The 109,017-nt window shown below is 69.4% G+C and carries 97 protein-coding genes and 1 pseudogene; 61 read left to right on the forward strand and 37 right to left on the reverse strand.

The window, feature by feature from the left end; all coding sequences use genetic code 11:
• Positions 1 to 149: 149 nt before the first annotated feature.
• Complete coding sequence (locus CQ045_RS16105) at positions 150 to 923, reverse strand: IclR family transcriptional regulator (RefSeq protein WP_374955031.1); 774 nt, start codon at positions 921 to 923, stop codon at positions 150 to 152.
• A 52-nt stretch (positions 924 to 975) separates the two neighbouring features.
• Here CQ045_RS16105 and hutH point away from each other — a divergent pair, with 52 nt between their 5' ends.
• The 3 genes from hutH (at position 976) to hutI (ending at position 5,429) form a co-directional block, all read left to right on the forward strand.
• Entirely contained in the window at positions 976 to 2,517 is a 1,542-nt protein-coding gene (hutH, locus tag CQ045_RS16110; protein ID WP_105725551.1) for a histidine ammonia-lyase, read from the forward strand.
• Complete coding sequence (gene hutU, locus CQ045_RS16115) at positions 2,510 to 4,204, forward strand: urocanate hydratase (protein WP_181156610.1); 1,695 nt, start codon at positions 2,510 to 2,512, stop codon at positions 4,202 to 4,204. The genes hutH and hutU overlap by 8 nt, the downstream gene beginning before the upstream one ends.
• A gap of 64 nt (positions 4,205 to 4,268) precedes the next feature.
• Positions 4,269 to 5,429, forward strand: coding sequence for an imidazolonepropionase (hutI, locus tag CQ045_RS16120; protein ID WP_105725553.1), 1,161 nt, complete (start codon positions 4,269 to 4,271; stop codon positions 5,427 to 5,429).
• 16 nt (positions 5,430 to 5,445) lie between these two features.
• Here hutI and CQ045_RS16125 read toward each other — a convergent pair whose 3' ends face one another.
• Together CQ045_RS16125 and CQ045_RS16130 are read right to left on the reverse strand one after the other, a co-directional pair.
• Complete coding sequence (locus CQ045_RS16125) at positions 5,446 to 6,363, reverse strand: arginase family protein (protein WP_105725555.1); 918 nt, start codon at positions 6,361 to 6,363, stop codon at positions 5,446 to 5,448.
• A gap of 1 nt (position 6,364) precedes the next feature.
• A complete protein-coding gene (locus CQ045_RS16130; RefSeq protein ID WP_105725557.1) occupies positions 6,365 to 7,642 on the reverse strand; it encodes a DUF445 domain-containing protein in 1,278 nt (425 codons plus the stop codon).
• Positions 7,643 to 7,747: 105 nt separating this feature from the next.
• On the opposite strand from CQ045_RS16130, the gene CQ045_RS16135 reads away from it, so the two are divergent.
• The 6 genes from CQ045_RS16135 to CQ045_RS16160 all read left to right on the forward strand — a co-directional run bounded on the left by CQ045_RS16135 (position 7,748) and on the right by CQ045_RS16160 (position 13,928).
• A complete protein-coding gene (locus CQ045_RS16135) occupies positions 7,748 to 8,020 on the forward strand; it encodes a metal-sensitive transcriptional regulator (RefSeq protein WP_105725559.1) in 273 nt (90 codons plus the stop codon).
• Between the two features lie 159 nt (positions 8,021 to 8,179).
• Entirely contained in the window at positions 8,180 to 9,340 is a 1,161-nt protein-coding gene (locus tag CQ045_RS16140; protein WP_105725561.1) for an ABC transporter ATP-binding protein, read from the forward strand.
• Positions 9,337 to 10,515 carry a spermidine/putrescine ABC transporter substrate-binding protein gene (locus CQ045_RS16145; protein WP_105725563.1) on the forward strand — a complete coding sequence of 393 codons (1,179 nt, stop codon included), beginning with the start codon at positions 9,337 to 9,339 and terminating at the stop codon, positions 10,513 to 10,515. The genes CQ045_RS16140 and CQ045_RS16145 overlap by 4 nt, the downstream gene beginning before the upstream one ends.
• On the forward strand, positions 10,508 to 11,392 hold the full coding sequence (locus tag CQ045_RS16150) for an ABC transporter permease (protein WP_105725565.1): 885 nt from the start codon (positions 10,508 to 10,510) through the stop codon (positions 11,390 to 11,392). The genes CQ045_RS16145 and CQ045_RS16150 overlap by 8 nt, the downstream gene beginning before the upstream one ends.
• Positions 11,389 to 12,264 (forward strand): ABC transporter permease, encoded by an 876-nt coding sequence (locus CQ045_RS16155; protein WP_219844442.1) that lies wholly within the window; start codon positions 11,389 to 11,391, stop codon positions 12,262 to 12,264. Before CQ045_RS16150 ends, CQ045_RS16155 begins: the two co-directional genes overlap by 4 nt.
• Positions 12,265 to 12,266: 2 nt before the next feature.
• On the forward strand, positions 12,267 to 13,928 hold the full coding sequence (locus CQ045_RS16160) for an amidohydrolase (RefSeq protein ID WP_374955032.1): 1,662 nt from the start codon (positions 12,267 to 12,269) through the stop codon (positions 13,926 to 13,928).
• A 72-nt stretch (positions 13,929 to 14,000) separates the two neighbouring features.
• On the opposite strand, the gene CQ045_RS16165 is transcribed toward CQ045_RS16160, so the two are convergent.
• Together CQ045_RS16165 and CQ045_RS16170 are read right to left on the reverse strand one after the other, a co-directional pair.
• Positions 14,001 to 15,389, reverse strand: coding sequence for an aspartate aminotransferase family protein (locus tag CQ045_RS16165; RefSeq protein WP_105725568.1), 1,389 nt, complete (start codon positions 15,387 to 15,389; stop codon positions 14,001 to 14,003).
• 14 nt (positions 15,390 to 15,403) lie between these two features.
• The gene (locus tag CQ045_RS16170) at positions 15,404 to 16,888 is read right to left on the reverse strand and encodes a CoA-acylating methylmalonate-semialdehyde dehydrogenase (RefSeq protein WP_105725717.1); all 1,485 of its coding nucleotides are present in this window, start codon (positions 16,886 to 16,888) and stop codon (positions 15,404 to 15,406) included.
• Between the two features lie 102 nt (positions 16,889 to 16,990).
• Between CQ045_RS16170 and CQ045_RS16175 the strand changes: the two genes are divergently transcribed.
• Positions 16,991 to 18,541 (forward strand): PucR family transcriptional regulator ligand-binding domain-containing protein, encoded by a 1,551-nt coding sequence (locus CQ045_RS16175; RefSeq protein ID WP_105725570.1) that lies wholly within the window; start codon positions 16,991 to 16,993, stop codon positions 18,539 to 18,541.
• A 9-nt stretch (positions 18,542 to 18,550) separates the two neighbouring features.
• On the opposite strand, the gene CQ045_RS16180 is transcribed toward CQ045_RS16175, so the two are convergent.
• The 6 genes from CQ045_RS16180 to CQ045_RS16205 form a co-directional block, all read right to left on the reverse strand.
• On the reverse strand, positions 18,551 to 19,945 hold the full coding sequence (locus tag CQ045_RS16180; protein WP_105725571.1) for an aspartate aminotransferase family protein: 1,395 nt from the start codon (positions 19,943 to 19,945) through the stop codon (positions 18,551 to 18,553).
• On the reverse strand, positions 19,942 to 20,409 hold the full coding sequence (locus CQ045_RS16185) for an Lrp/AsnC family transcriptional regulator (RefSeq protein WP_105725573.1): 468 nt from the start codon (positions 20,407 to 20,409) through the stop codon (positions 19,942 to 19,944). Before CQ045_RS16185 ends, CQ045_RS16180 begins: the two co-directional genes overlap by 4 nt.
• A 75-nt stretch (positions 20,410 to 20,484) precedes the next feature.
• Positions 20,485 to 21,645 (reverse strand): acyl-CoA dehydrogenase family protein, encoded by a 1,161-nt coding sequence (locus CQ045_RS16190; RefSeq protein ID WP_105725575.1) that lies wholly within the window; start codon positions 21,643 to 21,645, stop codon positions 20,485 to 20,487.
• Positions 21,642 to 22,400 carry an alpha/beta fold hydrolase gene (locus tag CQ045_RS16195; protein WP_105725577.1) on the reverse strand — a complete coding sequence of 253 codons (759 nt, stop codon included), beginning with the start codon at positions 22,398 to 22,400 and terminating at the stop codon, positions 21,642 to 21,644. The genes CQ045_RS16190 and CQ045_RS16195 overlap by 4 nt, the downstream gene beginning before the upstream one ends.
• A gap of 82 nt (positions 22,401 to 22,482) precedes the next feature.
• Positions 22,483 to 23,403 (reverse strand): sugar kinase, encoded by a 921-nt coding sequence (locus CQ045_RS16200; protein ID WP_105725579.1) that lies wholly within the window; start codon positions 23,401 to 23,403, stop codon positions 22,483 to 22,485.
• A complete protein-coding gene (locus CQ045_RS16205; protein ID WP_181156611.1) occupies positions 23,400 to 24,608 on the reverse strand; it encodes an MFS transporter in 1,209 nt (402 codons plus the stop codon). The genes CQ045_RS16200 and CQ045_RS16205 overlap by 4 nt, the downstream gene beginning before the upstream one ends.
• 390 nt (positions 24,609 to 24,998) lie before the next feature.
• On the opposite strand from CQ045_RS16205, the gene nrdH reads away from it, so the two are divergent.
• Genes nrdH through nrdF form a run of 4 tightly spaced genes read left to right on the forward strand, consistent with a single transcriptional unit; the run spans position 24,999 to position 28,839 of the window.
• The gene (gene nrdH, locus CQ045_RS16210; protein ID WP_105725583.1) at positions 24,999 to 25,232 is read left to right on the forward strand and encodes a glutaredoxin-like protein NrdH; all 234 of its coding nucleotides are present in this window, start codon (positions 24,999 to 25,001) and stop codon (positions 25,230 to 25,232) included.
• A 6-nt stretch (positions 25,233 to 25,238) separates the two neighbouring features.
• On the forward strand, positions 25,239 to 25,673 hold the full coding sequence (gene nrdI / locus CQ045_RS16215) for a class Ib ribonucleoside-diphosphate reductase assembly flavoprotein NrdI (RefSeq protein WP_029262703.1): 435 nt from the start codon (positions 25,239 to 25,241) through the stop codon (positions 25,671 to 25,673).
• On the forward strand, positions 25,670 to 27,814 hold the full coding sequence (nrdE, locus tag CQ045_RS16220) for a class 1b ribonucleoside-diphosphate reductase subunit alpha (RefSeq protein WP_105725585.1): 2,145 nt from the start codon (positions 25,670 to 25,672) through the stop codon (positions 27,812 to 27,814). Before nrdI ends, nrdE begins: the two co-directional genes overlap by 4 nt.
• A gap of 47 nt (positions 27,815 to 27,861) precedes the next feature.
• Positions 27,862 to 28,839, forward strand: coding sequence for a class 1b ribonucleoside-diphosphate reductase subunit beta (gene nrdF / locus CQ045_RS16225; RefSeq protein WP_017828866.1), 978 nt, complete (start codon positions 27,862 to 27,864; stop codon positions 28,837 to 28,839).
• Between the two features lie 16 nt (positions 28,840 to 28,855).
• On the opposite strand, the gene CQ045_RS16230 is transcribed toward nrdF, so the two are convergent.
• A complete protein-coding gene (locus CQ045_RS16230) occupies positions 28,856 to 29,854 on the reverse strand; it encodes a hypothetical protein (RefSeq protein ID WP_181156612.1) in 999 nt (332 codons plus the stop codon).
• A 216-nt stretch (positions 29,855 to 30,070) separates the two neighbouring features.
• Entirely contained in the window at positions 30,071 to 31,528 is a 1,458-nt protein-coding gene (locus tag CQ045_RS16235) for an amidase (protein WP_258131107.1), read from the reverse strand.
• 119 nt (positions 31,529 to 31,647) lie between these two features.
• On the opposite strand from CQ045_RS16235, the gene CQ045_RS16240 reads away from it, so the two are divergent.
• From CQ045_RS16240 to CQ045_RS16285, 10 genes are all read left to right on the forward strand, one after another.
• Positions 31,648 to 33,243: an ABC transporter substrate-binding protein gene (locus CQ045_RS16240; RefSeq protein ID WP_105725589.1), complete on the forward strand. Its 1,596-nt coding sequence runs from the start codon at positions 31,648 to 31,650 to the stop codon at positions 33,241 to 33,243.
• Between the two features lie 17 nt (positions 33,244 to 33,260).
• Complete coding sequence (locus tag CQ045_RS16245) at positions 33,261 to 34,187, forward strand: ABC transporter permease (protein ID WP_105725721.1); 927 nt, start codon at positions 33,261 to 33,263, stop codon at positions 34,185 to 34,187.
• Complete coding sequence (locus tag CQ045_RS16250) at positions 34,180 to 35,076, forward strand: ABC transporter permease (RefSeq protein ID WP_181156613.1); 897 nt, start codon at positions 34,180 to 34,182, stop codon at positions 35,074 to 35,076. The genes CQ045_RS16245 and CQ045_RS16250 overlap by 8 nt, the downstream gene beginning before the upstream one ends.
• 112 nt (positions 35,077 to 35,188) lie before the next feature.
• Positions 35,189 to 35,746, forward strand: a complete 558-nt coding sequence (locus CQ045_RS16255) for a GbsR/MarR family transcriptional regulator (RefSeq protein ID WP_146115263.1) — start codon at positions 35,189 to 35,191, stop codon at positions 35,744 to 35,746.
• Entirely contained in the window at positions 35,739 to 37,367 is a 1,629-nt protein-coding gene (locus CQ045_RS16260) for an ABC transporter ATP-binding protein (protein WP_105725595.1), read from the forward strand. The genes CQ045_RS16255 and CQ045_RS16260 overlap by 8 nt, the downstream gene beginning before the upstream one ends.
• Complete coding sequence (locus tag CQ045_RS16265) at positions 37,364 to 38,785, forward strand: M14 family zinc carboxypeptidase (RefSeq protein ID WP_105725597.1); 1,422 nt, start codon at positions 37,364 to 37,366, stop codon at positions 38,783 to 38,785. The genes CQ045_RS16260 and CQ045_RS16265 overlap by 4 nt, the downstream gene beginning before the upstream one ends.
• A complete protein-coding gene (locus tag CQ045_RS16270; protein WP_258131109.1) occupies positions 38,782 to 40,347 on the forward strand; it encodes a leucyl aminopeptidase in 1,566 nt (521 codons plus the stop codon). The genes CQ045_RS16265 and CQ045_RS16270 overlap by 4 nt, the downstream gene beginning before the upstream one ends.
• Positions 40,344 to 40,982 carry an FMN-binding negative transcriptional regulator gene (locus tag CQ045_RS16275; RefSeq protein ID WP_105725599.1) on the forward strand — a complete coding sequence of 213 codons (639 nt, stop codon included), beginning with the start codon at positions 40,344 to 40,346 and terminating at the stop codon, positions 40,980 to 40,982. Before CQ045_RS16270 ends, CQ045_RS16275 begins: the two co-directional genes overlap by 4 nt.
• Positions 40,979 to 42,007 carry an ornithine cyclodeaminase gene (locus CQ045_RS16280; protein WP_105725601.1) on the forward strand — a complete coding sequence of 343 codons (1,029 nt, stop codon included), beginning with the start codon at positions 40,979 to 40,981 and terminating at the stop codon, positions 42,005 to 42,007. The genes CQ045_RS16275 and CQ045_RS16280 overlap by 4 nt, the downstream gene beginning before the upstream one ends.
• An 18-nt stretch (positions 42,008 to 42,025) precedes the next feature.
• Positions 42,026 to 42,844 carry a sulfite exporter TauE/SafE family protein gene (locus tag CQ045_RS16285; protein ID WP_105725603.1) on the forward strand — a complete coding sequence of 273 codons (819 nt, stop codon included), beginning with the start codon at positions 42,026 to 42,028 and terminating at the stop codon, positions 42,842 to 42,844.
• A gap of 76 nt (positions 42,845 to 42,920) precedes the next feature.
• Here CQ045_RS16285 and CQ045_RS16290 read toward each other — a convergent pair whose 3' ends face one another.
• Entirely contained in the window at positions 42,921 to 43,415 is a 495-nt protein-coding gene (locus CQ045_RS16290) for a hypothetical protein (RefSeq protein ID WP_105725605.1), read from the reverse strand.
• Between the two features lie 93 nt (positions 43,416 to 43,508).
• Here CQ045_RS16290 and CQ045_RS16295 point away from each other — a divergent pair, with 93 nt between their 5' ends.
• Genes CQ045_RS16295 through CQ045_RS16305 form a run of 3 tightly spaced genes read left to right on the forward strand, consistent with a single transcriptional unit; the run spans position 43,509 to position 46,850 of the window.
• Positions 43,509 to 45,251, forward strand: a complete 1,743-nt coding sequence (locus CQ045_RS16295; protein ID WP_105725607.1) for a DUF4304 domain-containing protein — start codon at positions 43,509 to 43,511, stop codon at positions 45,249 to 45,251.
• Positions 45,252 to 45,261: 10 nt separating this feature from the next.
• On the forward strand, positions 45,262 to 46,269 hold the full coding sequence (locus CQ045_RS16300) for a hypothetical protein (protein ID WP_105725609.1): 1,008 nt from the start codon (positions 45,262 to 45,264) through the stop codon (positions 46,267 to 46,269).
• 44 nt (positions 46,270 to 46,313) lie between these two features.
• On the forward strand, positions 46,314 to 46,850 hold the full coding sequence (locus CQ045_RS16305; protein WP_219844443.1) for a GNAT family N-acetyltransferase: 537 nt from the start codon (positions 46,314 to 46,316) through the stop codon (positions 46,848 to 46,850).
• Here CQ045_RS16305 and CQ045_RS16310 read toward each other — a convergent pair.
• Positions 46,822 to 47,433: a flavodoxin family protein gene (locus CQ045_RS16310; RefSeq protein WP_105725613.1), complete on the reverse strand. Its 612-nt coding sequence runs from the start codon at positions 47,431 to 47,433 to the stop codon at positions 46,822 to 46,824. The genes CQ045_RS16305 and CQ045_RS16310 overlap by 29 nt on opposite strands.
• A gap of 90 nt (positions 47,434 to 47,523) precedes the next feature.
• Here CQ045_RS16310 and CQ045_RS16315 point away from each other — a divergent pair, with 90 nt between their 5' ends.
• Positions 47,524 to 47,727: a hypothetical protein gene (locus CQ045_RS16315; protein WP_105725615.1), complete on the forward strand. Its 204-nt coding sequence runs from the start codon at positions 47,524 to 47,526 to the stop codon at positions 47,725 to 47,727.
• Positions 47,728 to 47,766: 39 nt separating this feature from the next.
• On the opposite strand, the gene CQ045_RS16320 is transcribed toward CQ045_RS16315, so the two are convergent.
• The 3 genes from CQ045_RS16320 to CQ045_RS16330 are packed head-to-tail and all read right to left on the reverse strand — an operon-like array spanning position 47,767 to position 49,232.
• A complete protein-coding gene (locus CQ045_RS16320; protein ID WP_105725617.1) occupies positions 47,767 to 48,369 on the reverse strand; it encodes a GNAT family N-acetyltransferase in 603 nt (200 codons plus the stop codon).
• Positions 48,370 to 48,413: 44 nt separating this feature from the next.
• On the reverse strand, positions 48,414 to 48,809 hold the full coding sequence (locus tag CQ045_RS16325) for an ImmA/IrrE family metallo-endopeptidase (protein ID WP_105725619.1): 396 nt from the start codon (positions 48,807 to 48,809) through the stop codon (positions 48,414 to 48,416).
• A 48-nt stretch (positions 48,810 to 48,857) separates the two neighbouring features.
• Positions 48,858 to 49,232 carry a helix-turn-helix domain-containing protein gene (locus tag CQ045_RS16330; RefSeq protein ID WP_258131110.1) on the reverse strand — a complete coding sequence of 125 codons (375 nt, stop codon included), beginning with the start codon at positions 49,230 to 49,232 and terminating at the stop codon, positions 48,858 to 48,860.
• 94 nt (positions 49,233 to 49,326) lie between these two features.
• Between CQ045_RS16330 and CQ045_RS16335 the strand changes: the two genes are divergently transcribed.
• The 3 genes from CQ045_RS16335 to CQ045_RS16345 are packed head-to-tail and all read left to right on the forward strand — an operon-like array spanning position 49,327 to position 50,950.
• Positions 49,327 to 49,557 carry a helix-turn-helix domain-containing protein gene (locus CQ045_RS16335; RefSeq protein ID WP_258131112.1) on the forward strand — a complete coding sequence of 77 codons (231 nt, stop codon included), beginning with the start codon at positions 49,327 to 49,329 and terminating at the stop codon, positions 49,555 to 49,557.
• A 32-nt stretch (positions 49,558 to 49,589) separates the two neighbouring features.
• On the forward strand, positions 49,590 to 50,519 hold the full coding sequence (locus CQ045_RS16340; RefSeq protein WP_105725623.1) for an aldo/keto reductase family oxidoreductase: 930 nt from the start codon (positions 49,590 to 49,592) through the stop codon (positions 50,517 to 50,519).
• A 38-nt stretch (positions 50,520 to 50,557) separates the two neighbouring features.
• Positions 50,558 to 50,950: a PLD nuclease N-terminal domain-containing protein gene (locus CQ045_RS16345; RefSeq protein ID WP_105725626.1), complete on the forward strand. Its 393-nt coding sequence runs from the start codon at positions 50,558 to 50,560 to the stop codon at positions 50,948 to 50,950.
• On the opposite strand, the gene CQ045_RS16350 is transcribed toward CQ045_RS16345, so the two are convergent.
• The 3 genes from CQ045_RS16350 to CQ045_RS16360 form a co-directional block, all read right to left on the reverse strand.
• Positions 50,947 to 51,915: an epimerase gene (locus CQ045_RS16350; protein WP_105725628.1), complete on the reverse strand. Its 969-nt coding sequence runs from the start codon at positions 51,913 to 51,915 to the stop codon at positions 50,947 to 50,949. The two genes, CQ045_RS16345 and CQ045_RS16350, sit on opposite strands and share 4 nt — an antisense overlap.
• Complete coding sequence (locus tag CQ045_RS16355; RefSeq protein ID WP_105725630.1) at positions 51,912 to 52,559, reverse strand: DUF4166 domain-containing protein; 648 nt, start codon at positions 52,557 to 52,559, stop codon at positions 51,912 to 51,914. Before CQ045_RS16355 ends, CQ045_RS16350 begins: the two co-directional genes overlap by 4 nt.
• A 65-nt stretch (positions 52,560 to 52,624) precedes the next feature.
• Positions 52,625 to 53,242 carry a TetR/AcrR family transcriptional regulator gene (locus tag CQ045_RS16360; RefSeq protein ID WP_105725632.1) on the reverse strand — a complete coding sequence of 206 codons (618 nt, stop codon included), beginning with the start codon at positions 53,240 to 53,242 and terminating at the stop codon, positions 52,625 to 52,627.
• A gap of 108 nt (positions 53,243 to 53,350) precedes the next feature.
• Here CQ045_RS16360 and CQ045_RS16365 point away from each other — a divergent pair, with 108 nt between their 5' ends.
• Both CQ045_RS16365 and CQ045_RS16370 read left to right on the forward strand, forming a co-directional pair.
• Positions 53,351 to 54,157: a sugar phosphate isomerase/epimerase gene (locus CQ045_RS16365; protein WP_105725634.1), complete on the forward strand. Its 807-nt coding sequence runs from the start codon at positions 53,351 to 53,353 to the stop codon at positions 54,155 to 54,157.
• Positions 54,157 to 55,311 carry a Gfo/Idh/MocA family protein gene (locus CQ045_RS16370; RefSeq protein WP_105725636.1) on the forward strand — a complete coding sequence of 385 codons (1,155 nt, stop codon included), beginning with the start codon at positions 54,157 to 54,159 and terminating at the stop codon, positions 55,309 to 55,311. The genes CQ045_RS16365 and CQ045_RS16370 overlap by 1 nt, the downstream gene beginning before the upstream one ends.
• A gap of 30 nt (positions 55,312 to 55,341) precedes the next feature.
• Here the strand turns inward: CQ045_RS16370 and CQ045_RS16375 are convergent, their stop codons facing one another.
• A complete protein-coding gene (locus tag CQ045_RS16375; RefSeq protein WP_105725638.1) occupies positions 55,342 to 56,535 on the reverse strand; it encodes an ROK family protein in 1,194 nt (397 codons plus the stop codon).
• A 114-nt stretch (positions 56,536 to 56,649) separates the two neighbouring features.
• On the opposite strand from CQ045_RS16375, the gene CQ045_RS16380 reads away from it, so the two are divergent.
• The 8 genes from CQ045_RS16380 (at position 56,650) to CQ045_RS16415 (ending at position 64,952) form a co-directional block, all read left to right on the forward strand.
• A complete protein-coding gene (locus CQ045_RS16380) occupies positions 56,650 to 57,759 on the forward strand; it encodes a Gfo/Idh/MocA family protein (RefSeq protein ID WP_105725727.1) in 1,110 nt (369 codons plus the stop codon).
• On the forward strand, positions 57,756 to 59,279 hold the full coding sequence (locus tag CQ045_RS16385) for a sugar ABC transporter ATP-binding protein (protein ID WP_105725640.1): 1,524 nt from the start codon (positions 57,756 to 57,758) through the stop codon (positions 59,277 to 59,279). The genes CQ045_RS16380 and CQ045_RS16385 overlap by 4 nt, the downstream gene beginning before the upstream one ends.
• Positions 59,276 to 60,370: an ABC transporter permease gene (locus tag CQ045_RS16390; protein ID WP_105725642.1), complete on the forward strand. Its 1,095-nt coding sequence runs from the start codon at positions 59,276 to 59,278 to the stop codon at positions 60,368 to 60,370. The genes CQ045_RS16385 and CQ045_RS16390 overlap by 4 nt, the downstream gene beginning before the upstream one ends.
• Positions 60,367 to 61,446: an ABC transporter permease gene (locus CQ045_RS16395; RefSeq protein WP_258131113.1), complete on the forward strand. Its 1,080-nt coding sequence runs from the start codon at positions 60,367 to 60,369 to the stop codon at positions 61,444 to 61,446. The genes CQ045_RS16390 and CQ045_RS16395 overlap by 4 nt, the downstream gene beginning before the upstream one ends.
• Positions 61,447 to 61,448: 2 nt before the next feature.
• Positions 61,449 to 62,657: a substrate-binding domain-containing protein gene (locus tag CQ045_RS16400; RefSeq protein ID WP_105725644.1), complete on the forward strand. Its 1,209-nt coding sequence runs from the start codon at positions 61,449 to 61,451 to the stop codon at positions 62,655 to 62,657.
• Between the two features lie 78 nt (positions 62,658 to 62,735).
• Positions 62,736 to 63,635 carry a sugar phosphate isomerase/epimerase gene (locus tag CQ045_RS16405; RefSeq protein ID WP_105725646.1) on the forward strand — a complete coding sequence of 300 codons (900 nt, stop codon included), beginning with the start codon at positions 62,736 to 62,738 and terminating at the stop codon, positions 63,633 to 63,635.
• Positions 63,632 to 64,639 carry a sugar phosphate isomerase/epimerase gene (locus tag CQ045_RS16410; protein WP_105725648.1) on the forward strand — a complete coding sequence of 336 codons (1,008 nt, stop codon included), beginning with the start codon at positions 63,632 to 63,634 and terminating at the stop codon, positions 64,637 to 64,639. Before CQ045_RS16405 ends, CQ045_RS16410 begins: the two co-directional genes overlap by 4 nt.
• A 19-nt stretch (positions 64,640 to 64,658) precedes the next feature.
• Positions 64,659 to 64,952 carry a Dabb family protein gene (locus CQ045_RS16415; protein ID WP_105725650.1) on the forward strand — a complete coding sequence of 98 codons (294 nt, stop codon included), beginning with the start codon at positions 64,659 to 64,661 and terminating at the stop codon, positions 64,950 to 64,952.
• Between the two features lie 14 nt (positions 64,953 to 64,966).
• Here CQ045_RS16415 and CQ045_RS16420 read toward each other — a convergent pair whose 3' ends face one another.
• From CQ045_RS16420 to hrpA, 4 genes are all read right to left on the reverse strand, one after another.
• Complete coding sequence (locus tag CQ045_RS16420; RefSeq protein WP_105725652.1) at positions 64,967 to 65,935, reverse strand: NYN domain-containing protein; 969 nt, start codon at positions 65,933 to 65,935, stop codon at positions 64,967 to 64,969.
• A 2-nt stretch (positions 65,936 to 65,937) separates the two neighbouring features.
• Complete coding sequence (locus CQ045_RS16425) at positions 65,938 to 66,924, reverse strand: Gfo/Idh/MocA family protein (RefSeq protein ID WP_105725654.1); 987 nt, start codon at positions 66,922 to 66,924, stop codon at positions 65,938 to 65,940.
• Between the two features lie 74 nt (positions 66,925 to 66,998).
• Complete coding sequence (locus CQ045_RS16430) at positions 66,999 to 67,943, reverse strand: NADP-dependent oxidoreductase (protein WP_105725656.1); 945 nt, start codon at positions 67,941 to 67,943, stop codon at positions 66,999 to 67,001.
• A 27-nt stretch (positions 67,944 to 67,970) separates the two neighbouring features.
• On the reverse strand, positions 67,971 to 71,921 hold the full coding sequence (hrpA, locus tag CQ045_RS16435) for an ATP-dependent RNA helicase HrpA (protein ID WP_105725659.1): 3,951 nt from the start codon (positions 71,919 to 71,921) through the stop codon (positions 67,971 to 67,973).
• 43 nt (positions 71,922 to 71,964) lie between these two features.
• Here hrpA and CQ045_RS16440 point away from each other — a divergent pair, with 43 nt between their 5' ends.
• The 3 genes from CQ045_RS16440 to msuE all read left to right on the forward strand — a co-directional run bounded on the left by CQ045_RS16440 (position 71,965) and on the right by msuE (position 74,719).
• Positions 71,965 to 73,170 carry a DUF1624 domain-containing protein gene (locus CQ045_RS16440; RefSeq protein ID WP_258131114.1) on the forward strand — a complete coding sequence of 402 codons (1,206 nt, stop codon included), beginning with the start codon at positions 71,965 to 71,967 and terminating at the stop codon, positions 73,168 to 73,170.
• A gap of 65 nt (positions 73,171 to 73,235) precedes the next feature.
• Positions 73,236 to 74,072 (forward strand): aldo/keto reductase, encoded by an 837-nt coding sequence (locus CQ045_RS16445; RefSeq protein WP_105725663.1) that lies wholly within the window; start codon positions 73,236 to 73,238, stop codon positions 74,070 to 74,072.
• Between the two features lie 77 nt (positions 74,073 to 74,149).
• Positions 74,150 to 74,719, forward strand: coding sequence for an FMN reductase (msuE, locus tag CQ045_RS16450; RefSeq protein WP_105725665.1), 570 nt, complete (start codon positions 74,150 to 74,152; stop codon positions 74,717 to 74,719).
• Positions 74,720 to 74,746: 27 nt separating this feature from the next.
• Here msuE and CQ045_RS16455 read toward each other — a convergent pair whose 3' ends face one another.
• Entirely contained in the window at positions 74,747 to 75,727 is a 981-nt protein-coding gene (locus tag CQ045_RS16455; RefSeq protein ID WP_105725667.1) for an aldo/keto reductase, read from the reverse strand.
• A gap of 123 nt (positions 75,728 to 75,850) precedes the next feature.
• Between CQ045_RS16455 and CQ045_RS16460 the strand changes: the two genes are divergently transcribed.
• The 5 genes from CQ045_RS16460 (at position 75,851) to CQ045_RS16480 (ending at position 81,733) form a co-directional block, all read left to right on the forward strand.
• Positions 75,851 to 76,720 (forward strand): helix-turn-helix transcriptional regulator, encoded by an 870-nt coding sequence (locus CQ045_RS16460; RefSeq protein ID WP_105725669.1) that lies wholly within the window; start codon positions 75,851 to 75,853, stop codon positions 76,718 to 76,720.
• Positions 76,721 to 76,724: 4 nt separating this feature from the next.
• Positions 76,725 to 78,527, forward strand: coding sequence for a thioredoxin domain-containing protein (locus CQ045_RS16465; protein ID WP_105725671.1), 1,803 nt, complete (start codon positions 76,725 to 76,727; stop codon positions 78,525 to 78,527).
• A 228-nt stretch (positions 78,528 to 78,755) separates the two neighbouring features.
• Entirely contained in the window at positions 78,756 to 79,847 is a 1,092-nt protein-coding gene (gene hisC / locus CQ045_RS16470) for a histidinol-phosphate transaminase (protein ID WP_105725673.1), read from the forward strand.
• Positions 79,844 to 81,247, forward strand: coding sequence for an amino acid permease (locus tag CQ045_RS16475; RefSeq protein ID WP_105725675.1), 1,404 nt, complete (start codon positions 79,844 to 79,846; stop codon positions 81,245 to 81,247). Before hisC ends, CQ045_RS16475 begins: the two co-directional genes overlap by 4 nt.
• A gap of 3 nt (positions 81,248 to 81,250) precedes the next feature.
• On the forward strand, positions 81,251 to 81,733 hold the full coding sequence (locus CQ045_RS16480) for an Lrp/AsnC family transcriptional regulator (RefSeq protein ID WP_105725677.1): 483 nt from the start codon (positions 81,251 to 81,253) through the stop codon (positions 81,731 to 81,733).
• A 31-nt stretch (positions 81,734 to 81,764) separates the two neighbouring features.
• Here the strand turns inward: CQ045_RS16480 and CQ045_RS16485 are convergent, their stop codons facing one another.
• Positions 81,765 to 83,318 carry a dolichyl-phosphate-mannose--protein mannosyltransferase gene (locus tag CQ045_RS16485; protein WP_105725679.1) on the reverse strand — a complete coding sequence of 518 codons (1,554 nt, stop codon included), beginning with the start codon at positions 83,316 to 83,318 and terminating at the stop codon, positions 81,765 to 81,767.
• A gap of 62 nt (positions 83,319 to 83,380) precedes the next feature.
• On the opposite strand from CQ045_RS16485, the gene rsmI reads away from it, so the two are divergent.
• From rsmI to CQ045_RS16530, 9 genes are all read left to right on the forward strand, one after another.
• Positions 83,381 to 84,208: a 16S rRNA (cytidine(1402)-2'-O)-methyltransferase gene (rsmI, locus tag CQ045_RS16490; protein ID WP_105725681.1), complete on the forward strand. Its 828-nt coding sequence runs from the start codon at positions 83,381 to 83,383 to the stop codon at positions 84,206 to 84,208.
• Positions 84,205 to 85,317 (forward strand): LacI family DNA-binding transcriptional regulator, encoded by a 1,113-nt coding sequence (locus CQ045_RS16495; protein WP_258131116.1) that lies wholly within the window; start codon positions 84,205 to 84,207, stop codon positions 85,315 to 85,317. Before rsmI ends, CQ045_RS16495 begins: the two co-directional genes overlap by 4 nt.
• A gap of 187 nt (positions 85,318 to 85,504) precedes the next feature.
• Positions 85,505 to 87,154 carry an ABC transporter substrate-binding protein gene (locus CQ045_RS16500; protein WP_105725683.1) on the forward strand — a complete coding sequence of 550 codons (1,650 nt, stop codon included), beginning with the start codon at positions 85,505 to 85,507 and terminating at the stop codon, positions 87,152 to 87,154.
• A complete protein-coding gene (locus tag CQ045_RS16505; protein ID WP_105725685.1) occupies positions 87,151 to 88,131 on the forward strand; it encodes an ABC transporter permease in 981 nt (326 codons plus the stop codon). The genes CQ045_RS16500 and CQ045_RS16505 overlap by 4 nt, the downstream gene beginning before the upstream one ends.
• Entirely contained in the window at positions 88,128 to 89,042 is a 915-nt protein-coding gene (locus CQ045_RS16510; RefSeq protein ID WP_105725688.1) for an ABC transporter permease, read from the forward strand. The genes CQ045_RS16505 and CQ045_RS16510 overlap by 4 nt, the downstream gene beginning before the upstream one ends.
• Positions 89,039 to 90,766: an ABC transporter ATP-binding protein gene (locus CQ045_RS16515; protein ID WP_258131117.1), complete on the forward strand. Its 1,728-nt coding sequence runs from the start codon at positions 89,039 to 89,041 to the stop codon at positions 90,764 to 90,766. Before CQ045_RS16510 ends, CQ045_RS16515 begins: the two co-directional genes overlap by 4 nt.
• A gap of 34 nt (positions 90,767 to 90,800) precedes the next feature.
• On the forward strand, positions 90,801 to 91,970 hold the full coding sequence (locus tag CQ045_RS16520) for a glycoside hydrolase family 1 protein (RefSeq protein WP_105725734.1): 1,170 nt from the start codon (positions 90,801 to 90,803) through the stop codon (positions 91,968 to 91,970).
• 151 nt (positions 91,971 to 92,121) lie between these two features.
• Entirely contained in the window at positions 92,122 to 93,699 is a 1,578-nt protein-coding gene (gene metG, locus CQ045_RS16525; protein WP_105725690.1) for a methionine--tRNA ligase, read from the forward strand.
• A 42-nt stretch (positions 93,700 to 93,741) separates the two neighbouring features.
• Positions 93,742 to 94,620, forward strand: a complete 879-nt coding sequence (locus tag CQ045_RS16530) for a TatD family hydrolase (RefSeq protein ID WP_105725692.1) — start codon at positions 93,742 to 93,744, stop codon at positions 94,618 to 94,620.
• Here the strand turns inward: CQ045_RS16530 and CQ045_RS16535 are convergent.
• Positions 94,599 to 95,885, reverse strand: a complete 1,287-nt coding sequence (locus tag CQ045_RS16535) for an MFS transporter (RefSeq protein WP_258131118.1) — start codon at positions 95,883 to 95,885, stop codon at positions 94,599 to 94,601. The two genes, CQ045_RS16530 and CQ045_RS16535, sit on opposite strands and share 22 nt — an antisense overlap.
• A 54-nt stretch (positions 95,886 to 95,939) precedes the next feature.
• Between CQ045_RS16535 and rsmA the strand changes: the two genes are divergently transcribed.
• From rsmA to CQ045_RS16550, 3 genes are read left to right on the forward strand one after another with little or no spacing between them, the layout of a single operon-like run.
• On the forward strand, positions 95,940 to 96,806 hold the full coding sequence (gene rsmA / locus CQ045_RS16540) for a 16S rRNA (adenine(1518)-N(6)/adenine(1519)-N(6))-dimethyltransferase RsmA (protein ID WP_105725696.1): 867 nt from the start codon (positions 95,940 to 95,942) through the stop codon (positions 96,804 to 96,806).
• A gap of 9 nt (positions 96,807 to 96,815) precedes the next feature.
• A complete protein-coding gene (gene mgrA / locus CQ045_RS16545) occupies positions 96,816 to 97,883 on the forward strand; it encodes an L-glyceraldehyde 3-phosphate reductase (protein WP_105725698.1) in 1,068 nt (355 codons plus the stop codon).
• Between the two features lie 7 nt (positions 97,884 to 97,890).
• On the forward strand, positions 97,891 to 98,823 hold the full coding sequence (locus CQ045_RS16550) for a 4-(cytidine 5'-diphospho)-2-C-methyl-D-erythritol kinase (protein WP_105725700.1): 933 nt from the start codon (positions 97,891 to 97,893) through the stop codon (positions 98,821 to 98,823).
• Between the two features lie 13 nt (positions 98,824 to 98,836).
• On the opposite strand, the gene CQ045_RS16555 is transcribed toward CQ045_RS16550, so the two are convergent.
• The 8 genes and pseudogenes from CQ045_RS16555 to CQ045_RS18955 form a co-directional block, all read right to left on the reverse strand.
• A complete protein-coding gene (locus CQ045_RS16555) occupies positions 98,837 to 99,298 on the reverse strand; it encodes an Lrp/AsnC family transcriptional regulator (RefSeq protein ID WP_105725736.1) in 462 nt (153 codons plus the stop codon).
• A 252-nt stretch (positions 99,299 to 99,550) separates the two neighbouring features.
• Positions 99,551 to 101,221 carry a helix-turn-helix domain-containing protein gene (locus CQ045_RS16560; protein ID WP_181156617.1) on the reverse strand — a complete coding sequence of 557 codons (1,671 nt, stop codon included), beginning with the start codon at positions 101,219 to 101,221 and terminating at the stop codon, positions 99,551 to 99,553.
• Between the two features lie 112 nt (positions 101,222 to 101,333).
• Positions 101,334 to 102,440, reverse strand: a complete 1,107-nt coding sequence (gene menC, locus CQ045_RS16565; RefSeq protein ID WP_105725702.1) for an o-succinylbenzoate synthase — start codon at positions 102,438 to 102,440, stop codon at positions 101,334 to 101,336.
• Entirely contained in the window at positions 102,437 to 103,312 is an 876-nt protein-coding gene (locus CQ045_RS16570) for a GNAT family N-acetyltransferase (protein ID WP_219844445.1), read from the reverse strand. Before CQ045_RS16570 ends, menC begins: the two co-directional genes overlap by 4 nt.
• On the reverse strand, positions 103,309 to 104,424 hold the full coding sequence (locus CQ045_RS16575) for a M20 family metallopeptidase (protein WP_105725706.1): 1,116 nt from the start codon (positions 104,422 to 104,424) through the stop codon (positions 103,309 to 103,311). Before CQ045_RS16575 ends, CQ045_RS16570 begins: the two co-directional genes overlap by 4 nt.
• Entirely contained in the window at positions 104,424 to 107,756 is a 3,333-nt protein-coding gene (locus CQ045_RS16580) for a serine hydrolase (RefSeq protein ID WP_105725708.1), read from the reverse strand. The genes CQ045_RS16575 and CQ045_RS16580 overlap by 1 nt, the downstream gene beginning before the upstream one ends.
• Positions 107,757 to 107,774: 18 nt before the next feature.
• A complete protein-coding gene (locus CQ045_RS16585; RefSeq protein ID WP_105725710.1) occupies positions 107,775 to 108,818 on the reverse strand; it encodes an ABC transporter ATP-binding protein in 1,044 nt (347 codons plus the stop codon).
• Positions 108,815 to 109,017 (reverse strand): annotated as a pseudogene (locus CQ045_RS18955) (hypothetical protein); the annotation flags it as partial. The gene CQ045_RS16585 and the pseudogene CQ045_RS18955, both read right to left, overlap by 4 nt.

A 109,017-nucleotide genomic window follows, 5' to 3' on the forward strand; every position in this document is an offset into this window, starting at 1 on the left:
GAAGCTAAGCCTCACAGCGCCGATGGTACTGCAGGGGGGACCCTGTGGGAGAGTAGGACACCGCCGGACTCCTTTTAAACAAAAGAGCCACCCAATGCTGGGTGGCTCTTTTGCGTTAACACACGTACGTGCTCGAGCGCAGGCGCCGCTCAGCGCTTGAGCCGTGACTCGAGGATCTCCGCGCACTCGCGGACCGCCTCAGCCAGCGCCTCCTCTTCCAGGTCTTCACGCGCCCACGTCACGGCCACAGCTGCCATCGGCCAGCCGGTGTGATCCCGGACGGCGACGCCGACGCTGCGCAGCCCCTCGGCGATCTCGCTGTTCTCCGTGGCATACCCGCGAGCCCTGACCTCACGCAGCAGCTCCCGCAGTTCGCGCGGTGTTCGCGGACCCAGACCTGTGCGGTCGGGGAAGACCGAGGCATCGGGGTACAACGCCCGCACCTGCTCGCGGGGAAGCGCGGCCAGCATCGCGCGGCCGGACGCGGTCAGGTGCGCAGGCAGGCGAACACCGACATCCGTCACGAGGGCGGGCCGTCGCGGCGCTCGCTCCTCCACGATGTACAGCACGTCCCCACCACTCATCACCGCCAGATGTGCGCTTTCCCCCAGTCGGTCCGACAGTGCGGCGACGAGGGGGCGGCCCCGGCGGGCGAGTGGCTGCTGGCGGGCATAGCCTCCAGCCAGTTCGAATGCCGACGTGCCGAGTCCCCATCTCCGCTCCTCCCGAAGGTGCAGCACGAATCCGTACGCGGCGAGCGTGGTGAGCAGGTGGTACACCGTGGACCTGGGCAATTCGAGTTCGCGGGCGATCGCAGAGGCGGCGACCGGTGCAGGGCGGCCGGCGAGGTAGCTCAGGATGCGCAGGGTGTTCTCGGCGGCGGGGACCTGGGCTGCTGTGCCTTTGTCTGGGATCACAGACAAAGCATGTCATGATCGGGTGTCGGCGGCACGCTGTCGGGTGTGGAATCGAGTCATGACTGTTCCTGTCCCCGTGGTCGTCGGTGCCGCCCCGCTGTCTCCCGCTGATGTCGTCGCCGTCGTCCGTCACGATGCCCCGGTGCTGATCGATGCAGATGCCCTCGCCCGCGTCGCGGAAACCCGCCGCGTGATCGACGGTCTCGCCGCGGACCCGCACCCGCACTACGGTGTCTCCACCGGGTTCGGTGCGCTCGCGACCACGTTCATCGCCCCCGACCGGCGCCTCCAGCTGCAGGCCAGCCTGATCCGCTCGCATGCCGCGGGTACCGGGGCCGAGGTCGAGCGCGAGGTGGTCCGCGGCCTCCAGCTCCTTCGTCTGCAGACCCTCGCCTCCGGACGCACGGGCGTCCGCCCGATCGTCGTCGAGACCTACGCAGCATTGCTGAACTCCGGGATCACTCCCGTCGTGCGCGAGTACGGCTCGCTCGGCTGCTCCGGAGACCTCGCTCCCCTCGCACACATCGCCCTCGCGGCCATGGGAGAAGGTAACGTGCGCGATGCATCCGGCACATTGGTCCCCGCCTCCGAAGCCCTCGCCGCCGCGGGTATCGAGCCGCTCACCCTCGTCGAGAAGGAGGGCCTCGCGCTCATCAACGGGACCGACGGCATGCTCGGGATGCTGGTGCTGGCGCTACATGACCTCGAGTCCCTGCTGCTCACCGCCGATCTCGCCGCCGCGATGTCCGTGGAGTCCCAGCTCGGGACCGACGCCGTGTTCGCGGCCGACCTGATGGCGCTCCGCGCCCAGATGGGCCAGGCGGAGTCCGCGGGAAACCTGCGCGCGTTCCTCGCGGACTCCCCGATGGTCGCCAGCCACAAGGGCCCGGACGACGGCCGCGTGCAGGATGCCTACTCGCTGCGCTGCTCGCCCCAGGTGCACGGCGCCGCGCGCGATACGCTCGCCCACGGCGCTTTGATCGCCGGCCGGGAACTCGCCAGCGTCATCGACAACCCCGTCATCACGCGGGACGGGCGCATCGAATCCAACGGCAACTTCCACGGGGCTCCGGTGGCCGCCGTCCTCGATTTCCTCGCGATCTCGGTCGCCGATGTCGCGTCGGTCTCCGAGCGCCGCACGGACCGGGCCCTGGACCCGGCCCGCAGCCACGGGCTCCCGCCCTTCCTCGCCGATGAGGTCGGGGTCGACTCGGGCCTCATGATCGCGCAGTATGCCGCCGCCGGGATCGTCTCCGAGCTCAAGCGGCTCGCGGTGCCGGCCTCCGTCGACTCGATCCCCTCTTCCGCCATGCAGGAGGACCACGTCTCGATGGGATGGGCGGCTGCGCGCAAGCTGCGTCGCGCGATCGACGGACTCGGACGCGTTCTCGCGATCGAGATCCTCACCGGTGCCCGTGCGCTCGACCTGCGTGCCCCGCTGCAGCCGGGACCGGCGACCGGAGCAGTGCGCGACCTCGTCCGCACGGTCGCCGAAGGCCCCGGCCCCGACCGTTTCCTCTCTCCGGAGATGGAAGCCGTCACCGCACTCGTCCAGTCGGGCGACGTCGCCCGCATCGCAAAGGAGCACACTCATGGCTGAGTCCACCGCATCCGACACCACGGCATCCGCCGCTCCCGTGTCCGGACCCCGCGTCGTCCGTGCCGTCCGCGGTAATCAGCGCACCGCCAAGAGCTGGGGCGCTGAAGCCGCCAAGCGCATGCTGATGAACAACCTCGACCCCGAGGTCGCCGAGCACCCCGAAGACCTGGTGGTCTACGGCGGTACCGGAAAGGCCGCGCGGAGCTGGGAGGCGTACGACGCGATCGTCCGGACACTCGACGAGCTCGAACCGGATGAGACCCTGCTGGTGCAGTCCGGCAAGCCGGTCGGCGTCTTCCGAACACACGAGTGGGCGCCACGGGTCCTCATCGCCAACTCCAACCTGGTCGGCGACTGGGCGAACTGGCCGGAGTTCCGTCGTCTCGAAGAGCTCGGACTCATCATGTACGGGCAGATGACCGCGGGGTCGTGGATCTACATCGGCACGCAGGGCATCCTGCAGGGCACGTACGAGACGTTCGCCGCCGTCGCCCGCTCGCTCGGACGTGACTCGCTGCGGGGGACGCTCACCCTCACCGGCGGTGCCGGCGGGATGGGGGGCGCCCAGCCGCTCGCCGTGACCATGAACGACGGGGCGGTGCTGATCGTCGACGTCGACGAGTCCCGTCTCGCCCGACGCGTGGAGCACGGCTACCTCGACGAGTACACGACCGACCTCGATGCCGCGGTGGCCAGAGTCGTCGCCGCGAAGGATGCCGGCGAGGCTCGCTCCGTCGGCGTGGTCGGCAACGCGGCCGAGGTGTTCCCCGAGCTGCTGCGCCGCGGCGTGCCGATCGACATCGTGACCGACCAGACCAGCGCCCACGACCCGCTCGCCTACCTCCCGCTCGGCGTCGCCGTCGCGGACTGGAAGGCCGAGGCCGAGTGCGACGCCGAGGAGTTCACCCGACGCGCGCGCGAGTCGATGGCCGCGCACGTCGCGGCGATGGTGGCGTTCCAGGATGCGGGTGCGGCGGTGTTCGACTACGGCAACTCGATCCGTGCCGAGGCGCAGCTGGGCGGCTTCGCCCGAGCGTTCGAGTTCCCCGGGTTCGTGCCGGCGTACATCCGCCCGCAGTTCGAGGAGGGCCGGGGGCCGTTCCGCTGGGCCGCGCTCTCCGGAGACGCCGAGGACATCCGCAAGACCGATCGAGCGATCGCCGAGCTGTTCCCCGAGGATGCCGCGCTGCACCGGTGGCTGCAGAAGGCGGGGGAGAAGGTGCACTTCGAGGGGCTGCCCGCCCGGATCTGCTGGCTCGGCTACAAGGAGCGGCACCTCGCCGGCCTCAAGTTCAACGAGATGGTCGCCTCGGGCGAGCTGTCGGCGCCGATCGTGATCGGCCGCGATCACCTCGACTCGGGCTCGGTCGCGTCGCCGTACCGCGAGACCGAGGCGATGAAGGACGGCTCCGATGCGATCGCCGACTGGCCGCTGCTGAACGCTCTGCTGAACACGGCATCCGGAGCCTCCTGGGTGTCCCTGCACCACGGTGGCGGCGTCGGCATCGGCCGCTCGATCCACGCCGGTCAGGTCAGCGTCGCCGACGGCAGCGCGCTCGCGGCGGAGAAGCTGGAGCGCGTACTGACGAACGACCCCGGCACCGGCGTCATGCGCCACGTGGATGCCGGCTACGAGCACGCGCGCCAGGTCGCCCGCGATCGCGGCCTCACGGTGCCGATGCTCTGACACACTCGAACCGGTGCCGTGGCGCGATCCCCTCGGCACCGGTCCACCCCGCGGAAGGATGCCGATGCGCACTCTGATCACGAACATCGCCGAACTGACGACCAACGTCGCGGTCGGCGATGACCCCTGCGGGACCATGAACGATGCCGCCGTGCTGATCGAGGGCGAGCTGATCGCCTGGGTCGGCACAACCGAGGGCGCGCCGAGCGCGGACGAAGTGGTCGATGCCGCCGGTCGAGCCGTGATCCCCGGGTTCGTCGACAGCCACAGCCATCTCGTCTTCGCCGGCGACCGCGCTGCCGAGTTCGAGGCGCGCATGGCAGGACAGAAGTACGCCGCCGGGGGCATCCGCTCCACCGTCGCGGCCACCCGAGCGGCGACGGACGACGAGTTGCGCGCGCGTCTGCGGGGGTTCCTCGACGAGATGCTCGCGCAGGGGACCACGACCGTCGAGATCAAGAGCGGCTACGGGCTGAGCGTCGCCGACGAGGAACGCCTTCTTCGACTCGCCGCCGAGGTCACCCCGGAGGTGACGTTCCTCGGCGCGCACGTCGTGCCCGCCGAGTACGCCGATCGGCCGGACGAGTACGTCGATCTCGTCGTGGGACCGATGCTCGACGCCTGCGTCCCGCACGCGAAGTGGATCGACGTCTTCTGCGAGACCGGGGCGTTCACGGTGCCGCAATCGCGCCGGGTCCTGGAGGCGGGGATCGCGCGTGGACTCGCACCGCGCGTGCATGCCAGCCAGCTCGGGCCCGGAGAGGGCGTACACCTGGCGGTCGAGCTGGGTGCGGCATCCATCGACCACGGCACATATCTGACGGAGGCCGACATCGATGCGCTCGCCGGCTCCGACACCGTGCTGACCCTCCTGCCCGGTGTCGAGTTCTCGACCCGGCAGCCGTATCCCGACGCGCGCCGGCTCCTCGACGCGGGCGTCACGGTGGCCCTCGCGTGCGACACGAACCCGGGTTCGAGCTTCACGTCGTCGATGCCGTTCTGCATCGCCGTCGCGGTGCGCGACATGGGGATGACTCCCGCCGAGGCGGTGTGGGCGGCCACCGCCGGCGGTGCCAGGGCGCTGCGCCGCGACGACGTCGGTGTGATCGCCCCCGGCGCGCGTGCCGACCTCGTGCTGTTGGACGCACCGACCCGCATCCACCTCGCCTACCGGCCGGGTGTGCCTCTCGTCCGGGCCGTCTGGAAGGACGGCGCCTCGGTCTGACCCGACCCTCTGCGTCTCAGTGCCGGAGCGCCAGGCCGGCGAGCAGCTCCAGCACGCAGAGCGCTGCGAGCCGGATCGTACGAGCATCGTCGGCGTCGGCCGTCGCGTCGACCTCTGCGAGATCGGCGCTCACCACGCGTGCATCCGTCGCCACGGCGCGCGTGAGGGCTCGCAGCTCCCACGCCTGGAGGCCGCCGGGGACGCTCGCCGGGCAGCCGGGCGCGACGGAGCGATCGCAGACGTCGACGTCGATGTCGAGGTGGATGCGCGGATCCGCCCCGGCACCCGCGATCTCGAGGGACTCCGCGACCACATCGTCGATACCGCGGCGGCGCACGTCGTCGAGCGTGATGACGCGGATTCCCCAGTCGGCTGCGCGCTGCGCATAGGCGGCGGAGTTCGCGAAGTCGGCGATGCCGATCTGCACGATCCGCGTCGGGTCGATCCGGCTGGTGCTCAGCGTCGACGCGGCGGGGACGTCTTCGACGAGGCGGCGCACGGGCGTGCCGTTCGAGACCCCGTCGCGCAGGTCGAAGTGCGCATCGAAGGTGATCAGCCCCGTGGCCCGGGCGCCGAGCGCCACCGGGTAGGTCAGCGAGTTGTCGCCACCGAGAGCGATCACGAGCCCCGTCGCCTCGGCGAGCTCGTGCACCCGGGCGATGACCCTCGCCTCGCCGGTCGCGCCGTCGGGGTCTGTCACATCACCGGCATCCGCGATCCGCAGCCGTTCGTTCAGATCGAGCGCGGGCGCGCCCATCAGCGTCGTCCCGTAGCGGGGGAGAGCTTCGCGGATGGCCGCCGGCGTCGCGTGCGCCCCCGTCGGGGAGAGCGAGGTGCGCCAGGTCGGCACGCCCAGCAGCACGGCATCCGCCGCACCGAGGAAGGCGGGCCAGGCGCCGGCGCGCGGCCAGAGCGGGTCATGGGAGAGCGGCATGTCAGACTCCGGGGATCAGGGCGTGGGCGATGGAGAAGATGGCGAGACCCGCCAGCGCTCCGACGAAGGTGCCGTTCAGACGGATGTACTGCAGGTCGCGGCCGACCATGAGCTCGATCTTCTCGGTGGTCTCGACCGGGTCCCAGCGCTCGACGGTGTCGGTGATGATCGAGGCGATGTCGTGGCGGTAGCGGTCGACGAGGAAGACCGCCGCGTCGGACACCCAGGTGTCCACCCGATGCTGCAGCGCGGCATCCGTCGTCAGGCGTTCGCCGACCTCCTGCAAGGCCTGCACGGCGCGGCGGCGCAGACCGCTCTCGGGATCGGCGAGGGCGGTGAGCAGACCGTTCTTCGCGGTGTTCCACGCCTCCGCGGCGAGAGCTCCGACCCGAGGGCTGTCGAACAGTGAGGCCTTCGCGTTCTCGAGCTTCGCGCGCGTCGCCGGGTCGTTCTGCAGACTGTCGGCGAGCCGACCGAGGTACCCGTCGATCGCGATCCGCGCCGGATGCCGGGGGTCGGCCTGCACCGCACGGACGAACTTGACCGCCTCGTGGTACACGGTGTCGTCGACGAAGCGATGGGCCAGCTTCGGCACCCAGCCCGGGAGACGCCGCGAGACGAGCCCGGTGAACGACTCGGCGTTCGCGTCGAGCCATCGACCGATGCTGTCCACAGCGAGGTCGACGGCACCGTGGTGCGCATCGGCCTCGACGATCTTCTCGAGCCAGGCGCCGGCGGGCGGACCCCATTCCGGCGTCACCAGGTGCTCGCGGGCGAGGTCTGTGATGAGATCGCGGACGTCGTCGTCACTCAGCGCGTTGAGGATGGCGGTCGCGATGGTCGCGCCTTCCGCGCCGACGCGCTCGGCGTGAGGGGCCTCGCGCAGCCACTCGCCCGCGCGCAGCGCGATGTGCGTGGTCGACAGTTTGGTGCGCACGACTTCCGCCTCGAGGAAGTTCGTCTCGACGAACTCGCCGAGCGTGCGCCCGATCTCGTCCTTGCGGCTCGGGATGATCGCGGTGTGCGGGATGGGCAGCCCGAGGGGGTGGCGGAAGAGCGCAGTCACCGCGAACCAGTCTGCGAGTGCACCCACCATGCCGCCCTCGGCCGCCGCGCGGACGTAGCTCAACCAGCCGACCCGCTCCTGGAAGGCGAAGGCGAACACGAACACGACGGCCATGAACACCAGCGCTCCGAGGGCGACGGCCTTCATGCGTCGGAGCGCGCGGAGGCGCTCCTGGTCGGCGGGCGAGAGCTGCGTCATCGGTGTTCGCGGCATGACGTCATCCTTTCACGCTGCCGCCCGGTCGGACCCGACGGCGCGATGGGCGCTGTCTCGGCGCTCAGACAGCCCGACGGCCGGCGGGGCGAGTACCCTCGAGACGTGATCGAAGACATAAAGAAGCGTGCTCTGCACCGCACCAGCATCCTCGAGGGTCAGATGCGCGGTGTCGCGCGGATGATCGAGAACGAGGAGTACTGCATGGACATCATCACGCAGTCCCGCGCGATCCAGCGTTCGTTGGAGTCCCTCAACAGGCTGCTGCTGGAGAACCATCTGCAGACGCACGTCACGCACATGTTCGAGGCGGGCGGCGAAGAGCGTGAGAAGGCCGTCGTGGAACTGCTCAAGGCATTCGACTTCGACCGCAAGTAGCGGCTCCGGCTTCCTGAACCAATCAGCGCCAATCGGTCGTGCATTTCCGGATTCGCAACGGATATCGTCGCGAATCGATCGAGGGACTTCCGATTTCGCTATACCTGACGCCCTTCCTGTGACAGACTCGCGGCAAGCGAATCTCAATGGGGAGGCTCCATGCCCGACACCACCCGAACGTCGACGGCGACGCTCGACACACCCACCGCCCCCGGTGCCGTCCGCATCGACGGCGTGACCAAGCGGTACGGCAGCGCCACGGCGGTCGACGACCTGAGTCTCGACGTGCAACCAGGGGAGTTCCTCTCCCTCCTCGGCCCTTCCGGATGTGGGAAGACCACCACCCTCCGCATGATCGCGGGCTTCGAGTACCCGGATGCCGGGGACATCCTCATCTCCGGGCGCAGCGTCTTGAACCTCCCGCCCTACCGGCGCGAGGTCAACACCGTCTTCCAGGCCTATGCGCTGTTCCCGCACCTCACGGTCGCCGAGAACGTCGCATACGGACTGCAGCAGCGGCGGGTCCCGAAGGCCGAGCAGCGAGAGCGCGTGAGCGAGGCTCTCGACATGGTGCAGCTGCGCGCGTTCGCGGATCGCAAGCCGACCCAGCTCTCCGGCGGTCAGCAGCAGCGCATCGCCCTGTCGCGGGCGCTCATCAACCGACCCGGCGTGCTCCTGCTCGACGAACCTCTGGCGGCGCTGGACCGGCAGCTGCGCGAGGAGATGCAGCTCGAGCTGAAGCTGCTGCAGGCCAGGCTCGGCACGACCTTCGTCTTCGTCACGCACGATCAGGCCGAGGCCCTGTCGATGAGCGATCGGATCGCGGTGATGCGCGCGGGGCGGATCGAGCAGCTCGATGCGCCGGCAGCGATCTACGCCGAGCCCGCGTCGGCGTACGTCGCCTCGTTCATCGGGCAGCAGAACTTCGTGCACGGCACGGTGCGTGCGGAGGGTGACGCGGTCGACACCGCGATCGGCACGATCTCCGGGCGTTGGGGCGGCGAGCGGGTCGCACCCGGTCAGCCTGCGGTCGCCGCGATCCGGCCGGAGTACGTCCGGCTGGAACAGGGCGACGGCGCGGGGGTCCGGGGACGGGTGCTCGGCGTCTCGCATCTCGGCGAGACGCTGCAGGTCGCGGTCCGCATCGGGGAGGACGCCACGTTCCTCTCGCGGATGCCCGCACCGTCCGCGCCACCGGTGGGCGTCGACGACGAGGTCCGGTGCGTCTGGAGCCCGGCGGATGCGCGACTGTTCGCCGCCGAGGGTATCCCGACCACCGCGACCCACGTGATCACCCTGCCCAAGGACGGCAGCCTGTGACGGGGAGGTCTCCGGTGCGCGTGCTCGCGCACCGGAGCGCCGCGCGGGTGATCCGCACCGAGCTGACCCGGCGCGGCTTCCTCGCCACCGCGATCCTGGCGGGCGGCGCCGTCGTGCTCAGCGCGTGCGCACCGGGGAAGAACGCCGCGGCGGTGCACGCCGAGGGAGGTCCGCTCGAGGACAAGCTCTCGATCTACAGCTGGGGCGACTACGACGCCCCCGAGGTGCTCGAGCAGTTCACCGCCGAGAGCGGACCGCGCATCGTGCTCGACGCCTTCAACTCGAACGAGGAGCTCATCGCCAAGCTGGTCGCGGCGCGCGGCACCTCCGGCTACGACATCGTGGTGCCGACCGGGGTGTTCGTCGGGCCGATGGCCGAGAACGGGCTCCTGCAGAAGTTCAACCTCGATCTGCTGCCGAACATGAAGCACGTGGCGCCGGAGTTCCGCGGACGCTCCTGGGATCCCGGCAACGAGTACTCGGTCTGCAAGGCCTGGGGGACCACCGGGTTCGTGTACGACAAGCGCGTCATCTCCCGCGAACTGACGACGTGGAACGACTTCATCGACGCCGCGCAGAACGAGGCGTCCGGTTCGACCTCGGTGCTCGACGACCCTGCACCGCTCCTCGGCATCTACTTCTGGGCGAACGGCATCGACTGGACGACCACCGACCCCGACGACCTCGACGCGGTCGAGAGGTTCCTGGTGAAGGACCTGGCTCCGCATGTCTCGGCGTTCGACTCCTACCCCGGCGGCTCGTCGATCCCGCAGGCCTCCCATGCGCTCCTGCAGTCGTACAACGGCGACGCGCGGCTGGGCATCTTCGAATCCGACGATCCGGATCGCTGGCAGTGGGTGCTGGGGAGTCCGGCGACGGAACTGTGGATGGACAACTGGGCGATCGCCGCCGGTGCACCGCACCCCGAGGCCGCGCACGCGTTCATCGACTTCGTGCTGCAGCCGGACGTGCAGCTCGCCCAGGTCGACTACATCGGCTACGACACCGGCATCTCCGGCATCCGCGAGGAGGCGGAGGCGGCAGGACTGGAGCGGCTCGACATGGTGTTCTTCGACGAGGAGCAGGTGGCCACGATGCACGAGGGCAAGCTGACGGATGCGCAGGACCGCGTGGTCGCCATCTGGAACTCGATGAAGGCGGCCGCCGGTGCCTAAGCTCAAGTTCGGTCTCGCGATCCCCGCCTGGGTGTGGCTGATCATCTTCTTCGTCGCGCCGATCGGGATGGTCGTGGTGTTCAGCTTCGGCTACAAGCCGAGCATCTTCGCCACGCACGCACTCGATCATCTGTCGTTCGACCGCTACCTCGAGGCGCTGTCGCCCACCTTCTTCAGCACGTTCCTGAACACCCTGTGGATCGGCATCCTCGGCACGCTGCTGTGCCTGGTGATCGGCGGCCCCGTCGCCTACTGGATCGCGGTGAAGGCGCCGCCCTCGAAGCGCGGACTGCTGCTCGCACTCGTGATGGTGCCGTTCTGGACGAACTTCCTCGTCCGCACGATCGGCTGGCAGGTGATCCTCGCGCCGGAAGGCTGGCTGTCGCAGCTGCTGCAGGGCATCGGGGTCATCCCCGGCCCTCTCGACCTCCTCTATTCGCGCGGCGCGGTGCTGCTCGGCGTCGTCTACAACTATCTGCCGCTGATGATCCTGCCGCTCTTCGTCGCGTTCGACCGGGTGTCGGGGCCGCTGCGGGAGGCCAGCAAGGACCTCGGCGCGAACAGCGTGACGACCTTCCTCCGAGTGACCGTGCCGCTGGCGCGGCCGGGCATCATCGCCGGAGTGCTCCTCGTCTACATCCCGCTCATGGGCGACTACATCACCGCCACCGTCCTGGGCGGCGCGAAGGGGAACATGATCGGGCAGGTGGTGGCGAGCCAGTTCCAGACCGCGCAGAACTGGGCACTCGGCTCCGCGATGGCCGTGCTGCTGATCATCGTCATCATGCTCTCGATCGCGGTGGCGGCAGGACTCCTCTGGCTCGTGACGCTACCGCTGAGGCAACGCAACCGACTCGTCCTGGGGGAGGGATCATGACCGACACGAAGACCACTGCACCGGCGCCGCGCGTGCGCCGAGGGGGCGGACGCTTCCTGCTCCCGATCTGGGCGGGGCTGGTGTTCCTCTTCCTGTTCCTGCCGATCCTCGTGATCATCGTCTACTCCTTCAACGTCGGGCGGCTGCTGGTGTCGTGGGACCACTTCGGGTTCGACTCGTTCCTCGCGATCGTGAACAGGCCGGCGATCCGAGACGCCGTGCTCGTGTCGGTCCGCACCGGTCTGCTCGCCGCGCTGCTCGCGACGGTGCTCGGCACGCTCGCGGGCATCGCGATGGCCCGCAACCCCGGGAAGTGGGTGTGGTGGTTCCTCGGACTGCTGCTCCTCGTCTCGGTCACGCCGGAGATCGTGGATGCCGTCGCGCTGCTGCCGTGGCTGGTCTTCCTCGGACAGGATGCCGGGATCGGAATCTTCAACGACGGCACGATGAGGCTCGTGGTCGGGCAGTCGCTGTTCTCCATCGCGATCGTGTCGTACATCGTGCGGGCGCGTCTGGTGGGACTGGACTCTCGCCTGGAAGAGGCCTCGGCCGACCTCTATGCACCTCCCGCGCGCACCTTCCTCAAGGTCACGCTCCCGCTCGCGATGCCGGCCGTGCTCGCCGGGTTCCTGCTCTCGTTCACCCTGAGCCTCGACAACACGGTCGTGTCGGCATTCGTGCAGGTCTCGGGCACGACGCCCTGGCCGGTGTACGTGCTCAGCGCGCTGCGCAGCGGCCTGCGTCCGGAGATCGCCGCGGTGTCGACGATCATGCTCGTGCTCACGCTGCTCGCCCTCGCCCTGGTGGCCGTGGTGCTCAAGAGGGCCGGGGACTCGGCGACCGAGATCGCCCGCACGATGGCAGGAGGATGAGCGTGGGATACGCAGACCTGGTCTTCACCGGCGGTGCGCGGGGCGGGCGGGTGTTCCTCGCAGATGCCGCACGCTCCACCGCGCATGCCGTGGCGGTGACCGACGGCCGCATCAGTGCGGTCGGGCACGACGTCTCGGCGTTGATCGGCCCGGACACCGAGGTCGTCGACCTGGCGGGCGGGCTGCTGGTGCCCGGCTTCCAGGACGCCCATGTGCATCCGGTGTGGGGCGGGCTCGACATGCTGCGGTGCGACCTGTCGGCGCTGGCGACCCGCGAGGAGTACCTCGACCGGATCGCCCGGTATGCGGGCGAGCATCCGGACGACGAGTGGATCCTCGGCGGTGGCTGGCAGATGTCGGCATTCCCGGGCGGCACACCGACCGCCGCGGACCTCGACACCGTGCTGCCCGACCGCCCGGCTTTCCTCCCCAACCGGGACGGACACGGCGCGTGGGTCAACTCCCGGGCGCTCGCCCTCGCCGGCATCACGCGCGACACCGCGGACCCCGTCGACGGTCGGATCGAGCGCGATGCGACCGGGGCTCCGAGCGGCACGCTGCACGAGGGCGCCATGGGGCTGGTCAACAGCCTCCTCCCGCCGGAGCAACCCGAGCGGCTGGTCGAGGCACTTCTGCAGGGCCAGCGGTACCTGCACTCCTACGGCGTGACGGGCTGGCAGGACGCGATCGTCGGCACGGAATACGGCGATGCGGGCGATCCGCTCCCGGCCTACCTGACCGCGGCCGCATCCGGCGCACTCACCGGACGGGTCGTGGGCTCGCTGTGGTGGGACCGTTCACGGGGCCTGGAGCAGATCGACGACATCGTGCGCCGCCGGGACGAGAGTACGGCCGGACGATTCCGCGCCCGCAGCGTGAAGATCATGCAGGACGGCGTCGCCGAGAACTTCACCGCCGCGATGCTCGAGCCGTACTGCGACGGGCACGGCCATCCGCGCGAGGACTCCGGCATCTCGTTCGTCGAACCCGAGCTGCTCAAAGAGGCGGCGACCCGGCTCGACTCCCTCGGGTTCACACTGCACTTCCACGCGATCGGCGACCGTGCGGTGCGGGAATGCCTGGATGCCGTCGAGGCCGCGCTCCGACACAACGGGCCACGCGGGAACCGGCACCACATCTCCCACATCCAGGTCGTGCACCCCGACGACATCCCGCGGTTCCGCGCTCTCGACGTCACCGCGAACATGCAGATGCTGTGGGCGACGCTGGAGCCGCAGATGGTCGACCTCACCATCCCGTTCCTCGGGACGACGCGCAGCGCCTGGCAGTATCCGTTCGGCGACCTGCTGCGCTCCGGCGCCGCGCTCGCCGCGGGGAGCGACTGGTCCGTGAGCACGCCCAACCCGCTCGCCGCGATCCATGTCGCCGTGAATCGCCGGTCTGCTCCGACGGAGTGGGAGGGTGACTACGAGCCCTTCCTCCCGGAGCAGTCGATCGATCTCGCCACCGCGCTCGTCGCGTACACCGCGGGCTCGGCGCGAGTGAACCACCTCGACGACACCGGCACGATCGCCGTCGGGATGCGGGCCGACTTCGCCCTGCTCGACCGCGATCCCTTCGAGCATCCGGCGGAGGAGATCGGGCTGACCGAAGTGCGCGGCACCTGGGTCGAGGGACAACGGGTGTACGACGCTGCGGAGTGAGCCGCGGAACGACCCCGAACGCACGAAACCCCGACGACATCGCGTCGCCGGGGTTTCGTGCCTGTGCTCGTGTCAGCTCGCGGCAGCCTCGTCGGCCACGGAGAGCGCGTCGTCGAGCACGCCGAGTCCGCGCACCAGGTCTTCTTCGCTGATCACCAGCGGCGGAGCCACGTGCATGCGGTTGAAGTGCGTGAACGGCCAGACCCCGGCCTTCTTGGCGGCCGCGGCGAAGGCGCCCATGGGGGCGGCATCCGGACCGGATGCGTTGAACGGCACGAGCGGCTCGCGCGTCTCTCGGTCGCGCACCAGCTCGATCGCCCAGAACAGTCCGAGGCCGCGCACGTCACCGACGCTCGGGTGCTTCTCCGCCCAGCCGCGCACCGTCGGCTCGACGATGCGCTCGCCCAGGTCGCGCACGCGCTCCAGGATGCCGTCGCGTCGGAACACCTCGAACGTCGCGACACCCGCAGCGCAGGCGAGCGGGTGCCCGGAGTAGGTCAGTCCGCCGGCGAACGGCATCGTGTCGAAGGCGCTCGCGATGCGCTCGGAGATCACCACGCCGCCCAGCGGCACGTACCCCGAGTTCACGCCCTTCGCGAAGGTGATCAGGTCGGGCCGCGCGTCGAACGCGTCGATGCCGAACCACTCGCCGAGCCGGCCGAAGCCCACCATGACCTCGTCGGCGATGTACACGATGCCGTAGCGGTCGCACAGTTCGCGCACACCCTGCAGGTAGCCGGGCGGCGGCACCAGCACTCCGTTGGTTCCGACGACCGTCTCGATGATGATCGCCGCGATGGTCTGCGGCCCCTCGAGCTGGATCGTCTGCTCCAGGTGCGCGAGCGCCCGCTCGGACTCCTGCTCGGGCGTCTCGGCGTGGAACGGCGAGCGGTACAGGTACGGCCCGAAGAAGCGCACGGCACCGGAGTCGACGGTGTCGTTCGCCCAGCGGCGCGGGTCGCCCGTGAGCGAGATCGCGGTCGAGGTGGAGCCGTGGTAGCTGCGGTACATCGACAGCACCTTGCGTCGGCCGGTGAACTGGCGGGCCATGCGCACCGCATACTCGTTCGCCTCGGCGCCGCCGTTGGTGAAGAAGACCTTCTCCAGGCCCTCCGGTGCGACCTCGGCGATCAGACGCGCGAGCTCGCCGCGCACGTCGTTCGCGATCGACGGCTGGATGGTGGCCAGGCGACCCGCCTGCTGCTGGATGGCGGCCACGAGGTCCGGATGCTGGTGCCCCAGGTTCAGGTTCACGAGCTGGCTGGAGAAGTCGAGGTACGCGTTGCCCTGATAGTCCCAGAACGTGGATCCGTCGCCCGCCGCGACGGGCAGCGGATCGATCAGGCCCTGCGCGCTCCAGGAGTGGAACACGTGCGCGCGGTCGTCCGCGCGCACCTGCGCCTCGGCCTCGGGGGCGGGGAGCGGGTGCGGGTCGCCGTGCCGGTCGGTGAAGTTCGTCATCGTCGTCGCTCCTGTCAGTGGTTGCTCGGGAAGCCCAGGTCGATCTGGGAGGGGGTGTGGTCGGGCCAGCGGGTCGTGACGACCTTGGAGCGCGTGTAGAAGTGCACGGACTCGGGGCCGTAGATGTGTGAATCGCCGAACAGCGAGTCCTTCCAGCCGCCGAACGAGTATGCGCCGATCGGCACCGGGATCGGCACGTTGACGCCGACCATGCCGACCTCGATGTCGAACTCGTACTGCCGCGCCGTGCCGCCGTCGCGCGTGAAGATCGCGGTGCCGTTGCCGTAGGCGTTCGCGTTCACGAGAGCCACCGCGTCGGCGTAGGTCTCGACGCGCACGACCGACAGCACCGGGCCGAAGATCTCGTCGTCGTAGACCTTCATTCCGGGGGCGACCCGATCGATCAGGCTGACTCCGAGGAAGAAGCCCTCGGAGTCGAACTCCTTCCGCGTGCCGTCGACGACGACGCTCGCGCCCTCGGCCGCTGCCCCCGTCACGTACGAGGCGACCTTGTCGCGGTGCTCGCGGGTGATGAGCGGCCCCATCTCGCTTGCGGCATCCGTTCCCGCGCCGATCGTGAGGCCGCCGATGCGGTCGGCGATGGCCGTGACGAGGTCGTCGGCGATGTCGCCCACCGCGACCAGCACCGAGACGGCCATGCAGCGCTCGCCGGCGGAGCCGTAGGCGGCGGAGACCGCGGCGTCGGCGGCCGCATCGATGTCGGCGTCGGGCATCACGACCATGTGGTTCTTCGCGCCGCCGAGCGCCTGCACCCGCTTGCCCGCCGCGGACGCCCGCTGGTAGATCGAGCGGGCGATGGGGGTGGAGCCGACGAAGCTGACGGCGTTCACCCGCGGTGACTCCAGGAGCGCGTCGACGGCCTCCTTGTCGCCGTTGACGACGTTGAGCACGCCGTCCGGCAGCCCCGCCTCCTGGAAGAGCTTCGCGAGCCACACGGATGCCGACGGATCCTTCTCGCTCGGCTTGAGCACGACCGTGTTGCCACAGGCGATCGCCGAGGCCACCATCCACAGGGGTACCATGACCGGGAAGTTGAACGGCGTGATCGCGGCGACGACGCCCACGGGCTGTTTGACCGAATGCACGTCGACGCCGCGGGACACCTGCTCGCTGCGCTCGCCCTTGAGCAGGTGCACGAGTCCGGCCGCGAACTCGACGTTCTCGATGCCGCGCGACACCTCGCCGGCCGCGTCCGAGAGCACCTTGCCGTGCTCGGAGGTGACGATCGCGGCGAGCTCGGGGGTGCGCTCCTTGAGCAGTTGGCGCAGGCGGAAGAAGACGTCGGCGCGCTTGATCAGGCTCGTCTCGCGCCAGGCGGGGAGGGCGGCCGCGGCCGCGGCGATCGCGGCGTCGACCTCGGCGGTCGAGGCGAAGGCGACCTGCTTCGACACCTGCCCCGTGGCGGGGTCGAAGACCTGACCGGTGCGGGCCGCTTCGGCGGTCTCCGCACCGTTGATGACGTGACGGACGATGTCCACGATGTTCCTCCGACTGCTGAAGATTGCGTCATCGAACACACTGACTGAGTGTTCGCTACGCTGATACTCCTCAATGATCACAGAGCGGACGGGCGGCGCGTGATGTCAGAACGTCAGGACTTCGACAGGAATCGGACAGATCGTCCGGTTCCGGATGCGCTCCTCACGGTCGCCGATGTGATCGAGATGCCGTCGCTGCGAGCCGGCGATCCGGAGGTGATCGTGGGCGGGGCGGCACTGCGCGGCGAGGTGCGCTGGGCGCACGTGTCCGACAGCGCGGGGGTCGCCCGTCTGCTCGACGGCGGTGAGCTCCTGCTCACGACCGGCGCCGGGTGGCCGGACGACCCCGACGCGTTGCGAGAGCTGATACGCGGCCTTCACGATGCCGGCGTGGCGGGCGTCGTCATCGAACTGGGGGAGCAGCACCCCCGGATTCCGGATGCCGTCGCCGAGGTGTGCCACGAGGTCGATCTCGCCCTCGTCGCCCTCACCCGGGAGGTCAAGTTCGTCGCGGTCACCGAGGCGGTGCACCGTGCATTGATCGCCGCGCAGACGGATGCGCTGCGGGAGAGGCAGCGCCTCCACGAGCTGTTCACGGCCCTCAGCCTGCGCGGGGCGCCGGCAGACGTCGTCGTCGCGGAGACCGCGCGGGTCCTCGGTGCGCCCGTCGTGCTGGAGAACCTGGCCGGAGAGCTGATCGCGGTGGAGGGGCTGCGGAGGCCGGTGGCGGGTGTGCTGGCCGAGCGGCGCGACGGCGCGACCCGCGACGAGGTGCCGGTGCAGGCCCGCGGGGTGCGCTGGGGAAGCCTGATGGCCCTCGCGGGTCCTGCGCACCCGGCCGGGCGGGTCACCGTGCTCGAGCAGGGGGCGACGGCGCTCGCCTTCGGCTGTCTCGCCGACGGCGGCGACGCCGAATGGACACTGCTCGCCCAGCGCGGAGTGATCGACGACCTGCTCGGCGCTCGGTTCGCGAGCGTCGACGACATCACCGCTCGGCTGCAGGCCGGGGGATTCCCGGTTGCGGGCCGGTACGTGTACGGCCTGGTCCTCGGCGGCGACGGCACGATCGACGGCATCGTGGATCGAGCGCGCGACCGCGGCGTCGCCGCGATCTCCGGTCGCATCGGCGCCGCCGACGTCGCGCTGCTGTCGACCGCCCGAGCGGACACGCTCTCTGACGAGGTCGTCGCCGGCATCGCCGGGGCCGGCCGCACGGCGTTCCTCGGCCCGGCGGCGGAAGGCGTCCTCGAACTCCTCGCATCCGTCGGCGCGGCTGTCGACCTGGCGGAGGGGATCGGCGACGCGGGCGGACCGCGGGTGCGGCGAGTCGACGACCGCCCCCTCGAAAGGCTGGTGTCGTCGCTGCGCGATGACCACCGCCTGCACGCGCACAGCGAGCGGATGCTGGCACCGCTCGCCCGATACGACCGGGAGCGTCGCGGTGACCTCCTCGATGTGCTCGCCGCGCTCGTGGCTCACCCCGGCAACCGGTCGGCCGCGGCCGCGGCCAGCCACCTGTCGCGTTCGGTGTTCTACCAGCGCCTCACGCTGATCTCGGACCTGCTCGACGCCGACCTCGATGACGGGGAGACGCTCGCCGCACTCCACCTCGCGCTGCTCGCGCGTCGACGGAGCGCGGTGCCCACCCGGTGACGGCCGCGGCTAGAGGACGGACTGCGCGCGGGACAGCACATCCCGCAGGATCTGCTCGATCTCGCGGAACTCCGAAGGGCCGACCGTGAGCGGCGGCGCGAGCTGGATGACGGGGTCGCCGCGGTCGTCGGCGCGGCAGTACAGCCCGGCCTCGAACAGGGCGGGGGAGAGGAAGCCGCGCAGCAGCCGCTCGGACTCGGCGTCGTCGAAGGTCTCCTTCGTCGCCTTGTCCTTCACGAGTTCGATGCCGAAGAAGTATCCGTCGCCGCGGACGTCTCCGACCAGCGGCAGGTCGAGGAGCTTCTCGAGCTCGGCACGGAAGAGCGGGGAGTTCTCCCGCACGTGCGCGTTGAGCCCCTCCTCGTCGAAGATCGCGAGGTTCTCCAGAGCGACGGCGGCCGACACCGGATGTCCGCCGAACGTGTAGCCGTGCGGGAACGACACGTCACCGTGGGAGAACGGCTCGTAGACGCGGTCGCTGACGATCGTGGCGCCGATCGGGGAGTAGCCGCTCGTCATGCCCTTGGCGCACGTGATCATGTCGGGCACGTAGCCGAGGCCGGTGCACGCGAAGGTGTGACCGAGGCGGCCGAAGGCGCAGATGACCTCGTCCGACACGAGCAGGACGTCATGGCGGTCGCAGATCTCGCGAACCCGGGCGAAGTATCCGGGCGGGGGCGGGAAGCAGCCGCCGGAGTTCTGCACGGGCTCGAGGAACACCGCGGCGACCGTGTCGGCCCCTTCGAACAGGATCATCTCCTCGATGCGGTCGGCGGCCCAGCGGCCGAAGGCCTCGAGGTCGTCGGAGGGGCCGCCCATCTCGGCCGCGCGGTAGAAGTTCGTGTTGGGCACGCGGAACCCGCCGGGAGTGACCGGCTCGAACATCGACTTCATCGCCGGGATGCCGGTGATCGCCAGAGCGCCCTGCGGGGTGCCGTGGTAGGCCACGGCGCGTGAGATGACCTTGTGCTTGGCGGGCTTGCCCTGGAGCTTCCAGTAGTGCTTCGCCAGCTTGAACGCGGTCTCGACCGCCTCGCCGCCACCCGTGGAGAAGAAGACGCGGTTCAGGTCGCCCGGCGCTTCGTCCGCGAGGCGGTCCGCCAGCTCGATGGCCGCCGGATGCGCGTACGACCAGAGCGGGAAGAACGACAGCTCGGATGCCTGCGCCGCTGCGGCCTCGGCGAGCCGTCGCCGACCGTGGCCGGCGTTCACGACGAACAGACCGGCGAGGCCGTCGAAGTACTCCTTGCCCTTCGCGTCCCAGATCCGGTGCCCGTCGCCCTTGACGATGATGGGCACGCCCGACTCGGCCATCGTGGACTGCCGGGTGAAGTGCATCCAGAGATGGTCCTTCGCCATCTTCTGCAGCGCGGACTCCGACGGGATGGTGCGTGCGGTGCTCATCTGGTCCCCCAGTTGTAGAGCTGCTTCTGCAGCTTGGCGTAGATGAAGGTCTCGGTGGAGAGGACGCCGTCGATGGGGCGGATGACGTCGTTGATGAGTGCGAGCAGGTCGTCGTCGTCCTCGCAGACGACCTCGGCGAGCACATCGAAGGAGCCCACGGTGATCACGACGTAGTCGACCGCTTCGATCGCGGCGATGGCCTCGGCGACGCGGCGAGCATCGCCGGACACCCGGACGCCGATCATGGCCTGGCGGTGGAAGCCCAGCTGCATCGGATCGGTGACCGCCACGATCTGCATGACGCCGGAGTCGGTCAGCTTCTGCACGCGTTGGCGCACGGCGGCCTCGCTCATCCCGACCGTGCGGCCGATGTCGGAATACGAGCGACGGCCGTCTTCCTGGAGCAATTCGATGATCGTCTTCGAGACCGCATCGAGCGGCGGATGCTTCTTCACCGGACTCATGGTGCGATCCTCGCACTCGACGAGGCTTCCGGCAACCGATTTCGCAGATTCGAGCGGCTCAGTCGGCGGAAATGCTCAGGACTCGAGCGGGCCGAGCCATGCGCTCGCCGCGGTCGCGTGTGCGGACTCGGGGTCGGACGGATGGAACGCGCCTGCCAGGACGTCGCGGTACAGCCGGGACAGCTCGTTGGCGGAGAAGTAGGAGCCGCCGCCCGCGACCAGCATCGCTTCGTCCACCACGTGCTTGGCCATCGTGATCGCCCGGTGCTTGACGCCGGAGAGCAGCGGGAACCAGCGCGTGCCGTGGTCGACGCGGTCGTCCACCTCGCGGGCGAGCGCGGCGATCTGCGGCGGGAGCGCGTCGTAGGCGATGGCCATGTCGGCGATCCGCCAGCGGATGTCGGAGTCCTGACTGTAGGCGAGGCCGGTCTTCTTGGAGTGCCGCTTCTTCGCGGTCTCGACCGCGAGCTCCAGGGCGCGCCGGGCGATGCCGGTGTAGACGGAGGCGAGGAGGATCTCGAACACCGAGAAGATCCCGAACACGATCGGGTCAGGGCTGGGGCCGGGATCGATGCGCCGCACCACGTGGGCGGCATCCGCCGCGGCACCGTCGAGCCGCGTCGTGCGGCTCTGGGTTCCGCGCATCCCGAGCGTGTCCCAGTCGTCGGAGGTGGCGACGGCATCCGTCCGCTCGACGAACGCGAACACCAGCTTCGGGGCGTCGGCGCTCGTCGTGTCGAGGCCGTGCAGACCGAGCCGCGTCCAGACCGGGGCGAGCGACGTGAAGATCTTGGTCCCCGTGAACGCGTAGCCGCCGTCGCCGTCGGGCACCGCCGTGGTGTCGCTGCCGAAGAGCACCAGGTCGTTGCCTCGTTCGCTGATGCCGAAGGCGAAGACCTCGCCCGCGACCGCGCCGTCCTGCACGAACTCCAGTCCGGCAACGCCGCGGTCGGAGAAGACCTTCGCGACGCCGGTCCAGACCAGGTGCATGTTGATGGCCAGCGCTGTCGCCGGGGCCGCCCCCGCCAGGCGCTGCTGCAGGATCGCGGCTTCGGCGAGGCCGAGACCCGCGCCTCCGCGCTCGGTCGGCACGAGGATCGACAGGTAGCCGGCCGCACGCAGCTCGTCGAGATCCTGCTGGGGGAACGTGTTCTCACGGTCGTGAATAGGCGCGCGTTCGCGGATGCGGTCGAGGAGATCATCCGGGAGGAAGTCGGTGGGATCGAACGTGCTCATGCCAGTGCCTCCAGAAGCTGACGGATGGATTCCTCCGGGCGATCGCGGTGCAGGGAGTGGCCTGCGCCCTCGACGACCGACATCGTGATCAGCGGGTTCGCGGCGAGCACCTCGTCCGCCAGCTCGCCGGTGAAGATGCTGTAGACCGCCGGGTCGGCCCCGATGACGTGCGTGGGGACGGTGAGGCGCGCGGCATGGGCGCGCACGTCCCACGGCTGATTCTGAGCGCTCGTCTGCTCCACCGCCCATGCGCTCGCGCGCAGCACGGCATCGATCTTGAGCTCCTGGTCCTGCGGGTGCCAGTGCGGATGCTCCTGCTGCACGACCTCGAGCCTGGTGTCGGCGAAGGCGCGCTCCTGGCTCTTGCGGACGATCGTCGCATCCCGTCCGCCGACGTGGATCGCGGGATCGATGAGCACGAGACGCCGGGTCCACTGCGGAGCGGATGCCGCCGCGACGGTGCTGGACGCCCCGCCGAGGGAATGCCCGATGACCGCGTCCCACGCCCCGCCGTCCTCCGGGAGCGTGGCGGCGAGGTCGGCGCCGTACGCATCGACCGTGTAGTCGAGGGAGCGCGGGGCATCGCCGTGACCGCGGAGATCGACGGCGGTCGCATGCCACCCTGCCGAGGCGAGGGCATCGCCGACGCGCCACATCAGTGCGCCGGAGGAGCCGAGACCGTGAACCAGAAGAGCTCGTCGCGACGCCGACGGTGAACCCCAGGAGATGCGGGGCAGGGTGAGCGGTGCAGGCATGGCACCAGCCTACGACCGGGCGAGCGCGGTGGTCCGTGCCTGCGGGCCCTTCCCCGTCCGGGGTCCGGCCACGCCCGGGCGTTCAGTCGAGCGGAGGCAGCGGCGGCAGATCGGCGGCGATCGTCAGCACGCGTTCCGCCGCGGCGTGACCGGCGGAGAGACGTGCGGCGAGGTCTGCCCCGTCGAGCGTCGCCGCCAGGAAGCCGGACGCGAACGCATCCCCGGCGCCGACCGGCTCGACGACATCGACGACCGGCGCGGGCACGAACACCGGCTCGGCATCGCCCTCGAAGGCCGTGGCGCCGACGTCGCCGTCCTTGACGACCAGGAGCGCGCAGTGGGGGAGGAAGGCGCGGATCTCGGCCGGCGTCACCGTGCCCCAGATGCGCTCGGCCTCGTCGCGCCCGACGAAGGTGATGTCGGCGGCATCCGCCAGGCGCGCGAGCGTCCCGGCCGCATCTTCCCGACTCCACAGCGGGCGGCGGTCGTTCACATCGAACGACACGAGGGCGCCTGCCGTGCGCGCATCGGCGAAGAGCCGATCGACCATCTCTCGGCACGACGCGGAGAGGGCGGGCGTGATGCCGGTGGTGTGCACGATCCGGACGCCCTCGAGCTGCGGGGCCGTCAGGAAGCCCGGCTCCATGCGGGAGGCGGCCGACCCCCGGCGGTAGTAGTAGACGGAGGAGGATTCGGCTCCCGGGTCCTTGAACATCACTCCGGTCGGGGCGGCATCGTCGCGCTCGACCCACAGCTCCACGCCTCGACGCTGGAGCTCGGAGGCGATGCGGACCCCCAGGGGGTCCGCGCCCAGACGCGACGCCCAGGCGACACCGTGTCCGGTGGATGCCACCCCGGCGGCGACGTTGGACTCCGCGCCGGCGAGGCCGATCGTCGCGTGGCCGGCCTCGGCGAGTCCGGCATCGGTCGGAGTGATCAGCGCCATGGTCTCGCCGATGCAGACGATCTCGGGGACGGAGGTCGGGGAGGAAGGAGTGCTCATGAAGGGGTGACCGCCAGGGGTTCGGTATCGGGATGGGGGCTCGCGTCGCGGTGACGCAGGTCGGGGAAGGAACGGACGAAGACGACGGAGACGATCAGTCCCGCCGCAGCGAAGATCGTGGCAGCGAGGTAGGCGCCGCGCCAGTCGCCGACGTCCACGAGGAAGCCTGCCACGGCGGAGCCCGCGGCGGCTCCGATGAGCTGGCCGGTACCCGCCCAGCCGAATGCCTCGGCGGTCTCGCTGAACTTGACGCTGGCCGAGGTGATGGCGAAGAGGACGGCGAGGGCGGGGGCGATGCCGATCCCGGCGAGGATCAGGGTTCCGCCCAGCCAGAAGACATTGAGCATGACCATCGTCAGACCGAGTCCGATCGCGACGATCAGCAGACGGCGCGCCATGGCCCAGGGGCCGATCGGGATGTGCCCGAACGCCAGGCCGCCGGCCAGGCTCCCGGCCGAGAACACGGCGAGCACGAGCCCCGCGGCGAGGCTCCCGTGCTCGAACGTCGCCACGACGCCCACCTCCACGGCGGCGCAGGCGCCGATCAGGAGGAACCCGATCACGGTGGCGAGCATGACGGGCGGCTTGAGCACGACCTTGCCCAGGGCGTTGCGGCTGCGCGGGATCCGCACCCGGCCGACTTCGGGGGAGAGGATGAACCAGGCGCCGCCGCCGACCAGGACGACGGCCACCAGCAGCAGGCCCTCCATGGTGCCGATCTGGGTGGAGACGAGGGTGATGACGACCGGCGCCAGCACCCAGATGATCTCCTGCAGCGAGGCGTCGAGGGAGAACAGCGGCGTGAGGTTCGAGGAGTTCACGAGCTTCGGGTAGATCGTGCGGACAGCGGCCTGGACCGGCGGGGTGGAGAGGCCGGCGACCATCCCGAGCGCCATGTAGCCCGGCACGTTCAGCGGAAGGACGGCGAGGCCCAGCACCGCCAGCACACACACCGAGAGCGTGAGCGTGATCACGCGTCGCATGCCCCAGACACCCATCCAGCGACTGGTGATGGGGCCGGCCACCGCCTGTCCGACGCTGGTCGCGGCGAGGACGAGGCCGGCGGATCCGTACGATCCGGTCTGCTGCTCGACGTGCAGCAGGATCGCCAGGGACATCATCCCGTTGGGGAAGCGCGCGGTCAGCTGAGCCGCGATCATGCGCGCCACGCCGGGCGTGCGAAGAAGATCCCGATATCCCGCCACCAGACAACGGTACCGGGCTGTGATGCGGGCGTCGAAGCCGCCTCCGTCGCGACACGCCCGCGACACGCCGAAGGACGATTTCCACAGGAATCCGGATGTCGGTGGGTCGGCGTAACGTCCGGCCTGTGGATGGATCGTTCACAGGCGCTTCCCAGCCGCGATTTCATGCGGTTCGAGTGCGTCGCGAAGGGGTCTCAGCCTGTGGAAGAAACGGTGGAGAACCTGTGTTGTATCTGTAGAGAACGGTGGATAACTACACGGATGTAACTACTACCCCTTGTGGTCACACCCAATGTCCGTCCCCATATGTAGTATTGAAGTCCCGGCAGGGGGTCTACCGGGAAAATGCCTGATTAGCAGCAGGCCAGAGATTTGAGGGGTTACGAAAAGATGTCGATCACGGTCTACACCAAGCCTTCCTGCGTTCAGTGCAACGCGACCTACCGCGCCCTCGATGCCAAGGGCATCGAGTACGACGTCCTCGACCTTTCCGAGGACCCGACGGCGCTCGAGCAGGTCAAGGCGCTCGGCTACCTGCAGGCACCCGTCGTCGTCACCGACGAGGGGCACTGGTCGGGCTTCCGTCCCGACAAGATCGACGAGCTCGCCTCTCGTCTGGCGTGACGCCCCATGAGCGCCGTCGCGACCGCAGCGCCGCTCCTGATCTACTTCTCGAGCGTGTCGGGTAACACTGCGCGCTTCATCGAGAAACTCGGGCTTCCGTCCCGACGCATCCCCCTCCACCGCCATGAAGAAGATCTCGTCATCGACGAGCCCTTCGTCCTGGTCACCCCCACCTACGGCGGGGGCGCGGGGCGCGGCGTCGAGAAGGGCGCCGTCCCCAAACAGGTGATCCGGTTTCTCAACGACGAGCGCAACCGGCGCCACATCCGCGGCGTGATCTCCGCGGGCAACACCAACTTCGGCGATGCATTCTGCCTCGCCGGCGACATCATCAGCCGCAAGTGCCACGTGCCTCACTTGTATCGGCTCGAGATCTTCGGCACACAAGACGATGTGGATCGCGTGAGCGACGGATTGGAACGACGGTGGCAGCTTCAGTGACCGAGACAGTGGCATTCAAGGCGAACCCCTCTTACGAGGGTCTCGACTATCACGCCCTCAACGCGATGCTCAACCTGTACGACGCGAACGGGAAGATCCAGTTCGACGCCGACAAGCGCGCCGCGCGGGAGTACTTCCTGCAGCACGTGAACCAGAACACGGTGTTCTTCCACTCGCTCAAGGAGCGCCTGGACTACCTCGTGGAGAAGGAGTACTACGAGGGCGCCGTCATCGAGAAGTACTCGATGGAGTTCATCCAGAAGCTCAACGATCTCGCCTACGGCAAGAAGTTCCGCTTCGAGACGTTCCTCGGCGCGTTCAAGTACTACACGAGCTACACGCTCAAGACGTTCGACGGCAAGCGCTACCTCGAGCGCTTCGAGGACCGCGTCGTGATGACCGCCCTCGGTCTCGCCGACGGTGACGAGAAGCTCGCGGTCGCCCTCGTCGAGGAGATCATCTCCGGCCGCTTCCAGCCGGCGACCCCGACCTTCCTCAACGCCGGCAAGGCACAGCGCGGCGAGCTCGTCAGCTGCTTCCTGCTGCGCATCGAAGACAACATGGAGTCGATCGCCCGCGGCATCAACTCGGCGCTGCAGCTCTCCAAGCGCGGCGGCGGCGTGGCCCTGCTGCTCTCGAACATCCGCGAGTCGGGGGCGCCGATCAAGCAGATCGAGAACCAGTCCTCGGGCATCATCCCCGTCATGAAGCTCCTCGAAGACAGCTTCAGCTACGCGAACCAGCTCGGTGCGCGTCAGGGTGCGGGTGCGGTGTACCTCAACGCCCACCACCCCGACATCATGCGCTTCCTCGACACCAAGCGTGAGAACGCCGACGAGAAGATCCGCATCAAGACCCTGTCGCTGGGTGTCGTCGTTCCCGACATCACGTTCGAGCTCGCCAAGAACGACGAGGACATGTACCTGTTCTCCCCGTACGACGTCGAGAAGGTCTACGGCGTTCCGTTCGGTGACATCTCGGTCACCGAGAAGTACCGCGAGATGGTCGACGACCCGCGCATCAAGAAGACCAAGATCAACGCGCGCGAGTTCTTCCAGACCGTCGCCGAGATCCAGTTCGAGTCCGGCTACCCGTACGTCATGTTCGAAGACACGGTGAACAAGGCCAACCCGATCAAGGGTCGGATCAACATGTCCAACCTCTGCAGCGAGATCCTGCAGGTGAACACGCCGACCACGTACAACGACGACCTGTCGTACGACAACATCGGCAAGGACATCTCCTGCAACCTCGGCTCGATGAACATCGCGCTGTCGATGGATGCCGACGACCTCGGCCAGACCGTCGAGACGGCCATCCGCGCCCTCACCGCGGTCAGCGACCAGAGCCACATCGGCTCCGTGCGCTCGATCGAGGACGGCAACGACCGCTCGCACGCGATCGGCCTCGGCCAGATGAACCTGCACGGATACCTCGCCCGCGAGCACGTGTACTACGGCTCGGAAGAGGGCATCGACTTCACGAACATCTACTTCTACACGGTGCTGTTCCACGCGCTGCGTGCGTCGAACAACCTCGCCATCGAGCGTGGCACGACCTTCGACGGGTTCGAGGACTCGACCTACGCGTCGGGGGAGTTCTTCGACAAGTACATCGACCAGGCGTGGGTCCCCGCGACCGAGAAGGTCAAGGAGCTCTTCGCCGGCAAGCACATCCCGACCCAGGACGACTGGGCCGAGCTGAAGGCATCGATCCAGAAGCACGGCATCTACAACCAGAACCTGCAGGCCGTCCCGCCGACCGGCTCGATCTCGTACATCAACAACTCGACGTCGTCGATCCACCCGATCGCGTCGAAGATCGAGATCCGCAAGGAAGGCAAGCTCGGTCGCGTCTACTACCCGGCGGCGTTCATGACGAACGACAACCTGGAGTACTACCAGGACGCGTACGAGATCGGCTACGAGAAGGTCATCGACACCTACGCGGCTGCCACGCAGCACGTCGACCAGGGGCTGTCGCTGACGCTGTTCTTCAAGGACACCGCCACCACGCGTGACATCAACAAGGCGCAGATCTACGCATGGCGCAAGGGCATCAAGACGATCTACTACATCCGCCTGCGTCAGCTGGCGCTCGAGGGCACCGACATGGCCGAGTGCGTCTCGTGCATGCTCTGACCTGTTGACCCGCGAACACAGCTGAACCCCGAGAGACGACGAAGAAAATGACTCCTGAAAGACTCAAGCTGGTCTCCAGCGTGCAGGCGATCAACTGGAACCGCATCCAGGACGACAAGGACCTCGAGGTCTGGAACCGTCTGGTGAACAACTTCTGGCTGCCGGAGAAGGTGCCGCTGTCGAACGACGTGCAGTCGTGGAACACGCTCACCCCCGACGAGCAGCTGCTCACCATGCGGGTGTTCACCGGCCTGACGCTGCTCGACACGATCCAGGGCACCGTGGGTGCGGTGTCGCTGATCCCGGACGCGATCACGCCTCACGAAGAGGCCGTGTACACGAACATCGCGTTCATGGAGTCGGTGCACGCGAAGAGCTACTCCTCGATCTTCTCGACGCTCGCGTCGACGAAGGAGATCGACGAGGCGTTCCGCTGGTCCACCGAGAATCCGAACCTTCAGAAGAAGGCTCAGATCATCATGGACTACTACCAGGGCGACGACCCGCTCAAGCGCAAGGTGGCCTCCACCCTGCTGGAGTCGTTCCTCTTCTACTCGGGGTTCTACCTGCCGATCTACTGGTCGTCGAAGGCGAAGCTGACGAACACGGCCGACCTGATCCGCCTCATCATCCGTGACGAGGCCGTGCACGGGTACTACATCGGATACAAGTTCCAGAAGGGCCTCGAGAACGAGACCCAGGAGCGTCGTGACGAGCTCAAGGACTACACGTTCTCGCTCATGTACGAGCTCTACGACAACGAGGTGCAGTACACGCAGGACCTCTATGACGGCGTCGGTCTGACCGAAGACGTCAAGAAGTTCCTGCACTACAACGCCAACAAGGCCCTCATGAACCTGGGCTACGAGGCGATGTTCCCCTCGAGCGTCACGAACGTGAACCCGGCGATCCTGTCCGCGCTCTCGCCCAACGCCGACGAGAACCACGACTTCTTCTCGGGGTCGGGCTCGTCGTACGTCATCGGCAAGGCCGAGGCCACGGAAGACGACGACTGGGACTTCTGATCCTTCGGAGATGAACTCAGGCGCGCCCGTCGGCCAGGCGGGCGCGCCGCTCCTCCTCGCGCTTCGAGTACGTGGCGGCGCGGATCGCATCGTCAGATTCCAGGCCTGTGCCCAAGGCCCCGCCGAGAGTCGCCGCCGATGCGACGAACCAGGTGAGCACGAACAGATCGCCGACGCCGACTGTTCGGCCGAGGGCTTCGCTCATCACCGTCGTGTCGAGCACGAACAGAGCCCAGGCCAGGTTCACGAGGTACAGCGCCAGATAGCAGATGATGATGCCGATGGTCAGAGTCAGCAGCGTCGAGGTGTTGTAGAGACGGGATCTCTCCCGCGCCTGCGGTGAGTCATCGTCGGGACGGTCCCAGAGCCTGCCGTCGATCACGATCCAGGCGATGACGATCGCGATGGAAGCCAGTGTCGCTGCAGCCAGACGCCAGCCCGACAGCGAGATGGCAAGCGACCATATCGTCGGCTCGATCGTCGCCACCGCGCCGGTCGCCAGGGCAGCGACCAGTGCGGACTTGAGCCCGGCGGCGAGCAGCCACGGACGGTTGGCCAGCACCATGCCAAGAAGCACGCGCCCACGGGCGCTGAGCCGGGGCAGCGGCAGGCGCTGCTCCTCAGGCGAGGCGGGTTCAGCCATCCCGTCGACGAGCCCCTGCACCGCGTGGCGGGCGCGAGTCTGCACCCGGAAGCCGCCAAGGGCGGGCAGCGACAGCACCGCGGACAGGCGTCGAGGATCGATTGCGGCCAGCAGGTAGCGGCCGTCATCATCGCGAACGGGGAGCTCGGTGACGCCGATGACGAGATCCCACCGCTTCTGGTCGGCGTGCGCACGAAGTCGTTCCAGGGCGACGTCGACGTCTTCAGACCCGAGGGTGAACGGCTCGCTGACGAGTTCGACGATCCAGCCGTCGGTCTCAGCGGCGAGCGGCGGCCTGAGGTCGGTCATCCGACGGGCGACGGCCGTGGGCGAAGCCGGGTCGGCCACGAGGCCCACGCGGATCGGCTCCATCTCCGCAACCTACACCCGACTCCAGTCGGCCGCATCGGCATCTGCAATTGCCGAGCCGTTCAGCTTCCGTCTGTCGAGTGAGCACAAGAACCCGGCCGTCGCAAGGCGACCGGGCCGATCGGCGGGCAGGTGCGACGGCACTCGATCGACTCGCGTGCGCGACGTCGGTCACCGTTCCCGGCGCGGCGGCGGAAGCGGTGCGGGCTCGAGGCGGCCTCACAGGGCGGGGTGTCGCCGGTGGTGCTCGGTGATTTCCTCGAACGCCTGCGCGGCGAGCAGGAGGTCGACGTCGCGACCGGGAGCGGCCACGAACTGCACCCCGACGGGCAGCCCGTCCGGCGTGAAGCCGGCGGGAACCGATACCGCCGGGCAGCCGGTCGCCGAGATGATCGTCGATGCCCGCATCCACTCGAGATAGTTCGACAGGTGCGCTCCTCCGGCTTCGCGCGGGAACTCCATCCGGGCATCGAACGGGGCGACCTGTGCTGTGCTCAGCACGAGCAGATCGTGCGTGGCGAAGTACGATGCGACCGTCGCCGCGAGGCGGCTGCGCGCCTCGTCGGCGGACACGAGTTCGTCGACCGTGAGGGCGAGCCCCATCTCCGTGTTCCAGACCACCGCGTCCTTGATCTCATCGCGATGCTCGCGCACGAGGTCGCGGTAGTCGGCGGCGAAGTCGTAGGCCCTGGTCACGCGGAACACCTCGTCGGCGTCGCGCAGGTCGGGGATGTCGTCATCCACCCGAGCGCCCGCGCTCGCGAGCACGTCCGCCGCGGTCCGAACGATCGCGTCGACCTCGGTATCGATGGGGAACAGACCGTTCAGATCGCTGGAGAACCCGATGCGGAGCCCCGACAGGCCGGCACCCGCACCGTGGCGATCCGGGTGGGTGAACTCGGCTCGGTCGAAGACGGAGCCGGGCTCCGCGACCGATAGCGGCGCGCCGGCGGCCGGACCACAGGCGACCGACATCATCAGAGCGACGTCGCCGACGGTCCGCGCCATGAATCCGGGCTGAGCGAGCCATTCCCAGGGGTTCGCGGGCAACGCGTGGGGGATGCGGCCGTTGGTCGGCCGCATCCCCACGATGTTGGTGAACGATCCCGGCGTCCGAAGAGATCCGCCCATGTCCGATCCATCGCCGGATGCTTGCATACCGGCGGCGATCGCCACGGCGGCCCCGCCGGACGATCCTCCCGCTGACCGGGTCGTGTCGAACGGGTTCACCGTCGTGCCGAACACCCTGTTGAACGTGTGGGAGCCGGCGGTGAACTCGGGGACGTTGGATTTGCCGCTCGTGACGACGCCGGCGGCCCGCAGTCGCGCGACGATCAGCGCATCCTTCTCCGGAATGTTGTCGAGCAGCAGCGCGGAGCCGCGTGTGGTCCGCAGACCGGCCACATCCGTGGAGTCCTTATGCGTCATCGGGACGCCGTGGAGGGCGCCGATCGGCTCCCCGGCGGCCTGGCGGGCATCCGCCCGATCAGCGCGGTCGAACGCGCGCTCGTCGTCGCGAGTCACGATCGCGTTGAGCGCGGGGTTCACGCTGTCCATCCGGGTGAGGTGGTCGGCGAGCGCTTCGCGCGCGGAGACCTCGCCGGCGGCGATACGAGCCGCGAGCTCCCGCGTGCTCAGCCAGGTCAGCTCCGACTCATACGCGACGGGAGAGATCACCGGGGGCTCCTTATGTTTCGTGGAAGTATCGCTTCTGTTGCAGCTTCCGAACATACTGTACGTTTAGAAAATATTAAACGTAAGGTGAACGGACCCCCAACTACTCGAGGAGGAGTTTTATGAACGGTCTGCGGAAAGCCGCCATCGCAACGACAGCCATCATCGCCGTGGCACTCACCGGATGTGCGAGCGACGGGGCGGATGACGCTGCCGACGACTCGCGAGAACTCGTGATCGGAACCGCCGATCCCGTGCCGGATCTCACCCCCGGTCGTCAGAGCAACGTGTACGGGCTGATGATGTCGGTGTTCAGCCCGCTCACCTTCGTCGACGCGGAGGGCGAGCTCGGCTACGTCGCCGCCGAATCGGTGGAGAGCGACGACAAGGTGACCTGGACGGTCACGCTGCGTGATGACTGGACTTTCCATGACGGAACACCGGTGACCGCTCAGGACTACGTCGACAGCTGGAATGCGGTCGCGCTCGGCACGAACGCATTCGCGAACTCCGGGCAGCTCGCCTCGATCGAGGGGTACTCAGACCTCAACCCCGCGGAGGGCGCCCCCGCCACCGACCGGATGTCGGGGCTGCAGGTCGTCGACGACCACGTGTTCACGGTCTCGTTGACGCAACCTGACAGCCAGTTCCCCGTGCAGCTCTCGCAGGCGCAGACGGCCTTCTACCCGATGCCGCAGAGCGCGTTCGACGATCTGGCGGCGTACGGGAAGAAGCCGATCGGCAACGGGCCCCTGGCGATCAAGGACGCGTGGGTCGAGGGCGAACCGATCGTCGCTGAGCGATTCGACGACTACAAGGGTAAGGAGTCGACGGTCGACAAGATCACCTGGGTGCCCTACAGCGATCGACTGACGTCCTACACCGACGCTCTGGCGGGCAACCTCGATCTCACGGCGGTCCCTGCAACGCGGGCGATGCAGGTGTCGAGCGACTTCGACGAGGAGAACATCTACAGCTTCTCGGCACCCGGGATGAACTACCTCGGAATCCCCTACTGGGACGAGCGGTTCTCCGACATCCGTGTACGACAGGCGATCTCCATGGCCATCGACCGGCCTGCGATCAACGAGGCGATCTACGGGGGCCGCAACAAGCCGGCCACCGCATGGACCCCCGCCGTCATGCCGGGTAACCCCGACGGCGTCTGCGGCAAGTACTGCGAATACGATCCGGATGCCGCGGCCGCCCTCCTCCAAGAGGCCGGCGGATTCGACGGCGAGTTGACGATCCACTTCCCCGGAGGCGCCGGTCACGAGGACCTGTTCAACGCGATCGCCAACTCCCTCCGACAGAACCTCGGAATCGAGGCCGTCGCCCGTCCCTCGGTCGGCTGGGCTGAGTTCGGTGAAGCGCGCAACACCCAGACACTCGACGGCCCCTTCTTCTCGCGCTGGGGTGCTCTCTACCCGAGCCAGCAGTCGACGCTGCGGGCGATGTTCTCGAGCGCACCGGTCTGCAAGAACTGCGGGGGAGCACTTTCGCCCGACGTGGATGCGGCGCTGAAGAAGGCAGATCTCATCGGTGGTGAGGACGGAACCGCCTACGCGGCGGTGCAGAAGGTCCTCGCCGAGAACTTCCCGATCGTGCCGTTGTTCGACGAGTCCTACAACTACGTCACCTCCGATCGCATCGCGAAGCTGACCGCCTCGGGAGTGGGGGAGCCCATCCTCACCGAGATCGTCCTCACCGACGACTGATACGCGACGACTCGTATATGTGGAGATTTCTCGCCCGGCGATTGCTGGAACTCGTCGTCGTCTTCATCGGCGTCACGTTCGTCATCTACTGCGCGGTGTTCCTGCTGCCCGGAGATCCGATCGAGGCTCTGGCCGGCGACCGGCCCCTCCCCGAGAGCGTGCAGCAGCAGCTGCGCGAGCAGTACGGGTTGGACCAGCCCATCTGGCAGCAGTACCTGAACTACCTCGGCGGGCTTTTCCAGGGAGATCTGGGCACGACATTCACCGGTCAATCCGTGAGTGAGCAGATGGCCAGCCGCTGGCCGACGACGATCACCCTCGCCCTCACCGCGTGGGCGCTGACGGTGCTGATCAGCGTCGTCCTGGGGCTGGTCGCCGGTCTGCGGCAGGGATCGGCGGTCGACAGGTCGGTGCTGCTGGGCACCATCATCGCGGAATCGGTGCCGGTGTTCGTCATGGGCATCACGGCCCAGTACGTGTTCGGCATCATGCTCAGGTGGACACCCATCGCCGGCGTCGGCGATGGGTGGCCACGGGCCTTCATCCTGCCCGCGCTGATCATCGCGATCTACGGACTCGCGGGGGTGTCACGCCTCATGCGAGGCAGCGTGATCGACACCATGCAGTCCGACTTCGTGCGCACCCTGCGCGCGAAAGGGCTCTCGCGTCGGAGCATCGTCGGGCTGCACGTCACCCGCAACGCCGCCGCCCCGGTGGTCAACGTGCTGGCGATCCAGTTGGGCTCGCTTCTGGGCGGCACCGTGGTGATCGAGGCGATCTTCAACATCAACGGGGTGGGTCAGCTGCTCTACAAGGCCATCCAGGATCAGGAGGGCACGCTCGTCGTGGGGGTCGCCACCACGCTCGTCCTCATCTTCCTGATCACCAATGTCGTCGTCGACGTCATCTCCTCGCTTCTCGACCCCAGGATCCGCAATGACTGAGCCCGCGACCGTAGCCATCGATGGGAACTTCGACCGCGCGACCACGCGCGGACTCGGGGCGACGCTCCGCGGTCGCCTGCAGTTCTGGGTGAGTGTCGTCCTCCTGGGCTGTCTCGCGATCATCGCCGTGATCCCGGGTCCTCTGTCCGGGCTCTTCGGGCAGAGCGATCCCCGCTCCTGCGACCTGTCGGCTTCGAACAAGCCGCCCGGACCGGGGCATCCGTTCGGCACGGATGTGCAGGGGTGCGACGTCATGGCGAATGTGCTCTTCGGCACGCGCACGTCGCTGTTCATCGGACTCACAACCACCGCGATCTGCCTGATCGTCGCGGTCGTCCTCGGCGCGCTCGCGGGATACCGCGGGGGATGGGTCGACTCGCTCATCGCGCGCGGCGCCGACGTCGTGCTCGGATTCCCGTTCCTCCTCGGAGCGATCATCGTGCTCAACACGGCACCGGACCGCACGCCCCTGCTGCTCTCCGCGGTGCTCGCCTTCTTCTCCTGGCCGACGTTCGCGCGTCTCATCCGCAGCTCGGTCAAGGAGGTGCGCGAACGCGAGTTCGTGCAGGCGGCGCATGCGCTGGGGTTCTCGCCGATGCGCGTCGTGCTGACGCACGTGCTCCCCAACTCGCTCGCGCCCACACTCGCGATCGCCGCCACGATGGTGGGTGGAGTCATCGGGGCGGAGGCCACGCTGACCTTCCTCGGTGTCGGTCTCGTTCCGCCCTCGATCTCGTGGGGCGTGCAGCTCTCGACCGCGCAGTCGTACTTCCAGCTCGCCCCCCACACCGTCCTGTTCCCCAGCATCTTCCTGACGGTCACCGTGATCAGCCTCATCATGCTCGGAGATGCCCTCCGGGATGCGCTCGATCCGCGGGGGAGATCATGAGCGTCGCGCGCGGGAGAGCGACCCGCGGCGTCGCTAGCCTGTGGGAATCACCCGCACGACACCGGTCGTCGTCGCGGTCACGGAAGAACGAAGAGGGAAGGGGCGTCTCGACATGACGCTGGATTCACTGAGCGACGAGATGAGCGATTTCATCGATCGGTTCACGGATGCCTGGGAGCTGATGCGAGGCAAGAGGATGAACGGGCGGGTGCTCGGTCTGCTGATCATCACGGACGAGCCTTCGCTGACCTCCGCAGATCTGGTGCGGCTGCTGGATGCGAGCCCGGGAAGCATCTCGACCGCGACTCGTGCACTCATGGGCTCCGGGTACATCACCCGGCTGTCGGTCTCGCACAGTCGGGTCGCGCACTTCCGCGCGGAGGAGGACGTGTGGGGCGCGTTCCTCAGCCGGGAGAAGGTCGGCCTCCAGCGCATGGGCGAGGTGCTGCGGACCGCGATGTCGACCTCCGTCGGATCGGAACCCGCACCGGCTCGCCGACTGCGCAACGGCAGCCGATACATGGCGTGGGTCGATCAGTTCCATCACAACCTCCTGGACCAGTGGCGCGCGTACCGCGATCAGGACGAGGACACGCCGCCGCCGGCTCAGCTGCCCGACGAGATGATCGCCGCGATCAGACAAGACAGCGATCGGAGCGACCGTGAGTGAACCCCTTCTGAGCATCAATGACCTCGCCGTCGACTTCGGCAGCCGACGTGGCGGTTCGGTGCGGGCGGTCAACGGGGTCTCGTTCGACGTCGGACGAAGAGAGATCGTCGCCGTCGTCGGCGAGTCCGGCTCGGGGAAGTCCGTGACGGCGATGAGCGTGCTGGGCCTGCTCCCCGACGGCGCCGAGGTGACCGGCAGCATCGTGTTCGACGGCGAGGAGCTGCTGGATCTCGATGAGCGTGCGATGCAGAGGATCCGGGGGCGCCGCATCGCCGTGATCTTCCAGGACCCGTTCAGCGCCCTCGATCCCGTCTTCACCGTGGGGTTTCAGATTCGTGAGACTCTGCGCAGGCACTTTCCTGAACTCAGTGCGAGCGATCGCAGGAAACGTGCGGTCGAACTGCTCGCCTCCGTCGAGGTGCGCGATCCGGCTCGACGTGCTCGCTCCTACCCGCACCAGCTCTCGGGCGGTCAGGCGCAACGCGTCGTCATCGCGATGGCTTTGGCGTGCGACCCCGAAGTGCTCATCGCCGACGAGCCGACGACGGCTCTCGATGTGACCGTGCAGCGCGAGATCCTCGACCTCCTCCTGCGCATCCGTGAGCGCGAGGGCACGGCCGTGCTGCTCATCACGCACGACATGGGGGTCGTCGCCGACGTGGCGGACCGTGTGGTGGTGATGCGACACGGCCAGGTCGAGGAAGTGCAGACAGTCACCCGGATCTTCCAGAATCCCGAGGCCGCGTACACGCGCCAGCTCCTGCAGGCGGTGCCCCGCCTCGATATGGCGGTCCGCGAGTCGATCGCCGATGATCTCCCCGTCCTCGAGGTCGACGGTCTCACCGTCGAGTACCGGCAGGGGATGAGATCGGTGACCGCGGTCGAGGATGCGTCGCTGAGCATCGCGCGCGGTGAGATCCTGGCGCTGGTCGGTGAGTCGGGTTCGGGCAAGTCGACCATCGGCAAGGCCATCACGGGTCTCGCTCCCGTGACCGACGGTCGTATCGTGATCGACGGCGTCGACGCCGTGCGGGCTCCGCGTCGCGAAGCGATCGAACTGAAGAAGAAGATCGGCATCGTCTTCCAGAACCCGCAGGGAGCTCTGGATCCCCGTTGGACCATGGGCGAATCGATCGGTGAGCCGCTCCGCGTGCATCGGCGCCTCCGCGGACAGGCGTTGAAGGCACGCACCGACGAGCTGCTGGATGCGGTCGGGCTCTCGCGTTCGTGGAGCACGAGGTACCCGCATGAGCTGTCGGGCGGGCAGCGGCAGCGTGTGGCGATCGCCCGCGCCCTCGCCCTCGACCCGCTGCTGTTGATCGCCGACGAGCCGACGTCCGCTCTCGACGTCTCGGTGCAGTCCACCGTGCTCGAACTGTTCCGCCGTCTGCAGCGCGAGCTCCGCTTCGCATGCCTGTTCGTCAGCCACGATCTCGCCGTCGTCGACAGTCTCGCCGACAGGATCGTCGTGATGAGCAACGCCCGCATCGTCGAGCAGGGCGACCGACGTGAGTTGTTGTCGAACCCGCGCGAGGACTACACCCGACGGCTTCTTGCGGCCGCACCGGTGCCCGACCCGAACCAGCAGCAGATGAGAAGAAGAGAAAGAGAGCGACTATGACCACGGAGGCGATGGCAGCCACGGTCTCGGACGACGAAATCGTGATGCGGGCATCCTCCCTGCCGGGGCTCGACGGATATCCCACGGTCGACGAGATTCTCGAGCGCATCGAGGCGCTGCGAGCCGAGTTCCCCGACCTGCTGACCAGGAGGCGCGTAGGCACCTCTCGACTCGGCGAGCCGATCATGGAGTACACGCTCGGCGCGGGCGACGTCGATGCTCGACACACGCGCTGCCTGGTCGTCGGTGGCATCCACCCGAACGAGCCGATCGGCTCCCACACGGTCCTCCGCCTGCTCGACGACCTCCTGCGTGACGCCTCGCTGCGGGGACGCCTGGCGACCGTCTGGCATGTGATCCCGTGCATCGATCCCGACAGCATGCGGCTGAACGAGGGATGGTTCGACGACCCGTTCGACGCGGAGACCTACTTCCGCAACTTCTACCGGCCGCCGGGACGCGAGCAGGTGGAATGGACGTTCCCGATCGACTACAAGCAGAAGTACTTCGACGCGACGCTCCCCGAGACGCAGGCCCTGCAGCGGGTGATCGACGAATTGCGCCCTGACCTGTACATCCCCCTGCACAACTCCGAGACGGGCGGCGCGTACTACTACCTGTCGCCGGCGGCTCGCGACCTGTCGCCGCTCCTTCATCGACTGCCGGCGGAGTTGGGAATCCCCCTTCACCTCGGAGAACCCGAGGCGGCGCACCTGGCGGAGTTGGCTCCCGCCGTGTTCGCGTCCGGCACGTCGGAAGAGGCCTACGAATGGCGGGTGCAGAATGATCTCGATCCGGTGCCGCCCGGCGCGGCAGGTCAGTCTTCGACCAGTTACGCGAGCCGCTATGGAACGGTGTCCCTGATCGCCGAGCTGCCGATCTGGCGCACGTTCGGCGCTGACGATACCCGTCCGTCAGGGACGAACTACGCGGATCTCCTCCGCGGGGCGGGGGAGGCGCTGATCGAGACGGGCACACGGCTGTCCGCACTCCTCGAGCGGGTCCGACCGCTTCTGACGCTCGACTCGCCCTTCCTGCGCAGCGCCGAGGTGTTCGTCCCCGGGATGTCTCGGGTCGGACAGCACATGGTCGAACGCTCCCAGGACCCGGCGAACGACCGGGAGGCGAGCGTGGCCGAGCGCCCCATGTCGGTCGTGTGGATGTATCGTCTGCGCTTCGGCGGTGCCCTGCTCCGCGCGCTGAGGGCAGAGGTCGCGGCCGGATCGGCGCCGGTGCTCGTCCGCCGGGCGGCGTTCGAACTCGACCGCTCGTGGATCGGGTGGCTGGCGCAGCGCGAAGCCGACGAGCGGCCGGAGGGGATTCCCGTCGCCGATGTCGTCGGCGTGCAGTACGGCGCCGTACTCGGACTCGTCGCGCACCACGGTCGTCGGGCCCTCGGCGAGGAGGAGGCATCGTGAGCCGCTCCGAGACCGTTCTGCCCGCACTGAAGCGCATGGTCGGAGATGCTGCCGCCGCTGATATCGACGTTCTCGTCGTCGCCATCGGCACCCGCGAAGGGCGCCTCGAGGTGAGCGCACCGTCTCTCTCCGATGCGGTCACGCGCGAGCTCGTCGAGGCCGCCGAAGCAGTCGGTCACCGCGGCACGCACGGAGCCCTGTCGCGCATCCCCTCCGGGGCATCGATAGCGGCTCGGTCGGTTCTGCTGGTGGGGCTGGGCGATCTCGCTGGGGATGTGGACAAGGGCGGCTCCGTGTCGGACGAGTCCCTGCGACGAGCGGCCGGCTCGGCCCTGCGTTCGCTCGAATCCGTGGCGCGCGTGGGGCTCGCATTCCCCGTGACCGATCTCGCCGGTGCTGAGGCGGTCGGGCTGGGCGCGTTGCTCGGCGCGTATCGATACACGGCTCATCTGTCCGACGGTGGCACGGCGAACACCGATCGCGTGATCTCGCTCGCCGCAGACCAGGCTGTGCAGCCCGCTCTGGATCGCGCCCGACTGCTCGCCCGGGCCGTCGCAGCGACACGGGATCTGGTGAACGCGCCGCCGTCGCACCTGTTCCCCGCGTCGTTCGCGGACGTGGTGGCGGAATGCGCTCAGACGGTCGCAGGCGGCGAAGTCGTGGTCGAGGTCATCGGGGAGGACGAGTTGCGCGAACGAGGATTCGGCGGCCTGATCGGCGTGGGGTCGGGATCCGATCGTGGTCCCCGACTCGTCAAGGTGTCGTATGCGCCGGCGAGCGCGGACCGGCATCTGTCCCTCGTGGGCAAGGGCATCACCTTCGATTCCGGCGGGATCTCGATCAAGCCTGCGGCGAACATGGAGAAGATGAAATCCGACATGGCGGGTGCCGCCGCGGTGGTTCAGGCGCTGTTCGCGATCGCCGAACTGTCCCTTCCGGTGCGGGTGACCGCCTGGCTCGCTCTCGCAGAGAACATGCCCTCCGGCTCCGCAGTGCGCCCCAGCGATGTGTTGAGCATCTACGGCGGCAAGACGGTCGAGGTGATCAACACCGACGCGGAAGGCCGACTGGTCCTCGCCGACGCTCTCGTCGCAGCGCAGGAGGAGGAGCCTGATCTCCTCATCGATGTCGCCACGCTCACGGGGGCACAGGTCGCAGCACTCGGCTATCGGACATCCGCCGTCATGGGTGCTCCCGCGGCGACCAGGGCCGTCATGAGCGCGGCCGAGGTCGCCGGAGAGTCGATGTGGGTGATGCCGATACCGGAGGAAGTGTTCGCCGGCTACGAGTCGAAGACCGCGGACCTCAAGAACACGGGCAAGCCCGGTGGGGGGATGATGGGAGCAGCGGCATTCCTCCGGGCGTTCGTCGGTGAAGACGTCGCCTGGGCGCACCTCGATATCGCCGGTCCGGCCTACAACTCGGAACCGGGATACGGCTACATCACCCCGGGCGGGACGGGGGTGCCGGTCCGAACGCTCGTCGAAGTCGCGCAGAGGATGGCGTCCGAGGTTCGAGAACCGGAGCCCGGAGAGTCGCCTCTCTCCCGGACGCAGATATGAGGCACGCCGACGACTACGCGTTCGACGACGCCGATGGTGTCCGTGCGCTCGTGCGCGACAACCCGTGGGGCACGATCGTGAGCTTCGTGCCCGGCAAGGGGCTCGTCGCGTCGCATTACCCGCTGCTCCTCGAGGAGGACGCCGAGAGCATCGTGCTCGTGAGCCATGTCGGTCGCCCGGACGAGCGCCTGCACGAGCTGGGCGCGCACGAGGTGATGGTGATCGTCTACGGCCCGCAGGGCTACATCTCGCCGAGCTGGTACGACACCTCGCCTGCCGTGCCGACCTGGAACTTCGCGGTCGCGCACCTGCACGGCACCCCCGAGATCCTCTCCGACGAGGAGAACCTGCAGGTGCTCGACCGCTTGGTCGCGCATTTCGAGACCGCGCTGCCCGAGCCGTTCCTGATGCACCAGACGCTCGAGAACACCGCGTACGCCGAGCGGATCGTGCACGGCACGGTCGGTTTCCGGCTGCGCGTCGACAGGTTCGAGGCGAAGGAGAAGATGAGCCAGGACAAGCCGGTCGAGGTCGTCGACCGTGTGATCGAGGCGCTCGGCGAGCCGGGCCCTTACCAGAACCCCGCACTCGCCGACCGGATGGCGCGGGTGCACGGAAGAGAGCAGGACGCATGACCGCCTTCGTGGGAGTCGCCGACATGGTGACCTGGATCGCCGAGCACGGCGCCGAGCAGATCATGGCCGAGATGGCCGACACGATCGAGGCCGACTTCCGTCGGTGGGAATCGTTCGACAAGAGCGAGCGGGTGGCCAATCACACCCCGTTCGGCGTGATCGAGCTGATGCCGATCAGCGACCCCGACCTGTACGCCTTCAAGTACGTCAACGGGCACCCCTTCAACCCTGTGCGCGGCTTCCAGACCGTCACGGCGTTCGGTGTGCTCGCCGACGTGCACAACGGCTACCCGGTGTTCCTCGCCGAGATGACGATGCTCACGGCCCTGCGCACCGCGGCGACCTCGGCCATGGTCGCCCGAAAGCTCGCACGCCCCGACTCGGAGGTCATGGCGATGATCGGCGCGGGCAGCCAGGCCGAGTTCCAGGCGCTCGCGTTCCGCGCGGTGCTCGGCATCTCCCGCCTGCGCGTCTTCGACGTCGACGAGGCCGCCTCGGCCAAGCTGCTGCGCAACCTCGCCCCGTTCGGATTCGACGTGACCGTGTGCGCCTCGGCGTCCGAGGCCGTATCCGGTGCCGACATCGTCACCACCTGCACGGCCGACAAGGCGGTCGCGCAGGTGCTGACGGATGCCGATGTCGCACCCGGCATGCACATCAACACGATCGGCGGCGACTGCCCCGGCAAGACCGAGCTCGACCCGCGGATCCTCGAGCGCGGCCCGGTGTTCGTCGAGTACGCGCCGCAGACGCGCGTCGAGGGCGAGATCCAGAACGTCGCGCCCGACTTCCCGGTGACCGAGTTCTGGCGGGTGCTGAACGGCCTCGACGACGGTCGCACCTCGCCGGCGCAGATCACGATCTTCGACTCCGTCGGCTTCGCGATCGAGGACTTCTCGGCGCTGCGGCACCTGCGCTCGAGCGTGGCCGGCACGGAGCTCTCCCGCGAGATCGACCTGGTCGCCGCGCCGGAGGACCCCAAGGATCTCTTCGGCTTCACCACCGTCCCCGTGCCGGTCGCCTGACCGATCGAGCGAGAGCCCATGCCGACTCGAACTCATCCCGAGGGCGCCCCCGCAGCCGGGCCGAGAGTGTCAGCGGCAGCACTCATCGTCCTCGGCCTCGCCGCCGGTTACCTCTCGGGTCTGTTCGGGGTGGGCGGCGGCGTGATCGTCGTGCCGATTCTGCTCTTGCTCGGAGTCGACCAGCGGATCGCCGCAGGCAGTTCGGTGACAGCGATCCTCCCGACCGCCGTCGTCGGGGCCAGCGGCTACGCGATGTCGGGGAGTGTCGACTGGATCGCCGGACTGCTCTTGGCCGCCGGCATCGTCGTGGGTGCCCAGCTCGGTGTGTGGTTGCTCGCTCGGCTGCCACGGGACATCCTGTTCTGGGCGTTCATCGGCTCTCTCGTCCTCGTCGTGGTGAGTCTGTGGCTGGTCGTCCCCCAGCGGGAGGACGTCATCGCCATGACCCCATGGGTCGCCGCGGCGCTCATCGCGGTGGGATGCATCACCGGAATCCTCTCCGGCCTGCTCGGCATCGGAGGCGGCATCGTCGTGGTCCCGGTCCTCATCGTCTTCTTCGGTGCCAGCGACGTCATCGCCAAGGGGACGACGTTGCTGATGATGGTGCCGGGCTCCATCTCGGCGACGATCGGCAACGCTCGTCGCCGCAACATCGATGTGCGCATCGCCGCCATCGTCGGGCTCGCGGCCTGTGCGGCCTCTCCTCTGGGGGTCTTGACCTCCCAAGCGCTCTCGCCGTTCTGGTCCAACGTCGCCTTCTCTCTTCTGATCGCCGCAGTGCTGGCACAACTCGTCGTCAGGAGGGCCCGTGGGCGCTCGAACGATCGGCGGGGCTGAGGTGGTGCGACCGAACACACGTGCCGAGCGTCCGAATGCCGCGGCCGCTCGTCCTGCGGGGCAGCGGCCCCACCGCTCACTCCGGGACGATCGACTCGATCCGCGTCGAGCGTGCGAGCATACCCGCGAGCACGAAGACAGCACAGCCGAAGGCCGTCTGGAGCAGCAGCGAGGGCAGACCGGTCGCGCCCCAGAACAGTGACAGGACGATCAGCAGGCCACCGGCGATCATCGGTCCTGCGGCGATGCGGAGGAGCAGCGCACGTCTGGTCGCGGGGCGCGGAAGCAGCAGCACCATCGCGAGCGATCCGCTGCTGCCGATCAGCACGCCGAGTGTGGCCTGCAGCAACGCGGCCTGGCCGTACATCCACGCGGGATAGGACAGGGAGCCGCCCGACCACGCCACGGACAACTGGCCGAGCAACAGCCCGACAGGGCCGAGGATCGCGCCGACCACCGCACCCGCGAGAACCATCGCGACCGCGAGGCGGATGGCGTACCCCACGCTCCACCAGCGTCCGACCTCGGCGTGGTCGGAGCGCGTGTAGCCGCCTCCCGAAATGTCGGACATGCGTCGACTCTAGCGGCGGCGTCGACGGGGAGACACGCGCATCGGTCTCTAGACTTCGGGGATGCGTATGAGCCGAAACCGACACCGCGAGACATGCCTCTGACGCGGGAGAGCCTCCTCCAGCAGATGGAAGTGGCTCTGGACCGCATCGGCGTCGGCATGAACGAGTGGCCCGACGGGGTCGACGTCAAGAAGCTGTCACCGCGTGATCAGCTCGTGGCCCTGCTGCTGATCATGGACGTCAGTCCCGCGCGGGTGAACGGGTGGCCCTTCCGATCAGCGGAAGACAAGATGGTCACCTCCCTGCCACGGAAGACCCTGCCGTGGGACTCCGACACCGCGGTGTTCGCTCTGCAGGCGGCGCTGAAGGTCGATTGCATGAACTACATCTGCGGGCCGGCGCTTCGAGGTGCGGAGAAGGCGATGGCGGCGGGGCACGTCGGCCCCGCCCTGTACGAGGCGATCGACGCCTGCGCGACCCACCTCGCGGGCCTCATGCACGGGCGGATCGCGCCGCGCTGGAAAGTCGACAAAGACCTCAAGACGGCCAATCGGCTGCTGGCCTCGTTCCTCCCGCCGGGTGTGCTCGACCTGACGGCGGTCCATGACGGCGACGAGTGGGCGGAACGGGCGCGGCAGCTGGCCCGTGCACATCCCGTGGACGACGTGGAGCCCGTGGTGCGTCACCTCGCGCTCCTCGGGCACAAAGCGCCGTCCCAGACCTGGCAGCGGCAGCTGCAGGAGGTGCTGCGTCCGGCCACCGCCCGGCTTCTCGTCGCGGAATGGGTCGCTGCTGCGCGGGAGACCGGGGTCGCCGCCGACGGACATCTCTATGCGCCCTCGAACGAAGATCTGGTCCGAGCGGCGGTCATCGCCGCACGATCGATGTCCGAAGCGGAGGTGCCCTCGGAGCTGTTGGGAGCCCTGGTCCGGCAGGGCGCCGAGACGCGACCCCCCTCCACCGAGTCCCTGGCGCTTCGCGTGGCCAGCGCCGCCGTGGACACACTCTCGCAGCGCGCCGCCGAGAGCGACCTGGCCGAGTTGGAACGGCTCCTCGACGGCATCTCCCGCCGCGACCTGCTGAAGCGGATCGGCGCCGCGCTCGGACCCGAGGCCGTCGCACGCGCCGAGAAGCGCGATACCGACCTCAAGAAGGAGAAGGCCGCGGCCGTGCGGGCGAAGGCGAGTCCCATCCCGAAGCTCCTGCGCGGCGAGGTCGACCGCATGCTGGACGAACGCGTGAACGGCACGATGCGCGAGCTGGGCTTCCGCAAGTCGGGCCGTACCTGGCGCCGGTGGGTGGATGCGCGTGTGGAGCTCGTGGACTTCTACTCCAGTGATCTGTACATGAGTGTGCAGTACGGGGTCCTGTTCGAAGGACTGCATCCCGAGGACGGCCCTGCGCCGCAGCGCGACCCGAAGCGGGTCAAGCCCTTCGAGCTCGACCTGCTCGTGTCCGAGACCGGGTGGTTCGCCGAGGACGAGGTCCTCGACCTGCTCGCCGAACGCGTGCGCACGGAGATCGTCCCGTTTCTGGAGCGCTGCGGGGACCGCACCGCGCTCTTCGAATTGCTGCTGCACGGGGTGGGCCTGCCGCCGGTCCTCAACCGCGGGGATCCGCGGTTCCGCGACACGGACTACTCGGTGTCGTTGCGCAGGCGACCCGCGCAATCCGGTCTCGCGCTCGGAGCGCTCGCCTGCCTCGACGGCGACCGTGCCGCTGCGGAGAGCTGGCTCGGTGCAGCCGATCGACAGGTCGAGCCGCTCAGCCACCACGGAACCGCGTCCGAGATCGACTACTGGCGAGCACGCGTCGCGGCCCTGCCGGCGTCGTAGCATCCTCCCGATGACCGAGGAGACGGCCACTGAGGCGCGGGTGCGCGTGAAGGTGACACGGACGTTCGTGCGCAACCCGCTGATCGTGGGCACGGTGCTGCTGCTCGTCGCCATCGGGTTCACGCTCGTGGGCGACGATCTGAGCTTCTTCCCCTTCCTGCTCATGCTGATCGGGGGCTGGTGCTTCGGCTTCGCGTTCGTGAACGCGACCATGGACATGGTTCCGGCCCGCAACGGGGCGATCCTCCACGTCGCCGTCGCCGTCGTGCTCGGTGCGCTGGTCGCCTTCGTGATCGAGTTCGGGGGAGACCTGCTCGACCCGTTCCCCGAGTCGGTGCGCGGTGTCGCTGTGGTCCTGCAGCTCGCGGCGGTTCCGGCGACCGGCTGGATCTGGCTCGGGCTCCTCAGCCGCGTCACCGATCTCTTCCGTCGTCGGGACGCGAAGAAGAGGCCGCTGCCGGTGACGCCGGCGTGGGAACGAGAGGAGAGCGGGGACGGGTCGATCGTGCGCTTCCCCGCCATCGAGCTCCGGATGCGCACGCTCACCCAGGCGATCGTCGCGATCGTCGTGGTCGTCGGGCTGCTCGGTGTCGCGCTGCTCATCGCCCTCGACGACATCGTGATGCGGATGGGGCCGCGGATCGCGCTCCTCCTCCTGGGGATCGTGCTCGGACTCCCGGTGTACCTGCTGCTCACGGCGATCCTGCGACGACGGACCGCGCAGTGCACGGTCGCCTTCGGGAACGACGAACTCCGAGTCCGGGTGGGCGCCGAACTCCACACGATCCCTTTCCGTGAGCTGGAGCTCCTGCGCTGGCGGACGCGCAGCGACTACGCCCGTATCGAGGTGCGCGGTGCCGGTGCGGACCTGTCGCTGGTCGCCGGGATCGCGAAGCCCCCGCGCGGGTTCTCCGCCGAGCTCCCCCCGTTGCCCCGGCGCGTGTACCGCCGGTTGGAACTCGCCGGACTCGCGCTCGAGAAGGCGCGCCGCGACGAGGTCATCACCTTCCGGCGATGATCCGGATCGATGCCGGTGTCGGTGGTGCGTGCGATCCTCCCCGCATGGCTGACATCCGGCTCAGGCCCTGGTCCGAGAGCGACATCGATCTGCTGCACGCGGCCAACACCCCGGCGATGACGGCGCATCTCAACGGACCCGAGACCGAAGACGAGATCGTGGAGCGGCACGCGCGCTACCTGCGTCTGACGGCGACCGGCGAGGCGAGGATGTTCGTCATCGAAGACGAAGCGGGCACGGCGCTCGGCTCCATCGGGCATTGGCACGTCGTCTGGCGGGAGGAGGCGGCGCTCGAGACCGGCTGGTTCGTCCGCCCCGAGTCGCAGGGCCGGGGTGTGGCATCGGCCGCCCTCGCCCTCCTCATCGAGGACGCCCGCGCGCATCGCGAGGGCAGGCGATTCCTGACGGCGTTCCCCGGGGTCGAGAACCCTGCCTCGAACGGGGTATGCCGGCGCAACGGATTCATCCTGGCGGGCACCTTCACGGAGGACTTCCGCGGCGCGGAGCTGACCGTCAACGAGTGGGCCCTCGACCTCACCACGCAGAATGGCGTCAGCTCGCCGGGTACTCCTGTCCCTTGAGCAGGCGGGCCAGGTGCGCGGCGTTCCGAGAAGCCGTCGCGATCGACGAGGCGACCTTCTCCGGGGTCTCGTCGAGATCCTTGTAGTCGGTGGTGTGCATCGCCTCGCCGTTCCAGTAGACCGAGCCCTGGGCGGGGATCGTGTACCCGACGTCGTTCAACGACTGGAACAGGATCGCGGCGATGTGGTGGGCCCCGTCCTCGTTCCCCACGATGCCGGCGATGGCCACCTTGTCGAACAGGGTCGGTCGTCCGCGGGCGTCGGTCTCACTGAGTTCGGCGTCGAGGCGTTCGAGCACGCGCTGCGCGACGCTCGAGTGCTGCCCCATCCAGGTCGGCGTCACGAAGACGAGGATGTCGGCGTCCAGGACGCGCCGGCGGATGCTCGGCCACTCATCGTCGCCACCCATGTCCTTCTGGACGCCGGGGCTCAGCGTGAGATCGACGGCCCGGACCAGGCTCCCCGTCACCCCGTGCCCGGCGAGCGCATCGAGCAGCTGTGTGGCGAGGAGGTCGGAGCTGGAGTCCGCAGGCGAGGGCTTCAGCGTGCAGGAGATGGCGACGGCGGTGAGTGGACTCTTCATTCTCCGAGCACACCAGACCGAACCCGGTGTGCACAGGGGCTTTCCGCGTCCGGGCTATCCTGGTAGACGGCACCGACGACAGGAGATCCCGTGATCCTCAGCTTCCTCTTCTTCATGTTCCTCTTCCTCGGAGGCATCTGGACGATGGGCATCTCGTTCGGACTGCCGGACTACAACGCACTCGCGTTCTGCGGCGGTCTCCTGCTGGTGACGCTCTCGCTCGCGTTCATGCTGCGTGAGCGCGGCTCGGCCACCCGTCGTTCCAGGAACTGGTCGGGCACCCCCACCGAGTGATCCGGCGCGGTCCGGTCGTCGCACGCCGACGCCGACCGCTCAACGCCGCCGCGCGAGCCTCGCCTCGAGGTTCGCCCGGACTGCGGGCCACTCCGGCTCGATGATCGAGTACTCCACGCTGTCGCGCAGCGCTCCGTTGCGGTAGCGACTCATGGCACGCATCACGCCGTCCTGTTTGGCGCCGAGTCGCTCGATCGCCGTGCGCGACTGGAAGTTGACCCACTGCGTGGTCAGCCCGACCCGGAACACCCCGAGCGTCTCGAACGCGTGCCGCAGCAGCAGGAGCTTCGACTCCGCATTCGTGCCCGTCCCGTGCGCGGACGGGCGATTCCAGGTGTACCCGATGTGGAGCCGGGGCACGTCGGCGACGATGTCGTAGTACGACGTCAGACCGAGGATGCGCCCGGCGGCGTCGAACGCCGTGAACGGGACCATCTCGCCCCTGTCAATGAGCCCGATCCTCCGGTCGACCTCGGCGGCGACGCCGTCCGGAGCGGGGACCGATGTGTACCACGCCGTCTTCCACAGATCGCCCTCCTGCACGGCGTCGATCAGTCCGTCGATGTGCGAGCGATCGAGCGGACGGAGCTCGACGAGCTCTCCGGTGAGGGTGACGGGGGAGGGGGCGACGAGGAAGACCATGACGATATTCAATCAGCGCGACGGGGCGATCCGCGTCGTGGTGGTCAGGCCGCGGCGACCGGGACCGCGCCCTGACGGAGCAGGCGCTGATAGGCGGTGACCAGCTCCATCGTGACGTCGAGTTCGAAGGCGAGGCTCGCGAGATGGGGTCCGCGGACCTGTTCCGCCTCGGCATACGCGCGCAGCGTGATCAGCCGGGACGCAGCCCATTCGTCGGCGCGACGCTCCTGTTGAGCGCGCAGCAGCGGGGTCGAGGCGGGGAAGTGCCCGAGGCGGGCGTGGCCGAGTTCGTGTGCGAGGACGCTGCGGGTCGTGCGCGCACTCATCCCGGGGCTCAGGCGGATCGTGCGCGTCGCGGGGTCGAATCCGCCGCGGGTGCGGCCGACGTGCTCGACGACGCGCACCCGCTGCTGGTCGGCGAGGCGGAGGAGGTGCTGCATCGCTCTCCTCCTCGTGCGGATTCTCGTACCGGAGGTTCCGGCCCCGAGTCAGTCGTAGAGGTCGTCCGTGTCGGCGTCGTGCCGGACGGGGGAATCGAAAGCGACCTCGGGGGTATCTTCGCGCAGGCCGGCGACATCGGGTGTGCGGCGGATCGGGGTGATCCGCGCGGTCGTCGCTCCGTCGGCCCGAAGACGCTCTTCGGCCCGTCCGAGAAGGAGATGGGGCTCCAGGTCGAGCGCGGCGCACACGGAGTAGACGACCGGAACGGGGATGGCGCGTTTTCCGGTCACGTAGTTGTCGAGTGCGCTGCGGGCGATCCCGATGGTCCGCGCCATCGCCGCGATGCTGCTTCGCGACGCGGCGATCTCCGCCCGCATCTGGCGGCCGACAGCGTCGTTGAACTCCTCGGCAGGTGTCTTCACCCGGCTCACCATAGCAGCGGCCTGACCCCAGAATGCTGCCATTCTGGTTCATTCGACCCCCAGGAGTGTCCGTGTGTGGCGGTACTGTAGGCGCATGGGGACACAACTGCGTCATCTGTTGGCATTCGAGGTCGAAGGAGCGCGGGTGCATGCGGGAGTGTCCTTCGCGCAGCTGTCCGACCGCTCGGGCATCGCCCCCGCCGCCCTCGCGGATCTGCTGGAGGGGCGGGAGGACTTCACGGTCGTCGATCTCGCGTGCATCGCCACGGTGCTCGGGGTATCGGTGACGGCCCTTCTTCCCGGCGCGGCGGCCGACGACGCCTGACGTCGTCGATGCCGAACGGTAGCGTGGTCCTCATGAAGACCGTGCCGTTCGGATCCGCCACCGCCCCCGCCGTCATCGCCGGCATGATGCGCATCGCCGACAAGGACGACGCGCACATCCGCACGCTGTACGACACGGCCCGTGCGTCGGGCATCGACTTCTTCGACCACGCCGACATCTACGGCGGCAGCATGCATCGGTGCGAGGCGCGGTTCGCCGACGCGCTGCAGCTCACCGCCTCCGACCGCGACGAGATCGTGCTGCAGACCAAGTGCGGCATCGTGCCGTCGCAGGGGATGTTCGACTTCTCCTACGAGCACATCGTCGGTCAGGTCGAGGGATCGCTCGCCGCGCTGCGCACCGACCGGCTCGACGTGCTCCTGCTCCATCGCCCCGACATCCTCGTCGAGCCGGACGAGGTCGCGCGGGCGTTCGACCATCTGGAGTCCACGGGGAAGGTGCGTGCCTTCGGCGTCTCGAACCACACCCCGAGGCAGATCGATCTGCTGCGCACCGCCGTCCGGCAGCCGCTCGTCGCCAATCAGCTGCAGCTGTCGATGACACACGCGCCGATCCTCGCTCAGCCCGCCGCGGCCAACATGGCGGGGCACGATCAGAGCATCGTCCGCGACGGGGGCGGCATCGTGGAGTACTGCCGGATCAACGGGATCACCGTCCAGGCGTGGTCCCCGTTCCAGGACGGCTTCTCTCACGGCGTGTTCCTGGGGAACCCCGAGTACGCCGAGCTCAACGCCGTGATCGACCGCCTGGCGGCGTCGTACGAGGTGACCCCGATCGCGATCGCGACGGCGTGGATCACGAGGCACCCCGCCGGCATGCAGGTGGTGCTCGGGACCACCACTCCGCAGCGGGTGCAGGATGCCGCGGCCGGAGCCGACCTCGAGCTCACGCGTCCCGAGTGGTATGAGCTGTTCCGGGCTGCGGGGCACCTGCTTCCCTGAGCCGAGCGGCGTCCCGCGGCGTCGTCTACCCTGAACTCATGCCGTTCCTGTTCTCGCTCCTCGTCATCGCACTGATGATCGGTGCGCTGATCGACATCATCACGCGCGACAGTGCCCTCGTGAAGTATCTGCCGAAGCTGGCGTGGATCGTCATCGTGATCCTGCTGCCCCTGATCGGCAGCCTCCTCTGGTTCGCGATCGGTCGTGAGTACGGCGAATCCGGGATTCAGATCCCGCGGATGCGGAGAGCGGAACGCCCCGCGGCGCAGACCGATGTGCGCCCGGCGCCCCCGCGGGACATGCGTACGACCGAGCAGCAGATCGCCGACCTCGACCGCGAGATCGAGGAGTGGCGGCTGCGTCAGGAGATCGAGAAGAAGCGCGGACAGGACGGCGATGCGTCCGCCGGTTCGGCGGGGGCGGGCGCCTAGGCGACCGGCTCGCGGTCGAACGATTCGCGGATCGCATCCTCGAGAGTCGGGTGACGGAACTCGAAGCCCGCGGCGGTGAGCTTCTCGGGGAGCACCCACCGGCTCTTCAGAACCAGCTCGGTCTCGGTGCGGATGCCGATGGCCCCGAGCTCCAGCATCCATCGGGGCATCGGCGGACCGATGCGTGCGCCGAGCACGCGACGGACGGTCGCCATGAACTCGACGTTGTCGACGGGGTTAGGGGCAGCCGCGTTGACCGGACCTTGCAGGGAGGGCGTCTGCTCGAGGAACTCGATGATGCGGGCCGCGTCTTCGATGTGCACCCAGCTGAAGCGCTGTCGGCCGCGCCGCGCGCCGGGGAAGTGACCGGTGCCTGCGGCGCGACGGGCGGCGCTCACGGGCCAGCGTCCGTCGTACTGCGCGCCGCCGAGTCCGAGGCGCGCGAGGTTCCGCACCGGCTCGAGCACGCCCCCGTGTCCGAGGACGATCGCGCCGCGCAGGGCGACGCGGCGGGTGGCGGGGAGGTCGTCGGCGAACAGCGCCCTCTCCCACGCCTTCGCGACCTCGACCGAGAATCCGGTGCCGATCTCTCCGGTGGACTCGGTCATCGGGCGGTCTTCGGCGTGCCGGTAGATCGTGGCCGTCGAGGAGTTCACCCAGAGCGCAGGAGGCGCCGATGCCCGGGCGATCGCCGTGCTCAGCGAGGCCGTGGTGTCCAGACGCGACCGGAAGATCTCGGCGCGGTTCTCCGGCGTGTACCGGCAGTTGACGCTCTTGCCGGCGAGTCCGATCACGAGCCTGGCGCCGTCGACGGCGCGGTCGATCTCGACCTGATCGCCCCAGCGGATGTCGGCGCCGGAGCGCGAGATCGTCACGACCTCGCGGCCCTCGGCGCGGAACCGCGGGAGCAGGAACCGACCCATGAACCCCGTGGATCCTCCGATGACGACCCGCCCTGCGCTCATGCGTCCTGCTCTCTCTCCGCGGCATCCTGATTCGAGCCGTGCTGGATGCGGTAGGTGAAATCGCCCCGGTACTCGTAGACGCGGCCGAGCAGCGGAGCGTCGACGGTCAGGGCCACCCGCTGGCGGTCCAGCGCGTCGTCGAACCGCTCGGTGAGGCGCACGACCGGTGCGACCACGCGGGGGATGCGCAGCCGGAGACGCCCGAGCCGAACGCCCACGGCGCGACTGGTCAGCCGGAGCGCGCCGTCGCGCACGTCGACATCGAAGCAGGCGGCGAGGAGGCCGGGCTCCCCGAGCTCGTCGACCACGCGGCCGTGACGTGTGAGCGCCACCGCATCGCGCATGATCCATGAGCCCCGCGAGAACCGGAAGGTGCGCTCGCCGATGGCCCTCGAGGCGATCGTGCGGTTCTCCACCCGGAACGGGACGTCGCGCTCCCAGCCCGCAGCGACCACGCCGCGACGTTCGAGGATGCGCAGCAGCGGCCACAGCCACCGCCGAGGAGTGCCGACGGTCTGGAACACGCCCTCGCCGATGCCGACTGCGCCCTCCGGTATCGCTGCGAAGTAGGTGCGCAGGCGCGGATGCAGCTCATCGATGCGCTCACCGAGTGCCCTGGCGTAGGGGGACTGGGAGACGAGCATCACGCTTCGAGCCTAGCCCGGTGGTCGGACCCCGCCGCCCGCTGCCGGAGCGCCGCAGAGGCCGATCAGCCCGTGGGGCGCAGCAGCCGGTCGAGGAGGGCGAGTGCCTCGTGCTGCGGCGCGGTCTCGTCCAGCAGCCACTGCGTCTGCAGACCGTCGGAGGCGGCGACCACGAGCGCGGCGACGGCATCCGGATCGATGTCCGCGCGGATCCGTCCGCCCGCCTGCTGCTGCCGCACGGTGTCGGCGAGCCTGTCGCGGAGTCGGGAGAAGCGGCCGGTGGCGAACGTGCGGGCGGCCGGGTGGCCTTCCTCGAGGGCGGCGGCGACGAGCGTCGAATACAGCTGCACGAGTCCCGGGACGGCCCGGTTGATGCGGGCGGACTCGATCATCATCTCCACGGGCGTCGCGTCCTCGGTCGGGGGCTCGGGCTGCCGGCCCGGTGCGTTGCTCTCCTCGTAGACCGCCACGAGAAGCTCCTCGAGCGATCCGAAATAGTGCGTCAGCGCGGCGTGCGTGACGCCCACCTCGCGGGCGATGGCTCGCAGGCTCGTGCGATCGGCGCCGCGCTCCGCGAACACCTCGATGGCGCGATCGAGGATCTCCTGTCGGCGAGCGATCCCCTTGGCGTAGGCGCCTCGGGCGCGCGGGGCCTCGGCGTTCTCAGACGGTTCGGCGGGCATGAGGCGAGTCTAGCGAACCAAAACTTCCGACTGGAGGTATTTGGTGATAGCGTGCCTGCACGGGACAGCGGTCCCGCCACGTCACCGATGACCGAAGGAGCACGACCGATGACGATTCGGACTTCCCTGCAGCTGTTCACGATCAAGGACGAGCTGGAGGCCGACCTCGAGGGTTCGCTCGCGGCGGTCGCCGCCCGCGGCTTCACCGCCGTCGAGCCCTACGACTTCGTCCGCCGTGCCGAGCCGCTCGCCGCCGCGCTGTCGGCCGCCGGGCTGGTCGCCCCGTCCGGACACGCCTTCCTGGCGTCGGAGTCGTTCGTGAACCCCGACGGCAGCGGCACCACGGTTCCGGTGCCCTCGCCCGCGGAGGTCTTCGCCGCCGCGAAGGTGCTCGGCATGGAGACGGTCATCGACCCGTACACCGAGCCCGCGCGCTGGGAGTCGGTCGAGCAGATCGCCGAGACCGCCCGCCTGCTGAACGAAGCCGCTGCGGTCGGTGCGACCGTCGGCGTCCGCGTCGGCTACCACAACCACGCGCACGAGTTGGAGGCGGTCTTCGACGGCGTCACCGGACTCGAGGTGCTGGCCGGTCTCCTCGACGACCGCGTCGTGCTCGAGGTCGACCTGTACTGGGTCGCGCGTGGCGGTGTCGACCCCGTCGCCCTGCTCGGGCGCCTGGGCAGCCGCGTGATCGCCGTGCACGCGAAGGACGGCACGCTCGACCCCGCGCTCGCCGGAGCCTATCCGCCTGCCGACCAGGTTCCCGCGGGCGAAGGATCGGTCCCGCTCGTGGAGGCCGTCGCCGCGGCTCCGGCCCTCGAACTCGCGATCGTCGAGTTCGACCACTACGAGGGTGATCTGTTCGACGCCATCGAACGCAGCCGGGTCTTCCTCGACGAGAAGGTCGCCGGCTGATGGCGGTCGGCACGGGTTCGTTCGGGGCAGGCCCCGCCGGCGTCGGCATCATCGGCGCGGGGAACATCAGCGACCAGTACCTGTCGAACCTCACCACCTTCCCGGACGTGCGGGTGATCGCCATCGCCGACCTCATCGAGGAACGCGCGAAGGCGCAGGCGGAGAAGTACGGCGTCCCGCGCGCCGGCGGCGTCGACGTCGTGCTCGAGGATCCCGAGATCGAGATCGTCGTGAACCTCACGATCCCGGCGGTGCACGTCGAGGTCTCCGAGGCCATCATCGCTGCCGGCAAGCACGTGTGGACCGAGAAGCCGATCGGCGTGAGCCGCGAGGAATCGCGCCGCCTGCTCGAGAAGGCGGATGCCGCGGGGCTCCGGGTCGGCGTGGCTCCGGACACCGTGCTCGGACCGGGCGTGCAGACGGCGAAGCGGGCGATCGCGCGCGGTGACATCGGTCGACCGCTGTTCGCACAGACCACGTTCCAGTGGCAGGGGCCGGAGATCTTCCACCCGAACCCGGCGTTCCTCTACGCCAAGGGCGCCGGACCGCTGCTCGACATGGGCCCGTACTACGTGTCGACCCTCGTGCACGTGTTCGGGCCGGTCGCCGCGGTCGCCGCCCTCGGGCTCCAGGGGGCGCCGACGCGTCGCGTGCAGGTCGGCGAGCTCGCAGGGCAGGAGTTCCCGGTCGAGATCCCGTCGACCCTCAGCGTGCTGATGGACTTCGAGGAGGGCGGTCAGGCGCAGAGCCTGTACAGCACCGACTCGCCCATGCTGCGGCAGGGGATCGTCGAGATCACCGGCACCGAGGGCACGATCGTGATCCCCGACCCGAACACCTTCGGCGGCGCGATCTCGATCACGCGCCCGCTGACCCGACTGTTCGTCCCGCCGGAGCCGGTCCAGCAGGAGATCGTGGACGTCGCGCAGGAGGGCGTGCTCTCCGGCCGCGGAGTGGGACTGCTCGATATGGCGCGCTCGATCGCCGCCGGTCGCCCGCATGTCGCGACGGGGGAGTTCGGTTACCACGTGCTCGACACGCTGCTGTCGATCGAGGAGGCCGCCGAGTCGCGCCGCTTCGTCGAGGTCGAGAGCACCCTGGACCAGGTCGGCGTGATCGCCGCGGACTTCGATCCGTTCGAGGCCACGCTCTGAGCGCGGCCGCTCGTGGCGGCGGGGTGCGGGTCAGCGCACCTTCGTCGCCACGTAGCGGTCGACGCTCGCCGGGGAGAGCACCTCGCGGGCGACCATGATCGCGGCGCCGAGGACGGCGGCCCGGTCGCCCGCCTGGGACTGCACGATCGCGAGGTGCTGCGTCGCGAGCGGGATCGAGCGTCGATACACGACCTCGCGCACTCCGGCCAGCAGATGCTCTCCCGCGCGCGCGATGCTGCCGCCCAGCACGATGATCGAGGGGTTCAGGAGATTGACGACGGTGGCGAGCACCTCGCCGACGTCGCGTCCGGCCTGACGGGTCGCTTCGATCGCCGTGGCGTTCCCGGCGCGCACCAGATCGACGACGTCGGATGCGCCGTGCACCTCGAGTCCGTCCTCCCGCAGGGTGACAGCCAGCGCCGAGCCGCTCGCGAGCGCCTCCAGGTCGCGCTCGTCGCCGGGCTCGCGCGTGGAACCCGATCCCGTCGGCACCTGCACGTGTCCCATGTCGCCCGCGGATCCCTGGGCGCCGCGCTGCAGCTGCCCTCCCGCGATGATCCCCGCGCCGATGCCGGTGGACACCTTCACGAAGATCAGATCGTCGACACGGGGCCAGCTCGTGGCCTGCTCGCCGAGGGCGAGGATGTTCACGTCGTTGTCGACCAGCACCGGCACGTCGAAGGTCTTCTGCACGTACGCGGGCACGTCGAACCGGTCCCACCCCGGCATGATCGGCGGGTTGGTGGGGCGCCCGGTCGAGTGCTCCACGGGGCCAGGTACGCCGATGCCGACCCCGACCAGGGGGAGGCCCTCGGTCGTCGCGCCGAGCAGATCGGCGCCGTCGGTGAGGATCGAGTCGAGCAGGATCTCCGGGCCGTCGCCGATGTCGATCGTGCGGGTGCGCGAATCGAGGATGACGCCGGCCAGATCGGCCACGGCGACCGTGGCATGCGTCGCTCCGAGGTCGACGGCGAGCACGAGTCCTGCCCGCGGGTTGAAAGCCACGCGGGCCGGCGGTCGCCCGCCGGTCGACGCCGCCTCTCCGGCGGGGCGCAGGAGGTCGGCCGCGAGGAGCGCGTCCACCCGGAGCGCCACCGTGGAGCGGGCGAGGCCCGTCAGCGCGGCGAGCTCGGCCTTGGTCCGGGCGTGTCCGTCGCGGAGGATCTGGAAGATCTCCCCGGCGCCGGAGGAGAGCGCCGGCAGCGGCCTCAGAACGTCAACCATTTCGTCAGTAAACCACAGCACTTCGGCGTCTCGCCGATTGACTTCAGATTTGGCACGAACAACTTTTGACGAAGTGCTAGCAAAAGTCCGATGGTCTGTGTCAGAATCATCGGCATGACAACGGATGTCACTGACACCGGTCTCGGGACGATCCGAGCCGGCATCCTCGGCGGAGGATTCATGGCCCGCGTGCATCGCACTGCGGCGCGAGACGCCGGCGGCGAGCTGCGTGCCGTCGCCACCCGCTCGGCCGAGGGAGGCCGTGATGCCGCTCAGGCGCTGGGTGCCGACCGTGCCGAGAGCGACGCCGTCGCGCTCCTCGAGGCCGCCGACATCGACGTGGTGCACATCTGCACACCGAACGCCACGCACGCGAGCCTGGCGCTCCAGGCCCTGAACGCGGGCAAGCACGTCATCTGCGAGAAGCCGCTCGCGACGACCGCCGAAGACGCCAAGGTCCTCGCGGAGACCGCCGCGGCCCGAGGACGGGTCGCTGCCGTCCCCTTCATCTACCGCTACCACCCCATGGTGCGCGAGGCCAGGGCGCGCATCGCGCGCGGCGAGGCAGGCGACCTCCTCACCCTGGACTGCTCCTACCTGCAGGACTGGATGCTCCTTCCCAGCGACGACGACTGGCGCGTGCGCTCCGAGTCCGGAGGAGCATCCCGCGCCTTCGCCGACATCGGGTCGCACCTGTGCGACCTGATCGAGTTCGTGATCGGCGAGCGGATCCGGGCACTGAGCGCGCGCACCCGCCGGGTCTTCTCGGAGCGCTCGGGGCACGCCGTCGACACCGAGGACATCGTGGCCGTGCTCGTCGAGACCGAGTCGGGTGCCCTCGGCACGCTGCTCATCTCGCAGATGGCCGCCGGGCGCAAGAACGCGCTCACGCTCGAGCTGCACGGCTCGCGCCAGAGCCTCCGCTTCGAGCAGGAGCGTCCGGAGGAGCTCTGGATCGGCATGCGCGAGGAGTCCCGGCTGCTGCTGCGCGACCCCGCGACATCCGATCCGGATTCGGCGCGGCTCCAGCGGGTACCCGCCGGTCACTCGATGGGATATCAGGACGCCTTCAACGGCTTCGTCGCCGACGTCTACGCGGCCATGGCCGGAGGGCGACCAGACGGGCTTCCCACCTTCGCGGACGGGTACCGCTCCGCCGTGCTGACGCAAGCCGTGCTCGACTCGGCGGCGGACAGCGGACGATGGGTGGAGGTGGCGGCATGACCACGACGACGACACAGCCGGTGCTGGCCGTGAGCGGCATCCGCAAGTCGTTCTTCGGCGTCGAGGTGCTGCACGGCATCGACTTCGACGTGCGACCGGGCGAGGTGCACGGCCTCGTGGGCGAGAACGGCGCGGGCAAGTCCACTCTCATGAAGATCATCGCGGGCGTGCAGCCGGCAGACGAGGGCACCATCACGTACCGCGGCGAGGACGTGCATCACGCGCATCCACGGCAGGCGATGGATGCCGGGATCGTCACGGTCTTCCAGGAGTTCACCCTCCTCCCCGAGCGCACCGTCGCGCAGAACGTCTACCTCGGGCGCGAGCCGCGCCGCGCGGGCTTCGTCGATCAGCGCGCCATGAACAGCAGCACGGCCGAGCTGCTCGCAGACCTCGGCGTCTCGTTCATCGAGCCGCAGGCGCGCGTCGGCTCGCTCACGGTCGCGGAGCAGCAGATCGTCGAGATCGTCAAGGCGCTCTCGTTCGATGCGCAGGTCATCTCGATGGACGAGCCGACCGCCGCGCTCAGCGACCGCGAGGTCGAACTGCTGTACGCCATCATCCGCCGGCTCACCTCCCGCGGCGTCGCCGTGATCTACGTCTCGCATCGTCTGAAGGAGATCTTCGACCTGTGCGACCGCATCACGATCCTCAAGGACGGCGCGCTGGTCTCGACCGATGACACCTCCGCCCTCACGACGGACGAACTGGTGCGCCGCATGGTCGGCCGTTCCATCCAGTCGTACTTCCCGGACGCGGTCGAGGGGACGACGGTGGGCGAGCCGCGACTCGAACTCGAGGGCTGCGGCAACGCCTATGTCGACGGGGTGTCCCTCACCCTGCGCGCGGGGGAGATCGTCGGCATCGCAGGGTTGCAGGGCTCCGGGCGCACCGAACTCGTCGAGGGGGTGTTCGGCATCCAGGCCTTCACGCGGGGGACCATGCGGATCGACGGCGCCCCGGCCCGCATCACGAGCGCGCGGGCAGCCGTGCGCGCCGGACTCGCCCTCGTCTCGGAGGACCGCAAGGCGCAGGGGCTCGCCCTCGGGCAGTCGGTCCTCGACAACGCCCTGCTGGTCGTGCGCAGCGTGTTCGCCGGCCGCACCGCCGCGTCCCGCCGCGAGGTGCCCGGCGTCCTGAGCTCTCTCGAGGTCAGCTCGCAGGGCATCGATCAGGAGGTGCGCTTCCTCTCCGGCGGCAACCAGCAGAAGGTCGTGCTGGCCAAATGGCTGCTCACCGGCCCGCAGATCGTGCTCTTCGACGAGCCGACCCGCGGCATCGACGTCGGCGCGAAGTACGCCGTCTACCAGCTGATGCGCGAACTGGCAGCGCAGGGGAAGGCCGTGCTGATGGTGTCGAGCGAGCTGCCGGAGGTGATCGGCATGAGCGATCGGATCCTCGTGATGCACGACGGCGAACTCGTCGCCGAGCTCCCCGCAGGCTCGGCGGAGCACGAGATCCTCGGCGCCGCGACCGGCGCGAGCGATACCGGCACCGCGACGGACGGGGGTGCGCGATGAAACGCCTCAAGATCGACTCCACGGTCATCGTGCTCGGCATCCTCCTGCTGGTCATCGTCGTGGGCGCCATCCTCGTCGCGACGGTCGGACGCAACTTCCTGAGCCCCGGCAACATCCGCGACATCCTCACCGGCATGAGCGTGCTCGGTCTCGTCGCGATCGGGCAGACCCTCGTCGTGCTCGGCGCCTCCCTCGACCTCTCGGTCACCTACGTGATCAGCCTGTCGAGTCTGCTCGCGGCCACGATCATGAACGGCAACGCGGCGAACATCCCGGTGGCCGTGATCGTCACCCTGCTCGTCTGCGCGGGCGTGGGTCTCCTGAACGGGCTCATCGTCACCGTCCTCAAGGTGAACGGCTTCATCGCCACGCTCGGCGTCGGCCTGATCCTGCAGGGCATCCTCAACACGAACTTCAAGGGGTCGGCCGGCAACGTACCGTGGGCGTTCCAGCTCATCGGCGCCACCGGGGTGGGGCCGATCCCGGTCTCCACACTCATCATGATCGTGCTGGCGGTCGTCGTCTGGTTCCTGCTCAACCGCACCCGCACCGGCGCGCACCTCTACGCGGTGGGCGGCGATCCCGAGATCGCCCGCCTGTCGGGGGTCCGCACCCGGATGCCGCTGATCTGGGCACACGTGCTGTGTTCGGTGTTCGCCGGCCTGGCAGGCCTCCTCCTCGCCAGCCGCCTCGGCGTCGGCAGCCCGACCGTGGGGCAGCAGGGCGGCTACGCCCTCCTGTCCATCGCGGCCGTCGTGCTCGGCGGCACCCTGCTCCTCGGCGGCCGCGGCTCGATCTGGGGCACGATCGGCGGTGTCGCGATCCTCGCCGTGGTCGACAACGTGATGAGCGTGATGCAGGTCAATCCGTTCCTCAAGGACGTCGTCCGCGGCGTGGTGATCGTCGCCGCGGTGGCCGTGTACAGCCGCCGCTCGATCATCCGCCGCCGCCCGCGGTTCGGCGCCGGGGGCACGCGCACCGGGGGAGACGACGCCGCGAAGGCCGCCGAACCCGAGATGGCGGCCGCCGCGTCGCAGCTCGCCGACGCCACCCCCGATATCAGCCCCGCTGCGGAAGGAGGACGCTCATGAACGCGCTCCGCACACTCGTGAGCCCCCGCGGGGCGGTGTTCCTGCTGCTGGTGCTCCTGCTGGTCGCTGTCACGATCCTCAACCCGAGCTTCGCCGAACCGGGCCAGTTCATGCGCTTCATCCAGCGTGTCGCCCCCATCGCCATCGTCGCGATCGGCCAGTACTTCGTGATCATCGCAGGAGAGTTCGACCTGTCCCAGGGGTCGCTCATCACCGCGCAGGTCATCATCGCCGGCAACCTCGTCGGCCAGGACGACTCCCGCACCGTTCCGGTGCTGCTGCTGATGATCGTGTTCGCCGTGGTCGTCGGACTCGTGAACGGTCTGATCACGACGCTGCTGAAGGTACCCTCCTTCATCGTCACGCTCGGCATGATGCTCGCGCTCCTCGGCGGGGTCATGTGGTGGACCGGGGGAGCGGCGACGGGAAACCCCGCCGACAGCTTCCGCGAGATCGGCCGCGGCGGGATCCGGGACGTGCCGTTCCTCGACTTCATCCCCTGGGCGGTGCTGCTGCTCATCGTCTGGCTCGCGCTCGGCATCTGGATCACCAAGCGCCCGCTGGGCAAGACGCTCATCGCCGTCGGCGACAACGCCATCGCGGTCGACTACGCCGGTGCACGCCGCGCCTGGGTGACCACCCGTGCGTTCATCATCTCGTCGCTCTCCGCGTCGCTGTCGGCCGTGCTCCTCGTCGGATACGCCGGCGTGCACCCCTCGGTCGGCCGCGGCTACGAGTTCACCGCCATCACCGCCGTCGTCCTCGGCGGGGTCGTGCTCGGCGGCGGACGAGGCTGGATCGTGGGCGCCGTCGCCGGCGCCTTCGCGCTCGAAGCCCTGTTCATGCTGCTGAACATCGCCGGCGTTCCCTCGACGCTCCGCGATGCCGTCCAGGGCGTCATCATCATCGCCGCCGTCGCTTACTCCGCCGTCGCCTTCCGGGCACGACGCAGGCGCGGCCCACAGTCTTCTCCCGATCAGGGGAAGGAGCAGGTCCCCCCACCGGGGACCCCTGCTCGAGAGTCCGCTTCACCTGCCCTCGCCTCCGGGGGCCACACAGAAACCAGAGGAGATTAGCAATGCGACGATCAATGAAGATCGCCACCGCCGGGGTGGCTCTCTTCGGCCTCATCGCGCTCGCCGGGTGCACGACCGACCCGTCCGTGGCGCCGGCGGAGTCGGAGAACCCCGATGAGACGGCGGAGACGACCGAATGGTTCGACCAGGAGCTCTTCGACAAGCAGAACGAAGAGCGCGGTGTCGACCCGCAGGGACCGGCCGACGAGCCGTACCTGCAGCACATCAACGCCGAGATGGTCGACACGTCGGAGTTCGCCAGCGAGGGAGCCAAGAAGGCCTGCTTCGCGAACGCGTCGATCTCCAACCCGTGGCGCCAGACCGGCTGGATCACGATGAACGAGCAGCTGAAGGCGCTGCAGGAGGCCGGAGCGATCAGTGAGATGGAGACCCGCGACGCGCAGGACTCCGACGACACGCAGATCGCCGACATCGACTACTTCATCTCCGAGGGCAACTGCGACGTCTTCCTCATCTCCCCGAACAGCACGGCGGCGATGACCCCGGCGGTCGAGCGGGCATGCGAGACCGGCAAGCCGGTCGTCGTGTTCGACCGCGGTGTCAACACCGACTGCCCGGTCACGTTCATCCATCCGATCGGCGGCTTCGCCTGGGGCATCGACACGGCCGAGTTCCTCATCGACAACCTCGAAGAGGGCGACAAGGTCGTGGCTCTGCGCATCCTCCCGGGTGTGGACGTGCTGGAGCACCGCTGGGCCGGAGCCGAGAAGCTGTTCGACGAGGCCGGCATCGAGGCCGTGGACTACTTCACGGGCGCCGACCCCGCCGAGATCAAGAGCATCATCAGCGATGAGCTCGCCAAGGGCGATGTCGCCGGCATCTGGATGGACGCCGGAGACGGCGCCGTCGCGGCCATCGAGGCGTTCGAGGACGCCGGAGCGGACTACCCGGTCATGACCGGTGAGGACGAGATGAGCTTCCTCCGCAAGTGGAAGGACACGGGTCTCACGGGCCTCGCGCCGGTGTACTCCAACTTCCAGTGGCGCACGCCGCTGCTCGCAGCGCAGATGATCTTCGCCGGCACCGAGGTGCCGAAGGAGTGGGTCCTGCCGCAGAAGCCGATCACCGAACCGGAGCTCGACGACTACCTGAAGGCGAATGAGGGCATGCCCGACGGCCACTACGCCAAGTTCGGCGGGGAGAACCTCCCCGGCTACCCGACGGTGTGGCAGGAACGACAGATCCCGTAACCGAAATCCGCTCCCGCCCTTCCGCTCCGCACCCGCGGGGTGGGAGGGTGGGAGCGCTTCACGATCACAAGGACAACGATGCCCCGCACGATCGCCGTCAACACCTGGGTGTGGACTTCTCCGCTGACCGACGCGACGCTCGAGCCGCTCGCCCGCAAGGCCAAGGACCTCGGCTACGACGCGCTGGAGTTGCCGCTCGAGAACGTCGGGGACTGGGATCCGTCGAGGACCCGTGACGTGCTCGACGGGCTGGGGCTGGGCGCCGTCGTCGTCGGGGCGATGGGCCCCGGACGCTCGCTGGTCGCGCGTGCCGGCGATGTCGCCGCCACCCAGACGTACCTGCGGGCCTGCCTCGACGCCGCAGCCGTCCTGAGGTCGCCCGTTCTGGCCGGGCCGTTCTACACCCCGACGGGTGCGACCTGGCGGATGGATGCCGAGGAGCGGGTCGCGGTCGTGCGCGAGCTGCGCGACAACCTCGCACCGCTGGCCGAGGAAGCGGCCTCGACAGGGTTGATCCTGGCCGTGGAGCCGCTCAACCGTTACGAGACGAGCCTGCTCAACACGGTGGAGCAGAGCCTGGATGCTCTCGATCCTCTGCTGGGAGCCGGCGTCGGGCTCGCGCTCGACACCTATCACCTCAACATCGAGGAGAAGAGGCCGGCGGATGCGATCCGCGCTGCGGGTTCCGCGATCGCCCATGTGCAGGTGTGCGGGAGCGACCGCGGGGCGGTCGGCGACGACCACACCGACTGGCCCGGGATCTTCGCGGCCCTCGGCGATGCCGGCTATCGCGGCACGCTCGGGTTGGAGAGCTTCACGGGGGAGAACGCCACCATCGCGGTCGCGGCCTCGGTGTGGCGGCCGCTCGCCCCGAGCCAGGACGACCTCGCCGCCCGCAGCATCGCCGCCCTCCGAGGTTTCGAGACGAACCGAGCCCTCGATAAGAACCCCGCCCTCGATACGAAGGAGTATCCATGAGCACGCATCCGGTCACCCTGTTCACCGGTCAATGGGCCGACCTGCCCTTCGAGGAGGTCGCCCGGCTCGCGGCGGAGTGGGGCTACGACGGGCTCGAGGTCGCGGCATCCGGCGATCACCTCGATCTGCGACGTGCCGACGAGGACGAGGCGTACGTGGCCTCGCGCAAGGAGATCCTCGACCGCCACGGGCTGAGGATCTTCGCGATCTCGAACCATCTGGCCGGTCAAGCGGTGTGCGATGCGCCGATCGACTTCCGTCACCAGGCGATCCTGCGCGACTACGTGTGGGGCGACGGCGAGGCCGAGGGTGTGCGGCAACGGGCCGCCGAAGACATGAAGCGCGCCGCACGAGTCGCCCGCAAGCTCGACATCGACACCGTCGTCGGGTTCACCGGATCGTCGATCTGGCCGTACCTGGCGATGTTCCCTCCGGTCCCGGCATCGGTCATCGAAGGCGGGTTCGAGGACTTCGCGAACCGATGGAATCCCATCCTCGACGTGTTCGACGGTGAGGGTGTGCGCTTCGCGCACGAGGTGCACCCCGGTGAGATCGCCTACGACTACTGGTCGTCGGTGCGCGCGCTCGAGGCGATCGGGCATCGGGAGGCGTTCGGGTTCAACTGGGACCCCTCGCACATGATGTGGCAGAACATCGACCCGGTCGGGTTCATCGTCGACTTCGCCGACCGGATCTATCACGTGGACTGCAAGGACACCCGGATGCGGCCGCACAACGGCCGGGCAGGCGTCCTCGGCTCGCACCTGCCGTGGGGCGACCCTCGGCGCGGGTGGGACTTCGTGTCGACCGGGCACGGGGACGTGCCCTGGGAGGACTCGTTCCGCGCACTCGACGCGATCGGGTACACCGGGCCGATCTCGATCGAGTGGGAGGACGCCGGGATGGACCGGCTGCACGGCGCCCCCGAGGCGCTGGGATTCGTGCGATCCCTCTTGTGGCCGAAGCCCGAGGCGTCCTTCGACGCCGCGTTCAGCAACCAGTGATCACCGGAACAGGAATCCCATGCCGATCCAGCACACCGTCGTCTTCCGCCTCGTCCATCCGGAGGGATCCGCCGAGGAGCAGGAGTTCCTGGCGACCGGGCATGCGGTCCTGACCGCGATCCCCGGCGTCGAGGACTTCACGATCCGACGCCAGATCAGTGCGAAGAGCGACCTCACGCATCAGTTCTCGATGGTCTTCGCCGACCGCCACGCCTATGCCGCGTACGACGGGCACCCCGCTCACACGGCGTTCGTCTCGGAGCGCTGGCTGCCCGAGGTCGCCGAGTTCCAGGAGTACGACTTCGTCGAGTGACCGGCGGGACGGGGTCAGGCGGCGAGTTCGCGGAGGCGGACCAGACGCTCGTGGCCCGTCTCCTCGAGCTCGGCGATGCCGTCCCGCGACTTCAGGAAGTCGGAGAACGAGCGGTACCCCAGGGCTTTCTCGCTGAACGACGGGTCCATGCGACGCATGTGGGTCTTCACCGCGGAACTGTGCAGCCACTCATCGGCGTCGGCCTTGTCATGGCCGAGGCGCAGGGCGCGCTCCAGCAGCTGCGTCGCCTCGGCCTGCTCGTCGACCTTCGTCGGCGCCGGGGCGGCGGTCTTGGACTTGGCGCGTCGGGGCGCCTTCGTCTTGGTCGTCTCGGTGGACGCCTCGGTCGTCTCGACGGCGGGTTCGGCCGCGGCATCCGGCTTCGCCGCGACGGCGACCGGAGGGGCCTTCACCGGACGGACCACGCCGGGCAGCGAGTCATAGGACTCGAACTCGTCGCACGCCGCGGCCAGGGACTTGGCGGTCGAGCCGGACACGCCGACGCCGATCACGTAGCGTCCGAGTCGCTTGCAGCGCTGCGCCAGCGGCACGTAGTCGCTGTCGCCCGCGACGATCACCACGTGCGTGAGGTCGGGCAGGCGGAACATGTCCTCGACGGCATCGACGGCGAGCCGGATGTCGGCCCCGTTCTTGGCGTAGGCGGCGGCGGGGAAGAGCTGCACGAGATCGACGGCGCGTGCCACGAGCTGCGAGCGGTACTCGGCGTTCACGGGCGACGACCAGTCCGCGTACGCGCGCGTCAGCACCAGGGTGCCGAAGGAGGCGGCGTAGTCGATGATCGCGCCGACCTCGATCATCGCCTTGCTCAGCCGATCGACGACTTCCGGATCGTTCGGGTTCTCGGTGATCCGCTGCCGGTCCTTGCCGTAGGCGTTGCGTCCGTGCACCCGGTCGTACCAGGAGATGACGATGTTGTCGAAGTCGAGGTAGACGGCGACGCGGGCATCGGTGGTCTCGGCCATGATCAGGCCTCCTCACGGGGGTAGCGGACGCCGATCTGCGCCCTGATCTCGTCGAGCGCGCCCAGGATGGCGACGCTCTCGGCGATCGGAAGGATGTCGCCCTCGAGGATGCCGTCGCGCACCAGGCGCTCGGCGGCGAAGGCCTGGTACTGCATGCCGCGACCGTCGACCTCGGAGACGTACTCCTCCTGCACCGTGCCGTCGGGCAGGATGACGCGGAAGGTGGTCGGGACGTACCAGACGCGGTCGATCTCGATGCGCGCGGCGGTGCCGAGGATACCGGCGGCGTTGGGGCCGGAGGCACGGGAAGACGAGAGGCTGGTCGAGACCGCGCCGCCCTCGTGCGTCATGACGGTGGCGACCTCGGAATCGGCACCCGTGTCGATGAGACGGCCGACGGCGCGAATGTCGGTCGGAGCGCCGAGGATGTCCCAGATGAAGGAGATCGGGTAGATGCCGAGATCGAGCAGCGCACCGCCGCCGAGCTCCAGGGCGTTCAGCCGATGCGCGGGATCGGTGGGCAGCAGCTGCGTGTGATCGGCGGTCACCGCGCGGATCTCACCGAGGACGCCGTCGGCGATGAGCTCGCGGATGCGGACCATGTGCGGCAGATACCGCGTCCACATCGCCTCCATGGCGAGCAGTCCGCGCTCGGCCGCGAGCGACTGCAGATCCTCCGCCTCCGCGCGGTTCAGCGTGAACGCCTTCTCGACGAGCACGTGCTTGCCGTGCTCCAGCGCGAGTCGGGCGTTCTCGTGGTGCATCGGGTGCGGGGTCGACACGTAGATGATGTCGACGTCGGGATCGCTCACCAGGGCCTCGTAGGAGGGGTGGGCGCGAGGGATGTCGAAGCGGGCGGCGAAGGCATCGGCCGACTCCTGCGAACGCGAGCCGACGGCCACGAGGTCGAGCCCGGCGGTGCGCAGATCGGATGCGAACGCGCCGGCGATGCCGCCGGTCGCGAGGATTCCCCAACGAAGACCAGTCATTGTCTCAGCGTACGGGGTGCGGTCGGCCCCGACGACCTGGAGATCGTGACGTCATCCACGGCGGACCGTCCTCGCTAGGGAACGAGGATGATCTTGCCCGAGGCGGCGCCGGATTCCATGAGCTCGTGGGCCCGCACCGCTTCGGCGAGGGGCAGCTCCGGGCCGAGTTCGACCGTGAAGTCGCCGGAGGCGAGGAGTGCGATCGTCGCGGGCACCGCCTCGGCGCGCCAGGCGAGCTCCTGCGGGGTCAGCGGGTCGGGTGAGCCGCCGGCGAAGGCGCGGATGCCGAAGGACGCGGCATCCGGTCCCCGCACGATCGTGGCGATCCGGTCGCGGTCCGCGACCAGCTTGAGAGAGGTCTCGATCGCCTCGTCGGTGCCCGCGCAGTCCAGCGCCACGGTGACGGGGGACGGGGCGGCCTCGCGGATCCGGTCGGCCAGGCCGTCGCCGTAGGCGACGGGGATCGCGCCGAGGTCGCGCAGCTGCTCGTGCCGCGCGGGGCTCGCCGTCGCGATCACGGTCGCGCCCCAGGCCACCGCGAACTGCACGGCGGCCTGCCCGACCGCACCGGAGCCTCCGTGTACGAGCAGCACGTCGTCGCCGGTGATCTCGAGCGAGCGCAGAGCCTGGTAGGCGGTGCCGGCGGGCGTGGCGATCGCGGCGCCCTCCGCGGCGGTCACGGAATCGGGGAGCTTCGCGAGGTTCTCCGTCGCGACGGCGAGCGCCGAGGCGTAGGTGCCGCGCGTGTCCTTGATGGCGACCCGATCACCCACGGCGAAGTCCTCGACACCTTCGCCGAGCGCCTCGATCACGCCCGCGCCGTCGAAGCCCACCGCACGGGGCTCGGTGATCGGCGGGGACGGCCGCTTGCCGCTGCGCAGCTTCGCGTCGATGGGATTCGCGCCTGCCGCCTCGATCCGAACGACGACCTCGCCGCGGGCGGCGACGGGATCGGGGATCTCGATCAGGTGGAGGACGGCGGGGGAACCGAGTTCGGTGTAGACGATCGCGCGGGCCATGGGATCAGGCTACCTGCGCGGGGCGCCTCAGCGGCCGGACAGCACCTTCATGATGCGCTGCGGCGAGACCGGCTGCGCGGTGCCGAGGCGCTGGGCGAACACGCTGACGCGGTACTCCTCCAACAGCCAGCGTGCCTCGACCAGGGCGGGTGGGGCGTCGGCGGCGAGCGGGATCGTGCCGCCGGCGTCTTCGAACGCCTTCGACATCCGCTCGTACTCGGTCATGCGCGCCCGGTCCTTGCCCGGCTCGTTGGCGAGGGTCTTGAGCCGGTCCAGCATCCCCTCGAGATACCGCGGGAAGTGCGTGAGCCGTTCGGCACCGGCCGCCGAGACGAAACCCGGATGCAGCAGCCCGCTGAGCTGCGTGCGGATGTCGTTCAGCGGTCCGAGCAGCGACAGCGAGTTCTGCGACTTGATGCCGCGCTCGACCTCGCGGGATTTCGTGAGGATGCGGGCGACCAGGGAGACGCAGGCGAAGAGCTCGTCGACCAGCGTCGCCGAGACCGCATCCCGGACCCGCGCGAACTCGGCTTCGCTGCGGACGATGCCGCGGTCCTCGCCGGTCGCGGTGCCGGTGGAGGCATCGATCACGCGGCGGGCCACGGCCGCGCGGCAGTCCTCGATCAGCGCGGCGGCGGACGGATAGGGCGACGCCGCGAGCGCCAGCTTCTCCTGGCTCGTGAGGTGCTCCTGCACGTATGACGACGGGGAGGGGACGCCCAGCAGCACGAGACGCAGCACGCCGTCGCGGGTGGCGGCCGCCGCGGCATCCGGTGTCGACTCGACGCGCACCGACACGCTCTTGCGCTGGTCGACGATCGCGGGGTATCCGCGCACGACGCCGCCCGCGACGCGGGTGTCGAGCACCTCGGGCAGCTCGCCGAAGGTCCACGCGGTGAGTCCGGTCTGCTCGATCGGGGCGGAGGCGACGCGCTCGGCACCGCGGTTCCCGGCGTTGTGTCCGGGGCGGGCCGGGGCGGCGATCGATCGGGCGACGCTGCTGCGCGCCCGGTCGGAGAGCTCGGTCTGCAGTGCGCGCAGATCGCGCCCCGAGCCGACGACGCGACCGCGCTCGTCGACCGCCCGGAAGTTCATGCGCAGGTGCGGCGGCACGCGTTCGTCGTCGAAGTCGGCGGCGGAAACGAGCTGATTGGCGAGCGGTTGGATGAGTCGGGCGAGGGCTTCCTTCAGGGTGCGCGGCGGCAGGCCTCCGTGCGATTCGGGACCCTGTTCGGCCAGCTCGGCGCCGAACTTCTCGGCCCAGTCGGCCGCCGGGACGACGTGCCGACGGATGGCCTTGGGCAGGGCGCGCAGCAGTCCGGTCACGAGCTCGGCGCGAAGGCCCGGAACCTGCCAGTCGAAGCCGCGATCCTCGAGCTGGGCGAGCAGCGGAAGCGGCACGACGACGCTGACGCCGTCGTCGTCGGCGCCGGGTTCGAACCGGTACGCGAGGCCCAGGACCTGGTCGCCCTGCGTCCACCGGGTCGGGAACTCGCGCTGATCCGCGCGCTCCTCGTCGTCGATGAGGTCGCTCTCGCGCATCACGAGCAGCTTCGGCGTCGTGGCCATGGCCTCTCGCCACCAGCTCTCGAACGAGCGCACGTCGAACACGTCGGCGGGGATGCGCTCGTCGTAGAACCGGAACACCGCCTCGTCGCCGGCGAGGATGTCGCGGCGGCGCTCGCGCTCTTCCAGCTTCTTGAGGCGCTTGCGCAGCTCGGCGTTGCTGCGCCAGAACGCGCTCACCCGCTTGTCGATCCGTGTCGGATCCCACTCGCCCTCGACGAGCGCATGACGCACGAACAGCTCGCGGGAGGCGGCCCGGTCGATGCGGGCGAACTGCACGCGTCGGCGCGGGATGATCTCGAGCCCGAACAGCGTCACCTTCTCGAAGGCGACGGCGGCACCGGCATCCTTCGACCAGTGCGGTTCGGTCACCTGCCGCTTGGCGAGATCGCCCGCGAGGGGCTCCGCCCACGCCGGGTCGATCGCGGCGACCGTGCGCGCGAAGGTGCGCGAGGTCTCGACGATCTCGGCGGCGATCACCGCACGCGGGCTCTTCTTGCGCAGACCCGAGCCGGGGAAGATCGAGAAGCGGATGCCGCGGGCGCCGCGATACTCGGCGATGCGCCGGCCCTTCGGCTCCTTCGCGGGGGAGTGCGCCTTGCCCGTCGGGGCGGTGCGCTCGTCGAGGATGCCGATCTGAGAGAGCAGGCCCGACAGCACCGCGCGGTGGATCGCGTCGGGGTCGCTCGCGCCGCCCATGTCGCCCTCGCGGCCGGGGGCCTTGACGAGCGTTCGCAGCTGGCGGTGCACGTCGAACCATTCCCGGACCCGCACGTAGTTGAGGTGCTCGGCGCGGCACAGCCTCCGGAACGCGCTCGACCCGAGTTCGCGCTGCTGCTCGCGCAAGTGGTTCCACAGGTTCAGGAGCGTGAGGAAGTCGCTGGTCGGATCGACGAACCGGGCGTGCAGGCGGTCGGCCTCCTCCCGTCGCTCCTCCGGCCGCTCGCGCACGTCCTGGATCGTCATTCCCGACACGATCGCCAGCACGTCGCGCGTCACGGTTCCGCCGGAACCCGCTCTTCCCGCTTCGATCAGCATCCGCGCGAACCGCGGGTCGATCGGCATCCGCGAGATGTCCCGACCCGTTCGGGTGAGGTGCGGGGCACCGTCGCGCCGGGAGGGCTCGACGGCGCCCAGCTCGGTGAGCAGGTCGAACGCGGCCTTCACTCCGCGCGAGTCGGGCGGGGTGAGGAAGGGGAACGCCGTGATGTCGCCGAAGCCGAGCGACAGCATCTGCAGGATGACGGAGGCGAGGGAGGTGCGCAGGATCTCGGGTTCGGTGAACTCGGGCCGCTTGGCGTAGTCCTCCTCCGAGTAGAGGCGGATCGCGATGCCGTCGCTGGTGCGGCCGGCACGACCGGAGCGCTGGTTCGCGGAGGCCTGCGAGATCGCCTCGATCGGGAGGCGCTGCACCTTCGAGCGATTGCTGTAGCGGGAGATGCGGGCGGTGCCGGTGTCGATCACGTACTTGATCCCCGGCACGGTGAGGCTCGTCTCGGCGACGTTCGTGGCGAGGATGACCCGGCGGCGCACACCGGCGACCCTGCTGCGCTCGAACACCCGGTGCTGCTCGGCCGACGAGAGTCGTCCGAACAGGGGCAGCACCTCGGTCGGGGAGCGGTCTTTCGAATAGGCGCCGCGCACCGCATCCGCCGCGTCGCGGATCTCGGCCTCGCCGGGGAGGAAGACGAGCACGTCGCCGGGGGCCTCGCGGTCGAGCTCGCGCAGCGCGGAGACGATCGCGGTGACCTCGTCCTCGGGCTCGCCGGTGCTCGCCGCGGTCTGTCCGACGTCGGCGTCCTCGTCGTCGACGAGCGGCCGGTAGCGGATCTCGACGGGATAGGTGCGGCCGGACACCTCGATGATCGGTGCGGGAGTGCCGTCGGCCGCGGCGAAGTGCTTCGCGAAGCTCTCCGGATCGATCGTCGCGGAGGTGATGATCACCTTGAGGTCGGGGCGCTCCGGAAGGATGCGGGCGAGGTAGCCGAGCAGGAAGTCGACGTTGAGGGAGCGCTCGTGCGCCTCGTCGATGACGATCGTGTCGTAGCGGGTGAGGAGCCGGTCGCGGTGGATCTCATTGAGGAGGATGCCGTCGGTCATCAGGGCGATGCGGGTGGCATCGGACACCTTGTCGGTGAAGCGCACCTTGTAGCCGACGAGCGTGCCCAGCTCCACCTGGAGCTCTTCGGCGACGCGCTCGGCGATGGTCCGAGCGGCGAGACGCCTCGGCTGCGTGTGCGCGATGCGCTCCCGGCCGAGCTCGAGCGCGATCTTCGGCAGCTGTGTCGTCTTCCCCGACCCCGTCGCACCTGCGACGATCACCACCTGGTGGTCGCGGATGGCGTCGGCGATCTCCGCCCGGGCGGCGCTGACGGGCAGCTCCGGGGGGAACGAGATCACGGGGGAGGACATAGCCCTCCATCGTATGACGGGATCCGCCCCCTACGATCATCTGGTGATCAACGCACTGCCTCCCGTCCGGTGGTTCCGCGAGTTCGGGCGACCTCCGCGCATCCTCGGGCTCGACATCGCCCGCGGACTGGCGATCCTCGGCATGGCCGGAGCGCACATCGGCGAGACGGAGGCCTTCGATTGGGTGGACCCCGCCACCTGGACCGATCTGGTGCACGGGCGCTCCTCGATACTCTTCGCGGTGCTCGCCGGAATCTCGATCGCCCTGATGACCGGACGCAGCGTGCTCCCGGAGCGCGAGCGCATGCCGAGCATCCGCCTGAACCTGATCGGCCGTGGTGCGGTGATCTTCCTGATCGGTCTCGCACTGGAGATGCTGAACACGCCGATCGCCGTGATCCTCACCCTCTACGGTCTGCTCTACGTCGCGGTGATCCCGTTCCTGCGCTGGCGGCCCCGGCAGCTGCTCGTGGCGGCGGGACTGCTCGCGCTCATCGGTCCTGCCCTGCTCGCGTTCCTGAACGCGGTGATGCTCAACCCCTACGGCTCCGGCATCGGCTTCGTGCTCTACGGCAGCTATCCGATCACGGTGTGGATGGCTTTCGTCCTCGGCGGCATGGCGCTCGGGCGTCTCCGCGTGGACCAGCTGCGCACCGCGGCGATCGCACTCGGCGTCGGGCTCGCGCTCGCGGTGCTGGGGTACTGCCTCGGCGGGATCGCCCAGGTCACGGGGATCACCGGCTCGTCCGGGGCTATCTCGTCGAGCGCGGACGTCTCCTCGAGCATCGACGGTTCGATCCTCGAAGGCGGGTCCAGCGCCTGGTCGCCGCCGTCCGGATGGGAGGACTACGCGCAGGCGCTCGCCGCGACCGACCCGTTCCGCGCCGCCGTCACCGCGGTGTTCGCGGTCGAGCCGCACAGCGGCGGCACCGCCGAGATCCTCGGGTCCGGCGGTTTCGCGCTCGCAGTGATCGCGCTGTGCCTGCTGCTGAGCGGACCGCTGCGCTGGGTGCTGCTGCCGCTGGGCGCGCTCGGCTCCATGCCGCTCACGGCATACAGTGCGCATGTGCTGTCGATCGTGTTGATCGGCGGGCCCGGTGCCTTCTTCACGAGCAACGCGTTCTGGGCGGCGACGGCCGTGGCTCTGCTCCTGCTGACGACGCTGTGGTCGATGTTCCTCGGACGAGGCCCGCTCGAGCGCCTCGTCGGACGGGGCGCGGCGGCGATGGCCGCGGTTCCCCGGCGCTGAGAGTCCTGCGACTTCTTTCCTCCGCACCCGGCCTCGACGTCTGACACCGGTCATAGGCTGGAGGGATGACGATTCCTGCACTCGAACTGAACGACGGCAACTCCATCCCGCAGCTCGGCTACGGCGTCTTCAAGGTGCCGCCGGCAGAGACCGAGCGTGCGGTGAGCGAGGCGCTGGAGATCGGCTACCGCCACATCGACACCGCCGCGATCTACGGCAACGAAGAGGGGGTCGGCGCGGCCATCGCGGCCTCCGGCATCCCGCGTGACGAGCTGTTCGTCACGACGAAGCTCTGGAACGACCGCCATCACGGCGAGGAGCCTCGCGCGGCCATCGGCGAGAGCCTCGAGAAGCTCGGCCTCGACGAGGTCGACCTGTACCTGGTGCACTGGCCCGCCCCGGCGGTCGGCGACTACCTGCACGCGTTCTCGAAGCTCGTCGAGCTCCGCGAGGCCGGCCTCACGCACAGCGTCGGCGTCTCGAACTTCCTGGTTCCCCACCTCGAGCGCGTCGTCGCCGAGACCGGCGTCGTGCCGGCCGTGAACCAGATCGAGCTGCACCCCGCTTACCAGCAGCGCGACGTGGTCGCCTGGGCCGGTGAGCACGGCGTGCGGATCGAGGCGTGGGGCCCGCTCGGCCAGGGGAAGTACGACCTGTTCGGCACTCCGGCGGTGGCGGAGGCCGCGTCCGCGCATGGGGTCACGCCCGCGCAGGCGGTGCTGCGCTGGCACCTGCAGAAGGGCATCATCGTGTTCCCGAAGTCGGTGCGGCCCGAGCGTCTGCGCGAGAACCTCGACGTCTTCGGCTTCGAGCTCACGGATGCCGAGATCGCGGCGATCGACGCCCTCGACCCGCTCGACGGCACCGGCCGCGTCGGCTCGCACCCGGACGACGTCAACTGAGGCGAGGCCTTCCGGCTCACATGACGCCCCGTGTCGCTTCGCGCGACACGGGGCGTCGTCGTGAGTAGCTTCGAAGCATGACAGCTCCGTTCCGCGTCGTCGCCGTGTCGGGATCCCTGCACGAGCCGAGCAAGACGACAGCCCTCGTCCGTGCGATCACGGCCGCGATCGCCGAGCGCGCCGAGGTCGAGTCGCAGCTCATCGAGCTCACGCAGATCGGACCGGGCCTGGCCGGGGCCCTCCGACGCGACCAGCTGCCGCCCGAGGTCGAGGAGCAGCTGCAGGCGATCGAGTCCGCCGACCTGCTGATCGTGGGAAGTCCGGTCTATCGCGCCTCCTTCACGGGGCTCTTCAAGCACCTGTTCGACTTCGTCGGGCAGTACGATCTGGTCGGCAAGCCGGTGCTGCTCGCGGCCACCGGCGGCGGAGAGAAGCATGCGCTGATCATCGAGCACCAACTGCGCCCGCTGTTCGCCTTCTTCCAGGCGCTCACCCTTCCGCTCGGCGTCTACGCGAGCAACACCGATTTCGACGGCTACGAGATCGCGTCGGATGTGCTGAAGGCGCGCATCTCTCTCGCCGCCGAGCGTGCCCTGCCGCTGGTCGGCTACGCGGCTGCGCGTCCGGTCGAACTGCTCGTCAGCTGACCGACGGCATACTCCCCACGACGCGGGTCACTGATCGATGGTGCCCATGTTGGCCTCGTCGTGTCGCGCGCCCGCCGCGGGTTCGAGCCGCGACAGACGCTCAGCCTGATCCGCGGTGAGCTCGATGGCATCGGCGGCGATGTTCTCCTCCACGCGCGCCACCCGACGAGTGCCAGGGATCGGCGCGATGTCGTCCCCCCGGGAGAGAATCCACGCGAGCGCCGTCTGCGCCGGGGTCGCGCCGATCTCGGCGCCGATCGCACGGACCTCGTCTACGAGACGCAGATTCCGATCGAGGTTCTCGCCCACGAACCGCGGGTTCGACTTGCGCCAGTCGTCGTCGGGGATGTCGGCGGACGAGCGGATGCCGCCCGTCAGGAGGCCATGCCCGAGTGGGGAGTAGGGTACGAACCCGATGCCGAGCTCGCGAAGAACGGGCAGGATCTCCTGCTCGACGTCGCGAGTCCACAGCGAGTACTCCGTCTGCAGAGCCGACACCTGCTGCACGGCGTGCGCCCGCCGGATCGTCTGTGCAGAGGCCTCCGACAGTCCGAAATGAAGTATCTTGCCCTCGGCGATGAGATCGGCGACGGCGCCGGCGGTGTCTTCGATGGGCGTGTTCGGATCGACACGGTGCTGGTAATAGAGGTCGATCCGGTCGGTGCCCAGGCGGCGCAGCGAGCCTTCGACGGCCGCCTTCACGTTCTGCGGCGAGCTGTCGATCACTCCCGGGCCCCCACCGCTGTGCGAGACGAGCCCGAACTTCGTCGCGATCCTCACCTGATCACGTCGGCCGTGGAGCGCGCGGCCGACGATCTCCTCGCTGAGGTAGGGGCCGTAGATCTCCGCGGTGTCGATGTGGGTCACGCCGAGGTCGAGCGCGCGGTGGATGGTGCGGACGGATTCGTCGTGGTCGAGACCGCCGCCGGACGTATAGGTGCCGGCCATGGTCATCGCGCCGAGGCCGATGCGAGAAACCTCGATGCTTCCCAGATGTGCGTTCTTCATGTTCTTCCTTCGTCTGTTCCGTGCTTCGACCCAACCCGCTTTCTTCGGATTCAGCGCGGCCCTGTCTATGGGTGCCCCCACAGGGACCCCCTCTGGCGTCGTGTTCGGCGTAGTTTCGATCGCATGGAGACCCCGGACGCCATCAGCGAGTTCCTCACGACGAGGCGCGCGCGACTCGTCCCCGAGGACGTAGGGCTGCCCGACTTCGGCGGTCGCCGCCGTGTGCCGGGCCTGCGCCGCGAAGAAGTCGCCCTCGTGGCCGGGATGAGTCCCGAGTACTACAAGCGCCTCGAGCGGGGTCAGGCGAAAGGTGTCTCGGATGCCGTCATCGACGGAGTGAGCCGTGCGCTCCGACTCGACGAGGCCGAACATGCGCATCTGCACGACCTGATCCGCGCGGCCGCTGCGGGCGCGCGTCCGCGACAGCGCGAGCGTCCCGCGCAGGCAGTGCAGGTCACCGCTGCCACGCGCCAGACCATCGATGCGATGTCCACTGTCCCGGTCTACGTGCAGAACGGCCGATTGGACGCCGTCGCGACGAACGCACTCGGACGTGCTCTGTTTTCGGAGATGCTCGACGACGCTCCTGCACCCGCGAATGCCGCGCGGTTCGTCTTCCTCGAACCCCGGGCGCAGGGGTTCTATCGGGACTGGGGCGCCCAGACGCGGCAGGTCGTGGCCGTGCTGCGTGCCGAGGCGGGCCGCTCGCCATACGACCGGAGACTCAGCGACCTCGTCGGCGAGCTGTCCACTCGCAGCGATCTCTTCCGGAAGCTGTGGGCAGCGCACGACGTCCGTGAGCATCGCGCGGGCCTGAAGACGATCCATCATCCGATCGTCGGCGACCTCGACCTCACGTATCAGGCGATGGATCTCGCGTCGGACCGCGGGCTGCAGATGATCGTGTTCTCCGCCGAGCCGGCTTCCGCCAGTCGAGAGCGGCTCCAGCTTCTCGCCAACCTGACCCAGACGGCAGCGGAGGCGAGAGGATAGCCGTATGACGAACCGGCTCGCCGACACGCTCAGCCCGTACCTCCGCCAGCACGCCGAAAACCCGGTCGACTGGTACCCGTGGGGCGAGGAGGCGTTCGCCGAGGCGCAGCGGCGCGATGTCCCGCTGCTGATCTCGATCGGCTACTCCACCTGTCACTGGTGCCATGTGATGGCGCGCGAGTCGTTCGCCGATCCGCACACCGCCGCGCTCATCAACGAGGGCTTCGTCGCGGTGAAGGTCGACCGTGAGGAGCATCCTCAGGTCGACGGGGCCTACATGGCCGCCGCGTCCGCCTTCACGCAGAACCTCGGTTGGCCGCTCACGGTCTTCACCACGCCCCGTGGTCGCACGTTCTACGCCGGCACGTACTGGCCGCCGGAGGCCCGCGGTCAGATGCCCGGTTTCCGCGAGGTGCTCGCCGCGGTGCGGGAGGCATGGACCGTGCGGCGCGAGCAGGCCGAGGAATCGGCGGATGCCGTGACCGATGCCCTTGCCCGCGCGGCGGAGTCCACGCCGTCGGACCTGCCCGACGTGGTGGCCATCGCGAGGGCGGCCGAGGCGATCGCCCAACGGGAGGACCGGGTCTACGGCGGATTCGGCGGTGCGCCGAAGTTCCCCGTCGCCACGACACTGCGGTTCCTGCAGCATCCTCTGGTGCGGGAGGGCACCCCGCAGGCGGCGGCTTCGGCGGCACGAGCGCTCGCGGCGATGGCGGGATCGGACCTGCGCGACGCCGATGGCGGCTTCTTCCGCTACGCCACCCAGCGTGATTGGACGGTGCCGCACTATGAGCGGATGCTGACCGACAACGCCCAGCTGCTCGACGTCGCGCTCGACGCGGGAGACGAGCAGACCGTGCGGGGCATCGCGTCCTTCCTGATCGATGTGCTCCAGCGTGACGGCGGCGGAATCGGTGCGGCTCAGGACTCGGAGTCGACGATCGACGGGGTCCGCAACGAGGGCGGGTACTACCTCCGCCCGCTCGCCGAGCGCGCGATTCTGGAGCCGCCGGCGGTCGACGGCAAAGTGATCACCGGCTGGAACGGACTCGCGATCGGTGCGCTCGCCCGTGCCGGAGCGAGGCTCGGCGAGCAGTCGTGGATCGATGCTGCCGCTGCCGCCGCCGACCACGTGCTGCGGATCAACCGGGACGATCGCGGCGTGCTCGTGCGGGCGTCGCTGGAGGGACGAGCCTCCGCAGCCGTGGCGACCGCCGCCGACCTCGGGCTCCTCGCCGACGGTCTGTTCGCTCTCGCCCTGGCGACCGGGCAGACGGAGTGGGCGGTCACGGCCCGAGGCATCCTCGACACGGCGCTGGAGGGCGCGGGAGTCGACGATCCGCTGCTCTCGGCGCAGGGCATCGCGACCTCGCCCGATCACACCGACGGAGATCTGCCCTCCGATGCCGCCGCGGTCGCCGGAGCCGCCCTCACCGCCTGGTGGCTGGGAGCGGGGGATCGGTATCGAGAGGCGGCCGCCGCGACCGTGAGCGCGCTCGCCGAGCGCTCCCTCGAGCAGCCGTTCGCCCACGGGTCGCTGCTGCGGGCGGCCGCAGGGCTGGCCGCGCCCCCGCGCCAGCTCGTCGTGGTGACGTCCGCGCGGGACGGGGAACTCGCCGAGGCCGCCAGAGGTGCGGACGCCGAGGTGATCGCCGTGGTCGATCCGGGGCAGGCGAAGACGTTCGCGGATGCCGGCTTCGAGCTGTTCGAGGGCAAGCACGAGACGGTGGAACGCGCCTACGACTGCCGTGCGTTCGTGTGCCGGCTGCCGGTGAGCGAGCCGTCGGAGGTCTCGATCTCCCGCTGATTCCGACTGCCGTCGTGTACCCACGGATTGCCACACGAAGGCGGCGGCCGGGGGACCGGGGCCTGACGGTGTTGAGCGATCCACTGTGCAATCTGCCCAGGCTTTCGCGGTTGGACGGGCGCCGGTTGCGCGGGTTGCGCAGCATCCGGTGCACCGATTGCTCAGTACCAGGGATCCGTTCTACTGTTGCGCGACCCCACCCGTGATCACAGCAAGGATGCTCTGACGATGCCCCTCCCCACCCGCGCCGGACTCGACGCCGTTCCCGCGTACCGCCAGGGGCGCTCCGCCCCGGCCGGTGCCTCGAAGCTCTCCTCGAACGAGTCGCCGCACCCGCCGCTGCCGTCGGTCGCCCAGGCCGTGCGCGACCGGATCGACGGCATCAACCGCTACCCGGACATGAGCGCCGCCGCGCTTCGCGAACGGCTCGCGGCCCGCTACGACGTCGACCCGTCGGAGGTGACCGTCGGCGCGGGGTCGGTCGAGATCGCCTCCCAGCTGATCCATGCGGTCGCCGGCGACGGCGATGAGGTCGTCTTCGCATGGCGGTCGTTCGAGGCGTACCCCTCGCTGGTCCGCATCGCCGGTGCCACGCCCGTCCCGGTGCCGCTCGACGCAGACTACGGACACGACCTCGACGCGATGCTCGCGGCGATCACCCCGCGCACCCGGCTGATCTTCGTCTGCAACCCGAACAACCCGACCGGCACCGTGGTCGGCGCCGACGAGCTGGAGCGCTTCGTCGCCGCGGTGCCGCACGACGTGCTCGTGGTGATCGACGAGGCCTACGTGCACTTCGACACGACCGAGAGCCGCGGCGCCGGCATCGAGCTGTTCCGTCGGCATCCGCATGTGGCCGTGCTGCACACGTTCTCCAAGGCATACGGGCTCGCCGGACTCCGCATCGGCTACGCCATCGCCCCGGCCGGCGTCGCCGAGAACCAGCGCAAGGTCGCCGTGCCCTTCGGCGTGACCGACCTCGCTCAGACCGCGGCCCTCGCCTCGCTGGATGCCGAGGACGAACTCGCGAGACGGATCGACGAGGTGATCACCCAGCGCGACCGCCTGCACGCCGTGCTCACCGCGGCCGGCTGGCCGGCGGTTCCGTCACAGGCGAACTTCGTCTGGGTGCCGTCCGGCGATCGCACGGACGAACTCGAAAGCCTGCTGCAGACCGGAGGGGTGATCGCGCGGTCCTTCGCCGGGGAGGGCATCCGCATCTCCTCGGGCTCCGAGGAGGACATCGACCGGGTGGAGGCCGCCCTCGCGGCGTCCGTCCGTGACGGGGCCACCGCCGAGCGCGTGGAGGTCGGCGCATGACCGGCGAGCGCGTGACCGAGGTCCCCCCGACCACCACGACCACGAAGGGCCTGCATCCGGGGCTGACGCGGCGTCAGATCTCGATGATGGGCCTCGGCGGCGCGATCGGTGCCGGCCTGTTCGTCGGGTCGGGGCAGGCGATCAGTATCGCGGGCCCCGCTGTCCTGGTCTCGTACCTGGTCGCGGGCGGCATCGTCGTGCTCGTGATGGCGATGCTCGCCGAGATGGTCGCCGCGCGGCCGAGCTCCGGTGCCTTCAGCTCGTATGCGCAGAAGGCGATGGGGCGCAGTGCCGGCAGCGCCGTCGGATGGCTCTACTGGATCCAGCTGGTCGTGGTGATCGCCGCCGAGGCCACCGGTGCGGGGGCGATCACCGCCAACTGGACTCCGGGCATCCCCGCCTGGGTCTGGGTGCTGATCTTCGTCGTGGTGCTCACCGCGGTGAACCTGTTCGGCGTCCGCAACTACGGCCGCTTCGAGTTCTGGTTCGCGGCGATCAAGGTCGTGGCGATCATCGCGTTCCTCGTGGTCGGGGTGTGCGCGATCGTCGGGCTCATCCCCGGGGTCCCGGCGACCGGCATCGCGAACCTCGTCGACAACGGCGGCTTCGCCCCGAACGGTCTCACCGGCATCGCGGGAGCCCTCCTCATCGTCGTGTTCGCCTTCGGCGGCACCGAGGTCGTCGCGATCGCGGCCGCCGAGTCCGACGACCCGGCGCGCAACATCCGCCGGATCGTCCGCGAGGTGCTCGTGCGCATCCTCGTCTTCTACGTCGGATCGATCTTCGTCATCGTCTCGGTGCTGCCCTGGAACGACCCCGCGGTCAAGGCCGGACCTTTCTCGGCCGTGCTGGAGACCCTGAACGTTCCGGGCGTCGGCCTCGTGATGGATCTCATCGTCATCATCGCGCTGCTTTCGGCCATGAACGCCAACATCTACGGCGCCTCCCGCATGGCGTACTCACTGGGGGAGCGCGGTCTCGCCCCTCTCGCTGCGACCCGCACGAGCCTGAAGGGCGTGCCGTTCGTCGCCGTGCTGGCGTCGGTCGCGTTCGGCTTCGTCACGGTGGGGCTCAACTGGGCGTTCCCCGACGTGGTCCTCCCCGCCCTCCTCAACGTGGTCGGTTCGACGCTGCTCGTGATCTGGACCGCGACCGCCGTCGCGCAGATCATCCTCCGTCGTCGCGCGGATCGCACGGGTGAGCAGATGCCGATGCGGATGTGGGGGTTCCCGTGGCTCTCCTGGCTGTGCCTGCTGCTGCTGGCGGCCGTCATCGCGCTCGCCATGATCGATGAGGCCGCGCGCATCCAGCTGCTGCTGACCCTCGGCCTCACGGGCGTGCTGCTCCTCGTGGCACGTGCGACCCGGGGCATGGCCCGTCCCGGCGTGATGCGGGAGTAGACGATGCGCATCGATCGCCTCGACGCCCAGCTGATCCGGCTGCTCACGGAGTCGCCCCAGCTGCCGATCCTGGAGGTCGCGCGGCGGCTCGGGATCGCCCGCGGCACCGCGACGAGCCGCCTCGCACGCCTGCACGAGGGCGGGGTGATCGAGGCGATCGTGCCGCGCATCGACCCGGCCGGCTTCGGTTACGGCGTCGTCGCGTTCTGCCTGGTCGAGATCGACCAGAAGGTGGGGCACGACGACGTGGCGGCGGCCCTTGCGGATGCGGTCCCCGAGATCGTCGACATGCACACCGTCACCGGCGCCAGCGACATGCAGCTGCGGCTGGTGGCCCGGGATGCCACCCGGCTGCAGGAGGTGCTCGACCGCGTCGCGCTCGTGCCGGGGGTCGCGCGCACGGCCTCGTCGATCGCGATGCGCACGCACCTCTCCGGGCGCGTGCTGCCTCTGGTCGAGCACGTCGCGACCGACGAGGTGCCGTAAGGGATCGCACCCGGTCGGGTGGGCCGCCCGGTCAGACCCAGCCGGGGAGCCAGTTGTGCAGCAGCCAGAACTCGTACGGCACGCTCATCCCGGTCCACAGCGGCAGGAAGAACGCCGACACCAGCACCACGAACGCGAGGAAGATCATCACGGTCCGCTCGCCGGACTGCCGTCGATAGAGCGGATCCTCGCGCTTGCCCGCGATGATCCGCAGCGTCATCGCCAGTGCGAGCACCAGGAACGGCATCATCACGACCGTGTAGAACTGGAAGATCGTGCGCTCGGGGAACATCAGCCAGGGCAGGTAGGTGACCGCGAGACCCACGAGCGGGATGCTCAGCTCGGCGCCGATCGGCTGTCGCGTGATCCACCCGCGCACCAGCCGGTACAGCAGGTAGACGGCAGCCGCCACCCCGCCGTACCAGATGAGTGGATTGGGCACGGCGGAGATCACCGCGATGCAGTGGTCCGTGCCGCAGGGGCCGGGATCGGAGTCGACCCACACCGCCGTCGGGCGCAGCAGGAACGGCCACTCCCAGGCGGGGCTCGCGTAGGGGTGGCCGCGGCTCAGCCCGACATGGAAGCCCAGCATCGACTGGTGGTACTTCCAGAGGGCGACCAGCGGGTTCGCGTCGCTCTGGCGGTCGTAGCCCCCGGCGGTCACGAGCCAGCCCGTCCAGCTGATCAGGTACACCGCGGCGGCCGGGAACACGAGCAGCACGAACGAGACCGGACCCTGGCGGAAGGCGGCGGCGGTCGGCCACAGCACGACTCCGGCGCGGCGCCGAGCCAGCGCATCCGTGACGACGACGTACAGGCCGAAGCCCGCGAGCACGTACAGCCCCGACCACTTCACGGCGGATGCCGCGCCCAGCGCGGCTCCTGCGGCGATCAGCCAAGGACGGCGCCAGAGCACCGGGCCCCAGAACGGATCGGGCGCTTCCGGGTCTCGCCGCTCGAGGAGCGGGATCGTCCGCTGCCGGTCGATCACCACGAACAGCACGCCCAGCAGGACGAAGAACGTCAGGATGCCGTCGAGCAGCGCGATGCGGCTCATCACGATGCTCAGGCCGTCGATCGCGAGCAGGGTTCCGGCCACCGTGGCGACGACGACGGAGCCGCTCAGACGCCGCGCGATCAGATACACCAGCAGCACGGAGCCCGTGCCGAGCAGCGCCGTCGCCAGGCGCCAGCCGCCGCTGTTGTCCGGCCCGCCGATCGCGATGCCCAGGGCGATGAGCCACTTGCCGAGCGGCGGGTGCACGATGAACGCGCCCTGCTCGGAGAGCGGCAGGTCCTGGAGCGTGAGGAACGCATCGTTGGCCTTCTCGCCCCAGGTGCCCTCGTACCCCAGGGTCCACAGCGACCAGGCGTCCTTGACGTAGTAGGTCTCGTCGAAGGCGAGCTGGTGCGGGTGCGCCACCCCGATCAGGCGCAGCACCGCGGCCAGGGCGGTGATCACGAGGGGGGCGAGCCAGCGGATCGCGCGTCCCCAGTCCGGCGCGCGGAGCACGCGATCCCGGAGTCGCCCGTAGCGCGTCAGCCGCTCCTCGGGAGGGGGAAGCAGGGGCACGGGCGCGGTCACCGCTCCAGCCTAGACAACGAGCCTTCAGCGGCGGCTGCATCCCGCGCGCCTAAGCTGGGCGGGTGATCATCCTCGCCGCCACTCCGATCGGAAATCTCGGCGACGCGTCGCGGCGACTCGTGGAGGTGCTGGAGAACGCCGAGGTCGTCGTCGCGGAAGACACCCGCACCACGCAGCGCCTGCTCCAGGCGCTGCAGATCACCAACCGGCCCCGCCTGATCGCGCTGCATGACCACAACGAGAAGCAGAAGGCCGCCGAACTGGCGACTCTCGCCGCCGAGACCGACATCGTCGTGATGAGCGACGCCGGGATGCCGACCGTGAGCGACCCCGGCTACGGTCTCGTCGCCGAGGCCGTGGCGCAGGGCGTCACCGTGACGGCGATCCCCGGCCCGAGCGCGGTGCTGATGGCCCTCGCGATCTCCGGCCTGCCCACCGACCGCTTCACATTCGAGGGCTTCCTGCCACGCAAGCCGGGGGAGCGGCGCTCGACGCTCCGCGCCCTCGCCGCGGAACCGCGCACCATGGTCTTCTTCGAGTCTCCTGCCCGCCTCGCGAGCGCGCTCGTCGATATGGGAACGGCTTTCGGCGACGATCGGCGGATCGCGGTATGCCGCGAGCTGACGAAGTTCTACGAGGAGGTGCGTCGGGGCACGGCATCCGAACTCGTCGCCTGGGCCGAGAACGGCGTCAAAGGCGAGATCGTGGTGGTCGTCGAGGGGGCGCCGCGCCGCGACGCCTCTCCGGAGGACGCCCTCACGCAGGTGCAGAAGCTCGTCGCCGACGGCATCCGCCTGAAGGACGCCGCCTCCGAGGTGGCCGCCCTCACCGGCCTCTCTTCTCGCGACCTCTACCAGGCCGCCCTCGCCGCCCGCTCCGGAGGAGCGTGACCGTGAGCAAGGCGGCGACCGTCTACGACGTGGCCGACCGGGCCGGTGTCTCGATCGCGACGGTGTCGCGCGTGCTGCGCTCGCCGGATGCCGTGCGCCCGGTCACCCGTGAGCGCGTGCTCGACGCGGTCGCGGCGCTCGGATACGTCCCCAGCGGCAGTGCCCGAGGGCTCGCCGAGCGGCGCACCGGCGTGCTCGGGCTGTACTTCCCCGGGTTCGACGCCGCGGAGGATGCTCCGCCGCTCGATGCGCTCTCCGCTGCGGGCGCCGATGCGCCCCCGTTCGCCATCGTCCGCGAGGAGGCGGACGAGGATGACGGGCACACCTCGATGCTGTTCCTCGACGAGGTGCTTCGCGGGGCCGAGCTGGAGGCGTGGAAGCAGGGCTTCGTGCTGATGGTCGGCGTCGGCCGAGATGATCCGGATCGCTCCACCGTGCGGGACATGGCCGGCCGGGTCGACGGGCTGATGGTCCTCGCACGCAGCGTGCCGGACGACGTGCTGGCGCGGCTGGCACGGCGCATTCCCGTCGTGGTGCTCTCCGGGCCGCCGCGTGGCGATCACTACGACCACGTGACGGTGAGCAACGCCGAGGCGATGGCGGAACTGACGCGGCACATCCTCGCGCAGGTGGGGGATGGGCGACTCGCCTTCTTCGCCGGACCCGAAGACTCACCGGACGGGCTGCAGCGGTGGGAGGGGTTCGCGGCCGCCGTCGTGGCGGCGGGCCGCTCCACCGACGACGTGACGATTCTCCGGGGAGACTTCACGCGCGTCTCCGGTCGTCGCGCCGCCGACGAGCTTCTCCGGTCCGGTGTGCCGGCAGCCCTCATCTCGGCGAACGATCAGATGGCGCTCGGAGCGCTCGACGTGTTCCACGCCGCCGGCGTCCGGGTGCCTGCCGATGTGCTCGTCACCGGCTTCGACGGCATCGAGGCGGCGGCGCTCTCCCGGCCGCCGCTGACGACGATCCGCCAGCCGATGATCGATCTCGGTCGGGCGGCCGTGCAGGTGCTCGCGCGGCGCCTGGAGAGCGCGGACGCCGAGCCGGTGGTCGCGCGCCTGCCCCTGCAGATCCTGCTGCGCGAGAGCTCCCAGCGGCCGTCCTGACCGGACCGAAACACGTCTCGAGGTCGCTGTCAAGGCCTTGCCATCCCAAAATGTATGCGCTTACACTCGCGGAGGCGGCGTAGGCCGTGCGGGTGTCCCGATGTTCCGGTGTTCCGGGAGGGATGCCCTTCATGACAGAGACGACATGAGGTGGCAGATGTCAGGTGGCAGAACGCCGAGAGGGCGAATGATGCGGCGCTGGCGCAGAGCGGCGATCGTGGGTCTGGCGGCAGCAGCGGTCGCATTGAGCGGCTGCAGCATCCAGATCACATCCCAACCCGATCCATCGATCGGCGCCGACACGATGCTGATCAACGCCGACAAGGGCAATCCGTTCTTCACCAGGAACTTCAACCCGTATCTCACCAACACGCGCACCGCGTCGCGGTGGATCTACGAGCCGCTGATCCTGGTCAACCCGCTCGACGGCACGCTGAACCCCTGGCTCGCCTCGGAGTGGGAGCAGCCCGATGCCCGCACGATCGTGATGACGATCCGCGACGACGTGCAGTGGAGCGACGGCGAGGATCTGACGCCGGACGACGTGGCCTTCACGTTCCAGCTGCTGAAGGACAACCCGTCCCTCGACATCAAGGGGGCCTGGCAGCACCTCGACCGCGTCGAGACCGACGGCGACGACGTCATCCTGCATCTCCAGACCGAGGACGCGCCTTCGCTGTCGATCCTCGGACTGACCATGATCGTGCCCGAGCACCTCTGGTCCGATGTGAAGAACCCGGACACCTACCGGAACGAGACGCCGGTCGGCACCGGGCCGTTCGTGCTCGGCAACTACAACGACCAGCAGTACTCGATGGACAAGAACCCCGACTACTGGCAGGCCGACTCGATCGAGATCGAGCACATCATCCTCCCCGCGACCAACTCGCAGCTCGACACCGTCAGCCGCGGCTACGACTGGGCCTACGCGTTCATCTCGGATGTCGAGGGCACGTGGGGCGCGGCGAGCGAGCACAACGCGTGGTGGTTCCCGCCGGGCGGCGTGATCGCGCTGATGCCGAACCTCGAGGTCGCCCCCTTCGACGACGTGAACGTGCGGCGCGGCATCGCGCTCTCCCTCGATCGCGAGGAGATCGCCGAGACCGCCTCCGAGGGGTACATGAAGCCGGCCGGTCAGACCGGACTCATCCTCCCGAACCAGGAGGAGTACCTCGATCCGAGCATCCCCGACCAGGGCATGATCACGCAGGACACGGACGCCGCGCTCGCGGAGTTCGAGAAGGCGGGATACACGCTGCAGGGCGATCAGCTCGTCGGACAGGACGGTGAGCAGCTCGAGTTCGCGCTCACCACCGCCAACGGCTTCGCGGACTGGACCCGGGCCGCGCAGACCGTGCGGAGCCAGCTCGCCGAGGTGGGCGTCAAGGTCACGCTCAAGCTCCCGCAGCCCGCGGGCTACCAGAGCGCGATCAGCAACGGCGACTTCGAGATGGCGATCGGCGGTATGGGCAACGGCGACGTCTACCAGGCCTTCAACAACCTGCTCTCGAGTGAGTTCTACGTGCCGTCCGGTGAAACGACGGCCAACAACTTCGAGCGCTACCGGTCGGACGAGGCCGACGCGCTGCTGGGCGAGTACCGCGAGACCGTCGACACGACCCGCCAGGCGGAGATCGTGAAGGAGCTGCAGGGCATCGTCTACGACGATCTGCCCGTGATCGGCCTTTACTACGGCGGCATCTGGGGTCTGTTCAGCGACGCCAAGTTCACCGGCTGGCCGAGCGAGGAAGACCCGTACATGATCCCGCAGAACTACGATTCGGCGCCGCTGGGCATCTTCACGCGGCTCGAGCGAGTGAAGGAGGACGACAAGTGAAGTACGTGCTCCAGAAGTTCGGCCTGTTCGTGCTCACCCTGTGGGCCGCGGTCACCCTGAACTTCTTCCTCCCGCGGATGATGCCGGGGTCGCCGGCGGATGCCGCCATCGCCAAGCTCTCCCAGAACGGGCCGGTGTCCGACGCCACGCGCGCGGCCATCGAGGTCCAGCTCGGCGTGCCGACCGGCTCGCTGTGGGACCAGTACGTGACCTACCTCGGGCAGGTCGTCCGCCTCGACTTCGGCGTCTCGTACACCTTCTATCCGCAGAGCGTGTCGAGCATGGTCTCGACCGCGCTGCCGTACACGATCGGGCTCGTCGGCATCGTGACGGTCCTCGCGTTCGTCATCGGCACGCTGATCGGTGTCGCGGCCGCCTGGCGCCGGGGCACGTGGCTCGACACCCTGCCGACGCTGACCGGCTCGTTCCTCAGCACGTTCCCCTACTTCTGGACCGCACTGCTGCTGCTGTTCTTCTTCGGCTACGTGCTGCACTGGTTCCCGACGACCGGTGCCTACTCCGCGACCACGACGCCCGGATTCACCTGGGAGTTCCTCGGAGATCTGATCAGTCACGCGTTCCTCCCGGCTCTGACGATCCTCCTCACCTCTCTCGGCGGATGGATCATCGGGATGCGCAACGCCATGATCAACACGCTGGGCGAGGACTACATCACCTTCGGCGAGGCGAACGGCCTGCACGGTCGCACGATCGCCCTCCGCTATGCAGCACGCAACGCGATCCTGCCGAACCTCACCGGCTTCGGGCTCACGCTCGGCGGTGTCGTCGGCGGATCGATCCTCGTCGAGCAGGTCTTCGGCTATCCCGGTATCGGATATCTGCTGTTCAACGCCGTGATCGGGCAGGACTACCCGCTCATGCAGGCGCTCTTCCTGATGATCACCGTGAGCGTGCTCATCGCCAACTTCCTCGTTGACATCCTGTACGGGGTACTCGACCCAAGGACCCGCCGATGACTTCCACCATGAACGTCAAGATCCCCGCCGAGCGCATCGCCGCTCCCAGCCCGTGGCGCGCCTTCGGGCGCATGGTCGCGACCCTGTGGAGCAACGGCAAGGCGCGATTGGGACTGTGCCTGCTCGCCTTCTTCGTGCTGGTCGCGGTGTTCGCGCCGGTGCTCGCCCCGTACGGGCCGAAGGAGAACGGGTTCGACCGCAACGCCGACGCCTCCTGGGCGCACTGGCTCGGCACGACCGCCGCGGGCGAGGACGTGCTCAGTCAGCTCATCTACGGCGCGCAGATCAGCCTCCTGGTCGGCTTCGCCGCCGGCATCCTGTCGACGATCGTGGCTGTGCTCATCGGTCTCAGCTGGGGTTACATGCGCGGTTTCGCGGGCGAGGTGGTCGGCTTCATCGTCAACCTCTTCCTCGTGATCCCCGGTCTGCCGCTCATGATCGTGATCGCCGCATATCTGCAGAACGGCGGCATCCTGATGATCATCGCCGTGATCGTCGTGACCGGATGGGCGTGGGGCGCTCGCGTGCTCCGCAGCCAGACGCAGTCGCTGCGCGGCAACGACTTCGTCACCTCGGCGCAGTTCTCGGGTGACAGCAGGACGCGCATCGTGTTCCGCGAGATCCTGCCGAACATGACGTCGATCATCGCCGGCACGCTCTTCGGGGCGGCGACGGCCGCGATCCTCGCCGAGGCGGGGCTGGAGTTCCTGGGCCTCGGCGACTCCAGCATCGTCAGCTGGGGCACCATGCTCTACTGGGCGCAGAACTCCAACTCCCTGCTCACCGGGCAGTGGTTGCTGCTGTTCGCCCCCGGTCTGTGCATCGCACTGCTGGCGCTGAGCCTGACACTGATCAACTTCGGCGTGGACGGCATCTCCAATCCGCGCCTGCGAGAGGGGAAGGGCCGATGACCGCCATGACCGAGAACATCGACGCGCGCGAGAGCGACATCCTGCTCGACGTGCAGGGACTGTCCGTCGAGTACGCGTCGCCCGGCACGGAGCCCGTCACAGCGGTCCACGACGTCTCCTTCTCGCTGCGTCGCGGCGAGTTCGTCGGGCTCGTGGGCGAGTCGGGCTCGGGCAAGTCGACGCTCGGCTTCGCGCTGACCCGGCTGCAGAAGCCGCCGGCGCGCATCAGTGGCGGTCGCATCCTCTTCGGCGGGCGCGACATCCGCGACCTGGATGCCGAAGAGCTGCGACGCCAGCGCCAGGGCGGGTTCGCCATGGTGCTGCAGTCGGGCATGAACGCCCTCAACCCGGTGCGGACGGTGGGCAACCACTTCCGCGACATCTTCGCCGCGCACGGCCATGTGCCGCGCGACGACCGGGAGGCGAGGGCCCGCGAGCTCATCGGCAAGGTCGGGCTCGACGACACGGTGCTCGACCGCTACCCGGGCGAGCTCTCCGGCGGGATGCGCCAGCGCGCCTCGATCGCGCTCGCCCTGTCGCTCGAACCGCAGCTCATGGTGTTCGACGAGCCGACGACCGCGCTCGACGTGCTCGTGCAGCATGCGGTCATGGACACGATCAAGGACCTGCAGCGGGCCGAGCGCTTCACCGCGATCCTCATCAGCCACGACCTCGGCATCGTGCTCGAGGCCACCGACCGCGTGATGGTCATGCACGAGGGGCGGATCGTCGAAGACGCTCCGAGTCTCGACATCCTCCAGCGCCCGCAGGACGAATACACGCGGATGCTGCTGAGTCACTACGCCGACCCGCGCGCGGAGACCCTCTCGATCCCGGGCTTCGTCGACCTCGGCACCCGACGCCGGGAAGGCCGGTCCCGCACCGACGTGACCGAGACCGTGCCCACGGTGTCGCCGAGGGACGCGCGGCGCGCGGAAGCGGCGATCGTCGTGGAGGGGGTCTCGAAGCACTACCCGGCTCCGCGGCGCGGACAGGAGGCCGTGACCGCGGTCGACGACGTGTCGTTCCGACTGGAGCCGGGGGAGTCGCTCGCACTGGTCGGGGCCTCCGGCTCCGGCAAGTCGACCATCGCGAAGATGCTCACCGGCGTCGAGAAGCCGACCTCCGGCACGATCCGCTTCGGTGACGTCGACGTGGCGACGCTCAAACGACGCGGTCTGCGCGATCTGCGCAAGGACGTGCAGATGGTGTTCCAGGATCCGTATGCCGCGCTGAACCCGCTGCACACGGTGGAGTACGCGCTGACGCGACCCGTGCGCAACTACACGAAGCTGAGGGGTGTCGAGGCGAGGGCCCGCGTGCTCGAGCTGCTCGAGACGGTCGGGCTCACTCCGGTCGAGCAGTTCGCGGCGAAGCTGCCGCACCAGCTCTCCGGCGGGCAGCGCCAGCGTGTCGTGATCGCCCGGGCGCTCGCGAGCGACCCGCAGGTGCTGATCGCCGACGAGCCGGTGTCGATGCTCGACGTCTCCCTGCGGGCCGGGGTGCTCGCACTGCTGGAGGACCTGCGCGAGAGATGGGGCATCAGCATGCTCTACATCACGCACGACCTGCTCAGTGCTCGGCTGGTGACCCAGAACATCCTCGTGCTCAACAGCGGCCGGGTCGTCGAACGCGGCGAGACCGCCGAGGTGCTGCAGCATCCAGAGGATCCGTACACGATCCAGCTGCTGGATGCGGTGCCCGACCCGGCCCGCGCCCGATGACCACTCCGACCGAAACCCGATGAGAGGAGCATCCGTGCTCGCATTCCCCGACGGCTTCCTGTGGGGCGCCGCGACAGCCGCCCACCAGGTGGAGGGCAACAACACCACGAGCAACTGGTGGGCGATGGAACACGCGCCCGCCTCGCCCATGGTCGAGCCCTCCGGCGACGCCGCCGATCACCTGCACCGCTACCCGGAGGACATGCGGCTGCTGGCCGACGCCGGGCTGAACTCCTACCGCTTCTCGGTCGAGTGGGCGCGGATCGAGCCCGAGCGCGGGTTCGTCTCGCAGGCGATGCTCGATCACTACCGCCGCATGATCGACACCGCACGCGAGAACGGGCTCGACCCCACGGTCACGCTCATGCACTTCACGGTGCCGCAGTGGTTCCAGAAGGACGGCTTCTGGCGTGCCGGCGACGCGGTCGACCTGTTCGCCCGCTACGTCGAGACCGTGCTGCCGATCCTCGACGGCATCGACTACGTGTGCACCATCAACGAGCCGAACATCGCCGCGATGCTCGCCGGGGGAGAGGACGCCGCGAACCTCGTCGCCTACGGCCTCCCGAACCCCGACCTCGCCGTCGCCGACACACTCCTCGAGGCGCACCACCGCGCCACCGAGATCGTGCACTCGGTGCCGGGGGTCAAGGCCGGCTGGACGATCGCCACGCAGGCGTTCCACTCCACCGGGGAGCCGGGTGCCGACGAGATGCTCGCCGAGTACGGCGACCCGCGCGATCACTGGTACCTGGAGCAGTCGGCCGGCGACGACTTCGTCGGTGTGCAGGCCTATACGCGTACCTTCATCGGCCCGGAGGGGCCGCGTCCGGTGGCGGACGATGTGGAGACGACCCTGACCGGCTGGGAGTTCTTCCCCGAGGCCCTCGAGATGGGTGTGCGGAGCGCCTGGGAGCGGAGCGGCGGCGTGCCGGTGCTCGTGACCGAGAACGGCATCGCAACCGCCGACGACACCCGTCGCATCGCCTACACGCAGGGTGCGCTGGAGGGTCTGCATCGCGCGATCGCCGACGGCATCGACGTGCGCGCCTACCAGCACTGGAGCGCGCTGGACAACTACGAGTGGGCGAGCGGATTCCGTCCGACGTTCGGGCTCATCGGCTTCGACCACGAGACGTTCGAGCGCTCGCCGAAGCCGTCGCTGGCCTGGCTCGGAGAGGTCGCACGCCGCAACGGTCTCTGACCGCAGCATCCGCCGCACCTCAGACTCGGAGACATGCGCTTCCCTCGGCCCGATTCCTCGGAGACGGCCGAGGGAAGCGCGGTCGACCGTCCGCGGCTCGGGCCCCACGCCCGGGCGTAACCCGACACCCGATCCCACCTAGAATTGCTCCATGCCCGCAGGCGAATCCTTCTACATCACCACGCCCATCTACTACCCGTCCGATGTGCCCCACATCGGCCACGGGTACACGACGGTGGCCGTCGACACGCTCGCCCGGTGGCACCGCCAGGCGGGGGATGACACCTGGATGCTCACCGGCACCGATGAGCACGGTCAGAAGATGCTGCGGGCGGCGGCGGCCAACAACGTCACGCCGCAGGAGTGGGTCGACAAGCTCGTCACCGAGAGCTGGTTCCCGCTGCTGACGACGCTCGACGTCGCGAACGACGACTTCATCCGCACCACGCAGGAGCGCCACGAGACGAACGTGCAGACGTTCTTCCAGCGGCTCTACGATCGCGGCTACATCTACGCCGGCGAGTACGAGGCGCTCTACTGTGTGGGCTGCGAGGAGTTCAAGCCCGAGTCGGAGATCGTCGACGGCACCGGTCCCTTCGAAGGACTCAAGGTCTGCGCGATCCACTCGAAGCCGCTGGAGCTGCTGCAGGAGAAGAACTACTTCTTCAAGCTCAGCGAGTTCCAGGACCGTCTGCTGGAGCTCTACAAGACGCAGCCCGACTTCGTGCGGCCCGACTCGGCGCGCAACGAGGTCGTGTCGTTCGTCAGCCAGGGCCTCAAGGATCTGTCGATCTCGCGCTCGACCTTCGACTGGGGCATCCCGCTGCCGTGGGACGAGTCGCACGTCATCTACGTGTGGGTCGATGCGCTGCTGAACTACGCCACGGCCGTCGGCTACGGCTCCGACGAGGAGACGTTCGAGCGTCGCTGGCCCGCGTACCACGTGGTCGGCAAGGACATCCTGCGCTTCCATGCCGTCATCTGGCCGGCCCTGCTGATGGCCGCCGGTCTCGAGGTGCCCAAGGGCGTCTTCGCGCACGGTTGGCTGCTGGTCGGCGGCGAGAAGATGTCGAAGTCGAAGCTCACCGGCATCGCGCCCACCGAGATCACCGACGTCTTCGGCTCCGACGCGTACCGCTTCTACTTCCTCTCCGCGATCGCCTTCGGCCAGGACGGCTCGTTCTCGTGGGAAGACCTGTCGGCCCGCTACCAGGCCGAGCTCGCGAACGGCTTCGGCAACCTCGCCTCGCGCACCACGGCCATGATCGAGAAGTACTTCGAGGGAATCGTGCCGCCCGCGGCCGAGTACACCGAGAAGGACCTCGCGATCCAGAAGCTCGTTGCGGATGCCGCGGCGAACGCGGATGCCGCCGTCGCGCAGTTCCGCATCGACGAGGCGATCTCGTCGATCTGGACGATCGTCGATGCACTGAACGGCTACATCACCGAGAACGAGCCGTGGGCGCTGGCCCGCGACGAGGAACAGCGCGCGCGCCTCGGCACCGTGCTGTACACCTGCGCCGAGGGACTGCGCGCCCTCGCGGTGCTGCTCTCGCCGGTGATGCCGCAGTCGACCGAGAAGCTGTGGATCGCGCTCGGAGCCGCCGAGACGCTGGGTCGCCTGCAGGACCAGCCGATCCGCGAGGCCGGTGCCTGGGGCGTGCTGCGTCCCGGCACCAGCGTCAACGGTCTCGCGCCGCTGTTCCCGCGGGTGGAGTCCACGGCCTGAGCCGCGGGCCGACGACAGAGCCCTGAGGCAGAGCCCGACGATATGGCCGAGACCTACGTGCGTGAGCGCTCGGGGGACGGACGCAAGGATCTGAAGTATCCGTCCGCCCCCGAGCCGCTGACGGTTCCGGTGTACGACAACCATGCGCACCTGGAGATCGTGGACGGCGATGAACCGCTGTCGCTGACCGAGCAGCTCGACCGCGCGGCGGCCGTGGGCATCGCCGGTGTCGTGCAGGCTTCCGGTGACATCGAGTCGTCGCGGTGGGCGGTCGAGGCCGCGGCATCCGACCCTCGCGTGCTGGCCGCCGTCGCCATCCACCCGAACGACGCGCCGACCTATGCCGAGGAGGGCCGCCTCGACGAGGCGATCGCGGTGATCGACGAGCTCGCCGCGCACCCGCGCACCCGCGCGATCGGCGAGACCGGGCTCGACTTCTTCCGCACCGAGCCTGAGCGGCAGGCACCGCAGTTCGAGTCGTTCGAGGCGCACATCGCTCTCGCCAAGAAGCACGGCATCGCGATGCAGATCCACGACCGCGACGCGCACGAGGCCGTGCTGGAGACCCTTGACCGTGTCGGCGCCCCGGAGCGCACGGTGTTCCACTGCTTCTCCGGCGACGACGCGATGGCGCGCACCTGCGCGGACGCCGGCTACCACCTGTCGTTCGCCGGGAACGTCACGTTCAAGAACGCCCAGAACCTGCGGGACGCGTTGAAGGTCACGCCGCTCGACCGCATCCTGGTCGAGACGGATGCGCCGTTCCTCACCCCGGTGCCGCTGCGGGGCCGCCCGAACGCGCCCTACCTCGTGCCGATCACGGTGCGCTTCATGGCCGCCGAGCTGGGCATCGAGGTCGACGAGCTCTCGGCCCAGCTGGCCGAGAACACCCTGCGGGTCTACGGCTCGTTCGCGGACTGACTCTCGGGCTCCCGGTCTTCGGGTCCGGTCTCGGCGACCGGCTTCGCCGACACGATCTGCGAGATCGGCTTCCACACCAGCAGCAGGGTGAGCGCGGCGCCGACGAACGCGAACCACCACGGCGCCGTGAGTCCCCACACCTGGGCGATCACCCCGCCCAGGGCCTGCCCGACGACCATGCCGCCGAACACGCCGACCATGTTGACGGAGGTCACTCGGCCCTGCAGCTCGGCGGGCACCAGGCGCTGCCGCACGGTCGTGGAGATCGTGCCCCACACGAACGCGTAGGCGCCGAAGAAGAACATGATGATCAGCGCCACCCAGCCGACGGTCGTGAGCGCGAACGACAGGTGCATGAGCACCTCGAGCGAGAGCACGATGCGCATCAGCGTCGCGAAGGACACGTGCCGCTCCAGCCAGCCGAAGCTGAGGGTCGCCAGGATGCCGCCTGCCGCCGAGGCCGTGGTGAGGGCCCCGTAGCCGACGGCGCCCATGTGCAGGTGCTCGGTGGCGTACAGCACGAGCACGCCCCAGGGAGCCGCCCACGTGATGTTGAACACCAGGATGATCAGCACCAGCATCCGCACCGGAGGATTGCGCCACAGCCACCGCAGCCCCTCGGCGATGTCGGTGTGCACCGGCGGGTGGGTGCCGGTCTCCCTGGGCGGCACAGGGGTCTTCGCCATGCGCGAGATGAGCACGACGGCGAAGCTCACGCACACGACCTCGAGCAGGAACGGCCAGGCGGTTCCCGCCGCGAACAGGAACGCACCCAGCGGTGGTCCGGCGAACTGGTTCGCGACCAGATACCCGGCCTGCAGGCGGGCGTTGCCGATGCCGAGGTCGGCCGGCTTCACGAGCATCGGCAGCAGCGTGCTGCCCGCGGTGTCGACGAAGACCTCGGCCGTGCCGTAGAGGAAGGCGACCGCGAGCACGATCCAGATGTTCGCGACGCCGGTGACGAGGAAGGCGCAGAGCGCGGCGAGCACCACGGCCCGCGCGGCGTTGGCGAACATCACGAGGCGGCGACGGTCGAAGCGGTCGGCGATCGCGCCCGCGTGCAGACCGAACAGCAGCCAGGGGAGGAACTGCAGGATCGCGCCGGCCGCCACCAGGATCGGCGACGAGGTCATCGACGCGATGAGAAGGGGAGCCGCCGCGAGCGCCACGCCGTCGCCGATGTTGCTCGTCCACGATGAGGCGAGCAGCCAGCGGAAGTCCCGGCCCATGCGACGGGGCGCGACGAGTTCACCGAGGGAGGGCACCAGAGAAGACTACTGACGGCGGGGGACACCGGGATGGTGAGGGAGAATGGAGCAATGACCGTCACCCTGCTCGGCGCCACCGAGATCCGCCGCCTCGCGGCCGAGCTCGACGTCACCCCGACGAAGAAGCTCGGCCAGAACTTCGTCACCGACGCGAACACCGTCCGCAAGATCGTGCAGGCGGCCCGCGTGCAGCCCGGTGAGCGCGTGGTCGAGGTCGGTCCGGGCCTCGGTTCCCTGACCCTCGCGATCCTCGAGACCGGGGCATCCGTCACCGCCGTCGAGATCGACCACCGTCTCGCTGCCCGGCTGGCGCAGACCGCCGCCGAGCACGGCGTCGAGGCCGACCGGCTCACGGTCGTCGACGCGGATGCGCTGCGCATCACCGAGCTGCCCGGCGAGCCCACCGTGCTGGTCGCCAACCTGCCCTACAACGTCTCGGTGCCGGTGCTGCTGCACTTCCTCGAGAACTTCGCCTACCTGCAGCGCGGCGTGGTGATGGTCCAGGCGGAGGTCGCCGAGCGACTGGCCGCGAAGCCCGGTTCGAAGATCTACGGCTCGCCCAGCGTCAAGGCCGCCTGGTACGGGGAGTGGAAGCTGTCGGGGAACGTCTCCCGCCAGGTGTTCTGGCCGGTGCCCAACGTCGACAGCCTGCTCGTCGGCTTCGACCGGTCCGAGGGGGAGCGGGGCACGGAGGACGAGCGACGCCGCACGTTCCAGATCGTCGACGCGGCCTTCAACCAGCGTCGCAAGATGCTGCGTCAGGCGCTCTCCGGGCTGTTCGGCAGCTCCGCAGCGGCGTCCGAGGTGCTGATCGCCGCCGGAGTCGCTCCGACGGCACGAGGAGAAGACCTCACGGTCGAGGACTTCCAGCGGATCGCGCAGCACGCGCCCGTCGCCGACGTCGCCCCCACCCAGTAATCTGGCACGGTGACCGACTCCCCCCGCTTCCGTCCCGATGTCCCCGAGCTGCACCGTCCGTACGCCGCGGACGAGAGCCGCTATCAGCAGTTCGCCTACCGCCAGGTCGGAACGTCCGGTCTGTACCTGCCCCCGATCTCGCTCGGTCTGTGGTGGAACTTCGGCGACAACATCCCGCTCGACAATCAGCGCGCGCTGCTGCGCCACGCCTTCGACCGCGGCATCACGCACTTCGACCTGGCGAACAACTACGGCCCGCCCTACGGCTCGGCCGAGAAGAACTTCGGACGCATCTTCGCCGAAGACCTGCGTCCGTACCGCGACGAGCTGATCATCTCGTCGAAGGCCGGGTGGGACATGTGGCCCGGCCCGTACGGCGACTTCGCGAGCCGCAAGTACATCCTGGCCAGCGCTGAGCAGTCGCTCACCCGCATGGGCCTGGACTACGTCGACATCTTCTACTCGCACCGCGTCGACCCGGTGACGCCGATCGAAGAGACCGTCGGCGCCCTCGACACCCTCGTGCGTCAGGGCAAGGCGCTCTACGTCGGCATCTCGTCGTACAGCGCCGAGCGCACCGCCGAAGCGGTCGCGGTGGCGAAGGAGCTGGGCACGCCTCTGGTCATCCATCAGCCGGCGTACTCGATCCTCAACCGCTGGATCGAAGACGGACTGACCGACACCCTCGAGCAGTCGGGTCTGGGCGCGATCGCCTTCACCCCGCTCGCGCAGGGGCTGCTCACCGACAAGTACCTCGGCGACGGCACGGCGGATCGCGCCCAGAAGCGCGGCTCGCTCCCCGACGGGCGGCTCACCGACGACGCCGTGCAGACGCTGCGCTCCCTGAACGAGGTGGCGCAGGGCCGCGGCCAGTCGCTCGCGCAGCTCGCCCTGCAGTGGACGCTGCGCAACCCGGTCGTGGCCTCCGCCCTGATCGGGGCCTCGCGTCCGGAGCAGCTCGACGAGAACATCGCGGCGGTGAACGGTCCTGCCTTCACGTCGGAGGAGCTCGCCCGCATCGACGAGCTCGCCGGGGCCATCGACGTCAACCTGTGGGCCAAGTCGTCGGAGCTGTGACCCGATCATGAGCCACGCCGCGTTCACCGATTCCGTGCGCGTGCGCGCCCCGGGGAAGATCAACGTCTTCCTCGGGGTCGGCGGGCGGCACGACGACGGCTACCATGCGCTGGCGACGGTCTTCCAGGCGGTCTCCCTCTACGAGGACGTGATCGCGCGTCCGGCCGACGACTTCACGGTGACCGTCTCCGGCGTCGAGGACATCGGCTCGGTCCCGCTCGACGACCGCAATCTTGCGCTGCGCGCGGCCAAGCTGCTGGCGGTCGCCGTGGATCATCACGGCGGCGTCGCGCTCGAGATCCGCAAGAACGTGCCCGTGGCCGGCGGCATGGGCGGAGGGTCGGCGGATGCCGCGGCCGCCCTGGTCGCCTGCGACGCGCTGTGGGGCACGGGACTCTCGCAGGCCCGACTGCACGATCTCGCCGCGCGTCTCGGTGCCGACGTGCCGTTCGCACTGCACGGCGGAACCGCGGTCGGCACCGGCCGCGGCGATCAGCTCAACCCGGCGCTCGCGCGCGGACGGTTCGACTGGATCCTGGTGCCCAGTGATCAGGGCCTCTCCACGCCGGTGGTCTACGAGCGCCTCGACATCCTGCGCGAGGAGGAGGGCGCCCTCGCCGACGACCCGCCGCTGTCGCTCGACGTGCCGATCCCCGTACTCCAGGCCCTGAGATCGGGCGATCCCGTCGAGCTCGCCGAGACGCTGTTCAACGATCTGCAGGCCGCGGCGCTCTACGAACGCCCCGATCTCGCGGAGACCATCCGTCAGGGGGTCGCCGTCGGTGCGCTGCAGGGCATCGTGTCCGGCTCCGGCCCCACCGTCGCGCTGCTCTGCCCCGATCCCGAGACCGCGCAGGAGGTGCAGTCGGCCCTGCGCGACTCCGGCCTCGACCCGCTGCACGTGCACGGTCCCGTGCCCGGCGCCCGCATCATCGGCTGACGGCGGCGCACTACTACTCGGCCTGAAGCAGGGCGCTCACGCGGTACGGGATGACCTCGCGGAGGAAGAGGCTGGTGGAGGTGCGCAGGATGCCGGGGCACAGGCGCACGACCTCGGCCACACGATAGAGGTCGTCGGGGTCCTTGGCGACCACCCGCAGCAGCAGGTCGGTGTCGCCGGCGGGGGCGAAGCATTCCAGCACCTCGGGGACGCGGCTGAGCGCCTCGATCGCGGCGGTGATCTGGTGCTGATCGAGCTCGACCAGGATCGAGGCCGCGACGCCACGACCCAGAGCCTGCGGGAGGATGCGCGCGCTGTGCGCCCGCAGGTATCCGCCGGATTCGAGCCGCTCCAGCCGAGCATGAACGGTGCCGCGGGCGAGACCCAGATCCTGCGCGATCAAAGCCACCGGGCGGCGCGGGTCGGTGTCGAGCACCGTGAGGATCCTCCGGTCGGTCTCGTCGAGGTTGGCCATTTCGATCACCGTCGCCTTCGTCATGCGGTCGCAATTGATCGGATCGATCAATCAGAATCCACTCTATGGTCTGAATGATCGTCATGTGATGAGATCAGTGTCAGATACGCAGGATGCCGGTCACGAGCGGGCATCACGCGCACTCGACGGAGAGGCCACGAGCCGCACGCGCCGAGTGTCGACGGCGGAGGGCCACGAGCCTCAGTCGGCCCCGTCCCGGGGAGGGACGGGGCAGGCGCTGTCCTCGAGGTCTCAGTCGCGCGGCACGAGCAGCCGCAGCTGCACCATGGCCGAGAACCGCGCTTCAGGATCGGTCAGGTCGAGTCCGCTGATCTCCGACAGGCGGCGCAGCCGATAGCGGAACGTGTTGGGGTGGGTGTAGACCCGGGCCGCAGCGACCGCGACGTCGCCGAAGGCATCGAGCCAGGCCCGCAGCGTCTCGACCAGGTGGGTACCGCGCTCCCTGTCCTGCGCCAGGAGCTGTGCGACCGGACCGGTCGGCTGGTCGCCACGGGCACGGACGAGGTCGCCGAGCTCGACCAGCAGCGCCTCCATCTGCACGGCCGTGAACCGGGCGACGGGCTCGCGCGTCGGCACCTGACGGACCACGCGGAGCGCGCGGTCGGCGTTCGCGCGGGATGACGGGATGCTCGCCGCGTCGTCCGCCACGGTGCCGATGCCGATGCGGATCTCGCTGGTGGATCCGAGCCGACCGAGGAAGTCGGTGGCGACCCGCGCCGCGCGGCTGTCGGCGTCGCTGTGCTCCGGACTGCCGTCGGCGTCGCTCTGCTCCGGGCGGATGCCGACGACCGCGTACACGACGTCGCCGATCACGGCGACGGCCGAACGGAGATAGACCGCCCCGAGATGCACCGCGAAGGCATCGGCGATCCGCTGCCGTTCCGCCACCCCGCGTGCACCGGCGGCGGGTTCGTCATCGATCTCCTCCGCGGCGGAGAGGGCGAGCACGACGCATCGATGGTCGCTGAGTCGGAGCCGGGCGGTGGCATCCGCAGCTCCCGGACCTCCTTCGAGGATCGTGGCGAGCAGGTCGGCCCGCAGTCGGCGCTCGACGTCGGCGCCGGCTCGAAGGCGCAGCATGTGCAGGGCCACCAGGCCCGCCGAGTCTTTGAGTGCCCGCACGCGATCGGGGGAGAGCGGCTCCTGGACGGCGGCCCAGATGGATCCGAGGATCTCGTCTCCCGCGCGCACCGCCAGGGCCACGCGGGGGAACGACGGAAGGCCCTCGGTGTTGTGCACCGGCCCGACGTCGATCGGATCCTCGCTGCGATACAGCTCCTGGAAGACGCCGCGCTCCTCCAGCTGGCGCGCGAATCGCTCCGGCACCTGACGGCCGAGAACCGTCTCGATCCGTGCGGGGTCCGCTTCGTGCTGGCGGCCCGAGAAGGCGACGACCCGCGAGTTGCGGTCCTCGATGGTGACCGGAGCGTTCAGCAGGGTCGCGATCGCGTTGGCGAGGGCGAAGAGGTCGCCGGAGGGCATCCCGCCCAGCGTCGTGGCACCCTGATCGCCGACGTCGCCCTCCGCGATGAGCGAGCGCAGCATGGCGGCGAGCTGGGCCCATGAGGCCCCTCGGGTGAGAGCGAGGACGGGGATGCCGGTGGCGTCGGCGGCCTCGCGGATCGGCTGTTCGGCCCGCACCGGAGCGCGCAGCACGAGGGCGGAGGCGTGCTGCGCGGCGAGGGCGCGCAGGAGCTCGGCGATCTCCTCGGGATCGCTCAGTCCGACCCCGAGAACGAGGGCCCCGCGCATCGGCATCGCGTCGTCGAGGACATCGTGGATGACGACCGTCTCGATCTCGGTGTCGTCGTCGACTGCGCCGCTCACCACCTCGAGCAGGGTGTTGCCGAGGTCTTCGATGACCCGGCCGAGGCTGGCGCGGGGCCTGGTCGTCACGGACATGAGCACGAGGCCCAGGCTAGGGCGCGAGTACCGCTCGGGTATCTGTGGGGCACGACGAAATCGTATCGACTCTTCGTCGTGCCCGACAGGATCAGCGGATGTCAGTCCGTGCTCAGAAAGTGATCCACTCCGTACGCACGGTGACGGCTTCGAGTGCATCCGGGTCCGGGGTGACGCCGATCCCGGGACCGGTGGGCACTCTCAACGTGCCGTTCTCGACCACGAACGGATCGGTGATGTCGCGCGAGTAGTAGCGGCCGGAGCCCGAGGTGTCGCCGGGGAGGGTGAAGCCTGGCAGCGCCGCGAGGGCCACGTTCGCCGCGCGACCGATCCCGGTCTCCAGCATCCCTCCGCACCATACCGGGATGTCGTTGGCGACGCAGACGTCGTGGATGCGCCGCGCCTCCAGGTAGCCTCCGACTCGCCCCGGCTTGATGTTCACGATCGAACAGGCGCCGAGGGCGATCGCATCCGCCGCCGCCCGGGCCGAGACGATCGACTCGTCGAGGCAGACCGGCGTCGTGATGGCCTTGGCGAGCTGCGCGTGACCGAGCAGATCCTCCTCGTCGAGCGGCTGCTCGATCAAGAGCAGGTCGAACGGATCGAGCTTGGCGAGATGCCGGGCGTCGCCGCGGTGGTAGGCGGTGTTCGCATCGACCTGCAACAGCACGTCGTCGCCGAAGCGCTCGCGCACCGCTCGCACCGGGTCGATGTCCCAGCCCGGCTCGATCTTGAGCTTGATGCGGACATACCCCTCGTCGAGGTACCCGCCGACCGCGTCGAGCAGCTCCGGGATCGAGTCCATGATCCCGACGGAGACGCCGCAGTCGACCCGGTCGCGCACGGCGCCGAGCTCGCGCGAGAGCGGGACTCCCGCGGCACGCAGCTCGGCGTCGAGGATCGCCAGCTCGACGGCCGCCTTCGACATCCGGTGCCCCTTGAACTTCGCGAGAGCCGGTGCGACACCCGAGGCATTCAGGTCCTTCACCTGCGCGAGCGCCGGCAGCAGGAACCGGGTGATCACATCGACGCTCGCCTCGACGTACTCGGAGGAGTAGAGGGGGTCGTTCATCGCGACGCCCTCGCCCCAGCCCTCCGCCTCGTCGGAGACCGCACGGACCAGCAGCGCCTCGCGCACGGTCTGCACCCCGAAAGACGTCCGGAACGGCGACACCAGCGGCATCTCGATCACACGCAGCTCGAATCCGGTGAGCTTCATCCCTGTTCTCCTCTGTCGATGGTGTACGCGCCGGAGCGGTCGAACGACAGCACGCGCCCTCCGCCCTCCAGCGATGATCCGAGCGTCTCGCGCAACGCCAGTCGCCATGCGGTCGCGAGGGTCGGCTCCGCGACGCGGAGCGACTCGATGTCGCGGGGGAGTGCCACGCGCACGAGACGCGCGTCGGTGCGATGCCGGAGCGGACCGAGGTCGTCGCCCACGCTGAGCAGCGGCTCGGCGGTCGCCCGATCTTCTCCTGCGGTGAGGGGCTCCCCCTGGCACGCCGCCACGACCCGGGGGTCGCGGATGTACCAGGTCACCAGCATCCGGTCGGTGTCGTCGGCGCCGTTGAGCGCGTCGGCCATGTGACCGTAGAAGTTGCGGTGGTACGACGTCGGGCTCGCGGCCAGCTTCACGAGATTGAAGTGCGCGTTCCGGCTGATGAGCGGATCGAAGGTCCACGAGATCTCGTCGAGGCCCTCCTCGAGCGCCCAGGCGCGCTGATGAACCTTCAGGGCGAAGCCGACGCTGCGCCCGCGCATCCGCGTCGAGACGCCGGCGATGTGGCTGTGCAGGGCGCGCTGCTCCGGCGCGGCGAAGAACCCGAAGCAGGCCCCCACCAGCTCGTCGTGCTCGAACGCGCCGCCCACGTAGCTCCCGGCCTTGGACAGCGCCCGCAGGGTCTCGACGTTGACGGGCGAGTTCTCGCCCTCCTTGGTCCAGATGCTCTGGAAGAGCTCGGCGACGCGGGTGAAGTCGCCCACCTCCTCGAGCAGGCGGATCTCCACTCCCGCCTTCGAAGCGGCGGCGCTCGCCGCGTCGGCGGCTTCCTCGGGCGAGGCGCTGTATGCGGCGGCATCCGTCATGCTCATGCCTTTCCTCCGGCCAGCGTCCTGGCGATCAGCCCCTGCAGCAGCACAAGGCGCTCCGGGATCATGGCGACGACGACGTGCTCGTCGTCGGCGTGTGCGCCGCCGCCCACGGCGCCCAGGCCGTCGAGCGTCGGCACCCCGAGCCCCGCGGTGAAGTTGCCGTCGGAGGCGCCGCCGACCGCGACGCCCCGGAACGGGGTCAGGCCGGCGTGCTCGGCGATGTCGACGGCCTCCGCGAACAGTGCTGCCGAGGACTCCGGCTCCATCGGGCGACGGTTGGGACCGCCGTCCACGCGCACCGCAGCGCCGGGCAGCGTCGTCGGGAGCGCACGGATCGCCGCGTCCACGCGATCCTGCTCGGCGACCGTCCACACCCGCACGTCGACCGCGAACTCCGCATCCGCCGGCACCGTGTTCGTGGTGCTGCCGGCCCGCAGGAGAGTCGGGGTCACGCTGGTTCCCGCGGCTGCGTCACCGAGCTCAGCGACGGCCAGGAGCAGATGCGCCGACTCCACCGCGGCGTTCACGCCCCGTTCCGGCTCCAGGCCGGCATGCGCCGCCCGCCCGGTGACATGAACCCGGTAGAGGGAGACGCCCTTGCGTGCGGTCTTCACCGCGCCGCCGTCGGCCGAGGCCTCGAGCACGAACACCGCCGCGCAGCCGCGCGCCTCCTGCTCGATCAGCGTGCGCGAACTCGGCGAGCCGAGCTCCTCGTCGCCCGTGATCAGGAGGCTGACGCCGGTGCGGTCGCTCAGCGAGGCCACGGCGTGCAGAGCCATCACCACGCCCGTCTTCATGTCGAAGCATCCGGGACCGCGGAGGATCCCGTCGGTGATCCGGAACGGATGCCGGTGCAGCGACCCGAGCGGCCAGACCGTGTCGTGGTGGCCCAGGATCAGCACCGTGGGCTCCCCGAACCGCCAGCGCAGGTGGGTGCGTCCGTCGAGGACGATGCGCTCCGGCGCGACGCCCAGCAGCCGTTCCCCGAGCTCCGCGACGACGTCGGCGCTCCGGGCGACCGCGTCGAGATCGTCCGAGGGCGATTCGCAGGAGACGAGGGTCCCGATGTCTGCGAGGACCAGATCGAGGTCCACGTCCGCCTGCACGGGCATCACGACACCTTCGGCGCCGCGCGGACGCCGTGGTGCAGGTAGCGCTCCCCGCTGGGCAGGGAGTAGAAGACCACGGCGTGCCAGGCCTGCTCGCCCTCGGTGCGCATCACGAACTCGCCGGGGCGGACGGGCACGAGCGGATGCTCCTGCACCGGGTCGGGCAGGAGCGCCGCGAGAGGTCCGTTGATGGTCGTGCGCATGCGCAGGCCGTCATCGTCGCGGAAGATCTCGGTGCGGACGCCGGCGCGGTCGTAGATGCCCTCGAACTCCGAGAAGTCGGCGGTGAAGGGCTCCTCCGGCGGCACGAGCCCCGCGGGGACGCGCACGTCGGCGACCTCGGCGAAGATCTCACCGAACAGCGCGTCGTACAGGTCGCGGGTGTTGCCGCCGTTGGCGAGCAGCGTGACCGCGACGCCCTCGTCGAGCAGGATGCGCAGGAAAGACGACTGTCCGATCGTGTTGCCGTCGTGTCCGACCAGCTCGCGTCCGTCCCAGTCGAAGCGGATCCAGCCGATTCCCCAGCTGTCCCCGATCGAGTAGGGGTCGGGCACGTCGACCTCGTGCTGCTGCATCCGTCGCACGCTCTCCTCGGAGAGGACACGGGTGCCGTCGGCGGCGAGCCCGCCGGTCAGGTGCATGCGGGCGAAGGCCAGCACGTCGGCGGTGGTGGAGTTGATGAGGCCGGCGGGGCCCATCGAACGGGGCAGCATCCACGCCGGGGCGAGGACGGGGCCGTCGTCGCCGACCACCGTGTGTCCGCTCGCGGCTCGGAACATGATCGCCTCCTCCGGCAGTGTGGAGGAGTGCGTGAGCCCGAGCGGGGTGAACAGCAGGTCGCGCATCGCCTGGTCCCAGCTCGTCCCGGTGATCTTCTCGATCACGCGACCGGCGAGGACGAAGCCCGAGTTGCAGTACGACATCGTCGCCCCGAGCGGATGGTTCTGCGCCACGCCGTCGAGCAGCGCCACGTACTTCTCGAGGGTGTCGTCGCCGCGACCGGTGTCGGTGAACACGTCGCCGTCGATCCCGCTGGTGTGGCTGAGCAGATGCCGCATCGTCACGGTACGGGTCACCTCGGCGTCGGATGAGGAGAACTCGGGCACGTAGTCGACGATCGGGGCGTCGAGGTCGAGCTTCCCTTCGTCGACCAGACGCATCACGACGGATGCGGTCCACACCTTGCCCATCGAGCCGATCTGGAACACCGAGTCGTCGGTGGTCTCGATGCCGGTGCGCACGTTGAGTATGCCGTGATGCGCATACACGGGCTCCTCGCCGAGGCGCAGGATGCCGAGCGTCGCACCGGGGACCTTGTGCGCTGCGGCCAGCGCGCTCAGGCGTTGCTGCCAGTGCCGTGCGTCCAGGCGTGCGCGCACCGGTTTGCCGGTGGGCGGAGCGTACTGCTCGACCCAGTCGACGATGCGCTGCGAGTAGTCGGCGCGGTGTGAGGGCGGGCCTGAGAGCACGAACAGGTGCGAGCCGCCGGGGTACAGGACCAGGCGGGTGGGCACGTCGCGCTCGCGCAGCGCCGTGAACCACTGCTCGGCCTGACCGACGGGGCAGCGGTCGTCCGCCGCACCCTGCAGGATCAGCGTCGGGGTGGTGACCCGGTCGACCTGGGTGAACGGCGACTGCGCGGAGAGGCGCTCCTCATCGCGCCAGGGGAGTCCGCCGTTCTCCTTCGCCGAGAGGTAGTGCCCGAAGTCGGACGTGCCGCCCATCGAGAACAGGTCGGTCACCACGCCTCCGCCCACGGCAGCGGCGAAGCGGTCGTCGCGCGAGGTCAGGAAGCAGGTCATGAATCCGCCGTAGCTGTAGCCGGTGACGGTCAGCCGCGCCGGGTCTGCGATGCCCTCGGCCACGAGCTGGTCGAGCGGCTCGAGGAAGTCCTTCGCGTCGTTGACACCCCAGCCACCGGACACGGCGGAGAAGAACGCGTCTCCGTAGCCGTCACTGCCCCGCGGGTTCAGGGTGAGGATCGCCCAGCCGCGGCGCGCGAGCACCTGATGGTAGGGGTGGACGAGGTCGGCGGCACCGTTCCAGGAGTTGTGCGGACCGCCGTGGATGTCGAGCAGCAGGGGCAGCGGACCGGTGGCGTCGGGGTCGCGGCGCAGCCAGCCCGTGACGACCGTGCCGTCGGAGATCGTGAAGCGGCGCTCCTCCGCGGGGACGAGGTCGAACTCCGGCGTGCCGTACTCGGTGAGCAGGCGGGTCGTCGCGTCCGCGAGGTCCAGGACGGCGAGGTCGCCGAAGGACTCCGGCGTGGCGAGCACGAGGGCGGCGGATGAGCCGACGACCGACAGTCCGGAGACGTTCGCGGTGTCCACCACGAGGGGTGTGGCACCCGCACCGTCCGGCGCCACGCGGTACACGTGCGTATAGCCGTTGTCGCGCAGGCAGAACACGAGGTCCCCGTCGCCCGTGAACTGCGGCATCCCGCCGGGGTAGCCGGGTCCGCCGGGCATCACGTTGCGGTCGAGGCTTCCCGTGATGTTCTGCGCTTCGCCGCCGTCGACCGGGAACAGCAGCAGATCGGCGTTGCCGACCTCGGTGTCGGTGCGGCCGGCCGCGACCACATGGCGCCCGTCCGGGGTCCATCCCACGGCGGTCGCCTGCACGTCGGGCCCGCTGATCCGCACCGCCTCGCGATTCGGGTCGGTCGAGGAGCGGACGAACACCGGGATCCGCATCGTCAGATCCGCATCGTCGTCGGTGCTCGTCGAGTAGGCGAGGAGCGCGCCGTCGGGCGACCAGAACGGATCCGAGGCGTGCGAGCGACCTCGCGTGAGCACGGTGACCGCACCGGACGCGACGTCGAGCACGTGCAGCTGCTGGACCAGCGTGCCGAGGTTGCCCGCGCCGTCGGCCTTGTACCCCAGGCGGTCGGTCGCCGAGGGGGCCGAGCGCCGGGCGAGGATCGTCTCCGCGCTCTCTCCGGGGAGGGCTGCACCGTCGACCGGAGCGGTGAAGGCGATGCGCTCCCCGTCGGGGCTCCAGGTCGGGGCCCCCGCGCCCAGGGGAAGTGTCGTGAGACCGCGTGCCTCGCCGCCCGCGGCCGGGAGCACCCAGATCTGCGCGGGGCCGTCCTGTGCGCGCAGGAACGCCAGCTGCGAGCCGTCGGGGCTCCACACCGGCGTCGAATCCGCCGTCGCGTGCGTGAGCGGGGTCGGCGTGCCCCCCGCGGTGGGCACCTGCCACAGCGCACGCGTGTCGCGGTCGCTGTCGCGGTCCGTGGTTCGCAGCACGAAGGCGACGCGGGCGCCGTCCGGGGAGAGCGCGGGCTGCTCGGGGGTGCGGACGGAGAGCAGGTCGTCGACGGTGACGCGGTTCATGAGAGCTCCAATCGATGGTCAGTTCACTGTGTCCGCTGGGAGCGGTGCACGTGTTGTCTCTGCGGCCGAAAGCAGGGTGATGCTTTGGGTTCCGGGCACAGTTCCGAGTGCGGCATCCGCACCGGTCCCCGCGAAATGGCACGCCGCGCCGACGGCGCCCGTGGGCCGTGGCGGTTCCGTGAGCACGCAGATCTGGCGATCGGGACGGGCGGCCGGGCCGATCGGGCAGCGGGGGTGGAACCGGCATCCGCTGGGCGGTGCATGCGGGTCGGCGGGTTCCACGTCGACCGGCGCGAGCGGATCGACCGCCAGCAGGTCGCCGTGCCGGGTCGGGGCCGCCTGCAGCAGGTCGCGCGTGTACGGATGCTGCGGGTCGGCGAGCACCTGCTCGGTCGGTCCGACCTCGACGATGCGGCCGAGGTACATCACCGCGATGTGGTCGCTCAGGTAGCGCACCACGGAGAGGTTGTGCGAGATGAACAGCATCGTCAGGTCGAGCTCGCCGCGCAGCTCGCGCACGAGGTTGAGCACGGAGCCCTGCACCGAGACGTCGAGCGCCGAGGTGATCTCGTCGGCGATGACCACCTCGGGCCGGGCGGCGAGGGCCCTGGCCAGGGCGATGCGCTGCCGCTGTCCGCCCGAGAGCGCGGACGGCAGGGATTGCGCGCGGTCGGCGTCGAGACTCACCAGGTCGAGCAGGCGGGCGACTTCGGCACGCCGGGCTGCGGTGCCGCGGATGCCGCGCGGGAGAGCCTCCGCGATCGACTCCCCGATCGTCATGCGGGGATCGAGCGAGGAGAACGGATCCTGGAACACCATCTGGATCGGGCGACGGCGGCGGAAGCTGCGCACATCCACGCCGTCGAGGGTGATCGCGCCCTCGCTGATCGGCGCGAGGCCGATCGCCGCGCGGGCCAGCGTCGACTTGCCCGATCCCGACTCGCCGACGAGGCCGACGACGGATCCGGACGGGACCGTGAGGCTCACGTCGTCGACGGCGGTGAGGCCGGCGCGGTGCGTGCCGTAGCGGACGCTGACACGATCGAACCGCAGCTCGCTCATCGGAGGACCCTCTCGTCGTCGGTCGCGGTCTCGTCCGCCGTCGTGGCCACCGCGACGGGCACCTCCGCCTCTCCGGTGACCGGATGCCAACAGGCGACCCGGTGTCCTGCCTCGTCGGCCACCAGCTCCGGGTCGCTCTCGCGGCAGAGATCGGTGGCGAGGGGGCAGCGGGCGGCGAACGCGCAGCCGACCGGGAAGG

Source organism: Microbacterium sp. MYb66 (assembly GCF_002979435.1).
Taxonomy (GTDB): Bacteria; Actinomycetota; Actinomycetes; order Actinomycetales; family Microbacteriaceae; genus Microbacterium.

Excerpts from the sequence above, each read along its gene's own strand:
- hutH (WP_105725551.1), top strand. The coding sequence starts at position 976 with ATGACTGTTCCTGTCCCCGTGGTCGTCGGTGCCGCCCCGCTGTCTCCC.
- hutU (WP_181156610.1), top strand. The coding sequence starts at position 2,510 with ATGGCTGAGTCCACCGCATCCGACACCACGGCATCCGCCGCTCCCGTG.
- hutI (WP_105725553.1), top strand. The coding sequence starts at position 4,269 with ATGCGCACTCTGATCACGAACATCGCCGAACTGACGACCAACGTCGCG.
- CQ045_RS16125 (WP_105725555.1), bottom strand. The coding sequence starts at position 6,363 with ATGCCGCTCTCCCATGACCCGCTCTGGCCGCGCGCCGGCGCCTGGCCC.
- CQ045_RS16130 (WP_105725557.1), bottom strand. The coding sequence starts at position 7,642 with ATGCCGCGAACACCGATGACGCAGCTCTCGCCCGCCGACCAGGAGCGC.
- CQ045_RS16140 (WP_105725561.1), top strand. The coding sequence starts at position 8,180 with ATGCCCGACACCACCCGAACGTCGACGGCGACGCTCGACACACCCACC.
- CQ045_RS16155 (WP_219844442.1), top strand. The coding sequence starts at position 11,389 with ATGACCGACACGAAGACCACTGCACCGGCGCCGCGCGTGCGCCGAGGG.
- CQ045_RS16165 (WP_105725568.1), bottom strand. The coding sequence starts at position 15,389 with ATGACGAACTTCACCGACCGGCACGGCGACCCGCACCCGCTCCCCGCC.
- CQ045_RS16175 (WP_105725570.1), top strand. The coding sequence starts at position 16,991 with ATGTCAGAACGTCAGGACTTCGACAGGAATCGGACAGATCGTCCGGTT.
- CQ045_RS16180 (WP_105725571.1), bottom strand. The coding sequence starts at position 19,945 with ATGAGCACCGCACGCACCATCCCGTCGGAGTCCGCGCTGCAGAAGATG.
- CQ045_RS16185 (WP_105725573.1), bottom strand. The coding sequence starts at position 20,409 with ATGAGTCCGGTGAAGAAGCATCCGCCGCTCGATGCGGTCTCGAAGACG.
- CQ045_RS16190 (WP_105725575.1), bottom strand. The coding sequence starts at position 21,645 with ATGAGCACGTTCGATCCCACCGACTTCCTCCCGGATGATCTCCTCGAC.
- CQ045_RS16195 (WP_105725577.1), bottom strand. The coding sequence starts at position 22,400 with ATGCCTGCACCGCTCACCCTGCCCCGCATCTCCTGGGGTTCACCGTCG.
- CQ045_RS16200 (WP_105725579.1), bottom strand. The coding sequence starts at position 23,403 with ATGAGCACTCCTTCCTCCCCGACCTCCGTCCCCGAGATCGTCTGCATC.
- nrdH (WP_105725583.1), top strand. The coding sequence starts at position 24,999 with ATGTCGATCACGGTCTACACCAAGCCTTCCTGCGTTCAGTGCAACGCG.
- nrdI (WP_029262703.1), top strand. The coding sequence starts at position 25,239 with ATGAGCGCCGTCGCGACCGCAGCGCCGCTCCTGATCTACTTCTCGAGC.
- nrdF (WP_017828866.1), top strand. The coding sequence starts at position 27,862 with ATGACTCCTGAAAGACTCAAGCTGGTCTCCAGCGTGCAGGCGATCAAC.
- CQ045_RS16230 (WP_181156612.1), bottom strand. The coding sequence starts at position 29,854 with ATGGAGCCGATCCGCGTGGGCCTCGTGGCCGACCCGGCTTCGCCCACG.
- CQ045_RS16240 (WP_105725589.1), top strand. The coding sequence starts at position 31,648 with ATGAACGGTCTGCGGAAAGCCGCCATCGCAACGACAGCCATCATCGCC.
- CQ045_RS16245 (WP_105725721.1), top strand. The coding sequence starts at position 33,261 with ATGTGGAGATTTCTCGCCCGGCGATTGCTGGAACTCGTCGTCGTCTTC.
- CQ045_RS16250 (WP_181156613.1), top strand. The coding sequence starts at position 34,180 with ATGACTGAGCCCGCGACCGTAGCCATCGATGGGAACTTCGACCGCGCG.
- CQ045_RS16255 (WP_146115263.1), top strand. The coding sequence starts at position 35,189 with ATGACGCTGGATTCACTGAGCGACGAGATGAGCGATTTCATCGATCGG.
- CQ045_RS16265 (WP_105725597.1), top strand. The coding sequence starts at position 37,364 with ATGACCACGGAGGCGATGGCAGCCACGGTCTCGGACGACGAAATCGTG.
- CQ045_RS16275 (WP_105725599.1), top strand. The coding sequence starts at position 40,344 with ATGAGGCACGCCGACGACTACGCGTTCGACGACGCCGATGGTGTCCGT.
- CQ045_RS16280 (WP_105725601.1), top strand. The coding sequence starts at position 40,979 with ATGACCGCCTTCGTGGGAGTCGCCGACATGGTGACCTGGATCGCCGAG.
- CQ045_RS16285 (WP_105725603.1), top strand. The coding sequence starts at position 42,026 with ATGCCGACTCGAACTCATCCCGAGGGCGCCCCCGCAGCCGGGCCGAGA.
- CQ045_RS16290 (WP_105725605.1), bottom strand. The coding sequence starts at position 43,415 with ATGTCCGACATTTCGGGAGGCGGCTACACGCGCTCCGACCACGCCGAG.
- CQ045_RS16295 (WP_105725607.1), top strand. The coding sequence starts at position 43,509 with ATGCCTCTGACGCGGGAGAGCCTCCTCCAGCAGATGGAAGTGGCTCTG.
- CQ045_RS16300 (WP_105725609.1), top strand. The coding sequence starts at position 45,262 with ATGACCGAGGAGACGGCCACTGAGGCGCGGGTGCGCGTGAAGGTGACA.
- CQ045_RS16305 (WP_219844443.1), top strand. The coding sequence starts at position 46,314 with ATGGCTGACATCCGGCTCAGGCCCTGGTCCGAGAGCGACATCGATCTG.
- CQ045_RS16310 (WP_105725613.1), bottom strand. The coding sequence starts at position 47,433 with ATGAAGAGTCCACTCACCGCCGTCGCCATCTCCTGCACGCTGAAGCCC.
- CQ045_RS16320 (WP_105725617.1), bottom strand. The coding sequence starts at position 48,369 with ATGGTCTTCCTCGTCGCCCCCTCCCCCGTCACCCTCACCGGAGAGCTC.
- CQ045_RS16325 (WP_105725619.1), bottom strand. The coding sequence starts at position 48,809 with ATGCAGCACCTCCTCCGCCTCGCCGACCAGCAGCGGGTGCGCGTCGTC.
- CQ045_RS16335 (WP_258131112.1), top strand. The coding sequence starts at position 49,327 with ATGGGGACACAACTGCGTCATCTGTTGGCATTCGAGGTCGAAGGAGCG.
- CQ045_RS16340 (WP_105725623.1), top strand. The coding sequence starts at position 49,590 with ATGAAGACCGTGCCGTTCGGATCCGCCACCGCCCCCGCCGTCATCGCC.
- CQ045_RS16345 (WP_105725626.1), top strand. The coding sequence starts at position 50,558 with ATGCCGTTCCTGTTCTCGCTCCTCGTCATCGCACTGATGATCGGTGCG.
- CQ045_RS16350 (WP_105725628.1), bottom strand. The coding sequence starts at position 51,915 with ATGAGCGCAGGGCGGGTCGTCATCGGAGGATCCACGGGGTTCATGGGT.
- CQ045_RS16355 (WP_105725630.1), bottom strand. The coding sequence starts at position 52,559 with ATGCTCGTCTCCCAGTCCCCCTACGCCAGGGCACTCGGTGAGCGCATC.
- CQ045_RS16360 (WP_105725632.1), bottom strand. The coding sequence starts at position 53,242 with ATGCCCGCCGAACCGTCTGAGAACGCCGAGGCCCCGCGCGCCCGAGGC.
- CQ045_RS16365 (WP_105725634.1), top strand. The coding sequence starts at position 53,351 with ATGACGATTCGGACTTCCCTGCAGCTGTTCACGATCAAGGACGAGCTG.
- CQ045_RS16370 (WP_105725636.1), top strand. The coding sequence starts at position 54,157 with ATGGCGGTCGGCACGGGTTCGTTCGGGGCAGGCCCCGCCGGCGTCGGC.
- CQ045_RS16375 (WP_105725638.1), bottom strand. The coding sequence starts at position 56,535 with ATGGTTGACGTTCTGAGGCCGCTGCCGGCGCTCTCCTCCGGCGCCGGG.
- CQ045_RS16380 (WP_105725727.1), top strand. The coding sequence starts at position 56,650 with ATGACAACGGATGTCACTGACACCGGTCTCGGGACGATCCGAGCCGGC.
- CQ045_RS16385 (WP_105725640.1), top strand. The coding sequence starts at position 57,756 with ATGACCACGACGACGACACAGCCGGTGCTGGCCGTGAGCGGCATCCGC.
- CQ045_RS16390 (WP_105725642.1), top strand. The coding sequence starts at position 59,276 with ATGAAACGCCTCAAGATCGACTCCACGGTCATCGTGCTCGGCATCCTC.
- CQ045_RS16395 (WP_258131113.1), top strand. The coding sequence starts at position 60,367 with ATGAACGCGCTCCGCACACTCGTGAGCCCCCGCGGGGCGGTGTTCCTG.
- CQ045_RS16400 (WP_105725644.1), top strand. The coding sequence starts at position 61,449 with ATGCGACGATCAATGAAGATCGCCACCGCCGGGGTGGCTCTCTTCGGC.
- CQ045_RS16405 (WP_105725646.1), top strand. The coding sequence starts at position 62,736 with ATGCCCCGCACGATCGCCGTCAACACCTGGGTGTGGACTTCTCCGCTG.
- CQ045_RS16410 (WP_105725648.1), top strand. The coding sequence starts at position 63,632 with ATGAGCACGCATCCGGTCACCCTGTTCACCGGTCAATGGGCCGACCTG.
- CQ045_RS16415 (WP_105725650.1), top strand. The coding sequence starts at position 64,659 with ATGCCGATCCAGCACACCGTCGTCTTCCGCCTCGTCCATCCGGAGGGA.
- CQ045_RS16420 (WP_105725652.1), bottom strand. The coding sequence starts at position 65,935 with ATGGCCGAGACCACCGATGCCCGCGTCGCCGTCTACCTCGACTTCGAC.
- CQ045_RS16425 (WP_105725654.1), bottom strand. The coding sequence starts at position 66,924 with ATGACTGGTCTTCGTTGGGGAATCCTCGCGACCGGCGGCATCGCCGGC.
- CQ045_RS16430 (WP_105725656.1), bottom strand. The coding sequence starts at position 67,943 with ATGGCCCGCGCGATCGTCTACACCGAACTCGGTTCCCCCGCCGTCCTC.
- hrpA (WP_105725659.1), bottom strand. The coding sequence starts at position 71,921 with ATGTCCTCCCCCGTGATCTCGTTCCCCCCGGAGCTGCCCGTCAGCGCC.
- CQ045_RS16445 (WP_105725663.1), top strand. The coding sequence starts at position 73,236 with ATGACGATTCCTGCACTCGAACTGAACGACGGCAACTCCATCCCGCAG.
- msuE (WP_105725665.1), top strand. The coding sequence starts at position 74,150 with ATGACAGCTCCGTTCCGCGTCGTCGCCGTGTCGGGATCCCTGCACGAG.
- CQ045_RS16455 (WP_105725667.1), bottom strand. The coding sequence starts at position 75,727 with ATGAAGAACGCACATCTGGGAAGCATCGAGGTTTCTCGCATCGGCCTC.
- CQ045_RS16460 (WP_105725669.1), top strand. The coding sequence starts at position 75,851 with ATGGAGACCCCGGACGCCATCAGCGAGTTCCTCACGACGAGGCGCGCG.
- CQ045_RS16465 (WP_105725671.1), top strand. The coding sequence starts at position 76,725 with ATGACGAACCGGCTCGCCGACACGCTCAGCCCGTACCTCCGCCAGCAC.
- hisC (WP_105725673.1), top strand. The coding sequence starts at position 78,756 with ATGCCCCTCCCCACCCGCGCCGGACTCGACGCCGTTCCCGCGTACCGC.
- CQ045_RS16475 (WP_105725675.1), top strand. The coding sequence starts at position 79,844 with ATGACCGGCGAGCGCGTGACCGAGGTCCCCCCGACCACCACGACCACG.
- CQ045_RS16480 (WP_105725677.1), top strand. The coding sequence starts at position 81,251 with ATGCGCATCGATCGCCTCGACGCCCAGCTGATCCGGCTGCTCACGGAG.
- CQ045_RS16500 (WP_105725683.1), top strand. The coding sequence starts at position 85,505 with ATGATGCGGCGCTGGCGCAGAGCGGCGATCGTGGGTCTGGCGGCAGCA.
- CQ045_RS16510 (WP_105725688.1), top strand. The coding sequence starts at position 88,128 with ATGACTTCCACCATGAACGTCAAGATCCCCGCCGAGCGCATCGCCGCT.
- CQ045_RS16515 (WP_258131117.1), top strand. The coding sequence starts at position 89,039 with ATGACCGCCATGACCGAGAACATCGACGCGCGCGAGAGCGACATCCTG.
- metG (WP_105725690.1), top strand. The coding sequence starts at position 92,122 with ATGCCCGCAGGCGAATCCTTCTACATCACCACGCCCATCTACTACCCG.
- CQ045_RS16530 (WP_105725692.1), top strand. The coding sequence starts at position 93,742 with ATGGCCGAGACCTACGTGCGTGAGCGCTCGGGGGACGGACGCAAGGAT.
- rsmA (WP_105725696.1), top strand. The coding sequence starts at position 95,940 with ATGACCGTCACCCTGCTCGGCGCCACCGAGATCCGCCGCCTCGCGGCC.
- CQ045_RS16550 (WP_105725700.1), top strand. The coding sequence starts at position 97,891 with ATGAGCCACGCCGCGTTCACCGATTCCGTGCGCGTGCGCGCCCCGGGG.
- CQ045_RS16555 (WP_105725736.1), bottom strand. The coding sequence starts at position 99,298 with ATGGCCAACCTCGACGAGACCGACCGGAGGATCCTCACGGTGCTCGAC.
- CQ045_RS16560 (WP_181156617.1), bottom strand. The coding sequence starts at position 101,221 with ATGTCCGTGACGACCAGGCCCCGCGCCAGCCTCGGCCGGGTCATCGAA.
- menC (WP_105725702.1), bottom strand. The coding sequence starts at position 102,440 with ATGAAGCTCACCGGATTCGAGCTGCGTGTGATCGAGATGCCGCTGGTG.
- CQ045_RS16570 (WP_219844445.1), bottom strand. The coding sequence starts at position 103,312 with ATGAGCATGACGGATGCCGCCGCATACAGCGCCTCGCCCGAGGAAGCC.
- CQ045_RS16575 (WP_105725706.1), bottom strand. The coding sequence starts at position 104,424 with ATGCCCGTGCAGGCGGACGTGGACCTCGATCTGGTCCTCGCAGACATC.
- CQ045_RS16580 (WP_105725708.1), bottom strand. The coding sequence starts at position 107,756 with ATGAACCGCGTCACCGTCGACGACCTGCTCTCCGTCCGCACCCCCGAG.
- CQ045_RS16585 (WP_105725710.1), bottom strand. The coding sequence starts at position 108,818 with ATGAGCGAGCTGCGGTTCGATCGTGTCAGCGTCCGCTACGGCACGCAC.